The organism is Allopseudospirillum japonicum, assembly GCF_900108915.1.
Lineage (GTDB): Bacteria > Pseudomonadota > Gammaproteobacteria > Pseudomonadales > Halomonadaceae > Pseudospirillum > Pseudospirillum japonicum.
The window spans coordinates 1-115,343 of sequence record NZ_FNYH01000009.1 but is presented as its reverse complement, the minus strand read 5'-3'; the positions used below and the strand labels follow the sequence as shown (position 1 = coordinate 115,343).

Annotated in this window: 102 protein-coding genes and 1 tRNA gene (1 of these 103 running past the window's edge); 54 read left to right on the top strand and 49 right to left on the bottom strand. The window is 44.4% G+C overall.

The annotated features are described in order from the left end of the window. Together BMX05_RS09350 and BMX05_RS09345 are read right to left on the bottom strand one after the other, a co-directional pair. Window positions 1-724: the 5' end (the start) of a cytochrome ubiquinol oxidase subunit I gene (locus BMX05_RS09350; protein WP_093310764.1), read on the bottom strand. Its footprint begins 863 nt before the window's first position; 724 of the gene's 1,587 nt are visible here — the first part of the coding sequence; its start codon is at window positions 722-724; the stop codon falls past the left edge of the window. Beyond that, window positions 714-932, bottom strand: coding sequence for a hypothetical protein (locus BMX05_RS09345; RefSeq protein WP_093310759.1), 219 nt, complete (start codon window positions 930-932; stop codon window positions 714-716). The genes BMX05_RS09350 and BMX05_RS09345 overlap by 11 nt, the downstream gene beginning before the upstream one ends. Before the next feature lie 221 nt (window positions 933-1,153). Here BMX05_RS09345 and BMX05_RS09340 point away from each other — a divergent pair, with 221 nt between their 5' ends. From BMX05_RS09340 to BMX05_RS09320, 5 genes are all read left to right on the top strand, one after another. Continuing rightward, window positions 1,154-2,503 (top strand): SLC13 family permease, encoded by a 1,350-nt coding sequence (locus BMX05_RS09340; RefSeq protein WP_218139025.1) that lies wholly within the window; start codon window positions 1,154-1,156, stop codon window positions 2,501-2,503. Window positions 2,504-2,597: 94 nt separating this feature from the next. Further along, window positions 2,598-3,767, top strand: coding sequence for an RNA-guided endonuclease InsQ/TnpB family protein (locus BMX05_RS09335; protein ID WP_093310755.1), 1,170 nt, complete (start codon window positions 2,598-2,600; stop codon window positions 3,765-3,767). A gap of 163 nt (window positions 3,768-3,930) precedes the next feature. Continuing rightward, the gene (locus tag BMX05_RS09330; protein WP_093310750.1) at window positions 3,931-4,446 is read left to right on the top strand and encodes a hypothetical protein; all 516 of its coding nucleotides are present in this window, start codon (window positions 3,931-3,933) and stop codon (window positions 4,444-4,446) included. A 139-nt stretch (window positions 4,447-4,585) separates the two neighbouring features. Continuing rightward, on the top strand, window positions 4,586-6,646 hold the full coding sequence (locus BMX05_RS09325) for a methyl-accepting chemotaxis protein (protein ID WP_093310746.1): 2,061 nt from the start codon (window positions 4,586-4,588) through the stop codon (window positions 6,644-6,646). A 75-nt stretch (window positions 6,647-6,721) separates the two neighbouring features. Further along, window positions 6,722-7,762: a quinone-dependent dihydroorotate dehydrogenase gene (locus tag BMX05_RS09320; protein WP_177166862.1), complete on the top strand. Its 1,041-nt coding sequence runs from the start codon at window positions 6,722-6,724 to the stop codon at window positions 7,760-7,762. Between the two features lie 148 nt (window positions 7,763-7,910). Here BMX05_RS09320 and rmf read toward each other — a convergent pair whose 3' ends face one another. Next, the gene (rmf, locus tag BMX05_RS09315) at window positions 7,911-8,117 is read right to left on the bottom strand and encodes a ribosome modulation factor (protein ID WP_093310735.1); all 207 of its coding nucleotides are present in this window, start codon (window positions 8,115-8,117) and stop codon (window positions 7,911-7,913) included. 687 nt (window positions 8,118-8,804) lie between these two features. On the opposite strand from rmf, the gene rlmKL reads away from it, so the two are divergent. The 3 genes from rlmKL (at window position 8,805) to BMX05_RS09300 (ending at window position 11,853) form a co-directional block, all read left to right on the top strand. Then, window positions 8,805-11,126, top strand: a complete 2,322-nt coding sequence (gene rlmKL, locus BMX05_RS09310) for a bifunctional 23S rRNA (guanine(2069)-N(7))-methyltransferase RlmK/23S rRNA (guanine(2445)-N(2))-methyltransferase RlmL (RefSeq protein WP_093310729.1) — start codon at window positions 8,805-8,807, stop codon at window positions 11,124-11,126. A 1-nt stretch (window position 11,127) separates the two neighbouring features. Then, window positions 11,128-11,388 carry a glutaredoxin family protein gene (locus BMX05_RS09305; RefSeq protein ID WP_093310724.1) on the top strand — a complete coding sequence of 87 codons (261 nt, stop codon included), beginning with the start codon at window positions 11,128-11,130 and terminating at the stop codon, window positions 11,386-11,388. 66 nt (window positions 11,389-11,454) lie between these two features. Continuing rightward, complete coding sequence (locus tag BMX05_RS09300) at window positions 11,455-11,853, top strand: CBS domain-containing protein (RefSeq protein WP_245710649.1); 399 nt, start codon at window positions 11,455-11,457, stop codon at window positions 11,851-11,853. A 44-nt stretch (window positions 11,854-11,897) separates the two neighbouring features. Here the strand turns inward: BMX05_RS09300 and BMX05_RS09295 are convergent, their stop codons facing one another. From BMX05_RS09295 to rpe, 5 genes are all read right to left on the bottom strand, one after another. Beyond that, window positions 11,898-13,202, bottom strand: a complete 1,305-nt coding sequence (locus BMX05_RS09295; protein ID WP_093310716.1) for a uracil-xanthine permease family protein — start codon at window positions 13,200-13,202, stop codon at window positions 11,898-11,900. A 3-nt stretch (window positions 13,203-13,205) separates the two neighbouring features. Continuing rightward, window positions 13,206-13,832 carry a uracil phosphoribosyltransferase gene (gene upp, locus BMX05_RS09290; protein ID WP_093310712.1) on the bottom strand — a complete coding sequence of 209 codons (627 nt, stop codon included), beginning with the start codon at window positions 13,830-13,832 and terminating at the stop codon, window positions 13,206-13,208. A 155-nt stretch (window positions 13,833-13,987) separates the two neighbouring features. Next, complete coding sequence (locus BMX05_RS09285; protein ID WP_093310710.1) at window positions 13,988-14,695, bottom strand: TIGR01621 family pseudouridine synthase; 708 nt, start codon at window positions 14,693-14,695, stop codon at window positions 13,988-13,990. Window positions 14,696-14,771: 76 nt separating this feature from the next. Next, window positions 14,772-16,697, bottom strand: a complete 1,926-nt coding sequence (locus BMX05_RS09280) for a methyl-accepting chemotaxis protein (RefSeq protein WP_093310706.1) — start codon at window positions 16,695-16,697, stop codon at window positions 14,772-14,774. A gap of 407 nt (window positions 16,698-17,104) precedes the next feature. Beyond that, window positions 17,105-17,788, bottom strand: coding sequence for a ribulose-phosphate 3-epimerase (gene rpe, locus BMX05_RS09275; protein ID WP_093310702.1), 684 nt, complete (start codon window positions 17,786-17,788; stop codon window positions 17,105-17,107). Between the two features lie 87 nt (window positions 17,789-17,875). Between rpe and BMX05_RS09270 the strand changes: the two genes are divergently transcribed. Genes BMX05_RS09270 through BMX05_RS09260 form a run of 3 tightly spaced genes read left to right on the top strand, consistent with a single transcriptional unit; the run spans window position 17,876 to window position 20,965 of the window. Continuing rightward, on the top strand, window positions 17,876-19,024 hold the full coding sequence (locus tag BMX05_RS09270; protein WP_093310698.1) for a DUF3530 family protein: 1,149 nt from the start codon (window positions 17,876-17,878) through the stop codon (window positions 19,022-19,024). A 26-nt stretch (window positions 19,025-19,050) separates the two neighbouring features. After that, window positions 19,051-20,295, top strand: a complete 1,245-nt coding sequence (locus BMX05_RS09265; RefSeq protein ID WP_093310693.1) for a lipoprotein-releasing ABC transporter permease subunit — start codon at window positions 19,051-19,053, stop codon at window positions 20,293-20,295. Further along, entirely contained in the window at window positions 20,288-20,965 is a 678-nt protein-coding gene (locus tag BMX05_RS09260) for an ABC transporter ATP-binding protein (protein WP_093310689.1), read from the top strand. The genes BMX05_RS09265 and BMX05_RS09260 overlap by 8 nt, the downstream gene beginning before the upstream one ends. Here BMX05_RS09260 and BMX05_RS09255 read toward each other — a convergent pair. The 3 genes from BMX05_RS09255 to BMX05_RS09245 form a co-directional block, all read right to left on the bottom strand. Beyond that, window positions 20,929-23,406 (bottom strand): EAL domain-containing protein, encoded by a 2,478-nt coding sequence (locus BMX05_RS09255; protein WP_093310685.1) that lies wholly within the window; start codon window positions 23,404-23,406, stop codon window positions 20,929-20,931. The two genes, BMX05_RS09260 and BMX05_RS09255, sit on opposite strands and share 37 nt — an antisense overlap. A 324-nt stretch (window positions 23,407-23,730) precedes the next feature. Further along, complete coding sequence (locus BMX05_RS09250) at window positions 23,731-24,522, bottom strand: enoyl-CoA hydratase (RefSeq protein WP_093310681.1); 792 nt, start codon at window positions 24,520-24,522, stop codon at window positions 23,731-23,733. Window positions 24,523-24,551: 29 nt separating this feature from the next. Beyond that, on the bottom strand, window positions 24,552-25,661 hold the full coding sequence (locus tag BMX05_RS09245; protein ID WP_093310676.1) for a potassium channel family protein: 1,110 nt from the start codon (window positions 25,659-25,661) through the stop codon (window positions 24,552-24,554). 258 nt (window positions 25,662-25,919) lie between these two features. Here BMX05_RS09245 and BMX05_RS09240 point away from each other — a divergent pair, with 258 nt between their 5' ends. From BMX05_RS09240 to BMX05_RS09230, 3 genes are read left to right on the top strand one after another with little or no spacing between them, the layout of a single operon-like run. Further along, entirely contained in the window at window positions 25,920-26,549 is a 630-nt protein-coding gene (locus BMX05_RS09240; protein WP_093310672.1) for a response regulator, read from the top strand. Window positions 26,550-26,584: 35 nt separating this feature from the next. Continuing rightward, window positions 26,585-28,432 (top strand): excinuclease ABC subunit UvrC, encoded by a 1,848-nt coding sequence (gene uvrC / locus BMX05_RS09235; protein ID WP_093310667.1) that lies wholly within the window; start codon window positions 26,585-26,587, stop codon window positions 28,430-28,432. A 1-nt stretch (window position 28,433) separates the two neighbouring features. Further along, window positions 28,434-28,940, top strand: coding sequence for a SixA phosphatase family protein (locus BMX05_RS09230; RefSeq protein WP_093310663.1), 507 nt, complete (start codon window positions 28,434-28,436; stop codon window positions 28,938-28,940). On the opposite strand, the gene BMX05_RS09225 is transcribed toward BMX05_RS09230, so the two are convergent. Next, on the bottom strand, window positions 28,937-29,836 hold the full coding sequence (locus tag BMX05_RS09225; protein WP_093310658.1) for an eIF2B alpha/beta/delta subunit family protein: 900 nt from the start codon (window positions 29,834-29,836) through the stop codon (window positions 28,937-28,939). The two genes, BMX05_RS09230 and BMX05_RS09225, sit on opposite strands and share 4 nt — an antisense overlap. A 266-nt stretch (window positions 29,837-30,102) precedes the next feature. Here BMX05_RS09225 and BMX05_RS09220 point away from each other — a divergent pair, with 266 nt between their 5' ends. The 5 genes from BMX05_RS09220 to BMX05_RS09200 all read left to right on the top strand — a co-directional run bounded on the left by BMX05_RS09220 (window position 30,103) and on the right by BMX05_RS09200 (window position 37,338). Next, window positions 30,103-31,713, top strand: coding sequence for a lytic transglycosylase (locus BMX05_RS09220; RefSeq protein ID WP_177166861.1), 1,611 nt, complete (start codon window positions 30,103-30,105; stop codon window positions 31,711-31,713). A 29-nt stretch (window positions 31,714-31,742) separates the two neighbouring features. Continuing rightward, window positions 31,743-33,539: an extracellular solute-binding protein gene (locus BMX05_RS09215; protein WP_093310648.1), complete on the top strand. Its 1,797-nt coding sequence runs from the start codon at window positions 31,743-31,745 to the stop codon at window positions 33,537-33,539. A 66-nt stretch (window positions 33,540-33,605) separates the two neighbouring features. Then, window positions 33,606-34,700, top strand: a complete 1,095-nt coding sequence (locus tag BMX05_RS09210; protein WP_093310643.1) for a microcin C ABC transporter permease YejB — start codon at window positions 33,606-33,608, stop codon at window positions 34,698-34,700. Then, window positions 34,700-35,734 carry an ABC transporter permease gene (locus BMX05_RS09205; protein WP_218139024.1) on the top strand — a complete coding sequence of 345 codons (1,035 nt, stop codon included), beginning with the start codon at window positions 34,700-34,702 and terminating at the stop codon, window positions 35,732-35,734. The genes BMX05_RS09210 and BMX05_RS09205 overlap by 1 nt, the downstream gene beginning before the upstream one ends. A 14-nt stretch (window positions 35,735-35,748) precedes the next feature. Further along, entirely contained in the window at window positions 35,749-37,338 is a 1,590-nt protein-coding gene (locus BMX05_RS09200) for an ABC transporter ATP-binding protein (RefSeq protein WP_218139023.1), read from the top strand. Here BMX05_RS09200 and BMX05_RS09195 read toward each other — a convergent pair. The 13 genes from BMX05_RS09195 to BMX05_RS09135 all read right to left on the bottom strand — a co-directional run bounded on the left by BMX05_RS09195 (window position 37,335) and on the right by BMX05_RS09135 (window position 52,616). Beyond that, window positions 37,335-38,285, bottom strand: coding sequence for a GGDEF domain-containing protein (locus BMX05_RS09195; protein ID WP_093310634.1), 951 nt, complete (start codon window positions 38,283-38,285; stop codon window positions 37,335-37,337). The two genes, BMX05_RS09200 and BMX05_RS09195, sit on opposite strands and share 4 nt — an antisense overlap. Next, entirely contained in the window at window positions 38,285-39,313 is a 1,029-nt protein-coding gene (locus tag BMX05_RS09190) for a response regulator (protein WP_093310630.1), read from the bottom strand. The genes BMX05_RS09195 and BMX05_RS09190 overlap by 1 nt, the downstream gene beginning before the upstream one ends. A 233-nt stretch (window positions 39,314-39,546) precedes the next feature. Beyond that, window positions 39,547-40,488, bottom strand: a complete 942-nt coding sequence (locus BMX05_RS09185) for a branched-chain amino acid ABC transporter permease (protein WP_093310627.1) — start codon at window positions 40,486-40,488, stop codon at window positions 39,547-39,549. Window position 40,489: 1 nt separating this feature from the next. Continuing rightward, window positions 40,490-41,377 carry a branched-chain amino acid ABC transporter permease gene (locus BMX05_RS09180; RefSeq protein ID WP_093310624.1) on the bottom strand — a complete coding sequence of 296 codons (888 nt, stop codon included), beginning with the start codon at window positions 41,375-41,377 and terminating at the stop codon, window positions 40,490-40,492. Between the two features lie 158 nt (window positions 41,378-41,535). Further along, window positions 41,536-42,756, bottom strand: a complete 1,221-nt coding sequence (locus BMX05_RS09175; RefSeq protein WP_093310620.1) for an ABC transporter substrate-binding protein — start codon at window positions 42,754-42,756, stop codon at window positions 41,536-41,538. Window positions 42,757-42,910: 154 nt separating this feature from the next. Next, a complete protein-coding gene (locus BMX05_RS09170) occupies window positions 42,911-43,633 on the bottom strand; it encodes an ABC transporter ATP-binding protein (protein WP_093310615.1) in 723 nt (240 codons plus the stop codon). Next, window positions 43,630-44,397: an ABC transporter ATP-binding protein gene (locus BMX05_RS09165; RefSeq protein WP_093310613.1), complete on the bottom strand. Its 768-nt coding sequence runs from the start codon at window positions 44,395-44,397 to the stop codon at window positions 43,630-43,632. The genes BMX05_RS09170 and BMX05_RS09165 overlap by 4 nt, the downstream gene beginning before the upstream one ends. Before the next feature lie 304 nt (window positions 44,398-44,701). Then, window positions 44,702-46,597: a propionyl-CoA synthetase gene (locus BMX05_RS09160; protein WP_093310609.1), complete on the bottom strand. Its 1,896-nt coding sequence runs from the start codon at window positions 46,595-46,597 to the stop codon at window positions 44,702-44,704. A 153-nt stretch (window positions 46,598-46,750) separates the two neighbouring features. After that, window positions 46,751-47,704, bottom strand: coding sequence for a 3-hydroxyisobutyrate dehydrogenase (gene mmsB / locus BMX05_RS09155; protein ID WP_281246221.1), 954 nt, complete (start codon window positions 47,702-47,704; stop codon window positions 46,751-46,753). Window positions 47,705-47,719: 15 nt separating this feature from the next. Continuing rightward, the gene (locus tag BMX05_RS09150; protein WP_245710641.1) at window positions 47,720-48,856 is read right to left on the bottom strand and encodes an enoyl-CoA hydratase/isomerase family protein; all 1,137 of its coding nucleotides are present in this window, start codon (window positions 48,854-48,856) and stop codon (window positions 47,720-47,722) included. Beyond that, window positions 48,841-49,617: an enoyl-CoA hydratase gene (locus BMX05_RS09145; RefSeq protein ID WP_093310600.1), complete on the bottom strand. Its 777-nt coding sequence runs from the start codon at window positions 49,615-49,617 to the stop codon at window positions 48,841-48,843. Before BMX05_RS09145 ends, BMX05_RS09150 begins: the two co-directional genes overlap by 16 nt. Beyond that, entirely contained in the window at window positions 49,614-50,780 is a 1,167-nt protein-coding gene (locus tag BMX05_RS09140; RefSeq protein WP_093310596.1) for an acyl-CoA dehydrogenase family protein, read from the bottom strand. The genes BMX05_RS09145 and BMX05_RS09140 overlap by 4 nt, the downstream gene beginning before the upstream one ends. A gap of 345 nt (window positions 50,781-51,125) precedes the next feature. Continuing rightward, on the bottom strand, window positions 51,126-52,616 hold the full coding sequence (locus BMX05_RS09135; protein WP_093310593.1) for a CoA-acylating methylmalonate-semialdehyde dehydrogenase: 1,491 nt from the start codon (window positions 52,614-52,616) through the stop codon (window positions 51,126-51,128). A gap of 221 nt (window positions 52,617-52,837) precedes the next feature. On the opposite strand from BMX05_RS09135, the gene BMX05_RS09130 reads away from it, so the two are divergent. The 3 genes from BMX05_RS09130 (at window position 52,838) to BMX05_RS09120 (ending at window position 56,198) form a co-directional block, all read left to right on the top strand. Beyond that, window positions 52,838-53,725 carry an AraC family transcriptional regulator gene (locus tag BMX05_RS09130; RefSeq protein WP_093310590.1) on the top strand — a complete coding sequence of 296 codons (888 nt, stop codon included), beginning with the start codon at window positions 52,838-52,840 and terminating at the stop codon, window positions 53,723-53,725. A 227-nt stretch (window positions 53,726-53,952) separates the two neighbouring features. Continuing rightward, window positions 53,953-54,366 carry a MerR family transcriptional regulator gene (locus tag BMX05_RS09125; protein ID WP_093310586.1) on the top strand — a complete coding sequence of 138 codons (414 nt, stop codon included), beginning with the start codon at window positions 53,953-53,955 and terminating at the stop codon, window positions 54,364-54,366. 146 nt (window positions 54,367-54,512) lie between these two features. Beyond that, window positions 54,513-56,198, top strand: coding sequence for an AMP-binding protein (locus BMX05_RS09120; RefSeq protein WP_093310584.1), 1,686 nt, complete (start codon window positions 54,513-54,515; stop codon window positions 56,196-56,198). An 86-nt stretch (window positions 56,199-56,284) separates the two neighbouring features. Here the strand turns inward: BMX05_RS09120 and BMX05_RS09115 are convergent, their stop codons facing one another. From BMX05_RS09115 to BMX05_RS09110, 3 genes are all read right to left on the bottom strand, one after another. After that, window positions 56,285-57,001: a 16S rRNA (uracil(1498)-N(3))-methyltransferase gene (locus BMX05_RS09115; RefSeq protein ID WP_093310582.1), complete on the bottom strand. Its 717-nt coding sequence runs from the start codon at window positions 56,999-57,001 to the stop codon at window positions 56,285-56,287. A 100-nt stretch (window positions 57,002-57,101) separates the two neighbouring features. Next, window positions 57,102-57,266: a hypothetical protein gene (locus BMX05_RS12505; protein ID WP_177166860.1), complete on the bottom strand. Its 165-nt coding sequence runs from the start codon at window positions 57,264-57,266 to the stop codon at window positions 57,102-57,104. 199 nt (window positions 57,267-57,465) lie between these two features. Continuing rightward, window positions 57,466-57,771: an SCP2 sterol-binding domain-containing protein gene (locus BMX05_RS09110; RefSeq protein ID WP_093310580.1), complete on the bottom strand. Its 306-nt coding sequence runs from the start codon at window positions 57,769-57,771 to the stop codon at window positions 57,466-57,468. Window positions 57,772-58,045: 274 nt separating this feature from the next. Between BMX05_RS09110 and BMX05_RS09105 the strand changes: the two genes are divergently transcribed. The 5 genes from BMX05_RS09105 to BMX05_RS09085 all read left to right on the top strand — a co-directional run bounded on the left by BMX05_RS09105 (window position 58,046) and on the right by BMX05_RS09085 (window position 64,831). After that, entirely contained in the window at window positions 58,046-59,215 is a 1,170-nt protein-coding gene (locus BMX05_RS09105) for an isovaleryl-CoA dehydrogenase (protein ID WP_093310578.1), read from the top strand. A 167-nt stretch (window positions 59,216-59,382) separates the two neighbouring features. Continuing rightward, a complete protein-coding gene (locus BMX05_RS09100; protein ID WP_093310574.1) occupies window positions 59,383-60,990 on the top strand; it encodes a carboxyl transferase domain-containing protein in 1,608 nt (535 codons plus the stop codon). 30 nt (window positions 60,991-61,020) lie between these two features. Continuing rightward, window positions 61,021-61,809, top strand: a complete 789-nt coding sequence (locus tag BMX05_RS09095; RefSeq protein WP_093310570.1) for an enoyl-CoA hydratase/isomerase family protein — start codon at window positions 61,021-61,023, stop codon at window positions 61,807-61,809. A 40-nt stretch (window positions 61,810-61,849) separates the two neighbouring features. After that, on the top strand, window positions 61,850-63,859 hold the full coding sequence (locus BMX05_RS09090; RefSeq protein WP_093310567.1) for an acetyl/propionyl/methylcrotonyl-CoA carboxylase subunit alpha: 2,010 nt from the start codon (window positions 61,850-61,852) through the stop codon (window positions 63,857-63,859). A 63-nt stretch (window positions 63,860-63,922) separates the two neighbouring features. Continuing rightward, window positions 63,923-64,831 (top strand): hydroxymethylglutaryl-CoA lyase, encoded by a 909-nt coding sequence (locus BMX05_RS09085; protein WP_093310562.1) that lies wholly within the window; start codon window positions 63,923-63,925, stop codon window positions 64,829-64,831. Between the two features lie 117 nt (window positions 64,832-64,948). Here BMX05_RS09085 and BMX05_RS12580 read toward each other — a convergent pair whose 3' ends face one another. Further along, complete coding sequence (locus BMX05_RS12580) at window positions 64,949-65,518, bottom strand: lytic transglycosylase domain-containing protein (protein ID WP_245710639.1); 570 nt, start codon at window positions 65,516-65,518, stop codon at window positions 64,949-64,951. 75 nt (window positions 65,519-65,593) lie between these two features. Next, the gene (locus BMX05_RS09075; RefSeq protein WP_093310554.1) at window positions 65,594-66,034 is read right to left on the bottom strand and encodes a universal stress protein; all 441 of its coding nucleotides are present in this window, start codon (window positions 66,032-66,034) and stop codon (window positions 65,594-65,596) included. 72 nt (window positions 66,035-66,106) lie between these two features. On the opposite strand from BMX05_RS09075, the gene BMX05_RS09070 reads away from it, so the two are divergent. Further along, window positions 66,107-67,042 (top strand): UTP--glucose-1-phosphate uridylyltransferase, encoded by a 936-nt coding sequence (locus BMX05_RS09070; protein ID WP_093310551.1) that lies wholly within the window; start codon window positions 66,107-66,109, stop codon window positions 67,040-67,042. Window positions 67,043-67,054: 12 nt separating this feature from the next. Next, the gene (locus BMX05_RS09065) at window positions 67,055-68,374 is read left to right on the top strand and encodes a nucleotide sugar dehydrogenase (RefSeq protein ID WP_093310546.1); all 1,320 of its coding nucleotides are present in this window, start codon (window positions 67,055-67,057) and stop codon (window positions 68,372-68,374) included. On the opposite strand, the gene djlA is transcribed toward BMX05_RS09065, so the two are convergent. Genes djlA through trhP form a run of 5 tightly spaced genes read right to left on the bottom strand, consistent with a single transcriptional unit; the run spans window position 68,349 to window position 73,433 of the window. Then, window positions 68,349-69,272, bottom strand: coding sequence for a co-chaperone DjlA (gene djlA / locus BMX05_RS09060; RefSeq protein ID WP_093310542.1), 924 nt, complete (start codon window positions 69,270-69,272; stop codon window positions 68,349-68,351). The two genes, BMX05_RS09065 and djlA, sit on opposite strands and share 26 nt — an antisense overlap. Before the next feature lie 19 nt (window positions 69,273-69,291). Then, window positions 69,292-70,005, bottom strand: a complete 714-nt coding sequence (murU, locus tag BMX05_RS09055) for an N-acetylmuramate alpha-1-phosphate uridylyltransferase MurU (protein WP_093310539.1) — start codon at window positions 70,003-70,005, stop codon at window positions 69,292-69,294. 1 nt (window position 70,006) lies between these two features. Then, complete coding sequence (locus BMX05_RS09050; RefSeq protein ID WP_093310535.1) at window positions 70,007-71,047, bottom strand: aminoglycoside phosphotransferase family protein; 1,041 nt, start codon at window positions 71,045-71,047, stop codon at window positions 70,007-70,009. A gap of 14 nt (window positions 71,048-71,061) precedes the next feature. Next, the gene (gene menA, locus BMX05_RS09045) at window positions 71,062-71,985 is read right to left on the bottom strand and encodes a 1,4-dihydroxy-2-naphthoate octaprenyltransferase (protein ID WP_093310530.1); all 924 of its coding nucleotides are present in this window, start codon (window positions 71,983-71,985) and stop codon (window positions 71,062-71,064) included. A 35-nt stretch (window positions 71,986-72,020) separates the two neighbouring features. Next, window positions 72,021-73,433, bottom strand: coding sequence for a prephenate-dependent tRNA uridine(34) hydroxylase TrhP (gene trhP / locus BMX05_RS09040; protein ID WP_245710637.1), 1,413 nt, complete (start codon window positions 73,431-73,433; stop codon window positions 72,021-72,023). 250 nt (window positions 73,434-73,683) lie between these two features. On the opposite strand from trhP, the gene BMX05_RS09035 reads away from it, so the two are divergent. The 7 genes from BMX05_RS09035 to BMX05_RS09005 all read left to right on the top strand — a co-directional run bounded on the left by BMX05_RS09035 (window position 73,684) and on the right by BMX05_RS09005 (window position 81,522). After that, the gene (locus BMX05_RS09035) at window positions 73,684-74,247 is read left to right on the top strand and encodes a hypothetical protein (RefSeq protein ID WP_245710635.1); all 564 of its coding nucleotides are present in this window, start codon (window positions 73,684-73,686) and stop codon (window positions 74,245-74,247) included. Between the two features lie 193 nt (window positions 74,248-74,440). After that, window positions 74,441-76,855: an LPS-assembly protein LptD gene (locus BMX05_RS09030; protein WP_093310526.1), complete on the top strand. Its 2,415-nt coding sequence runs from the start codon at window positions 74,441-74,443 to the stop codon at window positions 76,853-76,855. A 4-nt stretch (window positions 76,856-76,859) separates the two neighbouring features. Continuing rightward, on the top strand, window positions 76,860-78,167 hold the full coding sequence (locus BMX05_RS09025) for a peptidylprolyl isomerase (RefSeq protein WP_093310523.1): 1,308 nt from the start codon (window positions 76,860-76,862) through the stop codon (window positions 78,165-78,167). A gap of 17 nt (window positions 78,168-78,184) precedes the next feature. Then, window positions 78,185-79,216: a 4-hydroxythreonine-4-phosphate dehydrogenase PdxA gene (gene pdxA / locus BMX05_RS09020; protein WP_093310520.1), complete on the top strand. Its 1,032-nt coding sequence runs from the start codon at window positions 78,185-78,187 to the stop codon at window positions 79,214-79,216. Window positions 79,217-79,241: 25 nt separating this feature from the next. After that, a complete protein-coding gene (rsmA, locus tag BMX05_RS09015; RefSeq protein WP_093310516.1) occupies window positions 79,242-80,054 on the top strand; it encodes a 16S rRNA (adenine(1518)-N(6)/adenine(1519)-N(6))-dimethyltransferase RsmA in 813 nt (270 codons plus the stop codon). 18 nt (window positions 80,055-80,072) lie between these two features. Next, a complete protein-coding gene (locus tag BMX05_RS09010) occupies window positions 80,073-80,921 on the top strand; it encodes a symmetrical bis(5'-nucleosyl)-tetraphosphatase (protein WP_093310513.1) in 849 nt (282 codons plus the stop codon). Window positions 80,922-81,012: 91 nt separating this feature from the next. Next, window positions 81,013-81,522, top strand: a complete 510-nt coding sequence (locus BMX05_RS09005) for a hypothetical protein (protein ID WP_093310510.1) — start codon at window positions 81,013-81,015, stop codon at window positions 81,520-81,522. Window positions 81,523-81,570: 48 nt separating this feature from the next. Here BMX05_RS09005 and BMX05_RS09000 read toward each other — a convergent pair whose 3' ends face one another. The 3 genes from BMX05_RS09000 to BMX05_RS08990 form a co-directional block, all read right to left on the bottom strand. Continuing rightward, entirely contained in the window at window positions 81,571-81,930 is a 360-nt protein-coding gene (locus tag BMX05_RS09000) for a YkgJ family cysteine cluster protein (protein ID WP_317622226.1), read from the bottom strand. 26 nt (window positions 81,931-81,956) lie between these two features. Beyond that, window positions 81,957-82,451, bottom strand: coding sequence for a ribonuclease E activity regulator RraA (gene rraA / locus BMX05_RS08995; protein WP_093310508.1), 495 nt, complete (start codon window positions 82,449-82,451; stop codon window positions 81,957-81,959). Window positions 82,452-82,534: 83 nt separating this feature from the next. Beyond that, entirely contained in the window at window positions 82,535-84,400 is a 1,866-nt protein-coding gene (locus BMX05_RS08990; RefSeq protein ID WP_093310504.1) for a diguanylate cyclase, read from the bottom strand. Window positions 84,401-84,620: 220 nt separating this feature from the next. Here BMX05_RS08990 and ruvC point away from each other — a divergent pair, with 220 nt between their 5' ends. Further along, window positions 84,621-85,235, top strand: coding sequence for a crossover junction endodeoxyribonuclease RuvC (gene ruvC, locus BMX05_RS08985; RefSeq protein WP_395855245.1), 615 nt, complete (start codon window positions 84,621-84,623; stop codon window positions 85,233-85,235). On the opposite strand, the gene mtnA is transcribed toward ruvC, so the two are convergent. Beyond that, complete coding sequence (gene mtnA / locus BMX05_RS08980; RefSeq protein WP_093310498.1) at window positions 85,232-86,308, bottom strand: S-methyl-5-thioribose-1-phosphate isomerase; 1,077 nt, start codon at window positions 86,306-86,308, stop codon at window positions 85,232-85,234. The two genes, ruvC and mtnA, sit on opposite strands and share 4 nt — an antisense overlap. Before the next feature lie 154 nt (window positions 86,309-86,462). Between mtnA and BMX05_RS08975 the strand changes: the two genes are divergently transcribed. The 9 genes from BMX05_RS08975 (at window position 86,463) to BMX05_RS08935 (ending at window position 96,788) form a co-directional block, all read left to right on the top strand. Next, on the top strand, window positions 86,463-87,857 hold the full coding sequence (locus tag BMX05_RS08975) for a TRZ/ATZ family hydrolase (RefSeq protein ID WP_093310496.1): 1,395 nt from the start codon (window positions 86,463-86,465) through the stop codon (window positions 87,855-87,857). Window positions 87,858-87,884: 27 nt separating this feature from the next. Then, window positions 87,885-88,619 carry a bifunctional 2-polyprenyl-6-hydroxyphenol methylase/3-demethylubiquinol 3-O-methyltransferase UbiG gene (ubiG, locus tag BMX05_RS08970; protein WP_093310493.1) on the top strand — a complete coding sequence of 245 codons (735 nt, stop codon included), beginning with the start codon at window positions 87,885-87,887 and terminating at the stop codon, window positions 88,617-88,619. 63 nt (window positions 88,620-88,682) lie between these two features. Beyond that, window positions 88,683-89,381: an HAD family hydrolase gene (locus tag BMX05_RS08965; RefSeq protein ID WP_093310491.1), complete on the top strand. Its 699-nt coding sequence runs from the start codon at window positions 88,683-88,685 to the stop codon at window positions 89,379-89,381. Window positions 89,382-89,441: 60 nt separating this feature from the next. Further along, the gene (locus BMX05_RS08960; RefSeq protein WP_093310488.1) at window positions 89,442-90,965 is read left to right on the top strand and encodes a sensor domain-containing diguanylate cyclase; all 1,524 of its coding nucleotides are present in this window, start codon (window positions 89,442-89,444) and stop codon (window positions 90,963-90,965) included. A 110-nt stretch (window positions 90,966-91,075) separates the two neighbouring features. After that, the gene (locus tag BMX05_RS08955; RefSeq protein WP_093310483.1) at window positions 91,076-91,348 is read left to right on the top strand and encodes an FmdB family zinc ribbon protein; all 273 of its coding nucleotides are present in this window, start codon (window positions 91,076-91,078) and stop codon (window positions 91,346-91,348) included. A gap of 113 nt (window positions 91,349-91,461) precedes the next feature. Continuing rightward, window positions 91,462-93,234, top strand: a complete 1,773-nt coding sequence (gene aspS, locus BMX05_RS08950) for an aspartate--tRNA ligase (protein WP_093310479.1) — start codon at window positions 91,462-91,464, stop codon at window positions 93,232-93,234. Between the two features lie 145 nt (window positions 93,235-93,379). Further along, window positions 93,380-94,126: a YebC/PmpR family DNA-binding transcriptional regulator gene (locus BMX05_RS08945; RefSeq protein ID WP_093310476.1), complete on the top strand. Its 747-nt coding sequence runs from the start codon at window positions 93,380-93,382 to the stop codon at window positions 94,124-94,126. A gap of 72 nt (window positions 94,127-94,198) precedes the next feature. Beyond that, entirely contained in the window at window positions 94,199-95,401 is a 1,203-nt protein-coding gene (locus BMX05_RS08940) for a BaiN/RdsA family NAD(P)/FAD-dependent oxidoreductase (RefSeq protein ID WP_317622225.1), read from the top strand. A 70-nt stretch (window positions 95,402-95,471) separates the two neighbouring features. Continuing rightward, window positions 95,472-96,788, top strand: a complete 1,317-nt coding sequence (locus tag BMX05_RS08935) for a DASH family cryptochrome (RefSeq protein WP_093310469.1) — start codon at window positions 95,472-95,474, stop codon at window positions 96,786-96,788. A gap of 37 nt (window positions 96,789-96,825) precedes the next feature. Here the strand turns inward: BMX05_RS08935 and dcd are convergent, their stop codons facing one another. Next, entirely contained in the window at window positions 96,826-97,392 is a 567-nt protein-coding gene (dcd, locus tag BMX05_RS08930; RefSeq protein ID WP_093310465.1) for a dCTP deaminase, read from the bottom strand. 35 nt (window positions 97,393-97,427) lie between these two features. Further along, the gene (locus tag BMX05_RS08925; protein ID WP_093310460.1) at window positions 97,428-98,531 is read right to left on the bottom strand and encodes a DUF2066 domain-containing protein; all 1,104 of its coding nucleotides are present in this window, start codon (window positions 98,529-98,531) and stop codon (window positions 97,428-97,430) included. Between the two features lie 112 nt (window positions 98,532-98,643). Here BMX05_RS08925 and BMX05_RS08920 point away from each other — a divergent pair. From BMX05_RS08920 to gloA, 4 genes are all read left to right on the top strand, one after another. Beyond that, a tRNA-Asn gene (locus tag BMX05_RS08920) sits at window positions 98,644-98,719 on the top strand. A gap of 71 nt (window positions 98,720-98,790) precedes the next feature. Beyond that, window positions 98,791-100,842 carry an excinuclease ABC subunit UvrB gene (gene uvrB, locus BMX05_RS08915; RefSeq protein WP_093310457.1) on the top strand — a complete coding sequence of 684 codons (2,052 nt, stop codon included), beginning with the start codon at window positions 98,791-98,793 and terminating at the stop codon, window positions 100,840-100,842. A gap of 54 nt (window positions 100,843-100,896) precedes the next feature. Further along, window positions 100,897-102,045 (top strand): 1-acyl-sn-glycerol-3-phosphate acyltransferase, encoded by a 1,149-nt coding sequence (locus BMX05_RS08910; RefSeq protein WP_093310454.1) that lies wholly within the window; start codon window positions 100,897-100,899, stop codon window positions 102,043-102,045. Between the two features lie 35 nt (window positions 102,046-102,080). Beyond that, window positions 102,081-102,488 carry a lactoylglutathione lyase gene (gloA, locus tag BMX05_RS08905; RefSeq protein ID WP_093310452.1) on the top strand — a complete coding sequence of 136 codons (408 nt, stop codon included), beginning with the start codon at window positions 102,081-102,083 and terminating at the stop codon, window positions 102,486-102,488. Here the strand turns inward: gloA and BMX05_RS08900 are convergent. Genes BMX05_RS08900 through BMX05_RS08890 form a run of 3 tightly spaced genes read right to left on the bottom strand, consistent with a single transcriptional unit; the run spans window position 102,470 to window position 107,060 of the window. Continuing rightward, a complete protein-coding gene (locus BMX05_RS08900) occupies window positions 102,470-104,296 on the bottom strand; it encodes an exonuclease domain-containing protein (RefSeq protein ID WP_093310450.1) in 1,827 nt (608 codons plus the stop codon). The two genes, gloA and BMX05_RS08900, sit on opposite strands and share 19 nt — an antisense overlap. A gap of 17 nt (window positions 104,297-104,313) precedes the next feature. Beyond that, window positions 104,314-105,297: a DUF294 nucleotidyltransferase-like domain-containing protein gene (locus tag BMX05_RS08895; protein WP_177166858.1), complete on the bottom strand. Its 984-nt coding sequence runs from the start codon at window positions 105,295-105,297 to the stop codon at window positions 104,314-104,316. A 44-nt stretch (window positions 105,298-105,341) separates the two neighbouring features. Then, window positions 105,342-107,060, bottom strand: a complete 1,719-nt coding sequence (locus tag BMX05_RS08890) for a SulP family inorganic anion transporter (protein WP_093310444.1) — start codon at window positions 107,058-107,060, stop codon at window positions 105,342-105,344. Between the two features lie 109 nt (window positions 107,061-107,169). Between BMX05_RS08890 and BMX05_RS08885 the strand changes: the two genes are divergently transcribed. Next, on the top strand, window positions 107,170-108,075 hold the full coding sequence (locus BMX05_RS08885) for an MBL fold metallo-hydrolase (protein WP_245710633.1): 906 nt from the start codon (window positions 107,170-107,172) through the stop codon (window positions 108,073-108,075). A gap of 57 nt (window positions 108,076-108,132) precedes the next feature. On the opposite strand, the gene msrA is transcribed toward BMX05_RS08885, so the two are convergent. Beyond that, complete coding sequence (msrA, locus tag BMX05_RS08880) at window positions 108,133-109,368, bottom strand: peptide-methionine (S)-S-oxide reductase MsrA (protein ID WP_093310442.1); 1,236 nt, start codon at window positions 109,366-109,368, stop codon at window positions 108,133-108,135. A 457-nt stretch (window positions 109,369-109,825) separates the two neighbouring features. Between msrA and BMX05_RS08875 the strand changes: the two genes are divergently transcribed. Together BMX05_RS08875 and sohB are read left to right on the top strand one after the other, a co-directional pair. Beyond that, complete coding sequence (locus BMX05_RS08875; RefSeq protein WP_093310441.1) at window positions 109,826-110,185, top strand: histone-like nucleoid-structuring protein, MvaT/MvaU family; 360 nt, start codon at window positions 109,826-109,828, stop codon at window positions 110,183-110,185. Between the two features lie 125 nt (window positions 110,186-110,310). Beyond that, a complete protein-coding gene (sohB, locus tag BMX05_RS08870) occupies window positions 110,311-111,330 on the top strand; it encodes a protease SohB (RefSeq protein WP_093310439.1) in 1,020 nt (339 codons plus the stop codon). A 7-nt stretch (window positions 111,331-111,337) separates the two neighbouring features. Here sohB and BMX05_RS08865 read toward each other — a convergent pair whose 3' ends face one another. The 4 genes from BMX05_RS08865 to dbpA form a co-directional block, all read right to left on the bottom strand. Beyond that, window positions 111,338-112,396 (bottom strand): hypothetical protein, encoded by a 1,059-nt coding sequence (locus BMX05_RS08865; RefSeq protein ID WP_143051955.1) that lies wholly within the window; start codon window positions 112,394-112,396, stop codon window positions 111,338-111,340. Window positions 112,397-112,566: 170 nt separating this feature from the next. Then, on the bottom strand, window positions 112,567-112,887 hold the full coding sequence (locus BMX05_RS08860) for a LapA family protein (RefSeq protein ID WP_093310434.1): 321 nt from the start codon (window positions 112,885-112,887) through the stop codon (window positions 112,567-112,569). 110 nt (window positions 112,888-112,997) lie between these two features. Further along, complete coding sequence (locus BMX05_RS08855) at window positions 112,998-113,333, bottom strand: integration host factor subunit beta (protein WP_093310432.1); 336 nt, start codon at window positions 113,331-113,333, stop codon at window positions 112,998-113,000. Window positions 113,334-113,549: 216 nt separating this feature from the next. After that, on the bottom strand, window positions 113,550-114,938 hold the full coding sequence (dbpA, locus tag BMX05_RS08850; protein ID WP_093310430.1) for an ATP-dependent RNA helicase DbpA: 1,389 nt from the start codon (window positions 114,936-114,938) through the stop codon (window positions 113,550-113,552). 106 nt (window positions 114,939-115,044) lie between these two features. On the opposite strand from dbpA, the gene BMX05_RS12500 reads away from it, so the two are divergent. Then, window positions 115,045-115,185, top strand: a complete 141-nt coding sequence (locus BMX05_RS12500) for a hypothetical protein (protein WP_177166857.1) — start codon at window positions 115,045-115,047, stop codon at window positions 115,183-115,185. Window positions 115,186-115,343 lie beyond the last annotated feature (158 nt).

Below are 115,343 nucleotides of genomic sequence, written 5' to 3'. Positions count from 1 at the left end.
CGTCCCCAAGAATAATGACGGACAAAATCGATGCTAAACCGAAGGCGGAGGCAATCGCAAAAGAGCGGCGCGCGAACGGAATATCTCTGTGCTTAAGTAAGTAGTAACTTGAGATGGATAAAACAAACATGGCACCTGTGACATAGCCAGCGGCCACTGTATGAACAAACTTCACTTGTGCAACAGGGTTAAAGACTAACTCAGCAAAGCTGGTCATTTCCATGCGCATGGTTTCAAAATTGAACTCAGCACCCACAGGATTTTGCATCCAGCCATTGGCAATCAAAATCCATAAAGCAGAAAAATTAGATCCTAGTGCTACAAGCCAGGTGACTGCTAAGTGTTGTCCTTTACTTAGACGATCCCAACCAAAAAAGAAAAGACCGACAAAGGTAGATTCAAGGAAGAAGGCCATTAAGCCTTCGATAGCCAGTGGGGCACCAAAAATGTCGCCGACATAGTGTGAGTAATAAGCCCAATTGGTACCAAACTGAAATTCTAGCGTGAGCCCTGTGGTGACGCCTAACGCGAAGTTAATTCCAAAAAGCTTACCCCAGAACTTCACCATATCTTTATAAATCGGCTTACCACTTATGACGTAAACAGATTCCATAATGGCCAGCAAAAAAGATAAGCCTAAGGTAAGAGGTACAAATAAAAAGTGATACAAGGCAGTTAACGCAAATTGTAACCGTGACAAATCAACTAAGGATTCAGATAACATGCCGAGACTCCAACGGGGATGGGTTCTCTAAAGAAGAAAACCAGAGCTCTTGTAGGCGTTGCTCACCATCGGTAGGCACTGTCGGTGCGCTAAACCAGTGATGATGCATCCAGCTCATTAAGATGACTTTTACAAGTAAAATCAGCACAATCTCCAGCCCTAATTGATAAGCAGGGCGGCGAGGTTTTGATTTAAGCCTTTTAAGCATGAAAACCTCCCTAAATAGGAACAGAGGTCTAACCAAAGTAAGCAAGCGCTTGCTTACCTCTGGCGTGGTAATTTAGCAGAATTTAATTAAGTAAGTACTGTGTCAGAATGTCGCACTAGTAAGAATGAGAGAGCTAGTGATTTTTATAAGATAACCTGATTTTATGTAGGGTTTTTTGTTGTTGCAGTGCCGTTAGATCATCCAGCCCGTAGGGGAAGAAAATGAAAATGCCAGAAATTTTAGGACGTTTGTTGTTAGCCGGTGCGCTTTTTATGGTGATGCGTTGGGGGTTGGGTTTGCCAGAATCACAAGCGATTGGGCTAGGAATTTTGTGTGTGATTGGAGTGTTGTGGGTAACGGAAGCTTTGCATGTTAGTGTGACCGCTTTGTTAGTCCCCGTTTTAGCTGTTTTCACTGGGGTATTTACTATGCCAGAGGCGGTACGTGCTTTTGCTGATCCGATTATTTTCTTATTTTTAGGCGGTTTTGCATTGGCAGCGGCTTTGCATCAGCAAGGTTTAGATAAACGTATTGCTTGCAAAATTCTAGGCTTGGCTAAAGGGCGCTTATCTTATGCTTTACTGTATTTATTCTTAGTCACTGCATTTTTGTCCATGTGGATTAGTAATACAGCCACCACAGCCATGATGTTGCCTTTAACTTTAGGCGTATTAAAAACACTCGATGCGCATCAATATAAATCAACGTATTTGTATGCCCTTTTAGGGATTGCTTTTGCGGCAAATATTGGTGGGATTGGTACTTTGGTCGGTAGTCCTCCAAATGCCATTGCTGCGGCTGCGGTGGGCTTAGATTTTGCAAGTTGGATGCAATATGGTATCCCCTTGGTGTTTATTTTGTTGCCTGTGATGACTTTAGTACTATATTGGGCGCTTAAACCTAATCTACAGCACCAACAAATAATAAGTGCAATTGCAGCGCCTCAAGGTGCTTGGACTATCAAAGATGCTTGGGTGATGGGAGTATTTATTGTCACTGTGATTTTGTGGATTTTTGGTAGTGTTTTTGCACCTTGGATGGGAATTAATCAAGGCTGGGACGCTTGGGTTGCTCTGTCAGCTTTGATTTTATTACATGCTGGCGGCGTCTTATCTTGGCGTACTTTAAATGAACAAACAGATTGGAGTGTATTACTGTTATTTGGTGGTGGTATTACCCTCAGTCGATTATTAGAAACTACAGGAACCAGTGTTTTTATGGCCGAACATTTAAGCCAAAGTTTACAAGCTGCGCCTGTTTTCGTTTTTTTATTACTGGTTACTGTGTTTGTGATGGCGCTGACTGAAGTGGCAAGCAATACGGCAAGTGCAGCCTTGATGGTGCCTATTTTTGTCTCCATTGCACAAGCACAAGGCTATGCAAGTGAGGTGATGGCGGTGTTAATCGCGGTTGCCGCTTCTTGCGCATTTTTATTGCCTGTGGCAACACCGCCTAATGCGATTGTCTATGGGAGTGGTTTTGTCCCGCAAAGAGATATGTTAAGAGTCGGTAGTTGGCTCACCTTGGTGGTTTTGCCTTGGTTGGTTGTTCTGGCTTGGTTATTAATTTAATAAAAATACGTAAGAGGTTTAGCAAAAACCACGTAAACCCTCGCCCAATCGGGCGGGGATATCAGCGGATGAATAATACTGGATTATTTATAGTATGATCAAAGCCACAAAAGTACGCATCTACCCCACATCCGAGCAGGCGGATTTTTTAAACCGCCAGTTCGGTGCTGTGCGCTTTGCGTACAACAAGGCTTTACATATCATCAGCTTACAATACAAACGCTGCGGCCTGAAACTCAAAGCCAAGCAAGACCTTAAGCCACTGCTCGCGGTGGCGAAAAAGTCACGCAAGTATCACTGGCTCAAGGATTTTGACTCAATTGCACTCCAGCAAGCCTGTATCAATCTGGACAAAGCCTTCCAGAATTTCTTTGATCCCAAGCGCCCCGCCCGTTATCCCAAGTTCAAGCGCAAACATGGTAAGCAATCCAGCTATCACTGCACGAGTGTCAGCATGGGTGAAAACTGGATCAAAGTGCCAAAGATGAAACCAATTAAGGCGAGGATTCACCGGGAACTGACCGGAAAGCTCAAGAGCATCACTCTGTCGCGCACGGTCACTGGGAAATACTATGCCTCGCTGCTGATTGATAATGGCCTAGATACACCTGCGCCCATGCAAACGCTTGATACCGTATTGGGCCTTGATATGGGGCTGACGTATCTTGTTATCGACTCGAATGGTCACAAGATGGCTAACCCCAGATTCCTAAAACGTGCTGAGTCGAATTTACGGCGCAAACAGAAGGCGCTTTCTCGCTGCCAGAAAGGCAGCAAGGGCCGTGCGCAAGCGCGTCTTCAACTTGCCAAGGCGCATGAGCGGCTGAAAAACGCCCGTGCTGATTTTCAGCACAAGCTGTCTCGAACGATTGTTGACGAAAACCAAGCGGTGATTGTCGAGACACTAAAAGTAAAAAACCTGCTGAAAAACCAAAAACTGTCCAAGCATATTGCCGATGCCAGCTGGTCAGGCTTAATCCAAAAACTGGAATATAAAGCCAAAGCGCAAGGCAAGTACCTAGTTAAAATCGCCCCCTGGTTCGCCAGCTCCAAGACCTGTTCTTGCTGTGGGCACAAGGTAGACACTCTGCCCTTGTCAGTACGCAAGTGGATGTGCCCTGTTTGTACAGTAGCGCTTGACCGCGACGTCAACGCCGCGATCAATATCCGTCAGCAGGGCATGATTAAACTAAGGGCCGAAGGACTGTCGGTGCCTGCCAATGGAGGCTTGCGTCAATCCGGTCACGCGCCGGTTGCGGCCTGAGAAGTTGGAAGCCTCGCCCGTCAGGGCGGGGAGCAGTCACACAAACATAAAGACTCAAGTGATAGTGCTAAATGCCGAGAATGTTCTCAGTGAACGCAGGCAAAAAATGCACAGGGTATAAGTTTCACCGTCTGCTTTTGGAAAATAAAAAAGGAGTTTTAGGATGAGAATTGATCTCAATCAGCACCAAGCACAAGCTTTTAACATCTCTCAAGTGGGTCTTAGTGAATTACCAAAGAAGGATTTTCAGCAAATATTGCAGGGAACGCGCTCATATCTAGAAAACTCTTATAGTCAAATAGAAAATTATAAAAATAATCCAGTCAATGACACTTATGCTGAGGTGGTTGTGGATAGTCAAGTGGTCGCAACCTTGGACAATAATGGCTATCTGACAACCAGTAATGCTTTCTATGCTAAATATCAAGCGGTGTTAGATGCTGGGATTAACCCACCTGGGGTACCTAAAGGGCCTGAACTCGCTCAAGCAAGAGCTGAGTTTATTGCACAACTGACAGGCGGAAGGATCCGTCAACATGAAAATGCGATGGATCAAACGGCTTATGAACAAGCCGATAAACCTTTTGTTAGCCTGAACATAGAAGGTATGCTGCAAGATCCACTATCTTTGGATCGGATGAAAATCGAACAAGCACGTCGGATATTTGAGCTTGGTTAGTCAGCATCCCTGAAAAAGAGTTCTCATTACAAACCTTGAAGTACTAGCCTTAAGTAAGCTATACAATACTTGTATTTGCCAGTATCCTTGCAAGCTCATGTAACTTTTGGTTAACAAAAAAGTTAAAGGTGGAGCGAGGATGCTGGATAAAATTTTTTATATTAGCTTAAGACACGCGTTGTTAATCCCAGTTGTTTTGCTAGCGGTCTTATTGATTACCCCTGCCATCACTCAAATCATGCTGGTCTTTGCTCCTGCGTACCAGCGCGCAGAATACTTGCATACCACTAATCACTTGTATGATAAAACGCTAGAGTTAACCCTAGCTTTGAGCAATGAGCGCGGTTTGGTCAATACAACGCTCAACCTGTGGTTGATTAATGAAGAACCCACAGAGTTTTTGCAGCAAAGTCAAGCTGCACGCCAACAAAGCGATCGTTTATTAGCGACCACTTTAGCTGCATTGGCACCGCTTGCGGAATTAACACCAATAGCCAACCAATCTTGGAAACGAGTACAAAAAGATTTACATGCTTGGCAAAAGCTAAGATCTAATATACTGGAATCTAATTTAGTTAGCCAAGCACGTATGCAAGCTTGGTGGAAACTAAGTGTTAATCTGATTGATGGGTTAGAAGCCTTTATTAATTTGGCCTTCGTGCCGGAAACACCACAAGAATATCTGTTATTTGTCAATCAAAATATCAAACAAACTTTTGCAGAAACTGTACAAGCGCTCGGCAAAGAGCGTGCCTTGTTAGCTGGTGTCATTTCACAAGATGAGAAAATCCGCCCTGAACAGGCAGCGCACTTAATGCAGTATCAAGAGAGGGCACAGGATCTTTTGCGACGCTTGCAGGAACACTTATTCCCCTTGCTTGGTCCTGAACTGGGTAGTCAAGAATTCAAAGAAAATTGGCAGCATTTTCAACAAAGTTTAAGTGAGTTGTTGGCTTGGCGGCAGGAATTTAGCTCAGGTCAATGGAAAGATGCATACTTTGGTGAGTATATTCAGGCTGCTGCCCACAGTTGGTCTGTGAGTACAGCAAGTATCGATGCTTTAATGCAGGTTGAAATGAGCATTTCCGCGCTTGCAGCCACTAAAGCCAATCAAGCACATCAACAGGCACAGCTGTCTTTATGGATTGCCAGCGGTATTTTTGTTGCTGGAGTGGCTGCTACTTTATTTGCCGTTTATTTAGTACGTTTTCTAACACGTCAAGTGCGTGGTGTGCAAAAAGGCATTAGTCTAGTTGCGCAACAAAAAGATTTACGTTTAAAACTACCAGAAGAAGGTAATAACGAGGTTACCGTTTTAGCAGCAGCTTTTAATCATTTGATGTCGCAGGTAGCCGTGCTTATCCGTGAAGTTGCGATCACCGCAGACACAAGCACACATGCAGTGCAGGAGATAGGGACGCTTGCAGAGAAAAATGCAAAGTCAGCGCATCATTTGCAAGATGATTTGGAAACCATGAGTGCAACTCTGGAGCAAGTGGCCGCTGGGATTCAAGAAGTTGCACAACATACCCATCAAGCGGCACGTACTGCAGGCGATTTGGCTGAACATGCAAATCGTGAATATCAGGCATTAGCGCAGACACAAACAGCGATGGAATCTATGGTACGTCAGGTGCAACGCAGTGATGAGGTGATTCATGAGCTTGAAGAAGATAGCCGAGAAATTGAAAAAGTCGCTGAAGTGATTAAGGATATTACAGAACAAACGAATTTATTGGCCCTCAATGCAGCAATTGAGGCGGCACGTGCTGGGGAGGCCGGACGTGGTTTTGCTGTTGTTGCCGATGAGGTTCGCGCTTTGTCACAGCGCACACACGCATCAGCACAGGATATTGAGCGTATTGTGCGACAAGTGCAGCATAAATCCCACGAAGCCTTTCGTTTAATGCAGTCTAGCTGTGAGCAGTCGTTAACAACATTAGAACAATTTAAAAATATGACAAAGACCTTGCAACAAGTGCTGGACTCGACACAAGTCATTAATCAAATGAATGATCAAGTGGCGACGGCAGTAGAGGAGCAAAGTACAGCAGTTCAAGAGGTACACTTAAGCTTGGCACAAGTGCGTGAATTTGCACATACGAGCACGCAAAGAGCACAAGCTAATTCTGAAAGTACGCAAGCGATTGTGCTTAATATGCAAAAGATGCAACAGGTATTACAAGGGTTTCGCGGTTAAGCATGAGGCTAGGGTATACTTGTAATGCTAACGAACCTTGAATAATCGATTGTTTTTGCCTGCGGATCTTACATTATGTATTCACTTGCACGTAAAGCTTTTTTTAGGCTTCCCCCAGAAAATGCGCACGAAATCGCGCTTAATATGCTCAATCGCCTACATAAACTACATCTTGCAGCCTTGATGGCTGCACCCAAAGTTGAAGCGCCTGTTCAGGTGATGGGGCTTAATTTTAGCAATCCTGTTGGCCTCGCAGCAGGGTTGGACAAAAACGCAACTTATTTAGATGCCTTAGGCGCTTTGGGCTTTGGGTTTGTTGAAGTTGGCACAGTGACGCCAAAGGCGCAAGCGGGTAACCCTAAACCCCGTTTATTTCGTGTTGAGTCCAAAGAAGTCATTATTAATCGTATGGGATTTAATAATGAGGGAGTAGATGCCCTCGTACCTCGTGTTGCAGCTAGCCGTTTTGCTGGGATCAAAGGAGTGAATATAGGCAAGAATTTAACTACTTCTGTAGAAGATGCAGCGCAGGATTATCTGACTGCACTGGAAGCTGTGTATCAGGTTGCGGATTATGTCACCGTCAATATATCCTCACCCAATACGCCAGGTTTGCGCACTTTACAGTATGGTGAAACCCTGGAAGCTTTACTGAAACCGCTTAAGCAACGTCAGCAAGCATTGGCAGATCAATATGGTAAATATACGCCGATTGCTGTGAAAATTGCACCGGATATGACAGCAGAAGAGATCCGTTTGGTGGCAGCAAGTATTCGTCAACAAAAAATGGATGCTGTCATTGCAACAAATACTACTTTGGATCATTCCAGTGTTGCAGGCTTGCCTCACGCGGATGAGCAAGGCGGACTAAGTGGCGCACCTTTAGCGCAAGCTTCGACACAAGTGATTGCACAACTTGCAGATGTTTTGGAAGGAGATTTGCCAATCATAGGGGTGGGTGGGATTCACAATGCAGAGACCGCACTGGATAAGTTAAAGGCAGGTGCTTCCTTAATTCAAGTATATACCGGCTTGATTTATCGTGGTCCTGAGTTGATTGCTGAAGTCGCACACGCATGTGCTGATTATTTGCAAGCGGCTAAAGCCTCGTCTTAATCAGTAAAGAATCAAAAACCCCTCAAACATTTTGGTTTGAGGGGTTGAGCTTGAGTAAATTGGAATTTTTCAACGTATGGCTCAAATGTGAGTGTATTGCGTCTCTGTAAGGCAAAAAATATTGACAAGCATAATATTAGCTGAAGAATCAAGCGAGTGCAGGATTACGATGAATCCCAGAAACGCCACGCATACCAGACCAGTAATCAACACGGCCCTCCCGCCAACCGCTTAACCATTGCTGCCTAGTTTCTAAATCTGCGACAGGACAAAGCTCTTTAGATTTACCACTGACACCTGCCTGATAACCACGGATGAATGCGCGCTGACCACGATCACGTTTTTGACGTCTCATAGACTTGTATCCTCTAAGCCAATAAACGAGTAGCTTTAATTACCAACCATTACTTTTGTTCATCAGAGTATGACTTACTAATCAAATCCCAAACTTGAAGGCATCGCCTAATGCTTCAGGCGATGCCGATAGCAGTTGATTGTCATACACGGAACCTAGCTGTAAATCTTTTAGCTCTCTCCTCCTCCATTTAAGTTAAACTTAAATTCGCTCTCCAAGCAGGGGAGCTCTTGTGTTGAGACCTAAATGCGACAGTAACAAGTAGGCATTTCCCTCCTTATAGGTTAACTAAACTAAACCAAGGACCAGCTTCGCAAGAGAATAGGCGGGAGAATCTCCTCTCACATCAACACCTAAAATAAATCAAGGTGCTTGATTGTCCAAACTTGGGTTGACTAGGTTGGAACGAAGCCCCCAACCTTAACCCCAGTATTCTCTCGAGTAGTGTGTAGATCACCAAACGGATTATCGTACCTTAGCTTGCAATCAACTCCCTAAACTGCCATACAAAACAGCAAACTAGGGAAACAAGCACAAAGTAGCCGATGTACCGACCTACTTTGATGAAGCACACTTTAAGGAATAGACGAACTTTTGCCGAAAGGACAAGAGTTTTTTTAAATCGGAAAAAAAAATTCGATTATACATTTTAATATGAAGTTTTGATGAAGCTCTTAGGATATTGATATGACAACAGAAACTCCCTACATTTTGTTAGCAACATGCCCGCTTGGGTTGGAAAGTCTACTTGCTGAAGAGTTAGCTTCATTAGGTGCTTATGAAATCAAGGAAAGCTTTGGTGCAGTGAGCTGGCAGGCTGACTTGGCAACAGCGTATAAAGCATGCTTATGGAGCCGTCTTGCAAATCGCATTTTATTGTATGTGGATTCGGCAATAGTTGAAGATGAGAACACCCTATATCAAGCTGCCTATGCTGTAAACTGGTTGCAACATTTAAATAAAAACACGAGTTTTGCAGTGGATTTCAAAGGCACATCAAAATTGCTTAAGCACACACATCATAGTGCATTAAAAGTTAAAGATGCGATTGTTGATCAGGTACGTAATGCAAATGAGGGGGAAAGACCTAATATTGATACACAAGAACCTGATGTTCGTGTTTGGGTAAAGCTTAATAAGAGCCAAGTTTATTTTTATATTGATTTATCAGGCAATAGCCTGCATCAACGCGGTTATCGTTTGCAAGGCGCAAGTGCACCTTTAAAAGAAAATTTAGCTGCAGCTTTATTAATTCGTGCAGGTTGGCCTAGGATTGCCTCTCAAGGTGGGGCACTGATTGATCCTATGTGTGGTTCTGGAACCTTACTTATTGAAGGTACTTTAATTGCAGCAGATATCGCACCTAATTTACATCGTCAATATTTTGGGTTTTTGGGATGGTTACAGCATGACCCGCATTTATGGAAGAAAATATGGCTTGACGCAAAAGAAAGAAGTGAGCAAGGCTTGCAAAAAAAATTACCCTTAATTTATGGTTATGATGCTTCGATAAAAGCTATTGAAGCGGCTAAGAGTAATATAGAAACTGCAGGCTTAAGCCAATATATTGGGGTTATGAAAAAAGAAATTAAAGACCTAGTACAGCCAACACATCAAGGTAAGTTGGAAAATCAAGGTTTAGTAATTGTAAATCCACCTTATGGAGAACGCTTAAGTGATTTGCCCGCCATGATGTACTTGTATGCACATTTGGGCGAAAAACTTCGTGAGCACTATCACGGTTGGGAGTTCGCTTTATTTACTGCAAATGTAGAGCTAGCAAAGCAAACGGGGTTGCGAAAAATAAAAGATTATAAGTATTTTAATGGTGCATTAGAGTGCCGTTTATACTTATTTAAGATTATAGAAGAATACTATCATGCTCGTATACGATCTGGGCAGACATGGGCACAGCATCTAAGCATACAAGCACCTCAAGATGCCCAACTTGAGAGCCTTTCGGAAGGTGGGCGTATGCTATTGAATAGATTGCAAAAAAATCATAAAAAACTGGCAAAATGGCTGCAAAAAGAGAAAATCACCTCTTATCGTTTATATGATGCAGATATGCCAGAATATGCCGTAGCTATTGATATTTATGGGCAGGATTTGCATGTGCAAGAGTATGCACCACCTGCATCCATAGATACAAATAAAGCGCAAGAGCGCTTATTTGATGTGCTCAAAGCATTATCTGTATTATATGGTGTTCGTGAAAAAAATATTCACCTAAAGCAGAGGAAACGTCAAGCAGGTAAAAGTCAGTATAAAGTACTTGATAATCAAGGACAGTATATCCAAGTGCAAGAAGGGTTGGCAAAAGTACTGGTCAATTTAGATGATTATTTAGATACAGGACTGTTTTTAGATCATAGACCAATTCGATTACAAATTGCTGCCTTGGCAAAAGGTAAGCGGTTTTTAAATCTGTTTTGTTACACTGGGGTTGCCAGTATTCACGCGGCCCTCGGAGGTGCAACCTCTAGTGTAAGTGTTGATATGTCGAATACTTATCTAGAGTGGTTTAAAAATAATTTAGCACTTAATGGTTTGAGTGAGAGCAAACATAAAGCAGTTCAAAGCGATTGTATTCAGTGGCTAAAACAAAATAAGCAGAGATTTGATATTATTTTTTTAGATCCGCCGACTTTCTCTAATTCGAAACGTATGCGTGAGACATTAGATATTCAAAGAGATCATGTGGGGCTTGTAGAGTTAGCAATGCAATCTTTAGAGAAAGATGGCGTCTTGATTTTTTCTAATAATTATCGCCGATTTAAGATCGATGAAAACTTAATAAAAAAATATCAAGTGAAGGATATTAGCAAGTCTTCTATTCCTGAAGATTTTAAGCGTAATACACATATTCATGTGTGTTTTGAAATTCGATGGCCACAAGATCAAGCTCAAGTACCCCAGCAAGTGCAAGATGTATGGCAAGATGCATTACAACAGCAAAAACAACGCAGAAAATTGCCAAGAAAACCTTTGAAAATAGAGAAATCGTAATATGAAAAGCATCAAGTTATATACAACTTCTGGATGTCATTTGTGTGAGCAAGCGCAAGCCTTATTACATCCTTACGTGGATATGAAAAATCTGACTTTGGACTTGATAGAAATCAGTATATCAGAAGATTTAATTGCACAATATGGAGTGCGAATTCCTGTATTAAGTGGTACAAATTATGCAGGTGAGATGAGCGAGTTAGCTTGGCCCTTTGATGCCACTGAGCTGGCAAGTTGGCTACAGACTCTAAGAGTAAAGTGAGGCAAGTCATTCAAGATGAGAGAGGGTAACAGGTACATGGGACACTTTAAAGTTGTAAAGGACGTAATGACATCCAAGGTTATCCAACTACAAATAGAACAAAACTTGTTGGAAGGCCATGATGCGATGCGTCAGCATAAAATTCGTCATATTCCTGTAGTGGACGCACAAGCACGGTTAGTGGGTATGTTAACTCAGCGTGTGGTCTTGCGAGAGGCTTTAAAAATTGCAGACGAAAGAGGTGCGCATCGTATTGCTTACTATGAAGCGCGGATTCCTTTAGCGGAAGTCATTAATACGGATGTGGAATCTTTAACAGAAGATACGCCTTTAAAAGAGGCAGGTCAGCGTTTGTTGGCGCATAAACATGGTGCTTTGCCTGTGTTAGATGAGGAAAAGCGCGTGATAGGTATTGTGACTTCTGTAGATTTTGTGCGCTTGGCGCTGGATTTATTAGAAGACTAATAATGTAGTGCTGGACATCCGAAACTGGATGTCCAGCCGATCATTTAATCACGGGTATGAGCGAGTAGATCCTCTACAACAGCTTCTTCTTGTGCTAATGAATCTTCATCATCTGATGTATGTGGTAAAACTAGATTGAGTACAATAGCTACAATGCCACACAAACTGATGCCCTGTAGGCTAAGTTCTCCTTGCCCTAACGTCAGCCCACCAATACCAAACACAAGGACGGTGGCCACAATAACGAGATTACGTTGTTGAGCTAGGTCGACTTTGGCTTTAATCAGAGTATTTAGACCTACAGCAGCAATCGAGCCAAAGAGTAAGATCAAAATACCACCCATAACAGGCGTAGGAATAGTTTGCAGTAAAATGCCAAACTTACCAATAAAAGCTAAACCAATGGCGACACAGGCGGCGTAAGTCATCACGAGAGGCTGGGTCATTTTGGTAAGCATCACAGCACCTGTTACTTCAGAATAGGTGGTGTTGGGCGGTCCACCAAAGCAGGCAGCGACTGAAGTAGCTAAGCCGTCACCAAAGAGGGTGCGGTGTAGGCCAGGCTTTTCAATATATTTTTTACCCGTGACTTGGCTAATCGCCAAAATATCGCCGACATGTTCAACAGCGGGCGCAATGGCAACAGGAATCATAAATAAGATGGCTTGCCACTGGAAACTTGGTGCGACAAACTCAGGGATAGCCAACCAAGGTGCTTGCTGCACTGGAGTGAAATCGACCATACCCATAATCAGTGCGAGAGTATAGCCAACCAAAATACCACCTAAGATTGGTAAAAGACGAAAGAGCCCACGTCCAAAAGTGGCAATGGCTGCAGTGGTTACAAGGGCAGCCATAGAAACAAAAAGTGCATCTGTATATGGAAACAGTTGGAGGCTGGCATCACCTGTTTTCCCCATGGCCATGTTAACGGCAATCGGCGCTAGCCCTAAACCGATAATCATGATGACAGGGCCAGTGACCACAGGTGGCATGAGCCGATGAATAAAGCCTGCACCTCTGACTTTGACTATGCTTGCAAGCAACATATAAACGCAACCAGCAGCAATCAAAGCGCCCATTGTGGCACTGATACCCCAAGTTTGTACGCTATAGGTAATCGGTGCGATAAAAGCAAAGGAAGAGGCAAGAAAAATAGGAATACTGCGACGGGTAATCAGTTGGAAGACCAAAGTCCCTATGCCAGCGGTAAATAAAGCCACACTAGGATTTAAACCTGTGAGTAATGGCATAAGTACAAGGGCACCAAAGGCAACAAACAGCATTTGTGTGCCACCGAGCAAAAGATGTCCTCGGCTTAAAGGGGCAGGAGAAGTTAAAGAAGTCATAAATTAGCGCGTCCCAAAAATCTTATCACCGGCATCTCCCAAACCTGGGACAATATACCCATCTTCATTTAAATGGCTATCGACAGAAGCGGTAAAAATTTCCACATCTGGGTGCGCAGATGCCACTTTAGCGATACCTTCAGGTGCGGCAACAAGCACTAGCGCACGAATAGAGGTACAGCCGGACTTTTTTAAAATGTCTATGGTGGCATTCATAGAACCCCCTGTGGCGAGCATGGGATCTAGGATAATTGCCATACGTTCTTCAATATCATGGGCAAGTTTTTCGAAATAAGGCACAGGTTGTAGGCTTTGTTCGTCACGATAGATGCCAACGACGCTAATTTTAGCGCTTGGAATCAGTTCTAACACACCGTCAAGCATCCCTAAACCTGCACGCAAAATAGGCACAATGGTGATTTTTTTACCTTTAATCTGTGCAACTTCTACATCGCCACACCAACCATGCAAGGTGCGTGTTTCGAGTTGTAAATCCTTAGTGGCTTCGTAAGTGAGCAAACAACCAACTTCAGCAGCTAGTTGGCGAAAACTGCGTGTACTTAAATTAGGGTTACGCATTAAGCCAATTTTATGTTGCACTAAAGGGTGAGTAATTTCGTGCACCTTCATATACGCTTTCTCTCATGCAGGAGGTCAAATAGGGGGAGAGTAAATTTTTTGTTTGCGTCTTAGCAAACTTAGGCGAAAGTTTACCATTCTTTGCGGAATTCAAGCGAACTTCTGTCATATTTTGTTGCTATAGCGCGAGTACAGAAGGTGATCCCCTATCGTTTGACCAAGGGAGAAATATCTGGCCAAGCAAGTTGTTCTGGGCGTCGCCAATGGGCCAAACAAGCTTGCATATGGGCTTGGTGAAACAAGTCGCCTTCTTTGGGTGCAAGGTAAAAGGCATAAGCCCGCCCTTGATAGAAAAATTGCAAGCTGTAGGCATGCAAATAACCACGGTCTGCGCTTAAATGAGCGGGGGCATAACGAGGATCACCAAGAATCGGTGCGCCTAAGCTTTTCAATGCAACTCTTAATTGATGGGTATAGCCTGTGTAGGGTTTGAGTAAGCAAGCACGCATCCCAAGCCCAAGGCCGATAGAAAAAAATTGTGTAATCGCAGGGCGTTGCCGTGTGGGTAGTAACTTCCAATTACCCCCACGACCTTTTTGCATATCGCCACAAATCAAACCTTGCTTTTTTTTAGGTTTATTACCTACTAAAGCCAGATAATATTTATGTACTTGACGTTGTGCGAAAAGCTCAGATAAGGCAGCTGCGGCGTTTGCATGACGTGCGAGTAAAATTAATCCAGAAGTCATCTTATCAAGACGATGTACCAAATATAAATGTGGCTCTTGTAATCTTTGTTCCCAAGCAGACACCCAGCTGGTTGAGGTTTGATCCTTGTGGACACTGACACCAGCAGGTTTATTAATTAATATAAAATCAGGGTGTTGGTAAATGAGTTCGCCTAAATAGCACACAGATTGAGCTCCACAAAAAAAGGACGTTTTCCCTGATAGTGTAATGGAAAACGTCCGGATACAACCCAGTAAGAAATCAAATTCTAAATTGGGAAACTAAGTGGTTTAAGCGCTCGGCTAATATTTTTAATTGATCACTGGCCTGTGCGGCCTGTTGAGCCTCGTGCGAAGCTTCCTCAGCGACATGTGCAATAGAACTTAAATTACGATTCAGCTCATCTGCGGTGGCTGTTTGCTGCTCGGTTGCGGAAGCAATCTGCAAGTTCATGGCGTTGATTTGATCAATGGCGCCTGCAATGGCATCCAGTGCGTGACGTGCTTTTTCGGCTTGTTCAACAGAGGTATGCGATTGCTTGCGGCTGCGCTCCATTAAATCGACAGCAATTTGCGTTTGTTGCTGTAGTTTCTGAATAGTATTTTCGATTTCTTGCGTGGATTGATGAGTTCGTGTGGCTAAACCACGCACCTCATCTGCTACTACTGCAAACCCTCGGCCCTGCTCACCTGCGCGTGCGGCTTCAATAGCGGCATTCAGTGCTAGCAAATTAGTTTGATCGGCAATCTCACGAATCACAGTGATGACTTCACCAATTTGTTCGCTGCCTTTATTCAGGTGCTGAATTTCATTAGCTACACTATCTATGGTTTGCGCTTGCTGATTAATAATATTCACAACTTGTTCAACCACCGAATGGCTGACTTGGACTTCATGATTGCCTTGGCTTGCGGTAGAAGAGGCAGATTGTGCATGACGTGCAACCTCTTCAACAGTGGCAACCATTTGGTTCATGGCAACGGCAATATGCTCAACTTCAGCTTGTTGGCGCACTAAACCCTGTTGGGAGTTTTGGCTAGCAGATTGCATCTGAATGGCAGAACTGGTGAGCTCTTGACTGGCTTGCGCAATATCTTGTACAAGATGTGCAATTTTCTCTGCAAAAGCGTTAAATGCCCGTGCAAGATCACTTAATTCGTCACGCCCTTGAGCTTCAAGACGTTGGCTTAAATCACCATTACCTTGGGCAATGGCCTGCATCATATGCAACATTTTCCGTAAAGGAGCGGTTAAAGAACGAGCAACCAGTACTACGACAGCTAACATGGCAACAAAGATGACCACAAAAATAATCAAAATACTTTTCAGCATGGCCATTGCGGTATTATTGAATACCTTCGTTTGCAAAGAGGCACCCAAAGTCCAGCTGGGTGTGCTTGGGATGGGATGATAAAAAAGGGTAACTTTTTCCCCTTGTAGATTGGTGATTTCACCGATATCTGCTTGGCCACGTATCATTTTTTTGCCTTGCACATCTAAGCCTTGATAGCCATGCGTCTTGCTATCTAGGGTACTGATTTTCATACGTGCTTTTTCTGAAGGATGCGCAACAATTAAACCGCTGCCATCAACAACCCAGCCATAACTGCCCTCGCCAATAGAAATACTGCTACTGATGTTAGAAAGCTCACTCATGGTGATTGTCAGGCCGATCATGCCCAGAATGCGTCCTTGTTGATCTTTAACAACTTGGGCAATCACGGTAATCGGTTTGCCTGAGGTTTTGGAAACCACAGGGTTGCTAAGTACTAAAGTAGCACTGGCTTCTTGAACTAGGGTTTTAAAATAGGCCCGTTCACCGACGTTGGCTTTTAAACCATGATGCGTGACCGCTTCCCCTGAGGTTTGTGCAAAAAATACCATCTCAATATCTTGGCTACGTGTTTTTGCTACTGCTGCCAAAGTGGTACGAATACGTTCAGGGTCACCACTACGAATAGCCGGTAGGTTGGCAAGGGTTATGGCCCATTGTTTATGGCCATCGAGCCATCGTGAGACTTCTTGTGCACGAGCATGCACAAGATCGTGACTGGTACGTGCTATCATGCTGGGGATTTGCTCATTTAATTGGCTAATCACCACATAACCTAACAAACTCAGTAGCAGGATCAAAGGTACAGAAAACAGCAAGATCATGCGACCGGTTAGTTTCATCTGAGCTAACATAGTGCAGGTTCCCTCAATGGATATTTGTCATCCACATTGCTCGGTCTTAGTGTTTTTTTATTGTTTAATGTGATGACAAGTAAACTAAATACTGAAATAAAAAGATTTTAGTAATTTTTATCTCTAGATAATAACAGCTATCTAGAGGATTAAACATCCCCCGAAAGAAGTAGCCTATAAGCAGATGAAATAAAAAATTTAATAAATAACAAGGAATTAAGAAAAAAGTGCTTTATGTAACAGGAAGTCTATAGGATTAAGCTGCTTAAAGTCATACAAAAGGATCTATCAACTAAATATCTTGATGTTCGTATACGCCAAGCAAGGTATGAGGAGGAGAGTCAAGTGAGGAAAAACGCAGACTTGTGCATCTGCGTACGAAGAGGCAAGAGAAGAAAATCGGAGGATTAAACTTGTGCAAGCTGGTGGCGAAAATCAGCTAGAACCTGATCATAAGTGTGAGGATCTTCCGGATTAGCAGCATTAAAAATTGCTGAGCCAGCCACAAAGGTATCTGCACCTGCTGCGGCAATTTGTGCTATGTTATCAACTTTGACGCCACCGTCGACCTGCAAGCGGATAGGATAACCAGAAGCTTGGATTTTGGCACGTGCTGCACGTAACTTATCCAAGGTTGCAGGAATAAACGCCTGTCCTCCAAACCCTGGGTTGACACTCATAAGTAATACCATATCTAGCTTATCCATCACCCAATCCATGAGATGTAAAGGGGTTGCTGGGTTAAAAACTAAACCCGCTTTGCAACCGCCATCACGGATGAGTTGTAAAGAACGATCGATATGTTCAGAAGCTTCAGGGTGAAATGTAATGTAAGTCGCCCCAGCGTCGATAAAGTCACTGATTAAAGCATCAACAGGTTTAACCATTAGATGCACATCTATAGGGGCTTGGATGCCATAATCACGTAATGCTTTGCACACCATAGGTCCAACCGTTAAATTGGGAACATAATGGTTATCCATAACATCAAAATGTACCATATCCGCACCGGATGCGAGTACTTGCGATACTTCTTCGCCTAAACGAGCAAAATCAGCAGATAAAATAGAAGGGGCAATTAGATAAGACATAAAATTTGTGTGCTCACGGTCAAGAGTAATCAAAGATCTGCGAAATTGTAGCGAAATGTACAAAATTTACTAGGGGATGACAGGAGTATGCCTAGCCAAGTGCTCAAATATCTTTGTTTAGGGCTTTGGATGTCGATCGCACCTGCTTATGCTGAGGAAGATGCACCACCCATTGATGCCCCAGCAGAAGAGGCTGCACCAGAGCCACCCGCATTACCACGTGTACAGCTGGATCCTGCACAAGTTAAAGTGCGTGCTTTAGAACGCGAACTAAAAGATTTGTATTTTATCGATATTGGTGAAACAGAAATTTTAGAAAAAGCAGCTGCCTTGTATCTACCCGCTAATCGTCCACAAGCGCGTGCTGGGGTGCTATTGCTTCATGATGATGAGCAATCTCTCGTATGGCCACAAGTGATAGATCCTTTACGTCAACGTTTGCCCGATTATGGTTTTGCGACCTTGGCACTTATGCTACCGAGTATGGAAGGGCGCCCTATACCTGAGCGTACTCTAGGTGCGGTGGAATTACTATCTAGGTTGCCAGCGTCTGCATTGGAGGCAGAGCAGCCGACTGAAGAAACGCCTACAGAGGAAGATGGGGCACCTGCAGGACCGGAAGAGACAAACATTGAAGGTGCAGAAGATGCTTTAGATACTGCCGGTCAGGAACCTCTAGCACCTGATGATACAGAGCAGGCGTCTACAGAACCCCAAACACCGAAGAAAAAACCTTATGTGGAACGCATTCATGCACATTTGCAGGCAGGTTTGCAGGAATTGCAAAGCCGTGGACATGATTTTAAGGTTCTGATTGCTTATGGGGGACAAGGATTATCTTTGTTGAAGTTTCTAGAAGAAGTGCCAGCACATTACCCGCTGATTCTGGTCGATATTCGCGAAACTCAGCAACCCCTTGCGGTTGATATTGTCGGCATTTTAGAACAGCAAAAACGACCGATTTTGGATATTTATTTTATGCCGGATACTTTGGATGAAGTCATGGCAAAAGCACGAGCCGATGCTTATCGGCGTGCAGGTAATTTTTTAGCACGTCAGCACCCTTTGGTCGGTGAACCCTTAGCCGGTTCTTTAAAAGCGAATGAGCGTATTGTACAGCGGGTTCGTGGTTGGTTGAGTGTGCTTTTAAAAGAGTATCCTAAAATTGCACAAGGCCAGTTGCCTGCGCAACCGAAAGTAGGAACGCGTTTAGGTTCTCTGGTACATCTAGATTAAATCCTTACTTTGATTTGAGGTTGCTGGTGTTAGGATCAAAATTTACTTGGTTTATTGGCTTGCGTTATACGGGCGCTAAGCGTGCGAATCACTTTATTTCTTTTATCTCCTTAACTTCTATGCTTGGACTTACCCTAGGCGTTGCGGTTTTAATTCTTGTACTTTCGGTAATGAATGGATTTGATCGAGAATTAAGGCAAAGAATTTTAGGCATGGTGCCTCATACCGCGATCAAAAGTTACTCTGGCATTGAAAACTGGCCACCTTTAATTGCAAATGTGACCACGCATCCTCAAGTCATAGCTGCATCCCCGTTTATTGATACTCAAGGGATGTTGGTTCATCAAGGGAGTTCTCAAGGCGTATTAATTCGAGGCATTGTGCCTCAATATGAATCTCAAGTCTCTATTATTGAGCAGCATATGAAGGAGCATCAATTAGCTGATTTAAAAATGGGCGAATATGGCATTATTATGGGGGAGGGACTGGCACAAAGGTTACGTTTGAATATCGGTGATAAAGTCACTTTATTATTACCCGAAGCCTCGATTACACCCGCAGGCATTTTTCCACGCTTAAAAGCATTTAAGTTGATAGCAACTTTTAAAGTTGGTGCAGATTTAGATTATTCACTTGCTTTTACCCATTTGCAGGATATGCAAGTGCTCTTGCGTGCAGGAAAGCAAATACAAGGGATTCGTTTACAGCTACGGGATTTATTTGAAGCACCTCAAGTGAGCCAGCAGATTATTAATAGTTTAGGGCAAGATTATTATGCATTAGATTGGACACGTACACATGGCAATTTATTCCAAGCGATTCAAATGGAAAAACGCATGATAGGTTTGCTGCTTATGGTGATTGTTGCTGTCGCTGCCTTTAATATTGTATCTACGCTAGTGATGGTTGTGACAGATAAGAAAGCAGATATTGCTATCTTACGTACTTTAGGAGCGACCCCTTGGCAAATTATGCAAATTTTCATCATTCAAGGCATGAGCATTGGCGTCATAGGCACAAGTCTAGGCGTGACCTTAGGGGTTATCTTAGCCTTGAGTATAAGTGATCTTGTGGCTGGTATCGAGTCTTGGTTGGGGATTCAGTTTCTTAATAGTGAAGTTTATTTTATTAGCTATTTGCCTTCTCATCTACTAAGTGAGGATGTCCTTATTATTGCAGGAAGTGCATTGATAATGAGCTTTCTTTCTACATTATATCCAGCATGGAAAGCCTCTCGAGTACAACCAGCACAGGCATTAGCATATGACTAGTTTAATAAAAGCCTCTCAAATAACCAAAGATTATCAGCAAGGTCCAGAGCATTTAAGTATCTTAAAGGGAATTAACCTAGAGGTTGCTCAGGGTGAACGGGTCGCGATTATTGGTAGCTCTGGAAGTGGTAAAACAAGCTTGCTAAATATCTTGGGTACCTTAGATGTAGCCACCAGTGGGGAATTAGAAATTGCTGGTATGGTAATTAGTCGTTTATCACAAACAGCACTAGGACGGTTTCGTAATCAGCATTTAGGTTTTGTGTATCAGTTTCATCACTTATTACCTGAATTTAGCGCACTAGAAAATGTGCGTTTGCCGCTGATGATTGCAGGTTATCAAAGTAAACAAGCACAAGAAGAAGCCTATCTTGCCTTAGAAGCCGTCGGATTAACGGCACGGGCAAAGCATAAGCCGGCAGCGCTTTCAGGAGGGGAACGTCAGCGTGTTGCGATTGCGCGCGCTTTAGTGACACGTCCGCCTTGTTTATTATTAGATGAGCCGACAGGTAATTTAGATCAAGAAACAGCACAAGAGATCCAAAATTTATTATTAGATATTAGCAAGCAATCAAATTTAAGCTTAATTGTTGTCACTCATGATCTTAAGTTTGCTCAAGTACTAGATAAAGTTTACACGTTATCAGCAGGTGTTTTACAAGCAAGTTGATGTTCAAGTAAAAATTCTAAGGTTTGTTGTGGAGGTAAAGGGCGGCTAAAGTAATATCCTTGGATTAGGTCGCAGCCTCCCTGACTGAGATGTTTGATTTGTTCCTCAGTTTCTACACCTTCAGCAACAACTTGCATATTCTGCCCTTGTGCAAGATGGATCATAGCTTCGACTAATCGTGTATCTTGTTGATCATGAGGTATACCATCAACAAAGCTTTTATCGATTTTTAAAATGTCGAAAGGGAAAATTTTTAAATATTTGAGTGAAGAAAATCCAGTACCAAAATCATCCAAGGCTAACCAAATACCCATTCTCTTAAGTTCATTGAGTTTCAAACTCACTTGTTCAGCCTGCTCCATTGCAACACTTTCAGTGATTTCTAATTCTAAACAAGAAGCAGGTAAGCCAGTTTCTTCAAGAATATCAGCAACTTGCTGAACAAAATCCTCGCGTACAAATTGTACGCTAGAAATATTAACAGCAACACGTAAGTTATCAAGTTGGTGTTCTAATTGCCATTGACGTACTTGATGACAGCTGGTTTTTAATACCCAATGTCCCAACTCGATGATCAGGCGCGTCTCTTCTGCAAGTGGAATAAAGCGTGCGGGTGAAATAAAACCTAATTCTGGATGTTGCCAGCGTAGCAAGACCTCCATACTCATCACTTGGCCTTGATAGGCACCACAAGTAATTAATTGTGGTTGATAGGCTAGGCTAAATTGTTGTTGTTTAACTGCTAGAAATAGTTCATGTTGTAAACGAATCTGCTCGAGCATACTTTGGCTTGCTTGTGGAGTACAAAAACGAATTTGCCCAGGCCCTTGGACTTTTGCAGTGTATAAAGCAGTGTCTACACTTTGTGATAAAGTATCAGGAGACTCACCATCATCAGGTGCTAAAGCAATCCCAATACAGGCACTAATGTGTAATCTTTGACGCTGAATAATTAGAGGGCGTGAAAATGCCTTTTGGAGTATTAACGCATGTTTTTCCGCTATATTAGAGTCTGTCTTAGGTAATAAAGCCATAAATTCATCACCCCCCAAACGCGCTAGAGTCGCATTGACAGGTAATAAGCGCCGCATAGTTTCAGCCATTTGCTGTAATACTTTATCACCAAGCGTATGACCAAAGTTATCATTAATTTCTTTAAAGCGGTCAATGTCAATAAATAAAAGGGAAAAAGTGTGCTCGTTATATGTTTGTTGATCACATAGTTTTTGTAACTCTTGTTTCAGTGCATTACGATTAGATAAACCTGTTAGTGCATCATGATAAGCAAGATAATGAATCTGTGCTTCTTGTTGCTTATTGGTTGTGACATCCCGAGTGGCACCCCTTAATCCTATAACTTGATGTGTATTAGGATCTAAAATAGCGACAGCACTATTTTTATACCAGCCAAGTTGGCCATTATGACGAATACGCCGAAACTCTAAATCACGAAAACCTTGGGCGGAGCTAATACCTAATTCTATATGTTGACGTACTTTATAAATGTCATCTGCATGAATGCGCTCATAAATGTTTTGACCTACTAATAAGCTGGGATCCTGCCCAATAAGCTCACGTGTTTTATCTGATAAATAAGTGTAACGCGCTTGTAGATCAATTTCCCAAACATACTCATCAAAGGCAGAAACGACATCACGAAAACGCGCCTCACTGATTGAAAGGCGTTCGTAACTTGTACGCACTTCTTCATAAATCTCTAATAACTCAGGTGAGAACTGGCGTAGATCATTTTTAACAAGATCTAAACGCTGAATTCGGTCACGAAAAGTACGTAAGTTATTTAAAAAGCGCGCGGTAATTAATCGGCTGCCTAGTACAGCAAATAAACAAAGAAAGATAAATAAAGGCAGCTGCTCAACTATTTTATGATAAAACAAATTGTTGAAAGATTTTTGTGTGATATTGCTCCATACATGACCTAAAATCTCTTGGTCTCGAATCACTGGACGAATAATAGCGAGCACTTGTGCTTGACGTGTTTGTGAGTAACTATCATAGCGCAAAGGCTCGCGAGTGCTATAGACAGCACGTGCAGGCGAATTTGGTCGAATATCAATGAGACCTTTAGGATTAAAATCAGGCCCAAAAGCCACAATGGCATTAAGCTTACGGCTATAAACACCCGCACCATATCCTGGAAATGCTTGCAATAATTGAGTCACTAGAGGCTGTAAAATTTGATTGGCTTGGGTAATTTTTTCTGCATTCTCTAATTGAGGGTGTTCGATAATTTGAAAGTATTTCTCGGGGAGGCTGGTATCGAGTAAATGGCTTAGGGAGAAAGTTAGTTCATACTCGCGTTGACTGAGCTCTTTCCATGTGTAATAGACATTGAAAGCGACTGAACCAGTAAGGGTAATCACTACTAGGAGTAAAGTAAGTAAGTAAATTTTCTGAGTGATAGATAAATAACGCGCCATATGAAAAAAAATAACTCCCTATAGGGCTCTTTAAATTAGAGGTGAATACTCTCTACTACAGTAATCATTTTTAGCGATGAAAATGAGTCAAGATCTCTGTTTAAAAGTTAGTGTTAATCTAAATCGAAAATTGTACCTGAATTTAAGACTGAGCTAAATCAATTTAGTATTTTATCCTGTAATATGCACTGATATGGCGCCTATATAACGACGCTAGATGACGCAAAAAAAGCTAACCTTACGCTTTGTAATGAATGCACTGATGGAATATTCATAAGGTGCGAAAACTAAGCAGCGCCTAAGCGCTACTTAGTCAGTGTTATATCAAGCAGAATGGCTCCAATGAGGTGTGCGTTTTTCTAATAAAGCACCGATACCTTCACGTGCGTCCTTGGCTTGAATATTGTTTGTCATAACTTGACTGCAGTAGCGGTAGGCATCTGCAATCGGCATCTCGGCTTGGCGGTAAAAAGCTTCTTTACCTACTTTGAGTGTGTAGGCAGATTTACCGGCAAGTTTCTGCGCCCATGTTTGTACCTGTTGCTCTAGATCGTCTGGCTCAACAACTAAATTGACAAGCCCCATGCGGTAGGCATCTTGTGCACTGATCATATCGCCTAATAACAGCATCTCCAAGGCATGTTTTTTGCTCAAAGTGCGGGACAAAGCCACCATAGGTGTTGAACAAAAAAGCCCGATGTTAACCCCCGGTGTGGCAAAGCGTGTTTGTGTATCGGCAATGGCTAAATCACAGCTAGCGACCAATTGGCAGCCTGCTGCCGTGGCAATACCATGCACTTGTGCAATAACAGGTTGTGGTTGGCGTTGAATTTGTTGCATTAATTCAGAACAAAGACTAAAGGTCTGTTGATAATAATCCGTATCACGCTTGGTTTCTGTCAGTTCTTTTAAATCGTGGCCGGCACAAAATCCACGCCCTTCACCTTTAATGATGATGACGCGACAATCTTTCTGATTGGCCAAAGTACGCAACGTGTTAAGCAGGGTTTGCATTAGGGGATTAGATAAAGCGTTATAGGCCTGCGGACGGTTGAGTGTTAGCGTACAAATATGGTCTTGGGTTTGGGTCAGTACCCATTGAGGTTGCGGACTCATAAGCAAAAGCTCCTTGCGGTAGTTTCTTGTTATTTTGATGATCCTGACGCTGTGAGAGCAGCTTGCAATGCAGCTTGTACTTGTGCATGTGTTTTGAGTGTACTACTGTGTGCAAGCACAAATAAGGCTTTGATTTCCAAAGCTTCCCCCAGCTTGGGATTATGGACCAAATGACCATGAATATCCAAGTAAGCTAAAGGTGTTCCTAAATTAAGTTCAAGTGCATTTTTAACCAAGGTGAGCCAGTCAGCAGCTTCTAGTACAACATCATATCTATGAATCACTTCTTCATCGTAACTAAAAAGGTTTTCCAGCACTTGCTCAACACCTGGAGCGACTAAAGCCCGCGCAACTATCTCTGGATAAGCGCGTACGGGACGAATGACAGAATGTGCGCCTAAAGTACGAAAACGTTGACGGTTGGTATCTTGAATACTTTCTGCGACTATATATGCAGATGAGTTTAGGCTACTTAAGCGATGTAAAATATCAAGTGTAGAATGGTCTGTTGTGTGTTGGTGTTCATCACCGGCTAAGATCACAATAGCATGTGCATTGTGTGCATGAACTAAATGTAGCTTGTCCTCACTATGCGCATCACCATAATTATAAGCAACCTCAAGTTGCAATAAATCTTGCGGTAAACCCTCTTGATAGAGGGTGTTAAGCAGCAAAATGGGACGTTGAGCGAACTCAGGGTGCTGGCGTACTTCGCTGATCAGACGCATAAAATAAGCATCTGCTTGTTGTGTGGGAGCATTAATGATCAAAAGGTGATTGCGCATTTTCCAATCCCAAAGGCCGCGTATGCGATCTGTATGGCGTTGTAAACGATAATCTAAATACTGGCTAGCGACTTGAGCCATAAGGCTAATGCCGCCTAGATATAACAAGATCCCAGTGCTAAGACGTCCTGCGCTGGTTTCAGGGCTAAGATCACCATAACCAACCGTTGTGAGTGTGGTCATGCTCAGCCAGAGTGCATCTCCAAGCTTGAGCTTCTCAAAATGTACCATCAGGCCAGTATGCAGCACTAAAATCAGTAGCAAATAAAGAAAGCTTAAATAGAAATGTTTTAAGCGTGATTTTCTCAGCATGCAGTGAAATTGATGTCGTAAACGCTCGAGTAAAAACAACATAGCAAGATGGCTTCACCAGCTAGAACTTATTATTGAGTGTAAAGGGTACTCTGTTTCTTGAGTAAATCCCAAACCCAACTTTAGTAAAAGCAACTCAATATACGCACGGGATCTAGGTTTTTTTTGTAAAAAAAGATAAATGTATCGAGGTATCTAGTTGATTCCTCTAAATAAAGTCAGCATTTTAGCAACTTAAGCACTTTGATAGCAAAGCTTGTTATTATGATGTGAGTTACCGCTTCCTAAGGATATATACAAATGGCAGAAATAAAAGTCATGGTGGTTGAGGATCAGCAGTTGGTGCGTATGGGCATTACCCGCATGTTAGAAGATGTTGAGGATATTTTAGTTGTAGGAGAAGCAGAATCAGGCGAGGAAGCGATTAAAAGTGCCCGTCGTTTGATGCCCGATGTGATTTTAATGGATGTCAAAATGCCAGGAATTGGAGGCATTGAGGCAACACGAAAAATAGTGCATCAATTGCCAAGCACACGCATTATTGCGTTGACTGCGCTACAAGATGACTTTTATGCAGCCCAAGTTCTGAAAGTGGGAGCGGTAGGTTTTTTGACCAAGGGTGCGAAGATTGATGAATTAACACGCGCGATCCGCACTGTGCATAAAGGGGGCTGCTATGTAGATCCCACGGTAAACCGCTTTGAATCTACTGAAGATATGAACCCGTTTCAGAAGTTATCTGAACGTGAAGCACAGGTAGCTTTTATGATAGTCAATTGCCACAAGGTACAAGATATAGCTGATAAGTTGCATGTGAGTCCAAGAACAATTAATACGTATCGCTACCGTATTTTTGATAAATTAGGTATTGAATCTGATGTACAGCTCACTGTGCTTGCTATGCGTCATGGATTAATTGAACAAAACTAAATAAATATATATAAATTTTAATAGATGATTTGCTTATGAGTGTGCCAAGCACATCCTTTGATGTCGTGAATTTTCTTGCGCAAACACCACAAACTGCGGGTGTTTACCTGATGTATGCTGAGGCAGATAAAGATTTACTGTATATAGGTAAAGCAAAGCGCTTACGTGCTCGTTTGGCATCGTATTTTCAGAAAACGGCACAAATGACCACTAAAACACGTGCTCTGGTTGAACGTATTGGACATATTGAGCTGATTCTAACATCAACAGAAGCAGAAGCTTTATTATTAGAACAAACCCTAATTAAAAAACATCGTCCGCCTTTTAATATCTTATTGCGTGATGATAAATCTTATCCCTATATTCATCTGGTGCCCTATGGGGATTTTCCGGCTTTAGAATTGCGTCGTGGCCGTAACAAGGCTGTAGGGCCGGTTTATGGTCCTTACCCAAGTGCACAAGCCGCCCGTGAATTGATGGATGTTGTATTTAGGATTTTTAAAATTCGTCAATGTGATGAGGCAAGTTTTCGTCATCGTAGTCGTCCTTGCTTGCAATATCAGATGAAACGCTGTCACGCACCTTGCATGGGTTGGATTGATGCGCATGCTTATGCCCAAGATATAGAGCAGGTGAAAGCTTTTTTGAAGGGTGATTATCAGCAAGTTTTACAGGTCTTACATACTCAGATGCAGCAAGCAGCTAAGCATTTAGCCTTTGAACGTGCTGCCCATTTAAGAGATCAGATACAAGCCTTAAAAACTTGGGTACAACCACAAATTATCGATACAGATGAAAAACGCGCGCTGGATGTGTGTGCGTGTATCGAATATGCAAGTCATAAAATAGTGAGTATTTTAAGTGTACGCCAAGGAAGGGTCACAGCTTGTCGCAGCTATCTTGCTGAAGATGCCCTTGCCGCCAATGAAGGTGAAACTTTAGAGGCTTTTTTGCGCCAATATTATTGGCAGGGTCCAGTCCCCGACATGTTACTAACATCACATGCATTGCAAGCAGATGCGTCAGCAAAATTCCAATATGCCAGCGCAGGTACACAGATTAGAGAAATCCCTTGGCGTTGTCCTCAACGTGGACGAGGTAAAGCTTGGTTGCAAATGGCACTTGAGAATGCCCTCCAGTTTGCGCGGCAAAAGATCGATAAAGCCCAACAAGATCAGCAGAGCTGGCAAGATTTGCGTCAGGTTTTAGCCTTGCCTAGTTTACATACCTTGATGTGTATAGATATTAGCCATACCCAAGGAGAAGCTACCTACGGCGTATGTGTCATCTGGACACCTGAAGGCGCACAAAAATCGGCATTTCGCGCGTATGCTTTGCAAGATCATACACCAGGCGACGATTACGCAGCCATTTATGCTACTTTGGCCGCTTTTATTCAAGAGAAAAATGTACAAATAGCACCAGAGTTGATTTTAGTTGATGGTGGTGTGGGACAGCTGAAAGCTGCACACCAAGCGGCTGTCTTTTATGACTGGCAAGTGCACTTATTAGGTATGGCAAAAGGGGCCAGCCGTAAATCAGGTGCAGAGCGTTTACTCGACCTCAACGGTCATCAATTAGAGTTACCACCGACAACCCGCGCTTTTCGTTTACTACAACGTGTTCGTGACTCAGCACATCAATTTGCGTTACAGACACATAGGCGGGCACGCGACAGCAAACGTAGCCGCTCTAAGCTACAAGAAATTAAAGGAATTGGCAGTAAACGTCGACAAGCCTTGCTGAAATATTTTGGTAGTCAAAGCAAACTAGCCCAAGCAAGCTTAGAAGATTTGTGTGCAGTAAAAGGGATTAGTGAAGGGCTGGCGCGAAGCATTTACCAGCATTTTCGTACATCGAGTGATACAGTGGAGAAACTCTAGCATGTTGAAACTTACGTTATGGCGACATGCAAAATCCAGTTGGAAAGACCCTCAACTAGAAGATTTTATGCGTCCTTTAAATGCGAGAGGCCGGAAAGATGCGCCTGAAATGGCTCGCAGAATAATCCGTCAATGTGGGCAACCGACACGTATTTTAAGCTCGCCGGCAGAGCGAACACTCACCAGTGCTCGTGTACTTGCACGTCAAGCTGATTATCCCTTGAGCGATATTTTTTGCGTGCCAGGCTTGTATGAATCTAGTGCATCAGCTTTATTAGCCGCGATTCGCGAATATGGCGCTATGGCATCCCACTTGGTATTGGTTGGCCATATGCCGAGTCTAGGTGATTTGGCGCGTCAGTTATGTGGGCATCCTTTAGGTCACCTACCGACAGCCGCATTCATCCATATGCAGCTTTCTATAACTCAATGGTGTGATTGCCAAGGCCAGCAAGAGGCACAAGCCTTGGTGTTTGATTTTCCAAAAAACAAATGTGTGGTGAATTAAGAGGATTTATTGATAAAAGTTTGGGTAACACCTTGTTCGTCTGCCCAAGCTGTTACTAAGCGTGCAGGTGTTAAATCAAAATATAAATTGCGTGCGCGTACGTGGGCCAGTTGAGGCAAGCCTAACTCTTCAGCAGGCATCTCTTCTAAAGTAATGGCCTCTGGCATCAGGGGCCTATGCTTAAAGCTTTCTGCGCAGACATAAAAAGGAATCCCAGCATCCCGTGCAGCAAGTGCAAGTAAGCGGGTGCCGCTTTTATTGATCAAACTACCATCTTGCAATAAGGTGTTGGCACCTGTCACCGCAAGGTCTGCTTGTTGAATAAAATTACCAATTTGTGCCTCGGTAATGTATTGCACAGGCATTTCTATCTTAGACAAATAGCGTGCCAAGGTCCGTCCTTCCATGCTGGGACGAGACTCGGTGATAATCACTTCCTTAAGCTGCTCCCCCAAAAAATCGCACAGATACATAACATTGGCACTGCAACTATGAGTTATCAGGCGACTACCTTTGTTAATTTTACTGGCTAAATTCTGTGCCGCTTGACGCCCTGCAAGTATCGCTGCTTGACTGACTTCCTCTGCAATGTCTCCATAAGCCTGTCGAGTTTCATTCAAAGTTAATTCGGAACTGAGCGTTTGAATTTTCTCGATAAAGGCTTGAATTAGGGTAGCCAAGGTTGCCACGCTGGGGCGACATTGCTGTAATGCCAAAGCGAGATCTAAAATTTCTTTGTTTAATGCTTCTATATTGGCAGCATCACAATCTTCTGCATAATCAGCTAAATCCGCCAAAGCATTGCGTGCAAGCTGAGTTGCGCCACTATCAAAATCGTTGCGAATTGCTCGTAAGCGTCTTTGCTTAAAATCTTCATTATTTTTGGCATATAGCATGCAAACCTGCCCTTTAGCAATTTATGTGAATGAAATATGAAGCTCTGACTTGTACCCAAGGCACGAAGTCCCTAGAATCCTTGAGTTTTATTTACTCAGCTTATCCGAGATTGCTTGCAATGCCTACCAGAGACCTAGACTTAGGATAAGTCCACTTTGAGTAGAGGTTGGGGTGTGAGTGTCAAAGGTGTCGAAAGTGTTAAGGTAATTCATGCACCCCCAGCTGGACCTTATTTTAGGATGTAGACTAAACGATGAGAATACGGATGCGTACGTTTTACTGGCGACCTCTGACCCTTTTATGCTTGAGTGCTTGGCTAGCCGGTTGTGCGGGCATGCAGCCTCAATCGTCTGTCGTTGATACGAGCTTTGAGCTAAAAGGCGCAGACTTTTCACAACAGATTGAGCAAATTCAAGCCCTAAATCAACAAAGATGGCAAGAACTACAAGAGACCCTGAAATACGATTCGGTAACGCATGCAAGCAAGTGGCGTCAATGGCAGACGCCAAGCTTGCCCGAATATGATTTGTGGGATCGCCTGCGAGCTTCTTTTCAATGGGATGTACACCAGTATCAGAATCCACGGATTCAAGAAGAAATGCAATGGTTTCTTGCCCACCCCAGCTTCCTTGATCGTATGATGACTCGGATGCATAAATATTTATATCATGTGGTCACGCGTTTAGAAGCGAAAGGTTTACCTGGGGAATTGGCGCTTTTGCCTGTGATTGAAAGTGCATATAACCCGTTTGCTTATTCCCATGGACATGCTGCGGGAATGTGGCAGTTTATCCCGTCTACAGGACGCCATTTTGGCCTGCATGCGAATTGGTGGTATGACGGCCGCCGTGATGTACTTAGTTCAACAGAAGCAGCTTTAACCTATTTAAAACGTTTAAATCAACGTTTTGATGGAGATTGGCTGTTGGCGCTTGCAGCTTATAATGCCGGAAGTGGCAACGTTAATAAGGCATTGCGTAAAGATGAGCAGGCTGGGGGGCAAGGCCAGTATTGGGATTTGGATCTTCCTGCAGAGACGCAAGCTTATGTTCCTCGCTTGCTGGCGGTGGCCAAAATCTTTGCTGAACCAGAACGTTATGGGTTAGCGATTCCAAGCGTGAAAAATCAGCCTTATTTTGCTGTCGTTGATACGCAAGGCCAGCTGGATTTAAATCTAGCTGCCAAGATGGCGGGGATTTCGCTAGATGAACTTAAGCAATTAAATCCTGCCTATAGTCGCTGGGCAACCAATCCAGAAGGTCCACATCGTTTATTGGTTCCTATTGCTAAAGCCCAAAAAATGGGCCAACAATTGGCTAGCTTACCGCCTGAAAAACGAGTGACTTGGCAGAAATACCGTATTCGTTCGGGTGATACTTTACTGGCTATTGCACACCGCTTTGGTACCAGTGTCAAAGCGTTACAAGATACTAATAAGTTAAGAAATCATCGTATTCGTGCGGGCAAAGAATTATTGATCCCACAGCCAATGCAGGCCTATGCGCAAGCAAAAACCAATACCAAACCGGATCGCCCTCATTTAAAGCCTGTAGAATATCAAGTCCGTGCTGGCGATTCTTTATGGCGAGTGGCTCGTCAGCATAGTGTGAGTGTGCATGATTTAGCGCGTTGGAATACATTGGGGATTCGTGACATTTTACGTCCTGGGCAAAAGCTTCTGATTCACACTGCATCCACACGCAACCAAGCCTCTAGCCTAGGCTATACCGTACGCAAAGGCGATTCTTTGTATACGATTGCCAATCGTTTCCGGGTCAGTGTGCAGGATATAGCTGATTGGAACAAACTTAATCCGCGCCATTATTTGCAACCTGGGCAGAAAATTAAGCTCTATGTAGATCTCAGCGCACGCTAATGGCAACGAAATGAATAGAGGGTAGCATTATGGCACTATGTGAAGTAGCTTTTAAGCAGGCAAGTAAAGTGCTGCTGTGCTTGTTGTGCTTGCCTTGGCCAGCTTTGGCCGCTGATCAAAAGGTACAAGCGACACATGCACTGACCTTGCAAGGTACGCCTAAATACGCACAAGGATTTACGCATTTTGCCTATGCTAATCCCCAGGCGCCTAAAGGAGGTGAAATTAAGCAAGCATCCTTAGGTGGTTTTGATTCACTCAATCCTTTTATTATGAAAGGGACACCAGCGGCAGGGATAAACCTAATTTATGACACCCTGTTGGTACAAAGTGCAGATGAGCCTTTTACGAGTTATGGTTTATTGGCTCAAACAATTTATCGCCCACAGGATAATACTTGGGTTGAATTTGAATTGCGTCCCCAAGCCCGCTTCCATGATGGTCACCCAGTTACTGCAGAAGATGTTGTCTTTACGTTTGAAACTTTAATGCGTGATGGTCAGCCTTTTTATCGTGCTTATTATGCTGACATTGCCAAAATTACTGCGGTTTCTGCGCAGCGGGTACGTTTTGAGTTTGTTAATAATCAAAACCGTGAGCTGGCACAAATTATTGGTGATGTGCCTATTCTACCCAAACATTACTGGGAAAATCGCGAATTTACCCGTGCAGATCTCACGCCGCCTTTAGGATCTGGTCCTTATCAGATTGCCAGTTTAGATGCAAATCGTCAGATAAAATATATTAGAGTTAATGATTATTGGGGTAAAGATTTAAACGTGAATCAGGGGCGCCATAATTTTGATTACCGTACCTTTGATTACTATCGTGATGCAAGTGTTGCTTTTGAAGCTTTTAAAGCAGGTGATTTGAATTTTCGTGTGGAAACAAGTGCCAAGCAATGGGCAACTGCTTATGAAGGACAAAAAGAGATCATCCGTGAACAAATTGCCCATCATAATAGTCCAGGTATGCAAGGTTTTTTCTACAATACTCGTAAAGACTTATTTAAATCTGTCAAGGTGCGGCAAGCTTTAGCTTATGCATTTGATTTTGAATGGGTCAACGCGAATTTATTTCATAGTGCTTATCAACGGACCCTCAGTTATTTTGCGAACTCTGAACTTGCATCTCAATCAACACCAACAGAAGCAGAACTCAACTTACTATCACCTTGGCGTGATACTTTACCCAAAGAGGTTTTCACGCAAGCTTTTAGCTTACCTATTAATGATGCCAGTGGTAATATTCGTCCGCGCTTACGTCAAGCTTTAGCACTATTAAGAGAAGCAGGTTGGATTATTCAAAATGGAAAACTAGTCAATAATCAAGGGGAGCAATTTAGTTTCGAACTCTTATTGTACGATACTCAGTTTGAACGTGTTGCTCAACCTTTACGGCAAAATTTGCAACGTTTAGGGATTGAGATGCAAATTCGTGTTGTTGATGCGAGCCAGTATATTAGTAGGTTACGCGATTTTGATTTTGATATGTTAGTTGCTAGCTTTCCACAATCCTCCTCACCTGGCAATGAACAGCGTGAATTCTGGCATTCAGAATATGCAGACAAAAAAAATAGTCGTAATTATGCTGGTATAAAGCATCCAGCAGTAGATGCGTTAGTTGAAGCCATTATTTTAGCCAAGGATCGTCAAGCATTGATCACCGCAACTCGTGCTTTAGATAGAGTACTACTATGGCAGTTTTATGCCATTCCACATTGGCATTTACCTTATTATCGAGTAGCTTATCGAGCGCCACTTGCACATCCACAAGCCCTACCTGAATACGGTCTCGCACTTGATACTTGGTTTGTACAACCATAGAAAGTCATTGATCAGGCTACTTTTTAGTGGCCTGATTACATTTTTTTATAAAAGGAGGATGGCTAAGTGTGGAGCTATCTAATACAGCGTATTTTATTGATGATACCCACGCTCTTTGGCATTTTATTATTAAATTTTATTATTATTCAAGCTGCTCCAGGAGGGCCAGTTGAGCAAGTATTAGCCAAGTTAGAAGGTCTCGACAATACGCAAGCCAGCACACGTTTAGGCACTAGCGCCGCCTCTGAACAAATGAATGCCCAAAATGATACGGGAAATTACTCTGGTTCTCAGGGAATAGATGCCGATCTTATCGCGGAAATAGAAGCGCGTTTTGGTTTTGATCGTCCAGCGCATGAGCGCTTTTTTATTATGTTGAAGCAATATTTAAGCTTTGATTTTGGTGAGAGTTTCTTTCGTGATGCAAGTGTACTTGACCTTATGTTAGATAAAATGCCAGTGTCTATTTCCTTGGGTTTATGGTCAACACTGATTATTTATTTAATTTCTATCCCGTTAGGGATTAAAAAAGCAGTGCGTCATGGTACATCTTTTGATGTGGCTACATCGAGTATTTTAGTGATTGCTTATGCTATTCCTAGCTTTTTATTTGCATTATTGTTAATTGTAATTTTTGCTGGTGGCAGTTATTTAGATTGGTTCCCACTGCGTGGACTAACCTCAGATGACTTTGCTTCCATGACCACCTTGGAAAAGATCTTAGATTATTTTTGGCATCTTATTTTACCCGTTAGTGCTAGTGTCATTTCTGGATTTGCTACACTGACGTTATTAACAAAAAATAGCTTTTTAGATGAAATTTATAAACAATATGTATTAACTGCACGTGCTAAAGGACTGACAGAAAAACGTATCCTTTATGGTCATGTTTTTAGAAACGCAATGCTGATTATTATTGCAGGGATGCCAAGTGCTCTTATAGGGATATTTTTTACAGGCTCTTTATTAATAGAAGTTATGTTCTCATTGGATGGTCTGGGATTATTGGGCTTTGAAGCTATTATGCAGCGAGACTACCCTGTTATTTTTGCAACCTTATATATTTACACGCTAGTCGGTTTACTGCTGAAGCTGCTCAGTGATCTTACTTATATGTGGGTAGATCCTCGAATTGATTTTCAATCGCGGGAGAAAGTTTAATGATGCTAATTAAACTCAGTCCGATTAATCAAAGACGTTGGTGCATCTTTCGTCAGCACAAACGTGCGTACTGGTCTACTTGGATACTAGCAATTATTTTATGCTTTTGTGTGAGTGCAGAATGGATTGCAAATGATAAACCAATATTAATTATTTATCAGGGCGAGTGGCTATTTCCTATTCTGCACTTTTATCCTGAAACCCACTTTGGGGGAGAGTTTGCGACTGAGGCAGAGTACCTAGATCCTTATGTACAAGAATTATTAGCCCAAGCAACTGTGATTTGGCCGCCGTTAGTGTCTTATTATGATACGATACACTATGATTTGCCACAGGCTGCCCCTTCTCCCCCAGACAGCAAACACTGGTTAGGAACAGATGATCAGGGTCGAGATGTACTGACCCGTGTTGTATATGGCACGCGTATATCACTTGCTTTTGCTTTGTTGCTCACCTTAATTACAAGTAGTATAGGTATTTTAATAGGTGCACTACAGGGTTATTATGCTGGTTGGGTTGATTTGATCGGTCAAAGAGTTTTAGAAATTTGGTCTGGATTGCCCACTTTATTTATTCTAATTATTCTAGCAAGTGTTATTCAGCCTGGGTTTTGGTGGTTATTAGCGATTATGAGTTTATTTAGTTGGCCAACCCTTGTAGATCTGGTGCGTGCGGAAACTTTGCGTTGTCGCAATTTAGATTATGTACGTGCTGCACGTGCTTTGGGAGTGTCTAATTTTTCGATTATTAGGCGTCATATTTTGCCTAATGCGATGGTGGCTAGTTTAACTTTTATGCCTTTTATTTTTACTGGGGCCGTCACGACATTAACGGCTTTAGATTTTCTAGGTTTTGGTTTACCAGTAGGTGAACCTTCTTTGGGGGAGTTGTTGGCGCAAGGGAAAAATAATTTACAGGCACCCTGGTTAGGATTAAGTGCTTTTGCCACTCTAGCTATCTTGCTGTCTTTATTAGTGTTTATTGGTGAAGGTCTGCGGGATGCGTTTGATCCCCGTGCTGTATTTGCGTCTTAATGCTAGAGGTTGAAATGCCAAACCCCATCCTAGAAATCCAAGGTCTCACCATTACGCATGGACAAGATGTTTTAGTCCAAACTGTGGATTTGGCCCTTTTCCCAGGGCAAACATTGGCATTGGTAGGAGAAAGTGGAAGCGGTAAGTCTTTAACTGCATTAGCTTTAATGAAGCTTTTGCCAAAAGATTTACAAATGCAAGTGCAAAGCTGGCAACTTCAGAAACAAGATATGCAATCTCTTTCTGCAACCCAGTGGCACCAAATACGTGGCGCACAAGTTAGCATGATTTTTCAGGAGCCACTGACGGCATTAAATCCATTGCATCAGGTCGAAAAGCAACTTTTAGAAAGTCTGTACTGGCATCAGCCACATTTGACGAAAGCGCAAGCCTATGAACGTATGCAGGTGCTTTTAACGCAAGTCGGATTAGAGGCTTCCTTAGCACAAGCTCGGCCACATCAACTATCAGGTGGTCAGAGGCAAAGGGTCATGATTGCGATGGCACTGGCCAACGAACCAAAAATTCTGATTGCAGATGAGCCAACAACTGCTTTAGATGTCACCGTACAAGCACAAATTCTAGATTTACTATGCGAGTTGCAACACAAATATCAGATGGCGCTTTTGCTGATTAGTCATGACTTGAACCTAGTACAACGCTATGCACATCAAGTCGCTGTGATGCGTCAAGGACATATTTTAGAACAAGGTCAAGTTCAACAGGTTTACCAAAACCCACAACACGTCTACACACAAACTTTACTTGCTAGTCAGCCGGGTAAAGCCCCTGTATCACAGCAAACATCAAAGTGCGTATTGGAATTAAACCAAGTGCGTGTGCGTTTTCCTTTACCTAAACCTTTTTGGCGTCCACGGCGTGAATATGAATATAAGTTAGGGATTAATGCGCTCAGTTTTCGTTTACATCAAGGGCAAACTTTGGCTTTAGTTGGTGAAAGTGGCTCAGGAAAAACCACAGCCGCTTTAGCTGCTTTGCGTTTGTTGCCCCTAGATCAAGGGGAAATTTATTGGCAAGGACAAGCAGTTCACAACTGTCAGCAAGCACATTTAAGGGCCAGGCGTAAAGAAATACAAATGGTTTTTCAAGATCCTTTTAGTAGTTTGAGCCCGCGTATGAGTGTGGCCCAAATCATAAGTGAGGGGGTGTATTTGCATTATCCGGCACTATCGGTCGCTGAGGTAGAAGCGCAAGTGATTCAAGTGTTGCAAGAGGTGGGGTTAGCGCCAGAAAGTCGGCATCGATATCCGCATGAATTTTCTGGTGGGCAGCGCCAACGAATTGCGATAGCGCGAGCACTAATCTTACAGCCGCAAGTGCTGATTCTAGATGAGCCGACATCGGCATTAGATTTAAGTGTACAAGCACAAATTATTGGTTTGCTATTAAACCTGCAAGCCAAATATCAATTAGCTTACCTGTTTATTAGTCATGATTTGGCTGTGGTACGTGCTTTAAGCCATCAAGTTTATGTGTTGTATCAGGGAAAGCTCGTCGAATCTGGTGCAACTGAGGCTATCCTTAGCCAACCACAACATCCTTATACGCAAGCACTGATCAAGGCTGCTGCTTTAAAAGACTAGGCGGTACATACACAATTGCGCCCTTGGTGTTTTGCGGCATAAAGCGCTTGATCTGCTAAATGTAGCCATTGTTCTACGGTACGAATAGATGATTTCAATTCGCAAACACCCAAACTGATGGTCATACCTAAACTAAGATGTTCATGACGCAACACCAGACTTTCCACGCTTTGACGCAAAGATTCGGCGAAATGGACCGCTTGTCCTTGAGAAGTAGCGGGTAAAATAACACCAAATTCCTCACCACCATAACGTCCGGCAACGTCTTGTTCGCGCACACTTTGATGCAAATGTTGTGCCAAGGAGCGAATTACAGTATCGCCTGCTGGGTGTCCATAAGTATCATTAATCCGTTTGAAATGGTCGATATCAAACATAATTAACGAAACTGGTTCTTGGGTTCTTTGATATTGATGAAAATGCTGTTGTAGTAGTGTTTCCCAAGTCCCTCGATTATTTAAGCCAGTGAGCTTATCGGTACGGCTTAAAAAATCAAGCTGTGTATTAGCATCCTGTAATCCCAGTTGTGCACTGGCAACTTCAGTCACATCATGTAAAAGCAAACATACATGGCTAATAGAAGCGCTTACATTAGTTAAAGGAAGAATCGTTAAGTTTTGGTACATCCACTGTGCATGTCCTGTGAGCGGGCGATAGCTACGGAAAGGAAAAATATTTTGTTTTTGCTCCCAAGTGGTGTAAGCCTGTACACCAAGATTCCAGACGCTATCGACTTTACGTCTTAACCAGCTTTCATTAAGTTCGGGGAATTGACGAAATAAATTTTTGCCCTTCACTTGGGTTGAAGTTCGCCCACTATGGTTTTCCATAAAACCATTCCATAGTTGGACATTATATTGGCGGTCTAAAACAACTAAGCCAATATCAATATTTTGTAGTACTTGTAATAGCCAGTGGATTTCAGCAAATTCGATATTATCCTGCATTAGTGCCCCTCCACAATATAGCTAAGACGTTCCTCTAATGCGCGCATTGAGGGTTCAGGAAAAAGTAATAAAAGATCGCAGTCTATATTGTGGCTGCTAATTTTGTAATCAATTTTAATGGCTAAAATATGCTGATTCTCAGTCTCTGAATGTGGGCGAAAAATACCCTGTAAAGAGCTATGCTGGCCCAAAATCACTGGGTGGCCTTTGCTAAAGTCCAAATCGAGTTGCTCAGATAAACCTTTAACACAGGCACCAATCAGAATGCTGGCCATATCTGTCAATAATTCTAATTCGGCAGCACGATCTAAAGCATTTGGGTAATGGGTGAGCTTGGCTAAATCGGTGAAGCTGGCATCTCTGAAAAGTAATAAGGCTTCACCGGCAATTCCCATACTCGTAAAGCCTTGGCAAGCAACAGAAATGGAGCCCCTTTGTTCTACGCGGCTGAGCGCATTTTGTAAGCGACTGGCTTGCAAAATATTGACTTGAGGAACAGGGAGCTCAATAAAGACTTTCAGCACTTGCGCAAATAAGCTTGCTGCTTGCCCCATAGCAACATTGACAATTTCCTGCATGACTTCCTTTAATTTGAAACCATAGGCGTTCGTCTCAGTAGGTAAATCCATCTGGGTTTGAGGCTCAGCATGGGTTTTAAGTGCTGGGGTTAAGCCAAAATCTTTTAAAGTCTGTTGTACGCGTTGTGAGTCAATCGGTTTGGGCAGAAAAGCCAAAGCACCCAATTGGGATACTTTATGGTAAGCCTCTTCTTGTACATCGCCAGAGACGACGATCACTAGAGTTGGTAGGTCTTCGCGACGTATGGTCTCCAAGACTTGGTAACCATCCATGTTGGGCATATTTAAATCGAGAAATAAAAGATCAGCCAACCCTTGACGTATGGCTTCTAGAGCTTGCTGGCCATCACAAGCAAAGTTGATTTCTATATCCCACTCAGCAGGGAGCGCTTTAGCCATCTGCTTGCGGGCTAGGCTGGAGTCATCACAAATGACAATTGGTGTAGGCATTGAAGGTCCTTGTGTATGCGAAGCCTCTTATAAAGCTTGAGAGGCTTAAGTCTGTCATAAACCCATGACGGTTGAAGCAGCTACGTAAGTTTACTAACTGTATCAAAGTGCAAGCAGATGGCAATACAAAGTCGGTAGCTATAAGCGGTTTTTCAGCAAAAAAGCCTACCCGAAGGTAGGCTCAAAGGGCACAGAGATGGACTACAAAAACCAATAGCAAATAAAGCGAGTATTTATTCGAAGTTTTTACGCATAAACTTCTGAATTTCGCCGACAATACCTGAGCGGAATGCCAGTACACAGATCACAAAAATTAAGCCTAAAATCACCGTAACCCAAGAACCAAGAGGGCCTTGTGCAAGGTAATTTTGCAAAGAAACCACTGTAGCTGCGCCAACAACTGGACCAAATAAGGTCCCAACACCACCTAATAAGGTCATCAACACGACTTCACCTGACATGTGCCAGTGGGCATCGGTTAACGACGCCAATTGGAAGACAACACTTTTAGTTGAACCTGCCAAACCTGCAAGGCCAGCTGATAAAGTAAAAGCAAGTAGCTTATATTTGTCAACATCATAGCCTAGAGAAATAGCACGTGGTTCGTTTTCACGAATGGCCTTGAGAACTTGACCAAAGGGTGAATGAATGGTGCGCTGAATCAGTGCAAAGCCAAAGATAAAAATTGCCAGTACGAAATAGTACATGGATAAATTATCTTGCAGGCTGATTAGACCAAAGAGGTTGCCACGCGGAATCCCTTGAAGACCATTTTCCCCCCCAGTAAAAGGCGCTTGTACGAAGAGGAAAAAGACCAATTGGGCTAATGCCAGCGTGATCATGGCAAAATAAATCCCTTGGCGGCGAATAGCCAGTTTACCAAAGATATAGCCTAAAGCGGTTGCAGCTAGCGTACCGAAAATAATCCCTAACTCGGTGGATAAGCCCCACTGGGTAAGAATATGTCCAGTAATATATCCCCCCGTGGCTAAAAAGGCGGCATGCCCAAAAGAAAGCAGGCCAACATACCCTAGGAGTAAGTTAAATGCACTGGCAAATAAGGCGAAACAGAGCACCTTCATCAGGAACACAGGATAAATAGCCAAGGGTGCTAAAATGGCTAGACCGAGTAAAACACCGTAGAGCACCTTGGGATTATCGGATTTGGATATCATGTTAAGCCTCCTTACCGAATAAGCCTGCAGGGCGTACTAGAAGAATGATGATCATCACTAAGAAAATCACGGTTGAGGATGCTTCTGGATAAAAAACTTTGGTTAGACCCTCAATTAAGCCCATTAATAATCCAGTTAAAATCGATCCTAAAATTGATCCCATGCCCCCAATAACGACCACAGCGAATACAGTAATCAGTAAGTTAGAGCCCATCACTGGACTAACTTGATAAATAGGCGCTGCAAGTACACCGGCTAAGGCGGCAAGTGCGACACCATAGCCATAAGTTAAAGTAATAAGTAAAGGAACATTAATACCGAAAGCCTGCATTAATTGTGGGTTCTCAGTACCAGCACGTAAATAAGCACCCAGGCGTGTACGCTCGATCATGTACCAAGTGCCAAAGCACACTACTAAAGAGGCAACAATAATCCAACCACGATAAGTAGGCAGGAACATAAAGCCAAGGTTTTGTCCACCTTGTAAGCTTTCTGGTACCGCATAGGGTTGTCCAGAAACACCAAACCAATGCACAAAAGAACCTTCAATAATTAAGGCTAAACCGAAGGTTAAAAGTAAGCCATAGAGATGGTCTTCACGGTATAAGCGTCTTAATAGGGTACGTTCTAATAAAATACCAAAAGCAGCAACACAAACTGGGGCTAATACTAAGGCAACCCAATAATTAACACCAAAATATTGTAAGCCTAACCAAGCAGCAAAAGCCCCCAACATATATTGGGCACCATGCGAGAAATTAATGATATTGAGTAGTCCAAAAATAATTGCCAGACCTAAACTCAATAAAGCATAAAAAGAACCGTTAATCAGGCCGATCAGCATTTGACCGAAGAGTACCTGAGGTGGAATACCGAGCAGCTCTGTCATAGTCCAGACCCTTTGTACACACCTTGTTATTAGAATATGCGTGAATCACGCCATGTTTTTTTGACAGACAAAGCCCCCCTAGCAAGCCTTTGCTTGATCGAAACAAAGGCTTGTGGATACCAATTGGAAAGGGGGGAAGTTAATTTATGAAAGTGCGCTTACTTTTGTACAAGTTTACACTGGCTTTCAGAAAGTGGGCGATAAGCTTCGTCACCTGGAATGGTACGTAAAACCTTGTACAGATCCCATTCGTTAGTAGAATCAGCGGGCTTTTTCACTTCTGCTAGATACATGTCATGTACCATGCGGCCATCGATGCGAATCTTGCCGTTTTGTGCAAAGAAATCATTGACTGGAGTATCACGCATTTGCTGAAGTACAGCTTGGGTTTCATCTGTATCTGCAGCTTGCACTGCTTTAAAGTAGTGCATCAAACTAGAATACACCCCGGCTTGCACCATGGTAGGCATACGGCCAGTACGCTCGAAGTAACGTTGTGACCAAGCACGCGTTTCTTCAGTGCGATCCCAATAGAAGCCTGTCGTTAATTGCAGGCCTTGGGTTACTTTTAAGCCAAGAGAGTGAACATCGTTCAAGAAAATAAGCAGACCAGCAAGTTTTTGGCCCGCTTGCGTGATACCAAATTCAGACGCTGTTTTCAGTGAGTTGGTGGTGTCTGCCCCAGCGTTCGCTAAGCCAATGACTTGTGCACCTGAACCTTGTGCCTGCAAGATAAAGGAAGAAAAGTCACTTGTTGGGAACGGATGGCGTACTTTATCAACGATTTCACCGCCATTTTCTTGTACAACTTTTTCCACGTCACGCTCTAGTGCATGGCCAAAGGCATAGTCGGCAGTGAGCATAAACCAAGATTTACCACCTTCTTGTACAACAGCCTTAGCAGTGCCGTGGGCAAGTGCATAGGTGTCATAGACCCAGTGAATACTATTTGGGGTGCAGTATTCATTGGTAATACTAGAAGCCGCCGAGCCGGACACTAAAGAAATTTTATTCTTTTGCTCAACAACCTTGTTTACTGCGATTGTTACCGAAGAGGCTACCATACCGGCGACCATGTCGATATTATCGACATCGATCCACTGGCGTACTTTATTGGCACCAATGTCCGGTTTGTTTTGATCGTCAGCAGAAACAATAGTGATTTTTTTACCGTTAATGGAACCACCGATGTCCTCGATGGCCATTTTGGCCGCTTCTAAACCCCCAGGACCAGAAAGTGCAGAGTAAGTACCTGACATATCCGCAAGGTAGGCAACACGAATTTCATCGTCAGAATACTGACCTGCTTGTGCCAGTGTACTTGTGGCCGCCATTGCAGACATAACCGCAGTCGCAAGGAGTTTTTTAGTGAGAGTCATAATTAATCTCCGTCATTGTTATTCTTGTTACGGTGTTGAGTTTCATCTCTGTTATTGCGTACGGATGCACGTTTTAAGAGTGAAGTGGCTAGCCTAACGCAAACTTGAATCTAAAGTCATGCGCTAGTGCATACTTTCCTGCTTAAACCTGTGCTTAAACCCCTAAATAGGTGTTTAAAATATCCATCTTATCTTGCAATTCGTGCGCTTGAATTTCTTCCACAATGGTACCGTGTTCCATTAAGTAATGGCGGTCTGCTAAGGGTGCAGCAAAGCGGAAGTTTTGCTCTACTAAAACAATGGTCAAACCTTTATTTTTTAGCTGTGTCAGTACTTCACCTAGCTTTTGTACAATGACAGGGGCTAAACCTTCAGTAATTTCATCAAGAAGCAGCAAGTTTGCTCCGGTACGTAAAATGCGTGCCATAGCCAACATTTGCTGTTCCCCACCAGAAAGACGCGTGCCTTGGCTGGTGCGGCGTTCGTAAAGGTTAGGGAACATGTCGTAGATTTCATCTAAGCTCATACCACCACTGCGTACTGTCGGTGGCAACATGAGGTTCTCTTCTACATTCAAACTTGCAAAAATACCACGTTCTTCAGGGCAGTAACCAACACCCAAACGCGCGATCTGGTGTGCTGGCACATCTAAAGTTTCGCGGCCATTAATCATGACCGAGCCTGTACGCTTGCCAACCATATTCATAATGGCGCGTAAGGTAGTGGTGCGCCCAGAGCCATTACGTCCCAGTAAGGTGACAAGCTCACCGCGATTTACTTTAATATCAATCCCATGCAGGATATGGGATTCACCATAAAAGGCATGTAAATCCGCTAAACGTAACTGTTCATAATCAGCACGATTGGCACTGGTCATGCGGCATCCTCCTCAGCAGCGGTTCCCATATAAGCTTCGCGAACTTGTGGATTAGCAGAGACAGTCTCGTAATCACCTTCTGCAAGTACAGCACCGCGAGCCAATACTGTAATACGATCAGACAAATGAGATACCACATGCAGATTGTGTTCGACCATAAGGATAGTGCGACCAACCGCCACTTGCTTGATCAACTCTACTACGCGATCGACATCTTCATGTCCCATACCTTGGGTTGGTTCATCTAGCAGCATAAGTTCAGGCTCAAGCGCTAAGGTGGTAGCAAGTTCTAAAGCGCGCTTGCGCCCATAAGGCATCTCCACTGTGACTGTATTAGCGTAGCTTTCTAAACCAACGGAAGTTAATAACTCCATCGCACGATCATTTAAGTCATTGAGTGTGCGTTCTGATTTCCAAAAGTGAAACGAAGTGCCGAGCTTGCGCTGTAGGGCAATGCGCACGTTTTCCAACACACTTAAATGTGGAAAAACGGCGGAAATCTGGAAAGAACGCACCATACCTAAGCGTGCAATCTGATTAGGCGCGGTATCGGTAATATCCTTACCATTGAATAAGATAGTGCCTCGAGTCGGCGTGAGGAACTTAGTGAGTAGGTTAAAACAGGTCGTTTTACCTGCGCCATTTGGGCCAATCAGAGCATGAATATGTCCACGCTGTACCTGAAGGTTAACGTTATCGACGGCGGTAAACCCTTTAAACTCTTTTGTTAGTCCTTGGGTTTCCAGTACAAAATCTTGGCTCATAAGTTGTCATATCCTCGCAGCGCGTGTCTTAGCTTCAACTAAAAGTGAGTGGCGGACGCTGATTGTTGTTTTTATCTATGCTGCTGCGGGCTGAAATTTAATCTCTACTAAGAAACTAAATTTGCCTGCTTGATTTGTGACCTTTACGTAAAGGTAAACATAACGATTTTTACGCAGGGGCACAAGCTTTTTTTAACCTTTTGAATTAGATAAGAGAATCTTGATACAAGGATGCCCACGCAAGTAATGGCAAGGGTTAGAACCTAGGTTGACGTTAACGTCAACCTAGGCTGGCATTCATCTATCAAGCTTGTAAGACAAGCCCTTCTTGACGCATACGATCAGTGATTTCTGGCAAAATGCTTTCATCATCGATCGTTGAAGGTGGGTTATAGGTTTCGCCGTTGGCAATTTTGCGCAAAATAGCGCGCAGAATTTTTCCAGAGCGTGTTTTAGGAAGACGATCCACCACTAAAGCGCGGTTAAAGCAAGCAATCGCGCCTATTTCTTGGCGGACTTTTGCGACTAATTCTTGCTCTAGAGTTTGTGGATCTATCTCTACACCGTCTTTTAACAAAATCAAACCAACAGGCACTTGTCCTTTTAAATCATCATGGACGCCAATGACGGCGCATTCAGCCACGGCAGAATGTGTGGCGACAATCTCTTCCATTTCACCGGTTGATAAACGGTGTCCAGAGACGTTAATGACATCATCAGTACGCCCCATAATGTACACAAAACCGTCTTCATCAATGTAGCCGCCGTCCCCAGTGTGATAATAGCCTTTGAACATGCCTAAATAGGAGTTCAAATATCGGCTATGATCTTGCCATAAAGTTTGTGCACAACCAGGTGGTAAAGGTAGCTTGATGACAATACTGCCGGTTTCATTGGCAGCAACGGCTTGGCCTTGCGCATCTAACACTTGCACATCATAGCCAGGTACTGGGCGATTCGTGGAACCTATGCGTAAATCGGTTGCACCTAAAGCAGTTAAAGGCGCTGTAACCGGCCAGCCGGTTTCGGTTTGCCACCAGTGATCATAAATCGGTTTTTGTGCAATTTCGTGTAGCCAATGATAGGTTGGGGAGTCTAGTTTTTCACCAGCGACAAAAATATGTTTAAGAGAAGACACATCATATTGGCGGAAATACTCACCTTCTGGATCTTCTTTACGAATCGCACGAAAAGCGGTTGGTGCTGCAAACATACCATTGACTTTGTATTCTTCGACGATCCGCCAGAAAGTGCCTGCATCTGGGGTACGTACAGGTTTGCCTTCAAAAAAGACACTGGTACATCCCCCCATTAAAGGCGCATACATAATAAAGGAATGACCAACTACCCAACCGACATCTGAACATCCCATCCAAACATCGCCGGCTTGCATGTCATACACATTACGCAGCGCATACAAAAGGGCCACGGCATGGCCGCCATTATCGCGTACAATCCCTTTTGGTTTGCCCGTGGTGCCTGAGGTGTACATGATATATAAAGGATCGGTACTTTTGACGGGCGTACAGCCAACGGGCTTGATGGATTCTTGAATTTGATACCAGTCAACGTCTCGGTAAGCCTTTAATTCAGCTTGTGCTTGTGGACGCTGTAAGACGACCACACGTTCTGGTTTGTGTTCGGCTTGTTCTAAAGCGGCATCTACCAAGGGTTTGTATTCAATGACCTTGGTAAATTCAATCCCACAGGAAGCGGTTAAGACGACTTTAGGTTTGGCATCATTAATACGAATGGCCAGCTCATGTGGCGCGAAACCACCAAAAACTACTGAATGAATGGCGCCAATGCGTGCACAAGCCAACATAGCAATACCCGCTTCTGGCACCATGGGCATATAAATAATGACGCCATCACCCTTGCCTACGCCAAGGGAGGTTAAAGCACCTGCAAAATGTGCAACCTTGTCTTTTAATTCTTGATAAGTGAATTGGGTTTTGGTTTCGGTGACAGGAGAATCATAGATTAAAGCGATTTGCTCGCCGCGTCCTTGTTCGATTTGATAATCGAGTGCGATATAGCAGGAATTCAGCTCACCATCAGCAAACCACTGGTGGGTTCCATCGGGATTTTCTGTGAGAGTTCGGCTAGGTTGACGAAACCAAGGAATGAGTTTCGCTTGTTGCGCCCAGAAACCTTCAGGATCACGCAAAGCCTGTGCGTGCGCTGCAAAATACGTCATAGCTGTGTCCCTTTGTGTGTTTATTCTTATTGTACGCAGGAAAACTTATACGTAGAGCATCGAAGATGCTCAAAACCTATAACCTTAACCAATGCAAGGTTATAGGTGAGTCCAGTGCACAGGGAACCTTGAATTTCCCCTGTAAGCAAGTCCTTATTCGACGTCAGCGAAAAGTTGTGTAATGCTAGAAAAATCCAGTTTGCCCTTGCCTTGTTGTGCATGCAAGCTATAAAGGCTACGCGCTAGGCTACCCATAGGGGTACTGCTTTTGCTTGCGAGGGCAACTTCAGTGGCTAAACCCAGATCTTTAGCCATCAAGTCCACTTGGAAACCACCTTGATAACCCTTACTTGCAGGCGCATTTTCCATCACTTGTGGCCAAGGATTGTAAACGTTAAGTGCCCAGTTACCACCAGAGCTTTGCTTCATAATTTCAGAAAGCACCGCAGGATCTAGGCCATTTTTTACGCCGAGCGCTAAGGCTTCTGCCGTACCACACATCAAAATGGATAAAAGCATATTATTACAGACTTTGGCTACTTGACCGGCACCTAGATCGCCTGCATGAAAAATATTTTTACCCATAGCCTCTAAAATGGGCTTGACTTGGGTAAAGGTCTTGGCCTCTCCACCGACGATAAAGCTTAAGGTGCCTGCCTGTGCACCACCTACACCGCCAGACACGGGGGCATCAACAAAAGGAATCCCTGCTTGCGCTGCGGCTTGGCCAACCTTCCGTGCAGATTCAGGGGAAATCGTGGATGAATCAATGAGGGTTGTGCTTGGCGTTAACTGGGCCAATAGACCTTGTTCACCCAGATATAAAGCTTCTACGTGTTGGCCAGCCGGTAACATAGAAACCACAAAATCTGCATCTTGTGCTGCTTCTAAAGCGCTGGCAGCAGCTTGTGCCCCTTGGGCAACGAGGCCAGCAACTGCCTCAGCAACCAGATCAAAAACACGCACTTGGTGGCCAGCTTTGACCAAATTTGCCGCCATAGGGCCGCCCATATTGCCTAAGCCGATAAATCCAATAGTTGCCATGGTAAAATCACTCCTTGCTCTATTATTGTTGTTGTGCGCGGAGGCTCCTTGAAAGAGCCTCACAAATCAAAAAATGGTTTATAAATCCGCAAGAGGATGCGTTTTTTCGCTGGCCCAAGGGGTAGCAAAAAAGGCAGCAAGTGCCTCTTGATTAACGGTATTCACTTGGTCATAACGCCATTGAGGTTGGCGATCTTTATCAATCAAAAGCGCGCGTATCCCTTCTTGGAATTCTCCTTGATGGCAAGCGGCCACAGAGAGGCTTAACTCGCTGCGAAAGACCTCCGCTAAAGATAAATGGCGGCAACGTTCTAGTTGTTCCTGAATAACCAACATGGATAAAGGTGAGCCAGCACGTAAACGCTCGGCAGCCCCTTGTAACCAAGGATCTTCGCCGGCATAAGCCATGATGTTTTGCGCACGCTCTACGTGGGTATCCGCATCCGTCAGTTGTTGGATAACATCAAAATGCGCTCGTACTGGTGAAGTTGGTAAGTCAGCTTGACTTTGGGTCTCAAATTCACGCAGCACATGGGTCACCTGCGCGTGAGCATTCTGCCCTTGCCATGAGCAAGCTAAGAGTTGCTGTTGGACTTGGGCTTTTTGGGCGTGTGTGATAAAGCGATCTGCAAGACCGACAAACAAGGCATCCGCCGCATTAATGCTGGTGCCTGTGAGGCCAAGGAATAAGCCAACACGTCCTGGCATCCGGTTCAGGAAAAAGCTGCCGCCAACATCTGGATATAAGCCAATGGTGATCTCTGGCATGGCAATACGGGATTTTTCCGTGACTACACGGTGACTTGCGCCAGCACTTAAACCTAAACCGCCACCCATCACAATGCCATGTCCCCATAAAATGACTGGCTTAGGGTACGTGTGAATCAGGTGATCTAGGCGATATTCGTCAGTGAAGAAACGCTCTGCATAAGGATTGTAGGCACCTTCTGGTGTATCCCGCATGGAGTTATACAGCTGGACAATATCACCACCAGCACAAAAAGCTTTATCGCCACTGCCTTCCAGCCAAACGGCACAGATACTGTCATCTTGTGCCCATTGGCTCAGTTGAGGATACAAGGCTTGTATCATCTCATAAGATAAAGCATTTAAAGATTTTGGTGAGTTAAGACGCGCAACACCAAGACGTAAGCCATCTTGAGTCTCAAGCGTCTCAAAAATTACGACGGCATCTGTCATTAGGCATTCTTCCATTGTGCGGCACGTTTTTCTAGGAAAGCTTGCACCCCTTCTTTTTGATCTTGGGTATCAAACAGATCGACAAAGAGTTCACGTTCTAAACGCCAACCATTAGGTAAAGAATCCGTACGGGCATTCATCACTAGGGTTTTACAAGCAGCAATCGAGCTTGGGCTTTGCTGACATGCCAACTTGGCTAACTCAAGTGCTTTTGCTAAGGCTTGGCCTTGCGGGACGACTTCTTCTACCAGGCCAATTTCGAGTGCCTTTTGTGCTGTGATGCGCTCGCCGCACAAAATCATCCGCTTAGCCCAGCCTTCACCAACTAACCAAGGCAGGTTTTGGGTGCCGCCTGCACAAGGAAGCAAACCAACTTTCGCCTCAGGTAAGGCCATTTGTGCTTGTTCTTCAGCAATACGAATATCACAAGAAAGGGCACACTCAAGGCCACCGCCCATGGCATAACCATTAATTGCCGCGATAGAAACACCACGGAAGTGGGTCAGTGCATCAAAAGCCTCGCCAAAAATACGTGCCATTTGGCGCGCGACGGCTTTATCGCCTTCAGCAAACTTATTCAGATCCGCACCGGCAGAGAAAAATTTATTGCCTTGGCCAGTCACCACAAGTGCATAAATAGATCTATCTGCATTGAGCTCTGTGATCAAGGTTTTTAATGCAGGTAAAGATTCATCATCCCAAGTGTTTGCAGGCGGATTATTAATCGTCAAAATTGCAATTGGGCCTTGCTTTTCTAATACGAGTTTATTGCTCATTGAATTGCCTCCAATACACCTTCTTCTAATACACGGCGCGCAACAATTAAGCGCATGATTTCATTGGTACCTTCAAGAATTTGATGCACGCGCGCATCTCGCATATAACGTTCCAAAGGATACTCACGAATATAACCATAACCGCCATGCAATTGAATGGCCTCATTGCATACGTTAAAACAAGCATCGGTAGCAAATTGTTTGGCCATCGCACAATGCAAGCTAGCTTCAGGATCTTTTTGATCGAGTTTAAAAGCCGCTAAACGTACCATTTGTCGTGCTGCAGTGAGCTGAGTGGCCATTTCTGCGACTTTAAATTGCAGGGCTTGGAAATCTGCAAGTGTTTTACCGAACTGTTTGCGCTCATGCATGTAATTGCGGCTGGTGATTAAGGCCGCATGGGCTGCACCTAAGGAGCAGGTGGCAATATTAATACGGCCGCCATCTAAACCTTTCATGGCAATTTTAAAGCCGTCGCCTTCTTGACCTAGGAGATGACTGGCAGGGATTCGTACATTATCAAAGGTAATGAGGCGGGTGGGTTGACTATTCCAACCCATTTTTTCTTCGGCTTTGCCATAGATAATGCCTTCACTCTGAGCAGGGACCAGAAACGCGGAAATACCTTTTGCGCCCGATTGTGCATCCCCTGTACGCGCCATGACTAAGAGAACGTCGGTACTGCCTGCGCCAGAAATAAACATCTTGGAGCCGTTGAGTACATAGGTGTCGCCTTCTAAGCGAGCGCTTGTGCGTAGTGAGGCTGCATCGGAACCTGCATTAGGTTCTGTCAAACAGTAAGAGCCGAGTTTAACGCCAGTGGCTAAATCAGGGACCCAAGCCTGAGCTAACTCGTCTGCCGCAAAGCTGGCAATCATCCACGTCACCATATTGTGAATGGTGATATAGGCTGTGGTGGAAGTACAGCCTGCTGCCAGCTCTTCAATAATAATGCTGGCATCTAAACGAGAGAGCCCCATGCCCCCTAAAGACTCTGGTGTGTAAAGACCACAAAATCCCATTTCACCTGCGGCGCGGATCACATCAATAGGAAAAATATGTTCTGCATCCCAATGCGCTGCATTTGGGGCTAATTCATTAACGGCGAAAGCATGGGCCGCATCACGAAAAGCAACTTGATCTTCTGTTAGATTAAAATCCATACCCTTATCCTTTCAAGCTATAGGGCCGGCGAGGTGAAGGAAAGCAGCTTAATAGCGATGGGGTGCTTTCCTTGCATTCGCAAGGAACCTGCCTGTACTGCATCTATAATCATGAAGGTGGATCATTAAGATGCAGACTAAACAAGCGGTTGCTTGGTTGAAGTTAACGTTAACGTCAATTGATTTAAGTGTCTAGCCCTAATCAGGAATTTTTACTTGGCGCAGAAGCACAAAACACTGGCACGCATCCAAGGATGTATGCCAGTGTCCCCCTCTGCCTGATTCTCACTAACGGAGGTATACGCAAGTGAGAAGGCAAAACTGGATACTACTTCATTCGGGATGCTACTTCATTTGAATGGAGAAGTTAGGGCCAGTGGCAGCTTCTGCACTAAACCAACGTGCGGTAATGGTTTTAGTTTCTGTGTAAAAACGTACCGCTTGCTTGCCGTAAGCGTGTTGATCACCGTAGAAAGAGCCTTTCCAACCTGTAAATGAGAAGAAAGGAAGGGGCACAGGGATAGGAATATTAATGCCTACTTGACCGACTTCGATATCGTGCTGGAATTTGCGTGCTGCACCGCCTGAGCTAGTGAAAATAGAGGTACCATTACCGAAGGGGCTGGCATTGATCAGGGCAATAGCGTCTTCCAAAGAGGCCGCTTCGACACAAGACAAGACAGGGCCGAAAATTTCTTCCTGATAAATCGGCATCTCTGGCGTAACCTTGGTAAACAAGGTCGGGCCAACCCAGTTACCTTCAGGGCTTTCACTGACGACACAATCACGGCCATCGAGTAAGAGTTCGGCGCCGGCATCCACACCTTGTTGAATGAGATTGCAAATGCGCTCTTTTGCTTTAGGTGAAATGACAGGGCCATAGCTGGCGCCTTTGTCGTTCCAAATACCAGGACGTACTTTAGCAAGTGCTTCTTTTAATTCTGGGATCCATTCCTGCGCTTGGCCGACAAAGACAGCAACAGAAATCGCCATACAGCGTTGACCTGCAGCACCAACGGAAGCCCCGACCAGGTTGTTAATGACCTGTTGCTTGTCCGCATCTGGCATAATCACCATGTGGTTTTTAGCCCCTGCGAAACTTTGGACACGTTTCATATGACGTGTACCGGTTTCGTAGATATACTGACCGACTGGCACAGAACCTACGAAAGAAACCGCTTTGATATCTTCATGGGTGAGCAAAACATCCACTTGTTCTTTGGTGCCGTGTACAACTTGTAATACCCCTTTAGGTGCGCCTGCTTGCTCGAACAGCTCAGTTAAACGCATAGGCGTGAGCGGATCTTGCTCGGATGGCTTTAAAATAAAGGTGTTACCACAAGCAATGGCCATAGGGAACATCCACAAAGGAATCATGGCCGGGAAGTTAAACGGGGTGATACCTGCGCAAACACCCAGTGGCTGAATATAAGAATAAGTGTCGATTTCGCGTGCTACGTTTTCGACTGTTTCGCCCATCATCAAAGAAGGAATATTGGCTGCGTGCTCGACAACCTCAATCCCACGCCAAACATCACCTTTAGCATCTTCAAAGGTTTTACCAGTTTCTTGTGCGAGAATTTCTGCAAGTTCGTCGTGATGCTCTTTCAGTAGTGCTTGGTAACGCATCATTAAGCGCGCGCGCTCAGAAACTGGGGTTTCTTTCCAAGTTTGAAAAGCTTCCTTGGCATTGGCAATCGCTGCTTGCATTTGTGCGTTGCTAGCACTAGCAACTTGCGCGATGACCTGATTATTCGCTGGATTGGTGACATCGATGAGATCACCTTCACCTGCGACGAATTCACCTTGAATATAAAGAGGAACCTGCTTTGTCATATGTCTACCCTTGGATAATGCACTTAAAAGGTGCTTTTTGTTCTTGTGTGTTGATGTTGACCTTAAGGTCAAAGCTTAGTGTTGTTGAGCGACTTACTGAGTCTGCTACATGATCAGAAATTAAGCTAGCATAGGCAGCCGGCGAATCACGATTGACTAAGTTGTGTGCTTAATGGACTATATTGCTATCTTGGGTTAAAAAATAAGGAGGTAAAACTTTCGTGTCTCATCCTTCTGATTGGCCGCTTCCCCAAGGCAGTGTGCGTTTTGTGATGCCGAAATTTATTCGTGATGAGCTTAAAACCCATCCGCTTACTGCCTCCTTGTATCCGGTTTCTTTTGGGTATTATCAGCAGGCACTAGGCCATCGCATGTGTAGAGATTGCCCAGATGATTGGCTATTAATTTATTGCACCGGCGGGGAGGCGCAGGCCAGGGTGGCAGAGACCTTACTCAAAGTACAAGCAGGTGATGTGTTGATTTTGCCAAAAGGGGTAGCACATGAGTATCAAACCTCAGAAGCAACTCCATGGACCTTGTATTGGGTGCATTTTGAGGGAGAATTAGCGAGCCTCTTATTTGATTCCTTAAGCTATGAAAGCGAGCGTCCTTACCGTTGTTTATCTGTAGGGATCTCAGCCCGTCTTATGAGTGAATTTGCTTCTTTGTTAGAAGCACGTAATACCGGATATCGACGCCATGCCCTTTTGCATACGGCAAGCCAAATGCGTCAGTTGTTAAGTTACATTACCTTGGTGCTTCCTGTGCAAACACCGCATCGGCGTCAAGGGTTAGATTTAGCCAGTATTCAGGCGCATATGCAGGCTAATTTGCATACCCGTCTAGAAGTCGATACTTTGGCAGAACAAGCGAACTTGTCTAAGTATCATTTTATTCATCGTTATAAAGCCTTAACGGGGTTGGCGCCGATTCAGCATTTTTTACAAATGAAAATCGAGCATGCCTGCCATCTTCTTGATCAGACAAGCCTAAGCATTAGTGAAATTAGCTATGCGCTTGGCTATGAAGATAGCTATTACTTTTCTCGTCTTTTCAAAAAAGTGATGGGGTTAGCCCCGACTGCTTATCGGCGCATTCGTCGAGGTTAGTACAGGCTGTACCCTACCAAGCTAGACAATATTGTGCTTTGCAGCAAAGGGGCAAGTTGATGAAAAATGCACGCTTTGCAAAGGATCTTTTGTCAATGCTGGTGTGCTTTGTGCTGATTAAAAATGTCTGTCACCTTGGTAAGCCAAAGCACAAAAAAGGTTATTTTCACCTTTACGTAAACGTAAACTTTATATAGAGTACCACCAAAGTACAGTGAGTTGTCGTGATGAAAGCCAAGACCTATTCAATTAGTGATTTGTCCAAAGAATTCGCAATTACTACGCGCACCATACGTTTCTATGAGCAGCAAGGCTTACTAGCGCCTAGCCGTCAAGGGCAAACGCGTATTTACAGTGAGAAAGATCGAGTGCGCTTAATGCTTACCTTAAGAGGAAAGCGTCTAGGTTTTAGCTTGGCAGAAACGCGTGAGCTTTTTGACATGTATGACTCCACCCGAGAAGGGGATGAGAAGCAACTAGAATACATGCTGAATATTTTGGCGCGTAAACGTGCTGATATGGAGCAGCAACTGAAAGATATAGAAAACTTGCAGAGGGAACTCGCTTCAGCTGAGGAGCGCTGTTTAAGCGCATTAAGTGAGGTACGCAAGCGCGAAAAAGCGCAGCGAGCAGCCTCTTAAATCTTGGGTCACTTGATCGAGACCACCCAGCTTAAGCGTCTGTAAGGCATAACAAAAATAAGTTTCACCTTGCAGCGCGGCTTTCGCCCGCTCACAACCCCCAAAGTATGTAAAACACAACAATAAACATAAACGGAAGGTTGGTTATGAGTAAGCCATTGAGCTATGTTAGCGGTACTAGTGATACCCCTTTAATGGGGATGACCATCGGCGATCTTTTTGATCAAACGGTGGCGCAATATCCAGAAAATGATGCACTGATTTCACGCCATCAAGGTTTGCGTTACACCTACCTTGAACTGCAGCAAGCAGTGAATGAGTGTGCCCGTGGTTTATTAAAAATGGGCGTGCAAGTGGGTGATCGTGTGGCGATTTGGTCGCCCAACAATGCCGAGTGGTGTATTACCCAGTTTGCAACGGCAAAAATCGGTGCCGTTCTCGTGAATATTAATCCCTCTTACCGGGTACACGAACTAGAATACGCTTTGCGTCAATCAGGGGCACAAACGCTTATTTTGCAGGGGGAATTTAAAAGCTCAAGTTATGTGAATATGATTTGTGAGCTATGTCCTGAGCTGAAAGACAGTGTTCCGAATAAATTTCATAGCCAGCGCCTACCTGAATTAAAACGTGTCATTTGTTTAGATGAAGATCTAGCGACTGAAGGCATGTGGACTTGGTCTGATCTGATTTCTATGCATGATCAAGTGACTGAAGCGGAATTAGCTAGTATCCAAGCGGGTTTACAGTTCGATGACCCGATTAATATTCAATATACTTCCGGCACTACAGGCGCACCTAAAGGTGCCACCTTATCGCATCATAACATTTTGAATAATGGTTACTTTGTCGCGCGTCGGATGAATTTTAGTGCACAAGACCGCCTAGTGATTCCTGTCCCTTTGTATCATTGTTTCGGCATGGTGATGGGGAATTTAGGTTGTGTTACTCATGGTGCAACCATGATTTACCCTTCGGATGGCTTTGATCCTTATGTAACCTTGCAAGCGGTACAAGAAGAAAAAGCCACGGCCCTCTATGGGGTACCGACTATGTTTATTGCTGAACTGGAACACCCAGAGTTTAATAACTTTGATCTTTCTAGTTTGCGCACAGGGATTATGGCTGGTTCTAACTGCCCGATTGAAGTGATGAAAAAAGTGATCAGCCATATGCATATGCGTGATGTCACCATTTGTTATGGGATGACAGAAACCAGTCCAGTCAGTTTCCAAACTGAGCCAGATGCGCCAATTGAAAAACGAGTGGCTACTGTGGGGACAATTCACCCTCATCTTGAAGTAAAAATTGTTGATCCTGAATCTGGCAATCTCGTAGAACGTGGCGAGAAAGGCGAATTATGCACGCGTGGTTACAGTGTGATGCTGGGCTATTGGAATAACCCAGAAGCGACGGCTAAAGCCATTGATAAAGCCGGTTGGATGCATACAGGCGATCTGGCAGAAATGGATGCGGATGGTTATGTGGCGATTACAGGTCGTATTAAAGACATGATTATTCGTGGGGGGGAGAATATCTACCCACGTGAGCTGGAAGAATTCCTGTACACACATCCAGATGTTTCGGATGTGCAAGTGATTGGTGTACCTGATCAAAAGTATGGCGAAGAAGTCATGGCTTGGATCAAGTTACATGAAGGTAAGCAAATGACAGAAGAAGAGATTCGCACCTTCTGCAAAGGGAAAATTGCTCATTATAAAGTGCCGCGTTACTTTAAATTTGTGCAGGAATTCCCAATGACGGTCACCGGGAAAATCCAGAAGTTTAAAATGCGTGAACTGTCTAGTGAGGAGTTAGGGTTAGAAGATTAATTTCCCGATTTCGCAAGCTCACCAAGCCTATTGCGAATTTCCCCCTAAGTACGGTCGTGACTTAGGGGGTGTTCTTATTATAGGTATCAAAATAAACGCGCTAATAAAGCAGTCACCGCAGTTTCAACACGCAAAATGCGTGGCCCTAAATGAACGCCTTCTAATCCTGCTTGAGTGAGTAAGTCCACTTCATAAGGGACTAAGCCGCCTTCGGGACCAATCACTAAAACGCAAGCTTCTTGTAATCCACGAGGGCAGGCTTGTTGACTGTGCGGGTGCGCAAATAAGGCCTTTTTACCTTGAATTATCTCCGGCAAAACATCTTCCACAAAGGGCTTAAATAAAGGTGCATAAGTGATGTGCGGCCATACTGTATCTTTAGCTTGCTCTAATCCTAACTGTATATGTTGAGCGATTTTTTCTTCTTTTAGCTCCGGAGATTGCCAATAACTTTTTTGCACTCGCGCTGTGTGTAATAAAACTAAATGCTTAACTCCTAAGGTCACCATATGTTCTAAGCTACGAGCAAGCATACGTGGACGTGGTAAGGCTAAAATAAGCGTCACAGGCAAGGCGGGTGGTGCTGCTTGATTTAAGGAAAGAAGATCGAGAATAAGATGCTGGGAATTGATGGCAAGGATCTTGGCTTGACCAATCCCCGCGTTGATTTGCCCTACTTCTAAGGTGTCGCCCAGTTGTAATTGTAACACTTGGGTGATGTGGGTGGCGCGTCTATCTTGCACTGGGAGTATCAAGGTATTTTGCGGCGTGCGCTCATGTGCAGCAAATAACAGCAAGTTCATACAAGCAGGTACCCTATAAAAAAATAAGGGTAAAAGGATAACAAATTCATCGCGTCCTTGAGTTATTTTTATACAAGACGCGGACTGGGTAACCTTGGGTTTAAGCTGCGATAAAATGGACTTGTTTCATCCACTCTAAATAATGTGTCAAGCGCAGTAATTCAGACAAGCTATTGACAGGCTGTGCACCGACAGCAAGTTGTAAACCATACATCACATCACGTCGATCCCAATTAGCTAGTGCGGCGAACTGTGCTTCGCTCATGGCAGATTTCTCCTAATCTATTGACTCAATGCTTAGATTTTTTGATGTTTCATCCACGAATGTACGCTTCGACACAAGAAGGGTCAAGGCGTGGTCAGCCTAAACATAAGAGATCACAAAAAAGTGACACAAGCAGAAAAAACCGCTGGTATGCATACCAGCAGTTCACACTTACACGAAAAAAGTGGGTAATAAAAAACTACGCGGGGAAGAGTTGGGTTAAACGGGTGGCTAACATCATATCGCCTTCTACACCAAGTTGCCCAGTCATAAAAGCTTTCATACCATCAAGCTCACCCTGAAAAATGGCTTCTAATGTAGCTTGATTTAACTTGAGCGTCACACTGGGTAAATCCTGTATGCCAGCATGAATTTGGCAATCAGCACCTTCAATTTGAATGTAAAAATCATCCTGATCTTGAATGCAAAATTGAAAACTAGCTTCTAACTCTTGTGCTGCTTGTGCATTGAAACGTTCGCTAAGGGCTTGTGCAACTGGGTTCATAAAAGCTTCCTCGAAATTCTTGTTGTTATCGTGATTGAACCGATCTGAATATAGAAGACTTTCTGGGTATTTTCAAACAAACGATTGAATTATTTTGCATGGCACTTTTATTTAAAATGAATGCCAATTTTTGTGTTATTTTTCCCTTTACGTAAACGTCAACCTGCGCTAGAGTAAGCCTATCTTAATGACCTCGAGTCAAGTATATTGAAGCGGGCACCAAGCCCAAGCATTGATCTAAAACCTAATAATAAAGCGATGAAGGGACCTATTTATGCAATCGATTTATAAAGAACTGAGCTTTGGTTTGGGCGAAGAAATGAATATGCTGCGTGAATCCGTGAATGGATTTGCCGCACAAGAAATTGCACCTCGCGCTGCAGAAATTGATCAAAATAATGAATTCCCCATGGATCTGTGGCGCAAGTTTGGTGATCTGGGCTTGCTAGGGATTACGGTACCTGAGGAATTTGGTGGTTCGGGTATGGGATATTTGGCGCACTCGATTGCGCTGGAAGAAATTTCCCGCGCAAGCGCCTCTGTGGGTCTTTCTTATGGCGCACACTCTAACTTGTGCGTTAACCAAATTAAAATCAATGGTACTCAAGCACAGAAAGAAAAATACCTGCCTAAGTTATGTTCAGGGGAACATATTGGTGCGTTGGCGATGTCTGAGCCGAATGCAGGTTCTGATGTGGTCAGTTTGAAGCTGCGCGCAGACAAGCAAGGCGATCGTTATATCTTAAACGGCAATAAAATGTGGATCACCAATGGTCCAGATGCCAACACTTATGTGATTTATGCCAAAACGGATGTCAATGCAGGTGCACGTGGCATTACCGCTTTTATCGTAGAGCGTGATTTCCCTGGTTTCTCACGTCACCAAAAACTAGACAAGCTAGGTATGCGTGGCTCCAATACGTGCGAGCTTGTATTCCAAGATTGCGAAGTACCAGAAGAAAATGTCTTGGGTGAGGTGGGCAAAGGCGTACGTGTGCTAATGAGCGGCCTTGATTATGAGCGCACCGTATTGGCTGCCGGACCGATTGGCATTATGCAAGCGGCCATGGATGTTGTGGTGCCTTATATTCACGAGCGCAAGCAATTTGAGCAATCTATTGGTGAGTTCCAGCTTGTACAAGGCAAAATTGCCGATATGTACACCACGATGAATGCTTGTCGTGCTTATTTATATACAGTAGCGCAAGCCTGTGACCGTGGTGAAACCAGTCGTAAAGATGCTGCTGGCGTGATCTTGTATTGCGCAGAAAAAGCCACCCAAGTGGCTTTGGATGCGATTCAACTGCTCGGTGGTAACGGTTATATCAACGAATACCCGACCGGCCGTTTATTGCGTGATGCCAAGTTGTACGAGATTGGTGCGGGCACCAGTGAAATCCGCCGTATGTTGATTGGGCGTGAATTATTCAACGAGTCCAAATAAATAAAGGCTCTCTGCCTGCTGCATCTTGTCAGTAGGCAGCCTCCTATTTGTGCCTATCTAATAAGTCACTTGAATCTATCGGCAGCCTTGGTGCAAGGTTGCTAAGGCCTTAGCGTGCCTGCATTTTGCTCGCTTGCCTCTCAAGCTAATCGATGAGGATCAATTGTATGGGTGTGATAAAAACAAAAATCAACCCGCGTGCTGAAGACTTTCAGCGTAATGCCGCTGCTATGCAAGCGCTGGTAGAAGACTTGCGCGCCAAGTTGGCACAAGTCAAACAAGGCGGTGGCGAAAAAGCGCAACAAAAACACTTAGATCGCGGTAAATTATTGCCACGTGATCGAGTGCAAGGCCTACTTGATGAAGGTTCGCCTTTTTTGGAATTATCCCAGCTAGCGGCATTTGAAGTCTATCCAGAAGTCGTCCCTGCGGCGGGGTTAATTGCTGGTATTGGTCGTGTCATGGGGCAAGAATGCATGATTATTGCTAATGATGCGACGACCAAAGGCGGTACTTATTATCCGCTCACCGTGAAAAAACATTTACGAGCGCAAGAGATCGCGCGTAAAAATCATCTGCCTTGCATTTATCTGGTCGATTCTGGCGGCGCTAATTTGCCTAATCAAGACGAGGTATTCCCTGATCGTGATCACTTCGGGCGTATTTTCTACAATCAAGCGCGTATGTCAGCTGAAGGTATTCCGCAAATTGCTGTAGTGATGGGGTCTTGTACCGCTGGAGGTGCCTATGTGCCTGCCATGGCCGATGAGTCCATTATTGTCCGTCAACAAGGCACTATCTTCCTCGCTGGACCGCCTTTGGTGAAAGCGGCTACAGGTGAGGTCGTCTCGGCAGAAGATTTAGGGGGAGCGGATGTACACACTAAAGTCTCTGGTGTTGCAGACCATTATGCTCTCAATGATGAACATGCATTGCAGTTAGCGCGTCGTGCAGTGGCACGTTTAAATCCCAAAAAACAAGTCCATCTAGATATTCAGCCAGCTCGCCCACCGCTTTACGATCCGCAAGAAATTTACGGCATTGTGGGCACAGACTTGCGCAAACCTTTTGATGTTCGTGAAGTGATTGCGCGCATGGTCGATGGTTCAGAATTCGATGAATTTAAACAAAATTATGGTACCACCTTAGTGACAGGTTTTGCACGTTTGCATGGTTATCCTGTAGGCATTGTGGCGAATAATGGGGTTTTGTTCTCTGAATCTGCTCTAAAAGGGGCTCATTTTATTGAGCTGTGTGCCCAGCGTAAAATCCCACTAATTTTCCTGCAAAATATCACCGGCTTTATGGTCGGGCGTAAGTACGAATCGGAAGGGATTGCCAAAAACGGCGCTAAGATGGTGACTGCGGTAGCGTGTGCGGATGTGCCTAAATTCACCGTATTAATTGGCGGTAGTTTTGGTGCGGGTAACTATGGCATGTGCGGGCGCGCCTATGATCCCAACTTGATGTGGATGTGGCCAAATTCGCGTATTTCTGTGATGGGTGGTGAGCAAGCGGCCAATGTGTTAGCGCAAGTGAAGCGCGACAATTTAGAACGCCAAGGCCAAGATTGGCCAGCACAAGACGAAGAAGACTTTAAGCGACCAATCCGCGAGCAGTACGAACACCAAGGCCATCCTTACTATGCCAGTGCACGCTTATGGGATGATGGTATCTTAGATCCTGCACAAACGCGCGATGCTTTAGGTTTAGCCATCTCAGCTTCTCTCAATGCGCCACAGCGTGAAACCCGTTTTGGGGTTTTCCGGATGTAATCAGGCCACCAGCAAATAAGGAGACCCAAAATGTCCGAGACTCACGCTGAACTTATTCTCGATCAAGATCAAGTAGCTTGGCTGACCTTAAAACGTCCGCAAGTCCACAACGCCTTCGATGATGCCTTAATTGCAGAATTAATTGCGCATTTACAAGCGGCAACCCAAGCACAGGCGCGTGTTCTGGTGCTGCAATCGGAAGGCAAGAGTTTTTCTGCCGGTGCTGATTTAGGTTGGATGCGCCGTATGGCGGAATATTCCTTAGAAGATAACTTTAAGGATGCCGGCGAACTGGCGCGCTTGATGCATTTACTTAATGCACTGCCTATGCCCACGATTGCACGTGTCCAAGGCGCTGCTTATGGTGGCGCAGTGGGCTTGGTGGCTTGTTGTGATTTAGCGATTGCGAGTGATGCAGCGAAGTTTTGCTTATCAGAGGTGAAAATTGGTTTATCCCCTGCAGTGATTAGTCCCTTTGTGACCCGTGCTTTGGGTGAACGTGCTATGCGTCGTTATGCGCTAACCGCGGAAGTCATGGATGCGCAGACCGCGTGTCATTTAGGGCTTGTACATCAAGTCACCTCTTTAGATCAACTTGATGACGCGGTACAAGAACAAGTTAAAACCTTGCTGGCCAATAGCCCGCAAGCTGTGGCTAAAACGAAAGAATTAGTCCGTTTTGTGGCGGATCGTGAGTTGGACACCCCAGTCATTGAATACACGCAACGCCTAATTGCAGAAATTCGTGTTTCCGCTGAAGGCCAAGAAGGCTTAAATGCTTTCTTAAATAAGAAAACGCCCAGTTGGCGTCAAGCATAACCGCCGCACGTGAACACGTATTTGTAGGGAGATTGAGCCCATGTTTCGTAAGATTTTAATAGCTAATCGCGGTGAAATTGCTTGCCGTGTGATACGTACCGCGCACCGTTTAGGCATCCAGTGTGTGGCTGTATACTCAGAAGCAGATCGACATGCAATGCATGTCGCAATGGCAGATGAAGCGGTATGCCTTGGCCCAGCGCCAAGTAAAGAAAGTTATTTAGTGGTAGATAAAGTCATTGCTGCTGCCAAGCAAACCGGTGCGCAAGCCATCCACCCAGGTTATGGCTTTCTTTCCGAAAATGCAGCTTTTGTAGAAGCTTGCCAGCGTGAAGGTATCGTCTTTATTGGGCCGCCTACCCAAGCGATTAAAGCTATGGGGTCTAAATCAGCAGCCAAGCGGATTATGGAAGCGGCCAAAGTGCCTTTAGTCCCTGGTTATCATGGGGAAGATCAAGACCCGCAGCATTTGAAAAACTTTGCCCAACAAGCCGGTTATCCTGTGTTGCTAAAAGCTACCGCAGGTGGTGGCGGTAAAGGCATGCGTGTGGTCTGGTCAGAAAAAGAATTTGATGCTGCCTTAGCCTCGGCAAGGCGTGAAGCCTTAAATGGCTTTGGCGATGACACCATGTTGGTAGAAAAATATCTTACCAAACCGCGCCACGTAGAAATTCAGGTATTTTGTGATCAGCAAGGCCAAGGGGTGTACTTATTCGAGCGTGATTGCTCAGTACAGCGCCGTCACCAGAAGGTTTTGGAAGAAGCGCCAGCACCTGGAATGACGCCTGAGTTACGTCAACAAATGGGTGAAGCCGCCTTAAGAGCCGCACATGCGATTGGTTATGTGGGTGCAGGGACGGTCGAGTTTTTGCTTGATGAAGACCAAAGCTTCTACTTTATGGAGATGAACACACGTCTTCAAGTGGAGCACCCTGTAACTGAGATGATCACAGGGGAAGACTTGGTAGAATGGCAATTACGTGTGGCTTATGGCCAACCTCTACCTAAAATGCAACAAGATCTGCAATTGCATGGCCATGCGATTGAAGCGCGTGTCTATGCGGAAGATCCAGACCATGATTTTCTTCCTGCCACTGGACGTCTTGCTTATCTGCGTACACCCACAGAAACCCAGCATGTGCGTGTCGATACGGGCGTGCGCGAAGGCGATGACGTCAGCATCTATTATGATCCTATGATTGCTAAACTCATCGTGTGGGATGAAAACCGTGAACGTGCGTTAGAGCGCATGAGTCAAGCACTGGCGCAATACCGTATTGCGGGTATGACTACGAACGTGAGTTTCCTTAAACGTGTGGTCGATCATCATGCCTTCCGTGCCGCTGAGCTAGACACAGGCTTTATTGAGCGTTACCAAGACGGCCTGTTTGCACCTATGCAAGCCGGTGCCCAAAGTGCCAACCCATTGGCCCTTGCAGCCATGTATGCTTTGCTAAGTCAGCAGCAAGGACGTTTACAAGAAGCCCAGCGTTCGGGCGACCCTTGTTCGCCTTGGCATCATTTTAATGGCTGGCGTTTAAATGAAGTGCCTCAGCTCAGCTTAAAATTCCAGCAAGGTGAACAAATCCATACGGTGGCTGTACAGTGGCAAGCGAAAGGGTATCGTTTGTCAATTGATGGTCATCACTTATTGGCAGATGGCCACTTGCATGGGGATTTGTTAGAAGTCAACCTCAATGGCCATCATCGCAGTGTACAAGTCGCAGAAATTAACCATCAGCTCACACTCTTTACGGAAACAGGTAGTACGCAACTGACTTGGCTGCGTCCTGACTTAGACCAGCATGAATTTGAAGAAGAAGGTGCCAACTTGACCGCTCCTATGAATGGTTCTGTCGTTGCCTTATTAGTCGATGCCGGTGCGCAAGTTGAGAAAGATACTCCCTTGGTGGTAATGGAAGCGATGAAGATGGAGCATACCCTAAAAGCACCGGCCGACGGTGTGGTAGAAAGCTTCTTTTATGCCGCAGGGGATTTGGTGGAACAAGGTGCTGAGCTTCTAGTGTTTACACCGGCAGAAACTGCTTAAACCTTTGCTACCTATCTTGAGGGAGCCGCTAGCTCCCTAGTGATGTAGGCTTTTGGAGGTAAAATGAGGCTACCTAAGCAAGTCCGTATTGTGGAAGTGGGGCCGCGTGATGGCTTACAAAATGAGCCACAACCCATTAGCACCGCAGATAAATTACAACTGATTGACTATCTTGTTGACGCAGGCTTAACCTCGATTGAAGCGGCAAGCTTTGTTTCGCCAAAGTGGGTACCGCAAATGGGGGATGCCACTGAAGTGATGCAAGGTGTGCGCGCACATGCTGGCGTCACTTATTCTGCCTTGACACCAAATATCAAGGGATTGCAAGCAGCCTTAGCTGTCGGTGTGCAAGAGGTCGCCGTGTTTGGTGCGGCTTCGGAAAGCTTTACCCAAAAAAATATTAACTGTTCTATTAGCGAAAGCTTAGAGCGTTTTGCCCCTGTAGTGAGCCAAGCCCAAGCTGCTGGCGTTAAAGTACGTGCGTATGTGTCTTGCGTGATGGGCTGTCCTTATGAGGGCGAGATTGCGCCAGCAAAAGTCGCAGAAGTGAGTGACTTACTCTATCAAATGGGCTGCTATGAGGTTTCTTTAGGGGATACTGTCGGTGTAGGCACGCCCTATAAGACCCAAGCCATGTTAGAAGCGGTGAGCGCACGTGTTCCTATGGACAAGCTGGCGGCGCACTTTCATGATACTTATGGGCAAGCCTTGGTGAACTTATATGCAGCACTCAATATGGGCGTGGCTGTGATTGATGCTTCCGTTGCCGGTTTAGGTGGGTGCCCTTATGCCAAAGGAGCCGCAGGTAATGTGGCCACTGAGGATGTCGTTTATCTACTACAAGGGTTAGGAATAGAAACTGGCATTGATCTTGCTAAGTTATCTACAGCAGGTGCTTTTATTAGCCAAGTGATCGGACGTTCAAGCCGTTCGAAAGTTGGCTTAGCACTGGCCGCTTCTGCTGCTCATTAACTTGTGAACGAGGGAGAGCTTATTCATTAAGATAAGCGGTTAACAAGCATTTTTGATGCAGGCACCTTTAGAAATTGAGGTACTCGGTCTTTGCCCCCGATAAACAGGGGGCTTTTTTTATCCAGGTCGCCAGCGTCGTGCAAAAGCACGCATTACCCGCTCAGGGTACCAAGTCTTGCCACGGCTGCCATTATAGCGCGCCAGCGCTCGGGTTAAATCCCCTTCTTCAAGCCGCAGATAATACGCCAAAATCGTGCATCCATATCTGAGATTAGTATCTAAATCGAACAGATTATCTTGTGGTCGGCCTATTTCTTGTTTCCAAAAAGGCATCACTTGCATTAAACCTTGCGCACCTGCAGACGAGATGGCTTCTGTCTGAAAAGCACTTTCCACCTCAATCAAGGCGAAAATCAACTCGGGTGATAAACGGACACGCAAAGCCTCAGCACGAATACGCCTGGCTAAAGTGAGCCTCTGACTGGCTGATAAATGCTGGAAAGCATCTAAGCGGGAAGCCATATCTAACAACCAGACTTCTGCTTCAAACATATCGAGAAAATCTGTTTGGGATGCTTGTACCGCTTGTTTTAAATGAGGCACTAAAGACTGATCAACTGCCGAAATGGATGTTTGCGTATTAGCAAATCCCGTTGAGCAACTGAGGAAACTGGCACAGGCTAACACACAATAAGAGGCTCTACGCAGAGCCCCAAAAAAGTACAGGCAAATCATCATAAGCACTAAAAGTGTGAAAATAATTTATGCTGTTTTTAAACCAACGCGCACGGCAAGCACATCACAATGCGCACCATGCAAAACACCGGTTGATGTGGAGCCGAGCAATAAAGCCAAACCATGACGTCCATGACTACCGATAATAATTAAGTCCACCCCTTCTTGATCTGCTAAGCGATGGATTTCTGCATCTGGCATTCCGGTAAACACATACTGACGTTCTGTTGGTACCTGTAATAAAGGTGCAAGTTCAGCTAACTTGGCACGCGCATGTGCGGTCAGTTGATCCTGAATGCTGGTGAGATCCATAGGGATATCCCCCCCATAAGCAAAGCCTAAAGGTTCTAGGGCATGAACTAGGCTAAAACGCACACCTTCACCTTGGAATTTTTGCGCACGGGCAACGACTTGGGCAGCATCATCTGTTAAGTCAACAGCAACTAAAATATGACGGTAAATAGACATCTTCAAATCTCCCTGTAAGATGAGGGCTTAGATTTTTAGTTTACCATTAGTTGCACTTTGACAGGATATTTTATGCCGACCCATATCAAAACTGGAGTGATTCCCGTCGCTGGATTGGGAACTCGTTTACTGCCTGCAACCAAGGCGATTCCTAAAGAAATGGTGACCTTGGTGGATCGCCCAGCGATTCAATATGTGGTTGAGGAAGCAGCGCAAGCTGGTTTGCAACGCTTAGTGTTAGTGACACGCACAGGTAAGGAAGCCATCGCAGATCATTTTGATACCCATTACGAGCTTGAGCACACACTCGCCGCACGCAACAAGCAAACCTTGTTAGAGGCGGTGCAAGCAGTCAAACCAGCGGATATGCAAATTATTTGCGTACGCCAACCACAAGCCCAAGGTCTAGGGCATGCCATCTTATGTGCGCAGGAAGTTATTGGTCAGGAGGAAGAAGCCTTCGCGGTGTTATTGCCGGATATGTTGATTGATTCACGGGCTTATCAACACGCATTAACCCCTTATAAAAATGATTTAGCCGCTATGCTGGCAGCCTATCAGGCAACCCAACAAGGGCAAATTATGCTAATGCCTGTGGCGCAAGATCAGGTACAAAAATATGGTATTGCGGCTTTGGCTGCAGGCAAACAGCAGCTAGCAGCAGGTGAATATGCACCTTTAAGCCAACTAGTGGAAAAGCCACAACCAGAACAAGCACCGTCACAATTAGCGGTTGTTGGACGCTATATTTTGCCACGAATCCTTTTTAGTTATTTGGCTCAAACACCCGTGGGTGCAGGGAATGAAATTCAATTGACAGATGCGTTGGCAGCTTTATTGCAAGATCACAAGCTGTCTGCTTATTGCATGCATGGACAAGTGCATGACTGTGGTGATCCTATGGGCTTTTTGCAAGCCAATGTCCATTATGGGTGTCAGCATCCTGTATGGGGAAAGGCATTTAGTGCCTATTTACAGCAATATCTTGCATCAACTCATTTGTTGTAGGCGGTTGTTGATATGCAAATTGCAATTTATGGTAATACCCTTAGCGCTCAAGTGAGTGCAGCGGCTTTTGCGACGACAGGGAATCAAGTACTTCATCTGGTTCCTGAAAATTTAGGGATTCAATTGCAAAAGCATGGACCAGAGACGAAAGAGCTTGCATTAAAGCAGGCGTATCAAGAGCAACAAGCGAGTGGACGTTTGCAAGTCATGCCTTTGTCGGCAGGGCTAAAGCTTGGATTTGATGTCTTTATTTTAGCGCTGGCATCCGATCAGGTTGCGCAGGCTAATGCGGTGACTAAGGTCTTAGCAAGCTTGCCACAAAAGCAGCTTTTGGTGATTAATCAAAGCACTTTTGCCGTTGGGACTAGCGCCCGTTTACAACAGATATTAACACCTTATACGGAAGAAGCATCCCAAAAAGCTGTGGTGAGCTTGCCGGATTTATTGCAAGAAGGGGCAGCTTTGACAGGCTTTATGCGTCCTGCTCGGATTATTTTAGGTTGTGAACAGGCTTGGGCTTTAAAACAAATACAAGCACTTTTATATCCTTTTAATCGTCGTCAAGATCAATTACAAATCATGTCAACACGGGATGCAGAACTTACCAAATTAGCCATTACTGGTATGTTAGCAACTCGTTTAAGCTATATTAATGAATTGGCCAATCTTGCAGATCAATTGCAAGTTGATATTGAAAATGTACGTCAAGGTATGGGAGGGGATTCTCGTATTGGTTTTGAATACTTATATCCAGGCTGTGGTTTTGGTGGTTTGAATTTTGCACGTGATCTTGATGCATTAACGCAAGCTTTAGATACATATGGGCAAAATACCACCTTACTACATCAAGTCTTGTCAATTAATGAATCACAAAAAGAAATTTTATTTCGTAAATTGTGGCAGTATTATCAAACCCAATTACAAGACCGCAAGGTCGCTATTTGGGGTGCGGCATTTAAGCCTGGGACTGATAGTTTAGACAAGGCGCCGATTCTTGCCTTATTAGCGGCTTTGTGGGCACAAGGCGTCAAAGTGAGAGTCCATGATCCCAAAGCTTTGGACGCTTTGCAAAATCTTTATCCTGATCATCCTTTATTAGAGTGTCATTCAGATCCTTATCAAGCGTTACAAGAAGCGGATGCTTTGTTGGTCGTTACCGAATGGAAATGTTATTGGACACCGGATTTTCCACAGATGCGAGAATTAATGCGTCATCCATTAATTCTCGATGGCCGCAATATTTATGACCCAGAGTATGTTAAACATTTAGGTTTTATCTATTTTGGTGTGGGTCGAGGTGAAACTATTAAAAATCGCGTTCTTTACGAATAAGGGCATAGGCCTCGTGGATCTGTTGTACAGTTTCTTTGGCACGGGATAAGGCTGGTTCACCAATTCCTTGTGCAATTAACTTATCTGGATGATGTCGGCTCATTAAACGACGATACGTTTTTTTAATTTGTGCTTCACTGGCATTTTGCGATAAGTCTAAAACTTGATAGGCTTTTGCAAGCAAGACACTTTTACTATCGGCCGTATAAGTGTATTGGTTGTGCTGAGATTGACGCGCTTGCTCTTCACGTTGCTGGCGCTTTTTACGTTGATAATTTTGACTTGGATTATCATGATAAGGGGCTTCAAATCCACGCCTTACCCTTAAATGATGATGTAAGCGCGCAAACTCAGTATAAGAGACTTTTAAAATAGGTAATATTTGTTGCAGACGTGCAATTTGTTGTGTGTGGGCCTGCCCTTCTGCATAAATGAGAGTTAAAGCACGATCTAATAAACCGAGGCGTTGGCTTTGTGCATGACGAAAACGCCGTGTAAAGCGCTTTAATATCGGGGTGAGATCTAAATCTTGTTGCTTACCTTGGTTAAAATAGGCAATCGCTTGCTGGCGTTGCTCAGTGCTCAAACCAAGCTCACGAATAATCCCTTCTGTACATTCAATTTCTTGCGGAGAGACACGTCCATCACATTTGGCTAAATGACCCAATAAAGTAAATAAGGTTTGATGATAGATGTGCTGTTTATCTGTGTTTGGCCAGCGCATCAACTCAGACCAAGGGAGTTGGCGAAAGGCCTTATCATCTAAGCTGTGACCTAAAATAAAACCGCATACAGCGCCCAGCTCTCCGCCTAGGTAACCGCCTAGTACAAGGCCTAACCCCTTGCCTAAAAAAGCACGTAACCACAGATACCAAGGTAAAGATGCATCAGAATCCATAAGGCTGCTCTATGTTTAATTAATGTAAAATATGATGATCAATATAGGTTTGTGTTTGCTGCAAACGTTCTACTGTACCCACATCAAACCAAGGGGCCAAGTGTTGTGTACCGTATAAATGCCCTTGGCTGCTTGCTTGGCGTAGTAAAGGTGCTAAGGGAAAGGCCCCCTGTTGGCCTTGATTAAATAAATCTGGATGTAACACACTGATCCCAGCAAAAGTGAAAGTCTGTGCGTCGGCATGTGGCGCTTGAGTATAGAGCCTGTGTTGCGATAAATAAAAATCTCCTTGCGGATGGTGCTCAGGATTGCGGACCATATATAAAAACCCCTGCTGACCTTGCTGCCAACATTGGCCAATATCTAAGAGGTGTTTTAAAGGTAACTGGGTCCAAATATCGGCATTAATCACGATAAAAGGCGTGTTTTTTTGTGGGCTGAGCAAAGGCAAGGCATGCATAATGCCGCCGCCTGTTTCTAAACCGCCGAGGTGATCTTCAATCGAATATTCTAGATGGACACCCCAAGCGGTGCCAGAGCCTAAATAAGCACGAATTTTTTCCCCTAAATAGGCGGTATTAATGACAATCTCAGTAATTCCGGCCTGCGCTAGCTGTTCTAAGTGCCAAACAATGAGGGGTTTGTCACCTACTTGAACTAGGGGTTTGGGGCAATCTTGTGTCAAAGGGTGCAGGCGTGTCCCTCGGCCAGCGGCAAGTAAAAGTACGCGCATCTTAGTTCTGTCCTTGGGCAATAAAATCTGCAAGACGTGGATAAACTTGAGTTTGCATCCAAAGGCTGAATTGTTGTAACTCGGCATCAGGCAGGTGAGTTGCTGCTTCTTGAATATAGTTTAAGGTGGTCGGAATATCCGCTAAATAGCCGGTTTTATGATCTCTTAAATAAAGACGAGCAAAAATACCGCTTGCTTTTAAGTGGCGCTGAACACTCATACGTAAAGCCTGTTTCCAGAAGGTGTTAAAGTCTGTATCTTCAGGAAGTAAATTCGATTTTTGTGCTTGGACAAAATAATGTTGTGCCCAAGCCTTTTGTTGTGCAAACGGCCAATGAATATAACAATCACGAAGAATCGACATTAGGTCATAACATAGGGGGCCATGAACCGCATCCTGAAAATCAATGATCCCTAAACTTTGATCGGGTTTAATTAATAGATTACGTGAGTGATAATCTCGATGCACTGGGCCACAAGGGAGTTTAGGTAATGTGTGTGCTAAAGTCTGCATCAAGGGACGACATTGAGTCTCTACTTCGTTTTTATCCAGTTGTAAACCTTGAATACAAAGCCAGTCACTAAATAACTGCATTTCACGCAGCATCAGTGCCGAGTTGTAACTGGGTAAGGTTTTGGTACTAATATCTGCCGTTTGTAAAAGAATCAGCTGATCAATTGCCTGTGGGTACCATTGCGAGGCTTGCTGTGGGTCTTGTTGCAAACATGTTAGTAATAAGTGATCACCAAAATCTTCTAATAATAAATAACCTGCTTGCTGGTTGATACCGTAAATTTCGGGGACAGCTAAGCCCATTGTACGCCAGCTTTGCGCGATTTCGATAAAAGTGTGGATGCTTTCATGTTCTGGAGGTGCATCCATTAAAATCCAAGTTTTTGAGTGGGCATGCAGGCGAAAATAACGGCGAAAACTCGCATCACCTGCAACTGGTGTGATTTGATAAGAGGATATTTGGTGATCTTGTTGATTAAGAAAATCACAAGCCCATTGATAGCCAAGCTGCTGGCGCATATCCGTCATAAAATATCCTTTAATTAAAGAGAGAGCCCGTAACAAAGTAGACTTAACCCACCATAAATCGCTTGTAAACGTCCAGTTAAGGGCGTCAGTGCAAGACGTTGTTGAGGTGGTGCATGTAATAATTTTAATGGTGCAGGTAAAGCAAGTAAGCTCAATAGCAACAAGGGTGCATAAGGTAACCAAGCTTGCAAAGCAAGGATGAGTGTACTGATAAAAGTCAGGCCACAAAGTAAATAATATAAAAAAACACCTTTATGATAGCCAAGGCGCACGCTTAAAGTATATTGACCCTCGCATAAGTCACGTTCGTAATCACGCAACTCGTTTGAAAGAAGCAATAAAGAGGTCAGACAGCTTAAAGGGATCGCTTGCCATAAGACTTGCCAATTTAAATGTTGGCTCATAACAAAGTAAGCACCCAGAACCATTAAAACGCCCATCAGCCAAAAAACACTGATAACACCTAAACCCCTTTGTTTATAATTAATAGGTTCTAAGGTATAAAAAAGTGCACCTGCTAAGCCAATGACACCAATCCATAATAAGGTAATACCGCTCAGGGCAGCGAGAAAAATACCTAACAGGGTTGCTAAGAAAATACAGACTAAGCCAGCATAAAAATTAAAACGAATACTTTGTGATAAAGCCGCGCGTGTTTGTACGCCAACTTGTGGAAAGCGCGCATCTAATTGGTGGCGATCACCATAATCGTTAATGAGATTTACACCGGCTTGCAATAAGAGACTCGCAATTAAAATTAAAGCGGCTAATAGCCAAGGCGCTTGCGCGTGAGGCCAGCCTAGGACAATGCCTAAGCCAGCACTTGTGAGTGCGACCACAAGGGAAAAAGGTCTTAAGGCATGAAAAAAGCGGTATTTATCTTGGCTAAAAGAAGCCGCAGCTGCGGACGCTTGCGATGCCTGAGTAGCTGATGACATAAGCCTAATATCCTTGCGGTGCACAAAAAAATCTATTATGCCTGAGGCAGATCACGCATCAAGAGGGCATATTTAAGATCTTGTGCGTTGAGAGCAACTTGATCTAAGCGAATGCGCACCTGATGGCCTGAACCTGGTGCGACTTCAATGGCTTGGCCATGTTGGTTTTCTAGCGTCTCAAGACGGAATCTATGATTCCCTGAAGGGAGCATCAATTCTAGGGTATCCCCTTGTTGAAAGCGGTTTTTGACTTCGATATCGAGCCAAGTTTCTTGCATATCGCGTACTTCACCAACAAATTGCTGGTGCACACCAATCGAGTTGCCCTGCTGATAATTTTGGTATTCATCATGCACGTGGCGGCGATAAAAGCCTTCGGTATACCCACGGCTGGCCAGATTATCTAGCTCATCCATCAAGTTACGATTAAAAGGACGCTGTGCTACGGCATCATCAATCGCTTGTCGGTAGACTTGCGCTGTGCGGGCCACATAATAATGTGATTTGGTGCGTCCTTCGATTTTGAGAGAGTGAATCCCCATTTGGGTGAGTCGTGGCACATGCTGAACGGCGCGTAAATCTTTAGAGTTCATAATATAAGTGCCGTGCTCATCTTCGTAGACGGGCATATACTCGCCGGGGCGGGTGGCTTCCTCAATGAGTGCCGATAACTCGGGCTGCTCATCGGTACCGCCGGCACTTTGTTGCGCTGAGGGTGCCGTTGTTTGTGCTTGTTCTGGTGTCCATAAGCCTAAGCTATCGGCTTGTGCTAACGGAATCAGTTCACCAGTCGCATCTGTGGTGGTCATCACAGTGTTGTATTTCCAGCGACAGGCATTGGTGCAGGTACCTTGGTTGGGGTCTCTGTGATTAAAATAGCCAGAAAGCAAACAGCGTCCTGAATAAGCAATGCATAAAGCGCCGTGGACAAAGGTTTCTAATTCCATTTCTGGGCATTCAGCGCGAATTTCTGCGATTTCATCCAAAGAAAGCTCACGTGATAGGATGATGCGTTTAACACCTTGCTGCGCCCAGAATTTGACTGCTGCAAAGTTAACGACATTCGCTTGCACAGAAAGATGGATGACTTGTTCTGGCCAGCGTTCGCGTACCATCATGATCAAGCCAGGATCTGACATGATTAAAGCGTCTGGCTTCATTTCGATCACAGGTGCCATATCTGCAAGATAGGTGCGTACCTTACTGTTATGTGGTGCTATGTTGCTGGCCACATAGAAGGACTTCCCGCGTGTGTGGGCATAATCTATCCCTTGCGCAAGGCGTTCCAAATTGAAATCATTATTGCGAACACGTAGCGAATAGCGCGGCTGTCCGGCGTATACAGCATCTGCGCCATAAGCAAAGGCATAACGCATATTTTTAAAAGTGCCAGCAGGCGATAAAAGTTCAGGGGCAGATACAGCAGAGGAGAAGTCACCCATAATCATATGTACTCGTTGATAACCAAGTAAAAGAGTTGGAAATACGGCGCATTTTAGCATAGTTTTGCTTGGATCTAGCCTGATCGCTCGGATTCTTTTGCGCAAGATCTTTTGTGCAAAGACAGGATGCCTCTTGCTTTGTCACAGACTTGTCATTTTAGTTTTATAGGCTGGGCACCTATATACGCTTGCTAATAAGTGAGTGCATAAAAGCGAGTTTGTATTCCACTTGATGTCAATAAAAGAGAGATTCATTATGCCTGCAGTTATGCGTAAAACCCTCGCCGTGGTTGCCTTAAGTAGTCTTCTAGGTGCTTGCGCGGGTCAGCAAAGCGCACCACAACAAGCACAAGCTCCTCAGCTCAACAATGATGATTTGTATGAAGTCCATACAGAGAGCCGAGTGTATGTATTTGATGATTATCACCTATATCAAGAGTATTTGACCACAGGGCATACGCCTTATGTAATGACTCGTATTGGTGAAGGTCCAGAGGGTAAAACGTTAGTGTTTGGTTTGGCAGATGCAGACAAGAAAAAACGCTCTGGGATTGCCAGTGTTGATATGTATGCAGGCAAGCTGGTGGGTGCAGAAAATTTTTATGGTGAAATGCGTGCTGAAGGGCGCATCTATGTATTTAGTCGCTTAGAAGATATGCAAGAAGTACGAACGACAGGCGAAGCACCTTACCGTTACACAGCTATCGGTGCAGGCCCTCAAGGTGAAACCCTAGTATATGTATTGCATGGTGCGAATAAAAAGCAGCGTCCGGATGATTTGATCAAAGCCTTTAAAGCACGTCATCAACAAGCACACTAAAAAGAAGAAACGGCGATTACTGCACGGTCATCTTCTTGAATTGCGAAAACCTTAGACCCAGAGGTCTAGGGTTTTTTTTTGTAAACTTCCAACTCTATCACGGACAAGGTAAGATTAGGCCTTCACTCAGTGACCACCTTAGCGCAACAAGAATAACGTGTGCTCCCGACTTTTGTGCAGGAATCTAACCATTATGCAAGTAAAGCACTGCTTACTTCTATGTTGCAGTGTAGGTTTGTGGCCTACAGGGGGGTATGCGAACGCACTTCCCGATACTGCGACGGATACGCCTTTAGATTGGCAACCCCTTTCTCCTGAGTTACAAGCCCGCCTTAACCCCAGTGATCAAGTCCGTTTATGTGGCGGTTATTATCAAGCCAAGCCAATGGATGCCAAGGGGCTGGACACAGAGCAGAGCGTGCTGATTGAAGCCGATCAAGTATCTTACGCTTTGGCAGGTCAGGCGCGGATACAAGGGGATGTGCGTGTATATTATGGTGCTTGGTCTTTGCAGACAGAAAGTGCCGAGCTCGATTTAAATCAAGCGCGTATCGATTTGCCGGTACCTGTCGAACTGAGGCAATCTCAGCTGGCATTACGTGCACATTCTGGCTATAGCTTGGCTGAAGGCGAAGCAGGATTAAATGAAGCGGAATTTGTGCTGCATCAGCAACACTTGCGCGGACAAGCCAGAAAAATACAGCGTTTCAATACAGGCGAAATTCGTTTACAGGATGGATATTTTACCAGCTGTAGCCCTTACAATACCTCTTGGGCGTTAGCGGGGGAAGATATTCGCCTTGATCCAGTACAAGGGCGAGGTAGCGCTAAACATGTGCGCTTAGAGTTAGCCGGTACGCCTGCCTTCTACCTGCCTTATATGAGTTTCCCGCTGGATGACCGTCGTCACACAGGTTTGTTAGCACCCCGCCTTGGTTATACCAATGGACGTTTGGATGTTCTCCAGCCCATTTATCTTAATTTGGCACCCCATTATGATGCCACTTTAATGCCACGTTTTATGGAAGGACGTGGTTGGTTAATCGGCGGGGAAATGCGCTATTTATGGTCTAATCAGCCGGATAGTGTACCTGTGGTGTCTCAACTAGAATATCAACACTTAAATCAAGATCCAGAATACCAACAAAAAGAGCGCTGGTTGTTAGGCGTCATGCACACCGGAGGGCTAGGATCGCGGTGGCGCTACCATTTGGAATATCGCGAGGCCAGTGATGTTGGCTTTTTTGATGATTTTGGTGATGATCTTGCGTCCAGCTCCGTGAGTGAACTACCGCGTTTGGCCGAGCTCAGTTATTGGGGGCAAGATTGGCGGGTACAAGCGCGCATCCAAGGTTACCAAGTCTTAGAAGCGGATTTGCAAACCCAAGATAAGCCTTATTATCGCTTGCCGCAAATTCGCGCAAGTACGGAAGGTTTTTGGGGTGCTTGGGAATATCAATTACATAGTGAACTTGTTTATTTTTGGCGTGAGCAAGAAGACCTTGCCGATACAGGCTATCTAGATGCACAAGGCCGCGTACATTGGGGTACAGATACCAGAGCCACCCGTTTGCAAGTGCGTCCTAGTGTCGGGCTGCCTTTGCGCTATAGTTGGGGTTATATTCACCCGCAAATTAGCTTGGATATGACCCAGTATTGGATTCAAAATGCCCCACAAAGTTTGGATACACAACCCCAACGTGCTGTGCCTATGTATACGCTGGATGCGGGTTTATTATTTGAGCGTTCTACCCATTTGTGGGGTCGAGATTATCGACAAACGTTAGAACCACGTGCTTTCTATGCGTATGTACCTTATCGAGATCAAACGCAATTGCCCCTGTTTGATACTGAAGAAAAAGCTTTTGATTTTAGTCAGCTCTATAGTGTCAATCGCTTTACTGGCCAAGACCGTATTGGTGATGAACATAGATTAACCTTAGGCACCTCGAGTCGATTTTTGGATGAAACGAGCGGGCGTGAAGTAGCACGTCTTGGGATTGCCCAAGTACTGCATTTTGCCGATAGACGTGTGCAAGCTGCGACCGATCCAGAGTTAGAACAGGCCAATGCTTTACAAGATAGTGATAAAAGGAGCCGTTCTGGCTTAGCAGGTATGTTAGCTTGGCGCCCAAGTTCTGGGTGGCGTTTAAGTCATGAAGTTTTATGGGATGAGCGTGAACAAGTCACTGAGCGTGCGACGACTCGAATTGGCTGGCGTTCTTCGAAAGGGCATTTACTCAACCTCGCCTATCGCTTAAGTGATGCTAATACAGCAGATACACGTTTAGAAGAACAAGTGGATTTCTCTATCTACTATAAAGCTAATTTACATTGGGGTTGGTTTGGAGGTTGGCGCCACGATTTAGAAGGCCAAGAACCTTTAGAGCGTCTCCTTGGTTTTGAATATGATGCCTGCTGTTGGAAGACGCAAGTCTTGTATCGTAGTTGGCAAGTGGATGATACCCAAACTTCAGATCCTTATGATTATCATCAAGATAAAGGAATTTTTGTACGTTTTGTTCTCAAAGGCCTAGGTGGTGTAGGACAAGACACGGGCGGATTTTTACAAGGAGCCATTGCAGGCTACCGAGATCAGGAGCAATAACAAGATGTTGATTCCTCAAAAGCGTCATCTTTTAGCCGCGTGTTTGGCAGGTGTTTTGATGACGCACCCTTGGAGCAAAGTACAGGCGGAAGTGCAGCCACTCGATCACCTCGTTGCCATTGTGGGTGAAGAGGCCGTGATGCGTTCAGAACTTGATGTACGCTTGGCGCGTATCTACCAGCAGTTACAACAAAAAGGCATCCAAGCACCGCCGCAATCCGTACTAGAACGCCAAGTCTTAGAGCGACTTGTGGTGGATACTATCCAGCTGCAAGAGGCTGAAAAACTCAATATCAGTATTGATGAACAAACCCTTAATGCAGCGCTAGGGCGTATTGCGCAACAAAATGGCATGGATTTGCTGGCGTTTCGTGATGCGTTACAAGCGCAAGGGATTCCCTACGGTCAATTTCGTGAACAGATTCGTGCAGAAATGCTGATTGCCCAAGTACGTCAACGTCAAGTGGGGGAGCGTGTCAATATCAGTGAGCAAGCGGTGACACAATATTTGCAGGCTAGCCAGCAAGACCAAGGGACACAAGTTAAATATCAATTAGCCCATATTTTAGTCATGTTGCCAGAGCAGCCAACTAGTGAGCAAGTGCAAGCAGGTAAGCAAAAGGCACAAGCTTTACGTTTACAAGCGCAAGAAGGTGCAGATTTTGACACCTTGGCGGTGGCCCATTCTTCTGGGGAATATGCATTGAGTGGCGGTGATTTGGGATGGCGTACACAAGCGGAGCTGCCCACGTTATTTGCCGAGCTGGTGCCGAGTTTACAAGTGGGTGAAGTATCCGCACCGATTCGCAGCCCCAGTGGCTTTCACCTTGTGAAGCTGGTCAATCAGGAAGGTAAAAACCAAGCAAAACATTGGGTCCAACAAACCCATGTACGTCATATTCTGTTAAAACCTAATGCCTTACGTGATGAGGCCGCTAGTCGTGCCTTGTTGCTGAAGTTACGGGAACGTGTGCTTGCTGGTGAAGATTTTGCCGTGTTGGCACGTGAATATTCTGAAGATACGGGTAGCAAACAAGCCGGTGGGGATTTGGGATGGGTTAATCCTGGTCAGTTGGTGCCCCCGTTTGAACAGGCGATGGATACCTTGAAGGCGGGGGAGGTGAGCTTTTTAGTGCGTACTCGCTTTGGTTGGCACTTGTTAGAAGTTTTAGAGCGTCGCAAAGCGGATATGACCGAAGAGCTCGCGCAACAAGAAGCACGCCAAGCGCTTTATAAGCGCGAATTTGAAGAAGAAGTGGACGAATGGCTCCGTGAAATTCGCAGCCGTACCTATGTGGAAGTGCGTTTATAATTTGGAGGTAGACGAGCATGAGTCAGCCAGCAATTTTGGCGTTAACCACAGGTGAGCCTGCGGGTATTGGTCCGGATTTGGCCTTGCAATGGATGCAAGAATATCAGCAGCTCGAATCCACAGAGCAAACGCAGTGGGATCATACCCGTGTGCTCGTATTGGCAAATGCCGATGTATTACAAGCCCGCGCACGTCAGTTAGGTATTGGTCTGAAACCCTATTGGGTCAATACTTGGCAAGCCTTAGAAAATTTGCCGCCGTTATCTTCTGGGTATTTGCCTGTATGGTCCTTGCCGATCCAAGCCCCCGTAATGCCGGGAGAACTTAACCCTGCCAATGCCACTTATGTCTTAGATATGCTCACGCTGGCGGCGCAAGGCTGTATGGAAAAGCGTTTTGCCGGCATGGTGACCGCACCAGTACATAAAGGGGTTATTAATGATGCTGGGGTAGATTTTAGCGGTCACACTGAATTTTTACAGATGTATACAGGCAGTCGCCAAGTGGTGATGATGTTAGCCACAGCGCGCCTAAGAGTGGCTTTGGTCACCACACACCTGCCCTTGCGTGCGGTCGCTGATGCGATTACCCAAGAGAAGTTACAGCAGGTACTAGAGATTTTATACACCAGCTTGCAGCAACAGTGGGGGATTGCTCAGCCAAAGATTCTGGTTTGTGGTCTGAATCCACACGCTGGCGAGGGCGGGCATTTGGGTGATGAAGAAATCCAAATTATCGAGCCTGTCTTACAAACTTATCGTGACCAAGGGAAAAATATTGTCGGGCCTTTACCAGCAGATACCTTGTTTACTGAAAAAGTCCTACACGGTGCGGATGCAGTATTAGCCATGTATCATGATCAAGGCTTGCCCGTGTTGAAGCACCAAGGGTTTGGACAAGCGGCCAATATCACCTTGGGCTTGCCCATTGTGAGAACTTCGGTCGATCATGGTACGGCGTTAGAATTAGCTGGCCGTGGACAAGCACATACCGGTAGTTTATGGACGGCATTGCAAGCGGCACGAGTGATGCGTCCTCTGATTTTTTGATTGATTTTTTATAAGCGAATTTTTTATGAAAGTGCATCAAGCACGTAAACGTTTTGGACAAAATTTTCTCCAAGATGCTGGGGTCATTCACAATATTGTGAAGGCAATTGCTCCAAATAAAAATGAACACCTCGTAGAAATTGGCCCTGGGATGGGTGCGCTCACCCAAGAAATTTTGCAGTATGCGCCACGCTTGGATGCTTTGGAATTGGATAGAGATTTGATTCCTGGATTAAGAGTCAAATTTTTCCAGCATGAAAATTTCCAAGTGCATGCAGCAGACGCGCTGAATTTTGCATTCGAGACCCTATTGAGTGAAGAAGAAAAGCAAGGGGGCAAGCAACTAAGAGTTGTAGGTAACTTACCTTATAACATCTCCACACCCTTGATTTTTCATCTATTGCAGCAAGCACCTTATGTACAAGATATGCACTTTATGCTGCAAAAAGAAGTGGTAGAGCGTCTGGGTGCGCAACCCAATACCCGTGACTGGGGACGTTTAAGTGTGATGACGCAATATTATTGTCATGTACAGCCCTTATTTTTAGTGCCCCCACATGCTTTTCATCCTCAGCCTAAAGTCGATTCTGCCATTGTGCGTTTAACGCCCTATGCAGAGCTGCCGCTGAAGGCAATTTCGGAAGATCTGCTGGCAGATACCGTACGTGCGGCCTTTGCACAAAGGCGTAAAACGCTACGTAATAATCTAAAAGGCGTCATGGCGTTGGAGCTATTGCAAGAAGTGGGGATTGATGCGGGACGACGTCCGGAAACCCTGAGTCTTGCAGAATTTGTTGCGATTGCCAACGCGCGTGCCCAAGTGGATTTGCATAACTAAATTCAGGATGTAGACAATATGGCAACTTACGCTATTGGTGACTTACAAGGGTGTTATGACGAGTTATGCCACCTGTTAGAGGCTTGCCGTTTTGATACGACACAAGACCAGCTCTGGGTTGCTGGCGATTTGGTCAATCGTGGCCCTAAATCCTTGCTGACTTTAGAGCTTTTATATTCGATGCGAGAACAGGTCCGCCCTGTATTAGGTAACCATGATTTACACTTGTTGGCGGTAGCTTCTGGAGTACGCAAACCAAAGCGTGGTGATACGCTTGATGCTGTTTTAGAATCGCCGAATAGTGCAGCTTTATTGGAGTGGTTACGCCAGCAACCCCTGATGCATTATGATGCAGAATTGAATTATGCCATGGTACATGCAGGCGTTTCGCCGCATTGGTCATTAAAACAGGCCCAGCGTTTAGCGGCTGAAGTAGAAACTGTGTTACGTGGCCCTAAGATGACGGCTTTTTTAGAGCGTATGTACGGCAATGAGAACCAATGTTGGGATGAGTGGTTAGAAGATTGGCAACGTTGGCGTGTCATTGTGAATTATTTTACGCGAATGCGTTTTTGCCAACCCGATGGAACTTTGGAATTTCACAGTAAAGAAGGTTTAGAGTCTGCACCACCAGGGTTTTACCCTTGGTTTCAATATCCTTGTTTGATTAGTGAAAGCACACGTTTGATCTTTGGTCATTGGGCCGCGTTAGGTGGAGTCACCCACTCAGAAAAAATTCTGGCGCTAGATACTGGATGTGTTTGGGGGAATCGTCTTACGGCCTTGCGCCTTGATGATGGTATGCTGATGAGTGTTCCTAGCCAACAACCAAAAAGGCGTGCAAAATCTTACGTGAACGCACGCTAATAGCTTGCTATTTGTGCCGAAAAAAGGCAAGTTTTCCTCAGGATGCTCAATCTACGCAAGGAGGCAAATAATAAATACTGAGGGTATGCTTATGCCTATTCGGCCTGCTGTAAGCCTGTTTACCTGTTTATTTGTGTGCTTATTACTCAGCTGGAGTACACAAGTACAAGCACGTACCTATTCCTACCCAGATACTCGCCGCCCCTTGTTTTCTCTTGATATTCCCAATGCTTGGCATGTTGAAATTGAAAACGATGTTCTGCATGCAGGACCACCAGATCAAAGCCTATATTTAGGCTTCTGGGCCTTGCGCCGTTGGCATGATTCAGTCGCAGATGCTGTTGAAGAAGTCATTGATGGTTTGGTAGAAAATTTCCAAATTAACAATGAAGATCAAATCGAGGTCAATGGGATTCCCTTGTATTACATTGAAGGGGAAGGCCGTTACGTTGAAGGTGGCTGGATTAATGCTTCCATTGCGATTTTTAGTCCTGATGGTAAGACTTTTTGTGTCATGCTGTATTTTGCTGCCCCTGAAGATGAGGCCTATCACGAGCGTGCTTTGATCAATATTGTACGTTCTATCCGGCGTGGTGGATAAAAACACCAGAGGCGGTGCTACCAACCGCCTCTTTGTTTCACTTTCTCACTAGAGATTAGCGGAAGATGGCTTGGTTAAGATTTCCCACGTCTCTAGGACTTTTAAAGCAGAGGCAGCATCTTGTTGGCAAACTTCAATATCAAAATGAAATTTCTTGCAAGTGGCCGGTCGTAACGGTGAATCAAAGAGTTCACAAAGTAAGTGTTGGGTAAGATGGCCACAGCGTACACCGGCAGCTTTGCCTTGTGGATGTTTAGGAGTGGCGGCGCTAATGGAAGGGGCAATACAACAGGCAGCACATTGTGGACGGCAAGCATGAGCTGAAGATAACTCTTGCTTGGATAAGCCTTGGTTTTGTGTAAGATGGGGCATCTTTAAGGTACGAAAGAAGGAAAGAAACGGAGGCATGGCGCCCCCGTAAAATAAAAAATGGATTATTCTGGCATACTCAAAGGCTGTGCAGAAACCAAAACCCCGTTATTGTCCGCATAGACATATTCGCCTGGATGGAAGGTAACACCACCAAAGGTTACAGGTACTTGATATTCGCCCACACCCCGTTTCTCTGATTTTTTAGGATGGGTTGCTAAGGCTTGCACGCCAAGATCTAGCTCATTGATGACATCCACATCACGGATACAGCCATACATAATGACCCCTTCCCAGCCATTTTGTACGGCTTTTTCTGCGAGCATATCGCCCAGCATGGCGCAACGTAAGGAACCACCTGCATCCACGACCATGACCTTACCTTCGCCAGGCTTTTCTACTTCGGCCTTGACTAAAGAGTTATCTTCGAAGCATTTGATAGTGACCACTTGGCCACCAAAAGACTCACGTCCGCCGAAGTTCGAGAACATAGGATCTAAAACACGTACCAGTTCAGGATAAGCATCGCATAAATCTGGGGTGATATAAGTTTGGCTCATGATAACCTCGTAGGTGTTTAGTGGAATCGCTGAAAGGCCCTAGTGTACGCATTTTTGGGGTGCAGACCTATTGGCCATTGGCGTTAGTATTTTTCTTTGGAAACCCAAAGTTCTTGTGAAAAGCGCACGACCTGATTACGGCCATTTTCTTTCGCGGCATATAAAGAAACATCAGCAAATTTTAAGGCCTGCCAGAAAGCTTGCCCATCATTGGGGTAATCTGCCAAGCCAATAGAAATGGTTTTGGTAAGTAACGTACTCCCTGCTTTGAATTGGTGATTTTCCACCGCAGCACGGATTTTATCAGCCACGGAAACACCTGCTTCTGCATCTGTATCCAACAAAATAATCAGGAATTCTTCACCACCATAACGAATCACTAAATCGGACTCACGGACATTGGCCATAAAAATCGCTGCAAGATCAATCAAAATGGCATCACCAATATCATGTCCATAGGTGTCATTGACGGTTTTGAAGTAATCCAAATCCAACATCATCAAAGTCATGGCGGTGCGTCGGCGTTTACACTGATTGACTAAAGTCTCTGCGTATTCTTCAAGAAAACGTCGGTTGCGCAGACCTGTCATAGCATCGTTGAGGGTGGATTCGCGCAAGCTAGCCATCAGGCGTTTAGCTTGTAGCACAGGTGCTGCCTCACGCAGGTAAGATTCTACCAAAGGACGCGCACGTTCCGCGCTCGCTTCCTCTTCTGGCTTAAGCACAATTTGAATCACACTGCCAACACCACCTGATTGAATGACAGGCAAGCATAAATATTTATAACCTTGGCTTTGTGCATCATGTGAAAAAGAGCGACAAATCAAGGTGTTCTCACGCCCATCAATATAATGACCTGTGCGCACAACACGGCAAGCGGTGCATTTATCACCAATATCTGGGCTACACCACTGGATGGGTGCTTGCGCAATGCCATCGACACACACACTGCGAATTTGCTTACGATTGCTGTCGATTTCATAAATGGAAAAGGTATTAAACTGGAATTCGGCTTGTAGGACTTCGCTGATCCGTTGGAAAACTTCTTCGCTGGTTTCGTCTTCTTCAATAGCTTGTTTAAACTGGGAAACTTTTACCAAACCAGACACGGTATTTGCAGTATCTGTGAGTAAATCCGTGGTTTCTAAAGGCTGAGTTTGTACCAGACAAGCCACATTATGGCGAATTTCAGTGAGCTTGTTGGTGATCCCTGTGGAGAGGGTATTAAAGTGTTTCGCAATCGCGCCAATCTCATCATTGGTATGCGGTTGGATACGGACACTAAAATCACCAGAATTGGCCAGTTTGACTGCGTGTTCGACTTCTTGAGCTGTGAGGGCTAAAGGTTGCAAAATTCGGCGTAGATATAACAGGGAAATGATACTAAAAAGGGCCACGACAGAAACAAGCACAATAACAGTAATAATGCCTGCGGTGCGCATATGGGCAATGGAAGCACTGAGCGTGACTACACCTAACACAGTGCCTTCTTTCACCTGGTGGCAGTTCAAACAGTTCACATCGCCTTTGCTACTGGCAATATAAGGGATGGTGGCGCGAAATCTTGGATTTAAGTAACCGCCAACAAGGGTATAAAGGGCTTCCCCTGTGATCATAACTTGATAATCAAGGCGATCGGCTTGGGTTTCCATCGCAATGCCTTCGCCGAATTGCTCTTTTACTGCATCACCGCGTACGACGCGAGCTTCATCTAATCCTTCAACACCTGCGATACGTTCTAGTAAAGAATGTCGTGTGTCCATGGTACCATTGAGCATGGATTCGGTCAGAGCAACACGTATCATTTCTGCCGTAGTACGTGTATGTTCTGTGGCCGCACGAATAGAGAAGTCACGGAAAGAGGCCAATCCTGCCAATGAGATGACAAACATCAGCAGAAACATGACAGAACTCATAGAGAAAAGGGTTTTGTTTTGCAGCTTAGACATAAGACGAAAAGCTTCCCTGATTATAATTATTGGCCAGATGGTAAATTAAGCCCAGCGCAGCGAATAAGGGACTACAAAACTTGAGACTATAGCAAATTCATGCTTTAAGGGTTAATTTTTTTATCAAGTATGACAACCTAACTTATTCATTTTAAGATGTTTGTTATTTAGATTTTTTTTAAATCTAATGTAGTTTTAGCTAAATTAAAAAGGTATTGGAGTGCAAAAAAACGTCGAAAAAATTTTATTAGGCATTGATCCAGGTTCGCGTATCACAGGTTATGGGTTGATTGGATGGCAACATCCTCAGGCGCGTTATATTGCTTGTGGTGTGATACGAACGCAAGGAGAATTAGTCGATCGTTTAGGGCAAATTTATGCGGGTCTAGAAGAGGTGATTGCACGTTATCGTCCAGACCAGGTTGCAATAGAAGATGTTTTTTTGGCAAAAAATCCAGACTCTGCAATCAAATTAGGACAAGCACGTGGTGCGGCCTTGGTTTGTGTCGCCCGGCATGGGCTCGCTTTAACCGCTTATGGAGCACGCGAAGTGAAGTACCATGTGGTTGGGCAAGGCAGTGCGGATAAAAAACAGGTGCAGCAGATGGTCACGCGTTTGCTGAAGTTGGAACAAGTGCCTCGAGTCGATGCAGCGGATGCGTTAGCCATTGCCTTGTGTGACGCTTATCATCAACAAGGCAGTTTATTATTAGCACGGGAAAGCAAACAAACCCGCCCCCTAAACTCACCAAACACTCAGCCTATGCCAAAGAAACCTCAAGCAGGTAGCGCGCGTCAAGCATGGGCTACCTGGTATCAGCAAAAAGAGACTTAATGCAAACCTTGCTTAGACATTAAGCGCGCCATTTTTTCCTTATTGGGACGACGCACAATGCCCTTTTCTGTCACAATCACATCAACTAGTTCTGCTGGGGTGACATCAAATACAGGGTTATAAGCCTCAACACCTTCAGGGGCGATAGGTTGACCTAATACAGAAGTGAGCTCCTCTCCACTGCGTTCCTCAATGGGAATATCTTCACCTGAGTTTAAGTTAAAATCTATGGTGCTAGTCGGAGCGACGACCATAAAACCGACTTCATGATGTAATGCCTGTACGGCAAGATTATAAGTGCCAATTTTATTGGCCACATCACCATTAGCGGTAATCCGATCCGCACCAACAAGGATCCAACTGATCGGCTGGGTTTTTAAAATATGGCTAACAGCACTATCCACATTTAAGCTGACAGGAATGCGCTCACGCATCAATTCCCATGCGGTGAGGCGTGCCCCTTGCCACCAAGGGCGTGTTTCATTGGCATAAACACGATCAATTAGGCCACGTTTCCAAGCGGAACGTATCACACCTAAAGCCGTACCATAACCACCGGTCGCTAAAGCGCCAGTATTACAGTGTGTCATCACACAACGGCCGTTTTCTTGATGTTTACTGATAAGATTGGCCCCTAAATCTCCCATCGCTTTGTTCGCTTGTAAATCCGTTTCGTGAATCCGTTGGGCTTCTGGTAACAAGAAAGTATCCGGATGCTGGCCAAATTGGGTTTGCGCCAGTGCACGGCGCATATTATCAAGCGCCCAAAAGAGATTGACGGCCGTAGGACGAGATTCAGCGAGCGCTTGTAAATCTTGCTCTAACAACAAAGGCCAGCGCTCAATATCTTCAGCGTAACGCTGACGAGCAGCTAACACCACGCCATAAGCTGCAGTAATGCCAATGGCAGGTGCACCACGCACCACCATATTGCGGATGGCATCTACCAGACCTTGAGCGTCTGTATATTCTAGATAAACTTCTTTTTGCGGGAGATACCTTTGGTCTAAAAGTCGTAAACTTTCACCAGTCCACTCAATGGCTTGGAAGGTATCAAGGTCATGCGCTGTCATAGCCGATCCTAAATCTGGACGTTGAACAGGAAAAAAACTCACTAAAACGAAAACCTGTATTCGTTTACCTGTAAAATATTATAACCTAGATAGGTATTTATCTGCCGCAAAAGCTGAGCCTTCGAACCGCTTTTATTGAATTAGGATCAAGATTATGAGCACCTCATCGGCCAATTCAGCCTGTTATGCAAGCCCCAATACCGCGCCTCAAGAAGTGGATACCTTGATTCATGCACGTTGGATTTTGCCTATGTGTACTGATGTTCAAGGTCAGCCACATCTATATAAGCAGCATTCCTTAGTGATTCATGGGCAGCGTATTTTAGATATTTTGCCTACAGAGGAAGCTAAGGGAAGCTATCTTGCCGCACAAGTATATCAACTTGATGACCATTTATTGTTGCCTGGACTGATTAACTTACATGGTCATGCGGCAATGAGTCTATTTCGTGGGCTGGCGGATGATTTGCCCTTGATGACTTGGTTAAACGAGCATATTTGGCCGGCAGAAAAACATTATGTTAATGAAGATTTTGTCCGTGTAGGAACGCAAGTTGCTATTGCAGAAATGTTGCGTACAGGGACCACGTATTTTAGTGATATGTACTTTTTCCCTGAAGTGAGTGCACAGGTCGCCAATGATGTGGAAATACGTATGCAAGCGACTTGTCCCTTATTAGATTTTCCGACCAACTGGGCCCAAACGCCGGCAGAATATTTGCGTAAATCGGCGGATTTTATTCAACACTGGCAGAAAAATCCTTGGGTTCGTCCTGCGTTAGGGCCACACGCGCCTTATAGCGTCGGCGATGGCCTTTTGTGTGATACACTCGCATTACAAAAACAAACTGGGGTGAATATGCAGATGCATGTTCACGAAACTGATTTTGAAGTGCAGCAATCACTCGAGTTACATCAGCAACGTCCGCTCGCGCGTTTAGCACGTTTAGGGGCTTTGTCTGCCCAGTTTCAAGCGGTACATATGACGCAAATTGATGCACAAGATTTAGCTTTATTGCAGCAGCACCAAGTGAGTTTAATTCATTGCCCACAATCCAATTTAAAATTAGCTAGTGGATTTTGTCCGCTGCAACAAGTGCGTCAAGCAGGTATTTTAACCGGTTTGGGTACAGACGGTGCAGCAAGTAACAATGACTTGGATTTGTGGTCTGAGATGCAAACGGCGGCTTTGTTAGCGAAAGGTGTCGCAGGCGATGCCAGTGCTTTACCTGCCTATGAAGCGTTGAAAATGGTTACTATCGATGCGGCGCATATTGTAGGGGAAGGGGCACGTTTAGGCTCTTTAGAATTCGATAAACAGGCAGATATTTGTGCAGTGCGTTTACAAGATCTAGATTCTCTGCCCTTGTATCAACCGATTTCCCATCTCGTGTATACCCGGATGGCGGATAAAGTATCTCATGTGTGGGTTGCCGGTAAACTTCATGTGGACGAAGGTGAGCTCCTGACACTTGATGAGCGCAGCTTAAAAGAAGATGCACGCCGTTGGGCAATGAAAATTGCCAATACAGGCCATCATACGCCTTAGATAGTTGGACGAACTTTGGAGTCAATGATGTCAACACAAAATGTAGACCCCGCAGAAATTGCAAAATTTGAAGCCTTAGCCAGTCGTTGGTGGGATAAAGAAGGCGAGTTTAAACCCTTACATGACATTAATCCTTTGCGGGTGAATTATATTGATCGTCAAGTGGCACTGGCAGGTAAGTGTGTGCTGGATGTGGGTTGTGGCGGGGGGATTTTAGCAGAAGCTATGGCACATAGAGGCGCCCAGGTGACAGGCATTGATATGGGGGAAGCCCCTTTACAGGTCGCGCGCTTGCACCAGTTGGAATCTGGAGTAGAGGTTGAGTATCGGCACTTAAGTGCGGAGGCTTTGCTGGCAGAGAAACAGGCAGAATTTTTACACGATCCCCAACAGGCCTATGATGTAGTGACTTGCTTAGAAATGCTAGAGCATGTACCAGATCCGGCCTCTGTGATTGCGGCCTGCGCTGCTTTGGTAAAACCTGGGGGCTATGTCTTTTTTTCTACAATTAACCGTACCCCTAAAGCATATTTATTTGCTATTTTAGGTGCAGAGTATGTATTAAAACTCCTGCCTAAAGGGACGCATGATTATGCAAAATTTATTCGTCCTGCAGAATTAGGCCAGTGGGCGCGACAAGCTGATCTTGAGTTAATGCAGATGACAGGGATGACCTATAATCCCATCACACGCAAATATAAGTTGCAACCAAGGGATCTAGATGTGAACTATTTGGTTGCTTGTCGACGCCCTGCATCCTAGCAAAATACTAAAGTGTTTTCGTTATCCATTATAAAAATGCTCTGTGAGTAAAGGATTTTTGTTGTGAACCAGCCTGTAAGGCCGCTAACTGAGTTACCTCTACAAGCCGTACTCTTTGATTTAGATGGGACTTTATTAGATACAGCGGCAGATTTGCACCAAGCACTCAACCAAATGCGGCAAGCCGATGGTTTGCCGCCTCTACCCTATGATCAAGTCCGTGCGCAAGTTTCTAATGGTGCAAGTGCCTTGATTGAACTCGGGTATGGCGTCCCCGTAGAAGCAGCTACCCATGCGGCTTTGCGTCAGCGTCTTTTAGATACGTACGCACAGTGTGTCGCACAAGAAGCAAGCTACTTTGCGGGTATGGAAACTTTATTGCAGGCATTAGAAGAGGCCCAAATCAGTTGGGGTATTGTCACTAATAAACCACGTTACTTTACTGAGCGTTTATTACATGCTTTGAATATCAAAAGTGCAGTGACTGTCTGTCCTGAGGATATAGACGCGCGCAAACCAGACCCAGCACCCTTGTGGTTTGCATGTCGTCAGTTGGCTATTGAGCCTCAATATTGTGTCTATGTTGGCGACCACCAGCGCGATATAGAAGCCGGACGTCGTGCAGGGATGCGTACCTTGGTAGCCGCTTATGGCTACTTGGGACCGCAAGATTTACCGCATCAGTGGCAAGCAGATCATATCGTGCATAGTGTGCCAGCATTACATGCTTGGTTACGTGAGCGTTTGCCTGATGCCCTTTAGGGATGGTCAAGCTGGATTGTCAGCCTTGGATATGGGACCTTGAAAATAGGATTAACGGCTTTGATACCTGAATCACTACAAAAAAATCTAAACCAGTGCCGTACCTTACCCACCTTGCCAAATATCGCTTTGCAAGTGATGCAAGTTGCACGCGATCCTGAGGCAGGGATAGGTGATTTGATACCTATTTTAAGTAAGGATCCAGCACTGGCGGCAAAGGTACTTTCCACAGCAAATTCTGCCTATTATAGCCGCCAGCGTCCCTGTGACAATCTAACCCAAGCCTTAAACTTATTAGGTTTGGATATGACGGTTGTGCTCACACTAAGCTTTGCATTTGCCAATACTTTGCACCAAATGCAATCCAGCGCTTTAGACCTCAAAAAATTCTGGAAACGTAGTGTGTTAAGCGCGATGGCTGTGCGTGTGCTGGCCAAAGGGCATGCGCAAGCAGATCAACTATTTTTAGCTGCTTTGATGCAAGATATAGGCATTTTGGCCTTGCACGAGATCGATCCTCAAACCTATGTGCAAGAGGTGCAACAAGCACAAACCCACATGCAATTGGTCGCGGCGGAAATGCAAACCTATCACTGTGATCATGCACATATAGGCGCTTGGTTGGTTGCTGCGTGGAAGTTGCCTACCTGTTACGTAGATTGGATTGGACAAAGTCACGCCCCAGGAGATAGCTTAGAAGCTAAGTATATTTACCTTTCAGGTGCGCTTGCTGATTTATGGGTACGAGAGGATCCGCTAGAAGCGATGAGCGAGGTATTACAGGTCGCAGCGGAAAGCCTAGATTTAGATGCAGAAGCGATGCAAGCTGTGATTGAAAATGTTCATCAACACTTGCCAGAGGCGGCGCAAATTTTCGGGGTGAACTTAGAAGACCCGATTGATATGTTGGAACTGGTACAAAGTGCCAAAGATTTATTAGTAGAACGCAATTTGCGTTTGATGCAACAAATGGCACATTATCAGCAAGAGTTACAGCAATTGCGTAGCCATCATGCGGAATTACATCAGCAATTGCAGCGTGATCCTTTAACGCAAGTATATAATCGTGGTCATATTAGCCAATTACTTGAACACGCTTACCAGCAGGCAAAAGCGACGCAAACGCCGCTGACCTTGATGTTTATTGATTTGGATCATTTTAAGAAAATTAATGACACCTTTGGTCATCAAACCGGTGATGAAGTCTTAAAAATCACTGGGCAAATCTTACTGTCGATGGTGCGTAAAACGGATTACGCGGGCCGCTATGGTGGTGAGGAATTTTTAGTGATCATGCCAGGTAGTTATGCTGACGATGCAGGTAAATTAGCACAAAGGCTACAAACGGCGTTTGCACAGCAAGATACACGCTTGGCACAAATTGGCTGTACTTTGGAAAATCAGCAACCGCTTAAAGTAACCGCTTCTATTGGTATTGCCACTTGGGAGCCTCAGCAACAGCACCCTATGACCTCGGTTGATGTGCTGGTCGCCTGTGCTGATAAGGCCATGTATCAGGCAAAATCAAGTGGACGTAATTGCGTTGTCTGCTATTCCAATCATCTTTATGACACAGGTCATTAATCAAGATGCTTGATATTCATTCTGATTGCCCCTATATCCCCAGCTGGATCCTTGGTGATCTCAATAGCCTGTGATGCTTTTCTGGATAGATTGTGTGGAGAAAACCCTAGATGCCAATTTATGAGTATCAATGTACCCAATGTGGTCATCATTTAGAGGCTTTGCAAAAAATGAGTGACGCACCTTTAACCGATTGTCCAGCGTGTGCAACGGAAGGTGTTTTAGTCAAACAAGTGTCGGCAGCAGGATTTCGCTTAAGTGGCCAAGGTTGGTATGAGACGGATTTTAAATCAAATGGGCATAAGAAAAATCTAAGCGGAGATACGGCAAGCGCAGCGACAAAAAAAGAAGCCTGTGCAAGTTGTCCAGCAGCGAACCCTTGATGAGAAACAAGAAATCATAGGGGCACCCTTAGCGGTTGCCCCTTTTGCTTTGTATAATAGCGCCTACATTCAGGTGTTTAATTGATATAGTTAAAAGGTAACGGGAAAACATTATGCGCAGTCTGTATTGCGGCGATTTGAACGAAACTCATCTAGATCAACAAGTTAGCGTATGTGGTTGGGTCCACCGTCGCCGCGATCACGGAGGGGTGATTTTTCTCGACCTACGCGATCGTAACGGGATCATTCAAGTGGTGGTTGATCCTGATACCCCAGAAGCTTTTGCAACGGCAGATCAATGTCGTAGCGAATACGTACTACAAGTGCAAGGGCGTGTACGTTTGCGCCCTGAAGGAACAGAAAATGCCAATATGCCCACAGGTAAGGTGGAGTTATTAGGCAAGCAAGTGACCCTGCTCAATACTTCAGAAACACCCCCTTTCCAACTCGACGAATTTGCAAATGTCGGTGAGGATGTCCGCCTTAAATATCGTTTTGTTGATTTGCGCCGTCCAGAAATGCAAGAAAAGTTGCGTTTCCGTTCGAAAGTGACTCATAAGATTCGTAATTATCTAGAAGAGCAAGGCTTCCTTGATATAGAAACCCCAATTTTGACACGCGCCACACCCGAGGGTGCGCGTGATTACTTGGTGCCTAGCCGTACTCATGAAGGATGCTTTTTCGCTTTGCCACAATCGCCACAATTATTTAAGCAGCTGCTTATGGTGGCAGGTTTTGACCGTTATTATCAAATCGCAAAATGTTTCCGTGATGAAGATCTACGCGCCGACCGCCAGCCTGAATTTACCCAAATTGACCTAGAAGCTTCCTTTGTTGATGAGGAAGATATTATGGGAATTGCAGAAGGCATGGCGCGTGAGCTTTTCCAAGCACTTAAAGGGGTGGATTTAGGTCAATTCCCACGTTTACCTTATGCACAAGCGATGTCGCGTTTTGGTTCAGACAAACCAGATTTACGTATTCCACTTGAATTGGTGGATGTTGATGATCTGATGGCGCAAGTAGATTTCAAAGTCTTCTCTGGTCCGGCAAAAGATCCTAAAGGCCGGGTTGCTGCGTTGAAAGTGCCACAGGGTGCCCATTTATCACGTAAGCAAATTGATGATTACACCAAATTTGTGGGCATCTATGGTGCCAAAGGTTTGGCTTGGATCAAAGTCAATGAGCGTGCTAAAGGCTTGGAAGGCTTACAATCGCCTATTGTTAAGTTTATGGAAGCGGTCATTGAGCCTTTACTTGAACGTCTTGATGCACAAGATGGCGATATTATTTTCTTTGGTGCTGATCAAGCCAAAATTGTGAATGAAGCACTGGGAGCGCTACGTTGCAAACTAGGTGAAGATTTGAATCTGTATACCTGCGACTGGGCACCTTTATGGGTAGTTGATTTCCCTATGTTTGAGGAAGATAAAGATGGCCGTTTATCTGCCTTACATCATCCTTTCACCGCGCCTTCTTGTTCTGCACAAGCTTTGGAAGCCGAACCAGCCCAAGCCCTTTCGCGTGCTTATGATATGGTGCTCAATGGTGTGGAGCTTGGTGGTGGTTCTATTCGTATTCATGACCAACAAATGCAAGCGGCTGTCTTTCGCATACTGGGCATTGATGCACAAGAGCAACAAGAAAAATTTGGTTTCTTGTTAGATGCGCTGAAACTAGGCGCGCCGCCGCACGGTGGTTTGGCCTTTGGTTTGGATCGTTTGGTCATGCTGATGACAGGCGCACGTTCTATTCGTGAAGTGATTGCTTTCCCGAAAACGCAAAGTGCAGCTTGTGTATTGACTGATGCACCTGGTGAAGTGAATAACCAGCAACTAAAAGATTTGCATATTCGCTTACGTGCTAAAGCGCAAGTAGAAGGTTAATTCATCTATAAAAAGGACATCACTCGTAGGGTGTCCTTTTATTGACTAATGTGTGCAGGTCTTTTAAGAAAAATACGCCTGAGTTTTTCTAAAAAGTTACTTGTATAAAGAAATTTATCTATCGATATCATTTAGGAGCTTCTCCATGGCGGGGCATAGTAAATGGGCCAATATTAAACATCGCAAAGCAGCACAAGATGCCAAGCGTGGCAAAGTATTTACTAAGTTAATTCGTGAATTAACGGTTGCGGCTAAACAAGGTGGTGGTATTCCAGAAGATAATCCACGTTTACGTGCTGCAATTGATAAAGCTCTCTCAAATAACATGACAAAAGACACAATTCAACGTGCTATTGATCGGGGTGCGGGCAACTCTGAAGCGGATAACATGGAAGAAATTGTGTATGAAGGTTATGCACCAGCAGGTGTGGCTGTCTTAGTTGAATGCTTAAGTGATAACCGTAATCGTACCGTATCTGAGGTACGCCATGCGTTTAGTAAATGTGGTGGTAATTTAGGAACTTCAGGCTCAGTCGCTTATTTATTTAATCAACGTGGACAAATTTCCTTTGCACCTGGGGTTGATGAAGATGCTTTAATGGAAGCCGCATTAGAAGCGGGTGCAGAAGATATTCTGACTCATGATGATGCTTCTGTAGATGTGCTTACGAGTCCACAAGATTTCGGCATAGTGAAAGATGCCTTAGATCAAGCGGGCTTTCAGGCAATGAATGCAGAAGTGACTAAGTTACCAGATACGCATACACAGATTACAGACTTAGACACGGCACAAAAAGTCATGCGTCTTATTGATATGCTAGAAGATTTAGATGATGTACAAAATGTGTATACAAATGCAGATTTTGCAGAAGAATTAATGGATCAGTTATAACTTTTTCTGTAACGATTCATCTACTCAATAACCCCGCATCTTTGCGGGGTTTTTTATCGACGAGAAGAAATAATGATGCAAACTACACAAGTATTAATTCTAGGGGCAGGTGCTGCCGGACTCATGTGTGCTATAAGTGCTGGACAGCGTAAGCGTCAAGTGATTATTTTGGATCATGCATCACGTGCGGGGAATAAAATTCGTATTTCTGGTGGTGGGCGCTGCAACTTTACTAATTATTTTATTGAACCAGAAGCCTACCTTTCTAACAATCCACATTTTTGCAAATCGGCTTTAAGCCGTTACACCCAATGGGATTTTATTGCTTTAATGGAAAAACATGGTCTGCCTTTTCATGAAAAAGAAGCAGGGCAATTATTTTCTGACCGCAAAGCACAAGCTATTGTTGATATGTTATTAGCTGAAATTCAGGAAGTAGGTGCACAGCTTTCTCTAGAAACGGAAATTTATACCGTTATAAAAACAAAAGAAAATCAATCACCTTACCGCTTTCAAGTCACCACGTCTCAAGGTGATTATCTCTGCGAATCTTTAGTCGTTGCTACAGGAGGCCTTTCGATGCCAGCACTTGGTGCCAGTGCCTTGGGATATCAGATAGCACAAGAATTTGGATTATCTTTAGTGCCACAAAGAGCAGCGTTAGTGCCTTTTACCTTGCATCCACAAGATAAAGCTTTTAGTGCATCTTTGGCAGGTCTAAGCATTAATATCCGTGCGCATACTGCTGAGAAAAGTTTCCAAGGCGCTTTATTATTTACTCACAGAGGATTAAGTGGTCCGGCAATTCTACAAATTTCTTCTTATTGGCAAGCAGGCGTTCCAGTGTCTATTCATTTAATGCCGGATATTGATGTGCTAAAAGCTTTAAAAGAAGCACGTCAAGCCCATCCAAAGTGGGAATTAAAAACTTGGTTAGCACAGTATTGGCCACAAAGATTAGCGAAAGCTTGGTGTGATTATCAAAATTGGCCTGCAAGTGTCACATTAAGTGAGCTAAGCAATCTAAAGCTTGAGAGTTATGCACAAACTATTCAAGCTTGGGTACCTAATATTGCAGGTACCGAAGGCTATCGTACAGCGGAAGTCACCTTAGGGGGCATTGATACAGACGAGCTTTCTTCAAAAAGTATGCAAGCGAAGCAGGTGGAAGGTTTATATTTTATTGGTGAAGTGGTTGATGTTTCTGGACATTTGGGTGGTTTTAATTTTCAGTGGGCTTGGAGTAGTGCTTGGGCAGCAGGAGAGTATGTCTAACAAATCCAGGAATCTTTTGTAGGTAGACTTTTCCAAGTGAAGGGAGCTTTTCACAGTATAGGAAAATATTATGAGCCGATATAAAACCGCTTTACTTGTCTTCGATCGTGATTTGCGCTTACAAAATCAAGCTGCTTTAGCTGAGGCATGTGCACAAAGTGAACAACTGCTTTGTGTGCACTTTCTTAATACGCAGACGCAAGGTTGGGGAGCAATACACAGCCAGGCACGTGCACCGGCAGCACAAGCATTTTATTGGCAAGCCTTGGTGGATTTGCAAACAAGGTTAGCAGAATTTGGCCAATCTTTGTGGATTTTAGAAAAGCCTGCTAAGGAAGTATTTCCCTCCTTAATTGATGAATATTCTATTCAGGCTGTGTATTTAAGTGAGCACGCAGATTTCAACCAACAAAAGCAATGGGGGTTTTTAAAATCTGCTTTTCCTTATTTAAACTGGCACCTCTATCACACCCATAGTTTATGGTCTTTAGAAGCATTACCTTTTTCTTTAGATGATTTGCCAGATACATTTAGTGCTTTTCGACGCCAATTAGAAAAAACAAAGTTAATGCCTCCTAAGCCCTTGCCTGCTCCTAAATATTGGCCACCATCACCAGTCAAAATTAATCAAAATACCCTAAAAATAGCAGATAGCTTGAATTTTAAGGGAGGAGAAACCAATGCACTCATACATTTGCAAAATTATTTTAATCAAGATCATGCTTTAAGCTATAAGCAAACGCGTAATGCTTTAATGGGGGAAAATACAAGTACTTGTTTTTCACCTTGGTTAGCGCAAGGTTGTATTTCTGCAGCACAAATACTAGAAGCTTTGCGAACCTTTGAATGCCAACATCAAGCGAATGAATCCACTTATTGGATTTATTTTGAATTATTATGGCGTGAGTATTTTCACCTCTATGCACGTAAATATCAGGGGAAGCTTTTTCATTCTCAAGGAATTCATAAGGAAAAGAAAACGATAGGTGGTAGCTTTTATGCACAGCGTTTTGCAAAATGGTGTGCAGGGAATACGCCAAATGATTTGATTAATGCTTGTATGCATCAACTCAATGCGCAAGGGTTTTTGTCAAATCGAGGACGCCAACTTGTTGCGAGTTATTTAATTTATGATTTAGGGATAGATTGGCGTTATGGTGCCGCTTATTTTGAAAAGCATTTACTTGATTATGATGTAGCTGTCAATTGGGGCAATTGGCAATATATTGCTGGTGTCGGCGCAGATCCTAGAGGCGGCAGGCATTTTAATATCAGTAAGCAAGCGGAGCTTTATGATGCAAAAAGGCACTACAGAAACCTGTGGCAAGGACAAGCCACTTGCTTGCCACTAGATGCAGTCGGGATTGATGATTGGCCCTTAGAATAAAAAATGTGAAGACGGAAGTAAATTCCGTCTTATTTTTTTAAGTACGTGGTAAAGTAACACCGGTTTGTTTCATATATTTACCACCACGGTCTTTGTAAGAAGTTGAACAGACTTCATCTGATTCAAAAAATAGCATTTGAGCAACGCCTTCATTCGCATAAATTTTTGCAGGTAAATTTGTGGTGTTAGAAAACTCTAAAGTGACGTGGCCTTCCCATTCTGGTTCTAATGGAGTGACATTAACAATAATACCGCAGCGGGCATAAGTCGATTTACCAAGACAAATGGTTAAAATATTGCGTGGAATACGGAAGTATTCAACCGTACGTGCAAGCGCAAAAGAATTGGGTGGAATAATACAATAATCCCCCTTCACATCAACAAAACTATTGGGATCAAAGTTTTTAGGATCCACTGTAGCAGAGTGAACATTAGTGAAAATTTTAAATTCATCGGCACAGCGAACATCATAACCATAACTTGAAGTGCCATAAGAAATAACACGTTCTTCGCCAGCATAGCGGACTTGCTCTGCTTCGAAAGGGGTAATCATTTGTACCGATGCCGCCATGCGACGAATCCAGTGATCTGATTTAATACTCATAGCAGATGACCTTATCAATGCAGTTGATATAAAAATTAAGGTTTTGGGCGCCAATGGTAGTAGATTAAGTGGCTTTTGTCTTTGTTATCAGCAGAATTTTGCTGCTCGCTACTAAAATCTGCGCTTAATTCAGGCACAAGTTGGGAATCCAGTTGTAGAATTTGGTTGAATTTTCCCAGATCTGGGGTGCCTAGTTGTAATTGTAAACGCGCATAGCCATTTTCTAATGCGAGCAAATTAACCTCTTGTACAAGGGGGAGTTGCTGAAGATAACTTGATAAGTGTGCATAATCGCTTATTTGCTCAACGCCTGTGACCTGTAAATGCAGCGGCTGGGCCTGTGCATCTGCTGGTAAAAGACGGAAGCTATACAAGTTTGCAAGGCGGTTAGCGACCTCATGCACCCCTTGGGATAAAAGTTTGCCTAATTCGGGCGCTTGTTGTTGAAAATTAAGCTCAGTATGTGCCAATAACAAGCGCCATTGTGCTGTCCAAGCATCCCCTTGAAGATCAGGCATTACACGGGCGCTGACTAAGATATCAGCTTGATATGGGCGTCGCATGGCTTCTAAAGGTTCACGGAACCCTCCCCAAATATCAGCAACTTGCAACCCTTGCACTCCTAAATCTGGTGTGGGCAGTAACCAAGGTAAGCCCCGTTCTTGTGCCTGCGCTAAAATCCATTCACTTAAGGCCGGATTTGTATCTGGCGTAATAAAGTAGCGACCTTGTTGGCCTTGTAAGACAATCCAAGCCACAACCTGTGGCCGTTCTTGTCCCCACAAAGGTAAGCCTGCTTGTTGCAATAATGTCTGCATGCGTTCTTGTTGGAAAGTGAGCTTGAGTTCAAAAGGCGGCTGTTTCTCTGTTGTCTGATAAGCAAAATACTCGATCCAAGCAGATGCTTGTGCAAGAGAAGCTTGGATTTGTTGATTCTCCAATACTTGTGGGTGTCCGCTAATGCGAACCCAAGTGATTGCTAATGCTTCGCGCGCGACTTGTTGGCGCGTACTTTCTTTTGTATCTGGAACCTTGACTAGAGATTCATAAAGGTTTTCAACTGAGCGAGCATGAATCTGAGGTGCGATGAAGTGCGTGCTAAAGCATACAGTAAGGCCCAAAATTAGGCGCACTAACATAAGAGAAACTCCATAATAAATACAGGAATATACTGGATCTTGTGTGGGATGTGTACGCTTGCTTGCCACAAGCTTGACATCTAAAGCCTAATCTTTATACTTTGCGCCATCTTCCCTGATAGCTCAGTCGGTAGAGCAGTTGACTGTTAATCAATTGGTCGCAGGTTCGAGTCCTGCTCAGGGAGCCAAAATATTCTAGCCCCGTTATCTTTCTAACGGGGCTTTTTTGTATCCGAAGCCTTAAAGACTGCAGAAATTTATGTCTGATGCAAGCGAAAACGATGTGCCTCAACACCATGCATTGCAAGTGGTGGCACCTTATGCACCCGCTGGTGATCAAGTTCAAGCAATTCAACGCTTAGTCGAAGGTGTACATCAGGGTTTGATACATCAAACCCTTCTTGGTGTGACGGGCTCGGGCAAAACCTTTACTATGGCAAAGGTCATCGAAAGTCTACAGCGCCCAGCATTAATTATGGTGCACAATAAAACCCTAGCGGCACAACTCTATAGCGAATTTAAGGCCTTTTTTCCACATAATGCAGTGGAATATTTTGTTTCTTATTATGATTATTATCAACCAGAAGCTTATGTGCCTGCTTCAGATACTTTTATTGCAAAAGATGCTGCGATTAATGAACATATCGAGCAAATGCGTTTATCTGCCACTAAGGCCTTGCTAGAACGCCCAGATGCTATCATTGTAGCCACAGTTTCTGCTATTTATGGTTTAGGTGACCCTGAACATTATTTAAATATGTTATTACCCCTTCAGTGTGGTGATAGAATACAACAGCGTCATTTATTACATCGCTTGGCAGAGTTACAATATCAACGTAATGATATGGATTTTCAACGAGGTACTTATCGGGTTAGGGGCGATACTGTTGATGTTTTTCCTGCTGAGTCAGAACAGCAAGCCTTGCGAATTCAATTATTTGATGATGAGATAGAAGCTTTAATTTTATTTAATCCTTTAACAGGAAAAACACAGCGACAGCTTGTACGTTGGACTTTATACCCTTGTACACACTATGTCACACCAAAAGATGTGTTAGAAAAAGCCATTATTCATATTGAGCAAGAATTGCAAATAAGGCTGCATGCGCTTAAACAAGCAGGGCGTTTAGTGGAAGCACAGCGCTTACAAGAACGTACCTTATATGATATCGAAATGATGCGTGAGTTAGGTTATTGTACGGGCATAGAAAATTACTCGCGTTATTTATCAGGCCGTAAACCTGGCATGCCGCCACCAACCTTCTTTGATTATTTGCCTAAAAATGCTTTATTATTTTTGGATGAATCCCATGTCACTGTACCACAAATTGGTGCTATGTATCGTGGTGATCGCTCGCGCAAAGAAACCCTTGTGGAGTATGGATTTCGCTTACCTTCGGCTTTAGATAATCGCCCGCTTATGTTTGCAGAATGGGAAGCTTTAGCGCCACAGATGATCTTTGTTTCTGCCACACCTTCACGTTATGAAGCCGAACATGCAGCACAAATTGTGGAGCAAGTCGTACGTCCTACAGGCTTGCTTGATCCTTTAGTTGAGGTGCGTCCTGCGCAGACCCAAGTTGATAACTTATATGAAGAAATTCAAAAAGTCGTTGCTAAAAAAGATCGAGTACTTGTGACGACTTTAACTAAGCGTATGGCGGAAGATTTAACTAACTTTCTTGCAGAACAAGGTATTAGGGTACGCTATTTACATGCAGATATAGACACGGTTGAACGGGTACAAATTATTAAAGATTTGCGTCAAGGTATCTTCGATGTGTTAGTGGGAATCAACTTATTACGTGAAGGCTTGGATATGCCAGAAGTGGCATTGGTTGCCATTTTAGATGCGGATAAAGAAGGTTTTTTACGTTCGGAAACCTCACTGATTCAAACCATAGGTCGTGCTGCTCGTCACTTACAAGGGCGTGCAATTTTGTATGCAGATAAGATCACTGCATCTATGCAAAAAGCAATCCAAGAAACAGAACGCCGCCGCATCAAGCAAGCGCAATACAACCAAGTGCATGGCATTCAACCACAGGCTTTGCGTAAACAAATACGAGATTTACTCGATGTAGATTTACCTATTTTGACAGAAGACCCTCAGGAAAAAATACAGGGATTGCCACACATTGCCGATCAAACCACATCGAATTATCAGGCTGCAAATCAGCAAGATCTACCTACACAGCTTGCTGATTTGCAAGTGCAAATGCAGGCAGCAGCGGCAGCGTTAGATTTTGAACGTGCAGCTGAATTAAGAGACCAAATCAGAGCATTAGAAAACTCAGCAAAAACAGAGTAAATCCAGTAAAATTTTCGCTAATCCAGTATTTTTTTGAGTGAACGACCCTATCCTATGAAAACCCCAGAGCTGTTTGCGGACATTCGCCCTTATCAAGATAATGAAGTTGCTGAGGTATTAACACGTTTAGTAGAAGATCCGGAATTATTAGAGGCGATTGCCCGTTTTCGCTTCCCTTATTTTTCCCAGTATATGGCCCCTATATTACATGGGCTGATTGGTTGGCGGTTAAAAAAGAAAGTCGCTAATATTCAAACAATCCATGATTTGCAACTGCAAGTTGCAGGCTATATGCAGCATATGGTCAATACGACAACAGATGGTTTTAGTGTTTCTGGCTTAGATGATTTAGCTCAAGATCAGACCTATTTATTTGTCGGCAATCATAGAGATATTGCTATGGATCCTGGCTTTATTAATCTTGCCTTACACCAAGCAGGCCGGGAAACCTTGCGGATCGCTATTGGTGATAACTTGATTAAAAAAACCTATGTCACTGATTTGATGCGTTTAAATAAAAGCTTTATTGTTAAACGCTCTGCCAAAGGTGTTCGTGAGTTAATGCAAGCTATGAATACCTTATCAGCGTATATTCATTATTCTTTGTTTGAGGAAAAACACTCGATTTGGATTGCACAACGAGAAGGACGTGCGAAAGATGGTGTGGATATTACTGATCCTGCCATTATCAAAATGTTTTTTATGCATGAAAAGCGGCGTAAAGATGAAGGCGCTTTAAATTTTACGCAAACAATAAAAAAACTAAAAATTGTGCCTGTGAGTATTGCTTATGAGTATGATCCTTGTGCTTTATTAAAAGCGCGTGAATTAAGTACACAAGATTATGCAAAAGCAGAATTTGAAGATATGCAAAGTATTGCTTTAGGAATTACAGGCTATAAAGGGCGTGTGCATGTACACTTTTCTCAGCCTTTGACCACGACAGACTATCAAGATGCTGAGCAAGTAGCGAGAGCAATTGATCAAGCCATTTTACAAGGCTACCAATTATTTCCGAGTCATTATTTAGCTTATGCTGATTTGGGCGAAGATCTACAAGGCCTAGAATCGATTTTTGCACAAATAACGGAAGCGCAAAAAGCACGTTTTGCAGAACATAAAGCACAAATTCCAGAGGCCTATTTAAGCCCTTGGCTCGCTATGTATGCCAATCCAGTACGGCGAGCCACTCAAATATCTTGATAGAAAATCAGTGCATTGATTAAGGAGAAGTTAAAATGCGTTTATTACATACGATGTTGCGTGTTGGTCATTTACAAGCATCGATTGATTTTTATACCCAAGTGTTGGGTATGCGTTTGTTACGTCAGCATGATAATCCAGAGTATCAATACACTTTAGCCTTTGTTGGTTTTGCAGATGAAAGTGAACAAGCGGTGATTGAACTAACGTATAACTGGGGTACAGAAGAATACGACTTGGGCAATGCTTTTGGCCATATTGCCCTAGGGGTGGAAGATGTTTACCAAACCTGTGAACGTATTAAAGCCGCCGGCGGTAAGGTAACGCGTGAGGCAGGTCCAGTGAAAGGGGGATCGACAGTGATTGCTTTTGTGGAAGATCCCGACGGCTATAAGATTGAATTAATTGAAAGCAAACAAGCCTCTCAAGGTTTGGGCATTTGATGCAACGCAAGCGCATCTGCGAGGGTTAAGATCCCGCGATGTGCGAGTTTAGGTAAAAGTGCAAGTAGCACCTGTGCAGTTAACAAAGCGTCCCCTAACGCCGTATGGCGATCTGTGGCCGCGATGCTCAAGTGTAAACGTTCAGCCAGCGCATCAAGGGAGTGGTTCTCATCCTGCGGCCAGATAAAACGTGAAAGATGCCAAGTATCTAACAAAATAAAATCCTGTATTGAAACAGACGTTTGCGGATGTGTCGCTTGTTCAGCCAGATATAGAGCTTGGTAATCGAAAGCGGCATTGTGTGCGACTAAAACAGCACGTCCTGCAAAACGATAAAATTGTGGTAGTACCCAAGCGATTGGTGGGGCATCAGCAACATCTTCATCGGTTAAACCATGAAAGCGGGTACTTGATGCTGGGATAGGGCGTTCAGGGTTGATGTGCTGTAAAAAGGTTTCCTGTGTGAGTAAGCCTTGGGGCAGTAAGCGGCAAGCCCCTAAACTGACGACCTTATCCCCTCGAGTTAATTCTAAACCTGTAGTTTCCGTATCAAAGACCACAAACTCAGTTTGTGTCAGCAAACGGTCGCTAGCTTGCGTCTCTGGTGCAGGCCATTGGGCAATATGCAAATTTTGGTAGCTAGGTCTTGCGGGCAAATCTGTGTGTACTGGAAAAGCCTCTGCATACGTCTGCCCAGTGGAAAAATCGAATTGCAACTGGGTATTGTGAATCTGTAAAGCCTTAAGGTGGGGATCTTGAGACACCTGCCATGTTTGTAACCAGTGCGCTTGTTCCTGTGGTGCGAGCTTTGGTGCATCAGGTGCACGCAGACTCATCACTAAACCTGTTTCGCTAGGGTGAAGGTGTAATTCAAGCTGGGTGGTGTGTAATGCTTGTGCCCAAGCACGAACTCTCGGTAAAAGGACTTTGTTAATAGATAAAATGGGCAAGCATAACCATAAAGGCAGACCAATCGGGGTGATTTCAAGATCAGGTGCACAGCTTTGTACAAGAAAAGCAAGCCAATCTTGACTAAAAACCTCCGCAGACATTTCAGTGTTTAGTAAAGCCGGTGGCAAAGTGTAAAGTAGCCAATCACTAGCATATTCATCTTGAATGGCATGCCAATGCAGCAGATACCAAGTGCTTTGAACACAGACCCAAAGTTTGGCTTGGTGACCTATGGCTGTTGGTTGACGTTCGCTTGTCGCCGTTGCCAGATAGCGGCTTAAGCAAGCTTGGTACTCATCTAAATGCGGCACCTGCAAAACCTCATCAAAGATACGCCCTAAACCTAAATGATAAGGGTGGGAAAAAATCTGTGCTGCTGCCTGATTAAATAAAAGAACACGTCTATGACGATCTAATAAGACAAGTGCAAGCGGTAGGCTATGAATAAGGACTTCAAGCTCGTGCTCTAGGTGCTGGATTTCTGCTTGCGCTTGTACATCTTGTGCTTGCTGACGATCTTGCTGCCAAGTCTGTATTAGATGCGTTAAAGGCGTATTTAAACCACTCAGCCAAGCTTGGGCCCCTGGATAGGGACCTGGCCCTTGCGTTAAGCTCTCTAATTGCGTATGAAAGTGGCGTAGAGGAAGAATTACAACTTGCTGAAGTAAATACCCTAGTCCTAAACACAGTAAGCTAGGTACAAAGGCCAACCCCCAAAGTAACCAAGCAAGGTGTGCAGGTACATAGGGATGCAAGCTCACAGCCATCCCTAAACCAATACAGGCCAGCAAAGCGGTTAACAGGAGCCAAAGACCAAGTAAGTTTTGGTGACTGGGTAACGTCTGCAAAATACGCATGGTTTTTCTCCCCAGATCTAGCAATGTGTGCGAATACAGGTTTCTAGAACGGCTAAATCCTGAGTGAAACTTTGCTTTTCCCACGGTGCAAGCGTAGCAAGATTGAACCAAGGACTGACAGGATAATCTTGTTGGTAGGCTTGCAGATTTAAAACGAGCCAGCGTTGTAAAAAACGTATATAAGCTGTGCTAAGTGCCTCACAAGTGTCTGCTCCCAAGACAGGAATCAAAGCTTGCAAACGTGCCAAGGTGTGCATCTGGGCTTGCGGGGCAATTTTGATCCCTGCTTGGTAGCTCATATAACGAACATAAGTTTGTAGAGGCAAAATAGCTTGGCGTTTTACATGCAATGCATGGGGATAAGGTGCTTGCTCGCAGGAGGTTTTGATCAGGGGCAAAGCCTCACGTAAAATTTGCGCCTGCTCTTGGGCTAATAAACTCTTAGCATACTGTGTACACCAAGTATCCTCTAAAGTCTGCCACAAGGGCATTGCTGCTGCATTGAGGGGATAAGCATCTAATAAAATATTGGCTAAGTGGGCTTGGTGACGAATACGTCGCCCAGACCAAAGTTGCCATTGGTATTGCCATTCAGGCAGGGATTTACGCCACAAAGGATACTGACTCATTACGCCCCCTTGACATTCTGGCAGACCTAAACTCACGAGAGTTTGAGTAAAATGTGCACTGAAAGCTTGTAGCCAAAGTTCCGTATGTGCATCTGCCACTTGTGGATAAATCACTGCCTGATCCTGATCGGGAAATAAAAGGGCTTCCCCACGCCCAATCGAACCTAAAATCAAAATACTTGGTGTGATAGGTGCAGGTCCCCAACCTTGATGTTGTAAATGCTGTAGGCTGGTCGTTAGGGCTTCTTGATAGGCTTGTCGCCAGAAATCAGTGAACAGAGCACAGGCGCGGTCAACACGGATTACCCCGAAAGGGGCAGTTTGCACCTCGGCCAAGACGGAGGAAACAAGTTGCTCGAATTTGGTGTGCATCCTATCAGCCTCCCTGCTTGGCATTAAGGTATTAAGATTACATATTATTTTTGCAAGGCGCAAAAAGCGCTATAGCAGCTTAAGAAGATTTGGCCTTGATGTTGTTGTAACAGTGTTAATAGGTGACTGTGGGCGAGTTGATCGCTCACTGGACCTTTAACTTCTGCAAGATGTAGCCGGACTTTAGCTTGCGCAAGACGCTCAATCAGGGTTTCGAGAGATTCTAATGCACTGGCATCAATAAAATTTACTGCAGAGCAGACTAAAACCACATCGGTCAATTGAGGACGTGTACTCACAGCGTCGAGAATTTTATCTTCAATATAGTGAGTATTGGCAAAATACAGGTTTTCATCAACTCGTAAAAAAACAGCTTGCGTCAAAGTCTGCACTTGGTGGCGTTGTACATTACGGAAATGCTCGCTATTCGGCACGCGTCCAAGTTCTGCAATATGGGGTTGCGCACTGCGTTTCAGTAGTAAGGCAATCGAGAGACTTATCCCAAGCAAAATACCGAGTTCTACGCCTAGAAACAAAACACCCAAGAAGGAAGCCAGCAGGGTTAAAGCATCGGCACGGTTAAAAGCCCAAGTCTGCCAAATAGCGGAAATATCAATTAACGGTAGAACGGCCATCACCACAATCGCGCCCAAAACGACCTTCGGCAAATCAGCAAACCAAGGGGTGAAAAAAGCGACTACTAACGCTAAAACACCCGCAGCCAGTAGCGACGCTAAGGTGGTCCTTGCTCCTGAATTGTGATTGACCATCGAGCGCCCAAAACCGCCAGCGACAGGATAAGCTTGTGTAAACGCGGCCCCTAAATTGGCTATCCCTAAAGCGAGTAGTTCCTGACGAGGGGCAATACGCTCACGTTTTTGACTGGCTAGGGCTGTAGCAACAGAAATGCTTTCTAAATAGCCGACAAGGGCAATTAATAAAGCACTGGGAAATAAAGCCTGTATTTGGCCTAGATCAAGCACTATAAACTGCCAATCTGGCAGACCTGCAGGAATCGCGCCCACTTTAGCGAGCTGTGCCTGTGGCCACAAGAAAGGTAGTAAAACAAGACTAGCCAGAATGAGTACCAAAGGGCCTGAACGCGCTAAGGTTTGTGCGGCTAGTTTAGGCCAGCCTAGGCGGATTAATTGAGGTGCAAGCTGATTTTGCATCCCCCAAAGCAAGCCTAAACACAGCAGGCTCAACAAAACCGCATCACCGGCACTTTGCGGTAGTGCGTTAGGTAGCGCGGTGATTAAGGTGAAAAAATCGCCACGGGGCAGATCAATATCCAGCAAATATTTGAGCTGATTGAGTGCAATTACCAAGGCTGCCGCACTGGTAAATCCTTTAATCACCGAGTGGGAAATAAAATTCACTATGCTGGCAGCATTTAAAAGACGCAAGCCTAGTAAACAAACTCCGACCAATAAAGCAAGTTGTGCTGCAACTAAGGGCCATTGGCTGGGATCTGTGCCCGAGTGTCGTAGGGCTTCCCCTGTCATTAAAGAAGCAATCGCCACTGGACCTACGGCCATGCTGCGGCTAGAGCCTAACAAGGCATATAAGATTAAAGGAAATAAAGCCGCATAGAGACCCATCTGGGGGGGCAAGCCTGCCAGAAAAGCATACGCCATGCCTTGTGGAATCAGCATAACCGCGACTACAAGACCCGCAAGCAGATCACCGAGGGCATCATGGCGCTGATAACTTTGCAGCCAGCGTGCTAAAGGCCAAGTGTGTAACCAAGAAGGAGGCAGCATCAAAAATCCCTCATCTTTAAATCAAAGTATGCTAAGTATATTTCTAGACATTATATAGAAAATAGGTCAGCATAAAACAATAAGTTCTAATATAATGGAGATCTGACTGATGAGCACTTCTGATACTTCTACTTCTATGACCTGTTTTGCACCTGTGCAATTTGCTGATTTTGAGGTACAAGCTTTTTTCCATCAGGATACTTCCACCTTGACTTATGTGGTTTTTGCACAAGGTGAAGCCGTCGTTATTGATCCTGTCTTGGATTTTGATGCACCCTCAGGGCGTACCTCGAATGAGAGTGTGCAACGATTGGTAGACTTCCTACATGCACATCAATTGAGATTGGTCTGGATTTTAGAAACCCATGCACATGCAGATCATCTTTCTGGCGCTCAAGCACTTAAAGCCCTTGCAGGTGGGCAGGTCGTGATTGGTGAAGCGATTACTCAGGTACAAAAAGTTTTTAAAAGCTTATTTCATCTTGACGATGTCAGTACCCAAGGGCAAGAGTTTGACTATCTGGCCAAGCCAAATCACACCTTGACCTTTGCGCAGCATGCGATAGAAGTTTTGCATACACCAGGGCATACACCGGCGTGTGTGAGTTACAAGATTGGTCCAGCGGTATTTGTCGGCGACACCTTATTTATGCCAGATGTGGGCACAGCACGTTGTGATTTTCCCGGAGGGGATGCGGCTACTTTATATGCTTCGATTCAGCGTCTACTCGCTTTACCAGAGCACACCTGCTTGTTTATGTGTCACGACTATCCACCGGAAGGACGCGAGGTCGCTTTTCAATCGAGTGTAGCTGAGCAAAAAGCAGCGAATATTCATGTTGGCCAAGGCCGCACACAGGAAGACTTTGTGCGTATGCGCAGCCAACGAGATGCAGGGTTAGCAGTGCCGCGTTTATTGTTGCCTTCAATACAAATTAATATTCGTGCAGGGCACTTACCAGAGGCAGAAGCAAACCAAGTGGCTTACTTAAAATTGCCGCTGAATCAATTATAACTTAGAGGATGCAGTGCCCAAGTATGTCGAGGCGCTGCATCCGTTCACAGATGGGGATTAATCTGCGATAAATTTGAGGACTTCCCCATTAATGCAATAGCGTTTATAGGTAGGCGGTGGGCCATCGTTGAAAACATGTCCTAGATGAATCCCAGAACTGGCACTACGCACTTCTATTCTTTGCATACCATGAGTATCATCTGGATGCAGGGTTAAGGCACCTTCGACTGGATTAAAAAAACTGGGCCAACCACTACCGCTTTCGTATTTGGTTTCACTACGGAACAGGGGGGCACCAGTAATGGGGTCAACAAAGGTACCTGCACGCTTTTCATCAAGATGCGAGCCGGTAAAAGGGCGCTCAGTCCCTGATTCGAAAGCAATTTTTTGTTGTTCTGGGGTCAACAATTGAAAACCGAGCCACTGCCAAAAACGCTGCGCATCTCCTTGATAACCTGTGTAACGACTGACTTCAACCCCTTGTTTAAACAAGACTAACGTAGGCGTGGCAAAGAGTGCTTGGCCTAATTGCCATCCTGTCGGTACTTGGCTGACTTCTGTGATCGCTAAATCCACCTCAGCTTGCCAATGTTGGGCAATATCACGTTTAAAGGCATCACAATAACCACATTCTGGGGCTGAAAACATAACTAACTGGATTTCTTGATTAAGCTGTGCGCCTTGCAAGATTTCAACCTTGTGTTGTAGAGAAGCTGGTTTAGCTGTGCTTGCCTCACGCGGAAAAGTCACGCCGGTGCCTCCCAAGCCACAATAGCCATTGGGGTTTTTTTGCAAATAATCCTGATGATATTCTTCAGCAGGCGTATACGTAGTTAAAGGGGCAATCTCTGTGGTAATGCGTAAATAACCAGCTTCTGTCAAGGCTTGTTGATAAAGGCGGCGGGTTTCTTTGGCGGCAGCTTCTTGCTCGGGCGTTTGGTAGTAAATAGCACTGCGATAATTGGAGCCAACATCATTGCCTTGGCGATCGCCTTGTGTTGGATTGTGATTTTCCCAAAAATGCATCAGTACTTGGGTGACACTCACTTGTGCGGGATCAAAAATAACCTTCACCACTTCAGCATGATTTTTGCCTTGAGTTTGGCCACTTTGTAACGCTTTTTCATAGGCGAGAATGTGGGTGTAACTAGCAGCACCATCGCCATTGGCATAACCGCTTTGCACATCAAGCACGCCTGATAGCTCGCCCATACGTTTTTCCGCGCCCCAAAAACAGCCCATTCCCAAGACCAAGCTTGGGTACTGACTTAAATCTTGAGCTTTTTGCGTCATACTTGCCACTCCTTTATTTGACCAAAACGTCAACAAGCCAAGGATACTCACCAGCAACCAAAGATGGAATCCTTGAGTAAAAGACCTATAGGGGAAAATGATCATGTGCAGCCTCATGTTTTTATCTCAAATGTCATCTAAGAGTCGGCCAACAATAAAAAGTTGCGCAGAATAAACCTAAGAAAAATAAGGATATTCTGCTTTCTTAAACCAACATGAACACAAGCAAAAATTGTACATTGGCGAAGGTCTTGTAAGTCTTACTATAGATTTTCACAGCTTATCTAGAGCGCTTGATATTAGAGAGTAATAAAAGTGCACTATGAAAAATAACTAATAGATCAGTTTAGTTAAGCAACAACTTGATTTTAAATAGCCAAAGCGTGTATTTTTAGCGCCGTCCATAAGGGGATAGGTAACAAACATTGAAATAATTATTTTAGAGGGAGTCTTCTAGATGAACAAAATCCATAAGCTACGCGAGTTTTTAGCGAAAGAAAAACAATTACAGGCATTACAGCAAGAAGTACAGCATCTTGCACAAAGTACAGCCGTACAAGAAGTGGTTAAATTTAAGCAAGAGTTACAAGCTTTGATGGAGCAATTTAATCTTAGTGAAGCTGAAGTATTAGACATGCTGCGCCCACCGGCAACACAAGCCCCCGCACAAGAAAGTGTTAAATATCAACGTGCACAAAAAATATTTCGTAACCCACACACTGGGGAAACGCTAGAAATTCGTAGCCGTAACCATGCAAAATTTCAAGCATGGAAACGGACTTATGGTGATGAAGTCGAAACTTGGTTAGTTTCTTAGTGCTTAGGCCTTCTTCTTATCAAAGGGAAGTAAAATAAGAGTCATCAACAAGGATGTTGGTGCATTTTTTGTTTCTCAATGCCATACTAAAGGTCGCAATTGATCTTGATGAATAAGGAGCTTGTGTGGAAGTTTTTATTTTTGATTATTTAGCTTTTTTACTGAAAAGCCTCACCCTCGTCGTATTATTTGCCTTACCCATTGTGCTGATTGCTGCGGCAAAAAATCATAAAAACCAAGATGAAACAGCACAATTAAAAATCAAGCACCTCAATGATGAGCTTGAAGCATATCAGCAAGAATTAGATGAACATCTACTAGATAAAAGCGCCCTTAAAAAATTATACAAGGCACGTAAACAACAAAAAAATACGGATGCAACTGAAGATAAAGCACGTGTATTTGTACTTGAGTTTGATGGTGATATGCAGGCTTCAGGTAGTGAACACCTTGCCGATTTATTAACCATTTTATCCGCTCGTATTCGTGAACAAGATGAAGTTGTTGTTTGCCTAGAAAGTGGTGGTGGCTATGTGCACCGTTATGGGTTGGCAGCAGCCCAATTAGAACGTTTACGTCAACAACAAGTAAAACTCACAGTTTGTGTCGATGCGGTGGCTGCAAGTGGTGGTTATATGATGGCAGCGGTGGCCGACACAATTTATGCAGCACCTTTCGCGCTGATTGGCTCTGTAGGGGTCGTGGCGCATGTGCCTAATTTTCATCGTTTACTGAAAAAACATGAAGTGGATTTTGAGGTTTTGACTGCAGGTGAACACAAACGTACCCTGACGTTGTTTGGTGAAAATACGCCAGAAGGTCGTGATAAATTTATTGAGGATTTACAAAAGACCCATGAGTTATTTAAACAATTTGTTCAGCAAAAGCGCCCACAAGTAGAAATCAAAAAAATTGCTACAGGGGAGGTATGGTATGGACAAGAAGCGCTTAATTTAGGGTTAATTGATGGGTTACAAACCAGCCAGCAGTACCTGCAAACACGTTGCCAAGAGGCGAATGTTTATAAAATCAGCTTGGAAAAGCCACAGCCTTTATTGGAAAAACTTGGCATTAACCTTGTGAAAGTTGCAGAAAAAACTTGGTCACGTTGGCAGGCAAAAGCGCAAAATCTCCCCAAAGCCTAATCCTGTTTTACTGATGCTGAGGCTGATAGGTGCCCCAATGCTGACATTTGGGGCATTGCCAATATAAGGTATGGCCACTGAAACCACAGTTCTGGCATAAAAACGCAGGCATTTTATTTTGTAACTCAAGTAATAAAGTGTAGAAAGCCTCAGAGACTTGCCGATCAATTTTCTGTGGTAAATGCGGAAATTCTTGCTGTTCCAACTGATGCCATTCTAATAAATGTAGTGCAAGATTTAATTGCGGGTCTCGTACAAAAAAGTGCTTTAAAACCTGTAAAGCGGCATGAGCGCCTTTTTGTTGTCGATAGGCTTGGGCTAAATATAAAGCGGCACTGGACCACTGATAATCGCGCAAACAAGTTTCCAAATAATCCTGCCACTGTGGCCAAGCATCCAGTGCCTGATAGGCTGCTTGTTGCATGGCAAAAGTAAGCGGTAAAAATGGTGCTTGATAGGTTTGAATGCTTTGCAAGCTGGCAAGGGCGGCTGTGTATTGCGCTTGTGCTAATTGCAACTCGCCACGCATCCAGTAAATACGGATATTGGCTTCATCTTGTTGTTGTGCTTGTTGTAGATAAGCATAAGCTGCTTGTGTATCTTGTTGACGTGTTGCGTATGCGGCTAATTCGCAATAATAGTGTGAACAAGCACGCCGAAAGCGGTAATGATCACGCAACATATAAGGCGATAAGGTTTGAATTGCCTTGTGCCACTCGCGTTCTTGCTCGTAGATTTTCGTCAGCAAAATACGGCTTTGGCGGCGTAAATCTGCGTGCGGACTTTTCACCAAGTCAAGTAATAAGTGTTCGGCACGGTCTAAAAGGCCGGCGGCTTGATAGTCACGTGCTAACTCAAGGTAAATTTTTTGTTGATCATAAGCGTTTAACCCACTGCGGCCACATAAGTTTTGATGTAAACGTATGGCTTTAGCACTATCACCACGTTGGCGAAACAAATTCGCGAAAGCTAAATGAGCATCCAAAGTATCAGAGGAAAGGTGCAGCGCTTGCATCAAATGGCTGATCACGTCTTCTTCAGTATCAGCAAGTTGCGTCGGCTGCACAAAGCGTGCTCGGTGGAGGTGGGCTGGCAAGGTACGTTGCCAAGGCAAAAGGTTGCAAGGCCAGCACTTGAGTAAGTCAACAAGCCCCCGTGGATTTTTAGCATGCCAAAGACCCAGTAGATAACCCAATATCAAAAATAGCGGGGGCCCAAGATATAAAAGCAGCCAACTCATGAAGTTGCTGGAGCCAGCTCTTTAGCACCTTGTTGATTTTTAAGCTGGTTCACTTCCTTTTGTAGTTTCTGTACCCGAGAACGTGCGCCAGCTAAGCGGGCTTGCATTCGTAGTAAGGTGAAAATCATCACGAATAAGCTACATAAGGCGCCACCCATAAAAGCAATCATCATCCAAGTGGCTAGGCTGCCAGCTTCAAATTGAATCAAGATTAAATCCAGTGGGACGGGCGTTTGATTGCGCAAGGCAAACCAACTACCTAAGCCCAAAAGAAAAATAGAAACCAAGGTAAAAAGTACTAGTCGAATCCATCTCATAAAAGCGTGTCCACCTTAATATTCAGTGTCAGTCATATCAGTATGCATATCAAGCCAGACATGATACCGACTAATTAGATGCTTGTGTATCCGCAGAAAGCGCAAGAGGTTTACACAAGACGCAAATGTGGGTTGATGTGTGGACGCCTGGTTGGTGCAGTTTTCGCGGCTTGGTCGACCATTTCGCGTAGTTCTTTGCCTGGTTTAAAATGGGGAACATATTTTCCCACCAAAGCAACTTGCTCGCCTGTTTTGGGGTTGCGTCCTGTACGAGGTTCGCGGTAATGCAAGGAGAAACTACCAAAGCCACGAATTTCGACACGTCCACCCTGAGCAAGGGCATCTGTCATTTGTTCCAAAATAAGTTTCACGGCAAGTTCGACATCTTTGACGGGAAGGTCCGTTAACTGGGATGCAATTTGCTCGATCAGTTCAGATTTGGTCATCAGCCTTACTCCCAAGTTGATGATTCAAGATTAGGTATCGCCTGCGCTGTGGACGAAGGAATGAACAAGAGTCTATCGGATTTAAGCATACTCAGAGGTTAGGCAATACACAACCTAAGAATGCACTAGAATTGACGTGCTTTCAGTAAGTTAGCTAGATTTTAGTCGGATTGCGGCATTTTCTGTGCTTGTGCAAGATTTAACACCCTACCTGAGTTAAACACGTCTTACTTTGAATTTACGTCCTTTAATCCGGCTGTGTAATAAGTGCTGCAAAGCCTCTTGAGCTACAGGGGTTGCCACAGCAACATAGGCCACATAATCTAAAATATTGATTTTGCCCACTTGTTGACCTTGAATACCACCTTCATTGGTTAAGGCACCGAGTAAATCACCTGCACGTACTTTGTTCTTTTTGCCCCCATCAATCATTAAGGTTTGCATTTTAGGCGGTGTTTGCTTGTTGTGTTGGTGTGGTGCATCAGTTGGGCGTATTGCTGTGGTTTGGATACTGATGTGCATTTGTTGCTCAATACGCATCAGTTGTGGGTATTCTTTCTCAGTACACAAGCTAATGGCGAGGCCTGCTTTGCCCGCGCGTCCTGTGCGCCCGATACGATGCACATGGACTTCAGGATCACGCGCCAAATCATAATTAATGACTAAAGGTAAATCACTAATATCTAAACCACGCGCGGCAACATCCGTGGCAATCAGTAAATGTGTACTTAAATTGGCAAATTTAATTAACACTTGATCGCGTTCATTTTGTTGTAAGTCACCATGTAAGGCCTGAGCATAATAGCCTTGATTTTCCAGAAAATCAGTTAACTCACTGACATCCTGCTTGGTATTACAAAATATAACCGCGTGTTCTGCCTGATATTGATTTAAGATCATTGCCAACGCTTGAGGTTTTTCTGCGGTCTGTTTTACAGCAAAAAACTTTTGTTGCAGATTGAGTGAAGAAACTTGCTCTTCCACCTTGATGGTGACAGGGTCTTGTTGGTATCCCGCACTAATCGCTTGAATGCCTTGCGGATAAGTTGCAGAAAAGAGCAAAGTTTGTCGTTGTACAGGCGTGTACTGGACAATATCCGCGATGGCCTCAGCAAATCCCATATCTAACATGCGGTCGGCTTCATCGAGCACCAGAGTTTTCACTTGACTAATATCTAAAGTTGCTTTGCGTAAGTGATCCTGAATCCGCCCTGGCGTACCGACAATGATATGTGCACCATGGGCCAAAGAGCCAATTTGTGGGCCAATGGGCATACCACCACAAAGTGTGAGTACTTTAATATTGTGTTGATAACGCGCGAGTTTACGTATCTCATTGGCGACTTGGGCGGCTAACTCACGTGTTGGACATAAAATGAGCGCTTGGCAGCCGAAATACTTCGCGTGAATGCGTTCAAGTAAACCAATGCCAAAGGCAGCAGTTTTACCACTACCGGTTTTGGCTTGCGCAATCACATCGCGGCCTTGCAAAATCCAAGGTAAGCTTTGTGCTTGGATGGGTGTCATGTGTTGGTAGCCTAGATTTTCTAGGTTTTTTAATTGGGCATTGGCGAGTTTTAAGCTGGAAAAGGCAGGATGATTCACGGAAGTCTCAACTATTAAATTAAATAAAGCAAAATATTAATCGGTTGAGTATAACAAGCTTCCATGCCAAGACCTATAAATAATAAGGGATTAAAGGAGTTTCCATTTGCAAGCTTTATTGTTAGTTACCCTCAGTTTATTGCTGACTGGCTGTTTAGGGATGCCAGAAAAGATACAGCCAGTACAAAATTTTCAGTTAGACAAGTATTTGGGCACTTGGTATGAAATTGCCCGCTTAGCAGAATAGCCCGAAAACCCTCGCCCAATGCGGGCGGGGATGAAAGGGCTAATCAGGCGTAGCCTGATTTTATACAAAATCCTTGTGATGTTATCATCAAAAGATTCCAGTAGAGAGCGCTTACATGTTAAAAGCCACGAAAATCAGAATTTACCCAACCCCAGAAC

What these genes read in the sequence shown, in the direction of transcription:
- BMX05_RS08890 (WP_093310444.1), bottom strand. Translation starts at nt 107,060, where the DNA reads ATGCTGCCTCCTTCTTGGTTACACACTTGGCCTTTAGCACGCTGGCTG.
- BMX05_RS09330 (WP_093310750.1), top strand. Translation starts at nt 3,931, where the DNA reads ATGAGAATTGATCTCAATCAGCACCAAGCACAAGCTTTTAACATCTCT.
- BMX05_RS08900 (WP_093310450.1), bottom strand. Translation starts at nt 104,296, where the DNA reads ATGCGTATTTTGCAGACGTTACCCAGTCACCAAAACTTACTTGGTCTT.
- rlmKL (WP_093310729.1), top strand. Translation starts at nt 8,805, where the DNA reads ATGACAACAGAAACTCCCTACATTTTGTTAGCAACATGCCCGCTTGGG.
- trhP (WP_245710637.1), bottom strand. Translation starts at nt 73,433, where the DNA reads ATGATTATGGGTGACTTCTCCTCTGCTGTATCTGCCCCTGAACTTTTA.
- BMX05_RS09150 (WP_245710641.1), bottom strand. Translation starts at nt 48,856, where the DNA reads ATGGAAGAATGCCTAATGACAGATGCCGTCGTAATTTTTGAGACGCTT.
- dcd (WP_093310465.1), bottom strand. Translation starts at nt 97,392, where the DNA reads ATGAGTATTAAATCAGATCACTGGATTCGTCGCATGGCGGCATCGGTA.
- BMX05_RS09220 (WP_177166861.1), top strand. Translation starts at nt 30,103, where the DNA reads ATGCGTACGTTTTACTGGCGACCTCTGACCCTTTTATGCTTGAGTGCT.
- BMX05_RS08940 (WP_317622225.1), top strand. Translation starts at nt 94,199, where the DNA reads ATGATGCAAACTACACAAGTATTAATTCTAGGGGCAGGTGCTGCCGGA.
- uvrC (WP_093310667.1), top strand. Translation starts at nt 26,585, where the DNA reads ATGAGTGTGCCAAGCACATCCTTTGATGTCGTGAATTTTCTTGCGCAA.
- BMX05_RS09255 (WP_093310685.1), bottom strand. Translation starts at nt 23,406, where the DNA reads ATGGCGCGTTATTTATCTATCACTCAGAAAATTTACTTACTTACTTTA.
- BMX05_RS08885 (WP_245710633.1), top strand. Translation starts at nt 107,170, where the DNA reads ATGAGCACTTCTGATACTTCTACTTCTATGACCTGTTTTGCACCTGTG.
- BMX05_RS09010 (WP_093310513.1), top strand. Translation starts at nt 80,073, where the DNA reads ATGGCAACTTACGCTATTGGTGACTTACAAGGGTGTTATGACGAGTTA.
- BMX05_RS09105 (WP_093310578.1), top strand. Translation starts at nt 58,046, where the DNA reads ATGCAATCGATTTATAAAGAACTGAGCTTTGGTTTGGGCGAAGAAATG.
- BMX05_RS09135 (WP_093310593.1), bottom strand. Translation starts at nt 52,616, where the DNA reads ATGACAAAGCAGGTTCCTCTTTATATTCAAGGTGAATTCGTCGCAGGT.
- rpe (WP_093310702.1), bottom strand. Translation starts at nt 17,788, where the DNA reads ATGTCTTATCTAATTGCCCCTTCTATTTTATCTGCTGATTTTGCTCGT.
- uvrB (WP_093310457.1), top strand. Translation starts at nt 98,791, where the DNA reads ATGTCTGATGCAAGCGAAAACGATGTGCCTCAACACCATGCATTGCAA.
- BMX05_RS09165 (WP_093310613.1), bottom strand. Translation starts at nt 44,397, where the DNA reads ATGAGCCAAGATTTTGTACTGGAAACCCAAGGACTAACAAAAGAGTTT.
- BMX05_RS09200 (WP_218139023.1), top strand. Translation starts at nt 35,749, where the DNA reads ATGCCAAACCCCATCCTAGAAATCCAAGGTCTCACCATTACGCATGGA.
- BMX05_RS09205 (WP_218139024.1), top strand. Translation starts at nt 34,700, where the DNA reads ATGATGCTAATTAAACTCAGTCCGATTAATCAAAGACGTTGGTGCATC.
- BMX05_RS09190 (WP_093310630.1), bottom strand. Translation starts at nt 39,313, where the DNA reads ATGCCTACACCAATTGTCATTTGTGATGACTCCAGCCTAGCCCGCAAG.
- BMX05_RS09050 (WP_093310535.1), bottom strand. Translation starts at nt 71,047, where the DNA reads ATGACGGATATGCGCCAGCAGCTTGGCTATCAATGGGCTTGTGATTTT.
- BMX05_RS08875 (WP_093310441.1), top strand. Translation starts at nt 109,826, where the DNA reads ATGAACAAAATCCATAAGCTACGCGAGTTTTTAGCGAAAGAAAAACAA.
- msrA (WP_093310442.1), bottom strand. Translation starts at nt 109,368, where the DNA reads ATGACGCAAAAAGCTCAAGATTTAAGTCAGTACCCAAGCTTGGTCTTG.
- BMX05_RS08860 (WP_093310434.1), bottom strand. Translation starts at nt 112,887, where the DNA reads ATGAGATGGATTCGACTAGTACTTTTTACCTTGGTTTCTATTTTTCTT.
- BMX05_RS09035 (WP_245710635.1), top strand. Translation starts at nt 73,684, where the DNA reads ATGCCTGCAGTTATGCGTAAAACCCTCGCCGTGGTTGCCTTAAGTAGT.
- BMX05_RS09195 (WP_093310634.1), bottom strand. Translation starts at nt 38,285, where the DNA reads ATGCAGGATAATATCGAATTTGCTGAAATCCACTGGCTATTACAAGTA.
- BMX05_RS08910 (WP_093310454.1), top strand. Translation starts at nt 100,897, where the DNA reads ATGAAAACCCCAGAGCTGTTTGCGGACATTCGCCCTTATCAAGATAAT.
- ubiG (WP_093310493.1), top strand. Translation starts at nt 87,885, where the DNA reads ATGTCAACACAAAATGTAGACCCCGCAGAAATTGCAAAATTTGAAGCC.
- BMX05_RS09125 (WP_093310586.1), top strand. Translation starts at nt 53,953, where the DNA reads ATGAAAGCCAAGACCTATTCAATTAGTGATTTGTCCAAAGAATTCGCA.
- BMX05_RS09345 (WP_093310759.1), bottom strand. Translation starts at nt 932, where the DNA reads ATGCTTAAAAGGCTTAAATCAAAACCTCGCCGCCCTGCTTATCAATTA.
- BMX05_RS09100 (WP_093310574.1), top strand. Translation starts at nt 59,383, where the DNA reads ATGGGTGTGATAAAAACAAAAATCAACCCGCGTGCTGAAGACTTTCAG.
- BMX05_RS09115 (WP_093310582.1), bottom strand. Translation starts at nt 57,001, where the DNA reads ATGAACTTGCTGTTATTTGCTGCACATGAGCGCACGCCGCAAAATACC.
- BMX05_RS09320 (WP_177166862.1), top strand. Translation starts at nt 6,722, where the DNA reads ATGTATTCACTTGCACGTAAAGCTTTTTTTAGGCTTCCCCCAGAAAAT.
- pdxA (WP_093310520.1), top strand. Translation starts at nt 78,185, where the DNA reads ATGAGTCAGCCAGCAATTTTGGCGTTAACCACAGGTGAGCCTGCGGGT.
- BMX05_RS12505 (WP_177166860.1), bottom strand. Translation starts at nt 57,266, where the DNA reads ATGAGCGAAGCACAGTTCGCCGCACTAGCTAATTGGGATCGACGTGAT.
- BMX05_RS09340 (WP_218139025.1), top strand. Translation starts at nt 1,154, where the DNA reads ATGAAAATGCCAGAAATTTTAGGACGTTTGTTGTTAGCCGGTGCGCTT.
- mtnA (WP_093310498.1), bottom strand. Translation starts at nt 86,308, where the DNA reads ATGACAGCGCATGACCTTGATACCTTCCAAGCCATTGAGTGGACTGGT.
- gloA (WP_093310452.1), top strand. Translation starts at nt 102,081, where the DNA reads ATGCGTTTATTACATACGATGTTGCGTGTTGGTCATTTACAAGCATCG.
- BMX05_RS08955 (WP_093310483.1), top strand. Translation starts at nt 91,076, where the DNA reads ATGCCAATTTATGAGTATCAATGTACCCAATGTGGTCATCATTTAGAG.
- BMX05_RS09095 (WP_093310570.1), top strand. Translation starts at nt 61,021, where the DNA reads ATGTCCGAGACTCACGCTGAACTTATTCTCGATCAAGATCAAGTAGCT.
- BMX05_RS09300 (WP_245710649.1), top strand. Translation starts at nt 11,455, where the DNA reads ATGACATCCAAGGTTATCCAACTACAAATAGAACAAAACTTGTTGGAA.
- BMX05_RS09240 (WP_093310672.1), top strand. Translation starts at nt 25,920, where the DNA reads ATGGCAGAAATAAAAGTCATGGTGGTTGAGGATCAGCAGTTGGTGCGT.
- BMX05_RS09145 (WP_093310600.1), bottom strand. Translation starts at nt 49,617, where the DNA reads ATGAGCAATAAACTCGTATTAGAAAAGCAAGGCCCAATTGCAATTTTG.
- BMX05_RS08975 (WP_093310496.1), top strand. Translation starts at nt 86,463, where the DNA reads ATGAGCACCTCATCGGCCAATTCAGCCTGTTATGCAAGCCCCAATACC.
- BMX05_RS08990 (WP_093310504.1), bottom strand. Translation starts at nt 84,400, where the DNA reads ATGTCTAAGCTGCAAAACAAAACCCTTTTCTCTATGAGTTCTGTCATG.
- BMX05_RS09215 (WP_093310648.1), top strand. Translation starts at nt 31,743, where the DNA reads ATGGCACTATGTGAAGTAGCTTTTAAGCAGGCAAGTAAAGTGCTGCTG.
- aspS (WP_093310479.1), top strand. Translation starts at nt 91,462, where the DNA reads ATGCGCAGTCTGTATTGCGGCGATTTGAACGAAACTCATCTAGATCAA.
- djlA (WP_093310542.1), bottom strand. Translation starts at nt 69,272, where the DNA reads ATGGATTCTGATGCATCTTTACCTTGGTATCTGTGGTTACGTGCTTTT.
- menA (WP_093310530.1), bottom strand. Translation starts at nt 71,985, where the DNA reads ATGTCATCAGCTACTCAGGCATCGCAAGCGTCCGCAGCTGCGGCTTCT.
- BMX05_RS09085 (WP_093310562.1), top strand. Translation starts at nt 63,923, where the DNA reads ATGAGGCTACCTAAGCAAGTCCGTATTGTGGAAGTGGGGCCGCGTGAT.
- BMX05_RS08855 (WP_093310432.1), bottom strand. Translation starts at nt 113,333, where the DNA reads ATGACCAAATCTGAACTGATCGAGCAAATTGCATCCCAGTTAACGGAC.
- BMX05_RS09250 (WP_093310681.1), bottom strand. Translation starts at nt 24,522, where the DNA reads ATGAGTCCGCAACCTCAATGGGTACTGACCCAAACCCAAGACCATATT.
- BMX05_RS09305 (WP_093310724.1), top strand. Translation starts at nt 11,128, where the DNA reads ATGAAAAGCATCAAGTTATATACAACTTCTGGATGTCATTTGTGTGAG.
- BMX05_RS09075 (WP_093310554.1), bottom strand. Translation starts at nt 66,034, where the DNA reads ATGTCTATTTACCGTCATATTTTAGTTGCTGTTGACTTAACAGATGAT.
- BMX05_RS09140 (WP_093310596.1), bottom strand. Translation starts at nt 50,780, where the DNA reads ATGGATTTTAATCTAACAGAAGATCAAGTTGCTTTTCGTGATGCGGCC.
- BMX05_RS09065 (WP_093310546.1), top strand. Translation starts at nt 67,055, where the DNA reads ATGCAAATTGCAATTTATGGTAATACCCTTAGCGCTCAAGTGAGTGCA.
- BMX05_RS08895 (WP_177166858.1), bottom strand. Translation starts at nt 105,297, where the DNA reads ATGCACACCAAATTCGAGCAACTTGTTTCCTCCGTCTTGGCCGAGGTG.
- rmf (WP_093310735.1), bottom strand. Translation starts at nt 8,117, where the DNA reads ATGAGACGTCAAAAACGTGATCGTGGTCAGCGCGCATTCATCCGTGGT.
- BMX05_RS09000 (WP_317622226.1), bottom strand. Translation starts at nt 81,930, where the DNA reads ATGCCTCCGTTTCTTTCCTTCTTTCGTACCTTAAAGATGCCCCATCTT.
- BMX05_RS09070 (WP_093310551.1), top strand. Translation starts at nt 66,107, where the DNA reads ATGCCGACCCATATCAAAACTGGAGTGATTCCCGTCGCTGGATTGGGA.
- murU (WP_093310539.1), bottom strand. Translation starts at nt 70,005, where the DNA reads ATGCGCGTACTTTTACTTGCCGCTGGCCGAGGGACACGCCTGCACCCT.
- BMX05_RS09090 (WP_093310567.1), top strand. Translation starts at nt 61,850, where the DNA reads ATGTTTCGTAAGATTTTAATAGCTAATCGCGGTGAAATTGCTTGCCGT.
- BMX05_RS08935 (WP_093310469.1), top strand. Translation starts at nt 95,472, where the DNA reads ATGAGCCGATATAAAACCGCTTTACTTGTCTTCGATCGTGATTTGCGC.
- BMX05_RS09280 (WP_093310706.1), bottom strand. Translation starts at nt 16,697, where the DNA reads ATGTTAGCTCAGATGAAACTAACCGGTCGCATGATCTTGCTGTTTTCT.
- rraA (WP_093310508.1), bottom strand. Translation starts at nt 82,451, where the DNA reads ATGAGCCAAACTTATATCACCCCAGATTTATGCGATGCTTATCCTGAA.
- BMX05_RS09175 (WP_093310620.1), bottom strand. Translation starts at nt 42,756, where the DNA reads ATGACTCTCACTAAAAAACTCCTTGCGACTGCGGTTATGTCTGCAATG.
- BMX05_RS09230 (WP_093310663.1), top strand. Translation starts at nt 28,434, where the DNA reads ATGTTGAAACTTACGTTATGGCGACATGCAAAATCCAGTTGGAAAGAC.
- BMX05_RS08945 (WP_093310476.1), top strand. Translation starts at nt 93,380, where the DNA reads ATGGCGGGGCATAGTAAATGGGCCAATATTAAACATCGCAAAGCAGCA.
- BMX05_RS08925 (WP_093310460.1), bottom strand. Translation starts at nt 98,531, where the DNA reads ATGTTAGTGCGCCTAATTTTGGGCCTTACTGTATGCTTTAGCACGCAC.
- BMX05_RS09270 (WP_093310698.1), top strand. Translation starts at nt 17,876, where the DNA reads ATGCCTAGCCAAGTGCTCAAATATCTTTGTTTAGGGCTTTGGATGTCG.
- BMX05_RS09325 (WP_093310746.1), top strand. Translation starts at nt 4,586, where the DNA reads ATGCTGGATAAAATTTTTTATATTAGCTTAAGACACGCGTTGTTAATC.
- BMX05_RS09185 (WP_093310627.1), bottom strand. Translation starts at nt 40,488, where the DNA reads ATGATATCCAAATCCGATAATCCCAAGGTGCTCTACGGTGTTTTACTC.
- BMX05_RS09170 (WP_093310615.1), bottom strand. Translation starts at nt 43,633, where the DNA reads ATGACCAGTGCCAATCGTGCTGATTATGAACAGTTACGTTTAGCGGAT.
- BMX05_RS09335 (WP_093310755.1), top strand. Translation starts at nt 2,598, where the DNA reads ATGATCAAAGCCACAAAAGTACGCATCTACCCCACATCCGAGCAGGCG.
- BMX05_RS09245 (WP_093310676.1), bottom strand. Translation starts at nt 25,661, where the DNA reads ATGTTGTTTTTACTCGAGCGTTTACGACATCAATTTCACTGCATGCTG.
- BMX05_RS09260 (WP_093310689.1), top strand. Translation starts at nt 20,288, where the DNA reads ATGACTAGTTTAATAAAAGCCTCTCAAATAACCAAAGATTATCAGCAA.
- BMX05_RS09180 (WP_093310624.1), bottom strand. Translation starts at nt 41,377, where the DNA reads ATGACAGAGCTGCTCGGTATTCCACCTCAGGTACTCTTCGGTCAAATG.
- BMX05_RS09025 (WP_093310523.1), top strand. Translation starts at nt 76,860, where the DNA reads ATGTTGATTCCTCAAAAGCGTCATCTTTTAGCCGCGTGTTTGGCAGGT.
- BMX05_RS09005 (WP_093310510.1), top strand. Translation starts at nt 81,013, where the DNA reads ATGCCTATTCGGCCTGCTGTAAGCCTGTTTACCTGTTTATTTGTGTGC.
- BMX05_RS09030 (WP_093310526.1), top strand. Translation starts at nt 74,441, where the DNA reads ATGCAAGTAAAGCACTGCTTACTTCTATGTTGCAGTGTAGGTTTGTGG.
- BMX05_RS09225 (WP_093310658.1), bottom strand. Translation starts at nt 29,836, where the DNA reads ATGCTATATGCCAAAAATAATGAAGATTTTAAGCAAAGACGCTTACGA.
- rsmA (WP_093310516.1), top strand. Translation starts at nt 79,242, where the DNA reads ATGAAAGTGCATCAAGCACGTAAACGTTTTGGACAAAATTTTCTCCAA.
- upp (WP_093310712.1), bottom strand. Translation starts at nt 13,832, where the DNA reads ATGAAGGTGCACGAAATTACTCACCCTTTAGTGCAACATAAAATTGGC.
- BMX05_RS09110 (WP_093310580.1), bottom strand. Translation starts at nt 57,771, where the DNA reads ATGAACCCAGTTGCACAAGCCCTTAGCGAACGTTTCAATGCACAAGCA.
- BMX05_RS09295 (WP_093310716.1), bottom strand. Translation starts at nt 13,202, where the DNA reads ATGACTTCTTTAACTTCTCCTGCCCCTTTAAGCCGAGGACATCTTTTG.
- BMX05_RS09160 (WP_093310609.1), bottom strand. Translation starts at nt 46,597, where the DNA reads ATGACGTATTTTGCAGCGCACGCACAGGCTTTGCGTGATCCTGAAGGT.
- BMX05_RS09120 (WP_093310584.1), top strand. Translation starts at nt 54,513, where the DNA reads ATGAGTAAGCCATTGAGCTATGTTAGCGGTACTAGTGATACCCCTTTA.